Origin of the sequence: Anabaena sp. CCY 0017, from assembly GCF_963920885.1 — a bacterium.
Classification (GTDB): Bacteria; Cyanobacteriota; Cyanobacteriia; order Cyanobacteriales; family Nostocaceae; genus Nodularia.
Genome location: NZ_CAWUDG010000005.1, coordinates 1 through 115,343, shown reverse-complemented (window position 1 = coordinate 115,343; position 115,343 = coordinate 1). Strand labels below are relative to the sequence as shown.

The following is a 115,343-nucleotide window of genomic DNA, read 5'->3' as shown; positions in this document are numbered from 1 at the left end:
TAACTGAGACGTTATCAGAAACACGATACTTGTAAAAGCCTTCAACTTGGTATGGAACGTTGTTAGAACCGTCTTGTCTATTCAGTGCATAGGGTTGGGCACCTGCGAAAACACCCAAGACGTTGCCTCTCTTACCAAAGTCAGGTAAGGCTACACCAACACCGTAACTCCAAACTTCGCTACTATCGCTAGCACCAAAGCCATTAACATCGGTGTAAGAAACAAAACCGCTCACAGACAATCTTTCACTGGGTCGGAATGCCGCTGACACACCATAGGAATTAGTTGCAAACGGGCTAACATCACCTGTTTGGTTATTAATACCACCATAGTTGGCTATTGTACTACCAACTACAGGTCTGGCAGATGCTGGATTGAATATGTTGGAATTAGATCCACCATTAAAGATAGCAGAACCTGCTCCATGATAGCCATGAACGTAAGTTGCAGCTAGTGCCAAGCGCTGACCAACGTTAAAGTTCAACTGTCCTAGAGCAGCATAGTTACCTTGGAATATGCCTGCACCAGGAGTCGGATCATTAGCTTCTGATCCCAAGTAACCTACAGTTAGTGAACTGGGTCTGAGGAGGCCGCCACCTTGACCAAAGGGTAAGGTAAAGGCAAGACCTGCACCACCACCAATTCTATAGATGGGATTTTCAGAAGCAAAAGTTGTTAAAGCACCGTTACCACCATCAGTTCCGTCAGCAAAGTAAGGGTTGTTAACAGCTGCATAATGGCTGTGTTTACCACCGTTAGCCGCGAGGTAAACTTGGGCTGGGCCGATAGGTGCTTGGTAAGTTAATCTGTCGATCTCAACGTTGTTGCCACCAGTGTTACCCATATTAAAGGTTTGCAAACCTTCACCACTTTGGGCGAGAACGTTTGCGCCAACGGCTATATCGTTACCCAAGTTAAAGTTGTTTGCATTACCAGAGGCCAAACGGGTAGTCAAAAGATCCCGACCTGTAAAGCTGCTTTGCAAGCCTAAACGGACTCTGTTTTGAAAAACAGCGTTATTGTTCTCGCCAACCGTATCACCAAAGGTATCGGTTAGCGCAAAAATGGCTTCCCCAGCCAGCTTGGTGGTTGTGGAAAACTGATTGGCTTCTAATTCAGCAGTCCGTGCTTCTAAGGAATCTACACGACCGCGAAGAGTTGCCAATTCTGCGGAAAATTCTTCTTGTAAACGCTGTAAAGTAGCTAAATCTTGCCTCGTCACCATGTCAGCTGTTGCTGTGGCGATTAATTCATTAACTCTATCCAAACAGGCGTTTAAACCAGCAGCAAATTCATAACGGGTTAAAGCTCTGTTACCGCGATAAGTCGCATTTGGATAACCCGCAATACAACCGTAGCGCTCAACTAAAGACTGCAACGCTTGAAATGCCCAGTCTGTAGGTTGTACATCTGAAAACTGGGAAACCGATGTTACTTGAGACAGAGTAGTATTTTGTTTGCCTTCGCTGCTGTAGCTATTAACTTGGCTAATAACATTAGTATCGTTAGTTGCTGCTTGAGCAAACAGTTCCGGTTGTTGAGCAACTTCAGTAGCGGCTTGTTGTTCAGTTACAGAGACTTCTGTGCTTGTACTTGGAGCTGCAATGGCTGCGGCTGAAACTAACAATGTTGCTCCCAAAACTGCTGGGCTAACCACGAGGGATTTCCACAAGATATTAGACATCTTCACTTTTTCCTCACACCTTGTATAGATAATTGTTGTTGCTGTACTTAAGTCTCAAGAATCTAACAATTGTTTAATTCTTTGGATGAGGCATAGTTACTACTACTACAATTTTAGTTTTTGCCAGGCTAATAACTGATTAACTTAAAAGTTAAAAATTAAATTAATGTGATTAACTAATGCAAAAACAAAACTTTCTAGTATACCATTATAAGTCATCTGAATTATATGGCAATAGAAGATTCGCGTCCAAGCTTAATTGACTGTCACATACAATCATCTTGCTTGAATAGTGAAGACGGCGAGAGAATTTTTATGTTCCCCCTCCATCTCAATTCGTAGTTTTGCCCCTGATTCGGGATTTTCACCCAAAAAGCTTTAGCTGATTTGAGAAATTATTTCAGCTACTTCAAAGTCTTTTTGCGTCAAACCACCTGCATCATGTGTTGTCAGGGTGATAATGACTTTGTTATAAGAAATTTCTATGTCTGGGTGATGCCCTGACGATTCAGCAGGTTCTACTAGTTTATTTACAAATTCAATTGCGGCAATAAAATCTTTGAATTTGCGGGTAGTCTGCAACTTAGAACCCTCAACTGTCCAACCTGACAAACGGCTGGCCTTTGCTTGAATTTCTGCATCAGTCAGTAGTTGTGCCATATTAAAAATCCTTGCTTACATCTGTGCTAAATATTGCACAGTATTATTTTAGCAATTTATTTCTAGACAAAAAATCTGTAGGAATAATCTCAATGTTTAGCTGCTATGAATATAAGTCAAAAGATACCCATAAAAAACTATCCGCCCTGATTTAGATCAGTTGACCTAATATCAGGGCGGTGTAGCGGGTCTTCAGGTTGCAACCAGACTGCCGGAAGGAACTCCGAACTCTAGCCTAGCTACTTGAGCTAACTTAGTTTCACAAGGAAACTAAGGCTAACTTTTAGAGAACAGCCCCGGCGCGCAGCCGGCTAACTGCAACCTGATGACCCATGCGTATACTACTTTCTATCATGGGCATCACCTCCTTGTTGCCTAAGCGGTCTTAGTTTTAAAAGGGCAGAGCATCTCGCTCCGGGTTCTTAACCTGAAATCAATATAACACAGAATTTTTAGTTGCAAAGATAAAAAATGCTGTTAGCGGTAGCGGGGCGTTTAGCCCGTGCTGAATGTGGAGTGCTGACTAAAAAACCCCCGCCTTGTGGCAGGGGTTAAATGAAAAATGGGGAATGAGATTTTTATCTTAGAGTGCGTTACCGCGAGGTAGAACTTCCTCTGGGAAGACAAACTGTTTGTGTGGTTGGTCTTGAGGAGCCATCCAAGCACGGATACCTTCGTTCAACAAAATATTTTTGGTGTAGAAAGTTTCAAACTCTGGGTCTTCTGCTGCCCGTAATTCTTGGGAAACGAAGTCATAAGCCCGCAGGTTTAGTGCTAAACCGACAATCCCAATTGATGCCATCCATAAGCCAGTTACTGGCACAAACAGCATGAAGAAGTGCAACCAACGTTTGTTGGAGAATGCAATACCGAAAATCTGTGACCAGAAACGGTTTGCTGTCACCATTGAGTAGGTTTCTTCAGCTTGGGTAGGGTTAAAAGCTGGGAAGGTGTTAGAAGAACCTTCACCGTCTTCAAATAGGGTATTTTCTACTGTGGCTCCGTGAATGGCACACAACAGCGCACCACCTAAAACACCTGCTACACCCATCATGTGGAAGGGGTTGAGTGTCCAGTTGTGGAAACCTTGCAGGAATAGTAGGAAACGGAAAATTGCAGCTACACCGAAGCTGGGGCCAAAGAACCAGCTTGACTGTCCCAAGGGGTACATCAGGAATACGCTGACGAATACCGCAATGGGGGCAGAGAAGGCGAGAGCGTTGTATGGACGGATGCCTACGAGACGGGCAATTTCAAATTGGCGCAACATGAAGCCAATTAATGCAAAGGCTCCGTGTAGGGCTACGAATGGCCACAATCCACCCAATTGGAACCAACGGGTGAGGTTGCCTTGAGCTTCTGGTCCCCACAACAATAGTAGGGAGTGTCCTAAGCTGTCTGGTGGAGAGGAAACTGCAACTGTTAAGAAGTTAGCTCCTTCCAGGTAAGATGATGCTAATCCGTGGGAGTACCAGGATGTGACGAATGTTGTACCGGTGAGCCAACCGCCTAGTGCTAGGTAAGCGCAGGGAAATAATAATATCCCTGACCAGCCTACAAATACGAAGCGATCGCGCTTTAACCAGTCGTCTAATACGTCAAACCACCCTCTACTAGGGGCGCGTCCAACTGCGATGGTCATTAGAACGAATCTCCAAATTGTTTATAAGTACAGGTCTGTTTATAGATAAACTTTGTACAGCTATCTGTATGCAGACAGTTTACCAGATTGTCAATCTAGTTTACAAATTTTTACTGACTCTCATAATTATAAACACAAATTGTTAATTTTTCCACTAAATTATTGATTTAGTCATTGGTCATTGGAAAGTTACCGTCTTCTCTCCCCTGCTCCCTGCCCCCTGCCTCTTTCCCCCTAATCCCCAATTCTTAATCTCCTAACGTTAAAATGAGTCCTACAGTTCTGTTTGACTAATCCTAAATGTTTACCATTGACTTAAGTATCAAAAATACTGCTTTCCCCGTATCAGTACAACGTAAGACAGCAGAGGATGCTGAAGCTATCTATCAGCTGATTTTGGCAGCTATGCGCTCTGGGAACCCTGACATCGTGGAACTTAAGTGTGAGGGTAAGACAGAAAAGAAAATTGCTGTCCGTTCTAGCGAAATTTCTGGAGTACAGATTGTTCAAAAAGATGGTGCAACCACTAGTGGCGGTAGACCACCAGGCTTTTTTGCAGTCACAGCTGAATAACTAAGGGATAAAAATGTCAGAAGTTGGCATTGCGGTCAAGGATTTAGATTTTAGTTGGCCTAGCGGGGCGAAGGCAATCCAATCTTGCTCTCTAGAAGTACCTGTGGGTGAATTTTGGATGCTTTTGGGTACAAATGGCAGTGGCAAATCTACATTACTCCGACTACTGGCCGGGCTATTAGCTCCTCAGTCCGGTGAAATTAAGGTTTTAGAACCCGTTGGCTTTGTCTTTCAAAATCCTGATCATCAACTGGTAATGCCAACTGTTGGTGCTGACGTGGCTTTTGGACTTGTGGATGAAAAATTACCGCCTGCTACGGTGAGGACAAGGGTTGAGGAGGCTTTAGGTTCGGTGAATTTGTCGGCTCTACAATTACGCCCAATCTATGCTTTGAGTGGGGGACAAAAACAGCGAGTGGCGATCGCAGGTGCGATCGCTCGGCGTTGTGAAATCTTATTATTAGATGAACCCACGGCTTTACTTGATCCAGATAGCCAATTGGACTTGGTGGCTGGTGTCCGTCGCCTAGTCAAAAGTCGGGGAATTACAGCCCTGTGGGTAACTCATCGCCTAGACGAGTTGAATTATTGTGACGGCGCTTTCTTACTAGAAAAAGGCTGTTTGATCGATCAGGGTGAACCTCAGCGTCTTAAACAACGTTTGATGACAATGGATGATGGGGCTGCTTAAACTCCCTTTTTCTACCATCCTTTTTTTGAATAATTACTAACAATTGAGACGCGCCGATTCAGGCGCGTTTCTCTTTGGGCAAGGTTTTTACAGTGAAATTATGCCATCTGATCGGATTTTTTACTGCTTTGTAACATAGAGTTACAGACAATACTTCAATTACTATGAAAATTATGAATGAATTTTGTTAACTCTAGATAACTGTGATTAAAAACCATGCCTCGTTCCTTACTCCAAGCTGTCTTGTTAGTAGACGGCTACAATATAATTGGCGCTTGGCCTTGCCTGAAAAAAACCCGTGATCGTGCCGGATTAGAAGCAGCACGCTGGGAATTGGTGGAAGCCATGACTAGCTACAGCTCTTTTCAAGGTTACGATACTCAAATAGTTTTTGATGCTCAATATCATCAAGCTTCCAGCAATCAAGAAATTATTACAGAACTTTTATCAGTTCATTACACCGATTTTGGGCAAACGGCAGACACATATATTGAAAAATCCTGTGCATCTCTGCGCTATCAAAAGGCGCAATCTTTGATTCATCGCGTGATTGTGGCTACCTCAGACCGCGCCCAACAGCTGATGGTACAGGGATATGGTGCTGAATGGTTGTCGGCACAGCAATTGTCTGGTGAGGTAGAAACTACAGTTTGTCGGATGCGACATAAATATCAACAGCGCAAACAATCCAAAAGTAGGTTCTTAGCCAACTCTATTGATGCTAAAGCCCGGCAACGACTGGCTGAATTACGCATGGGATTACAGTAGACCCTAAAATATAAAAGCCTGTAACCAGCCGCCAGAGGGCGTTTTGGGTATAGTGTTATGGAAATTCAGCATCGGCAAAAAAAAGTTTGAAAAAAGACTTGCCAAATTTTATATTTAGTCTTAAGATATTTAATTGTAAGCGTTCCTCAGTAGCTCAGTGGTAGAGCGATCGACTGTTAATCGATTGGTCGCTGGTTCGAATCCAGCCTGGGGAGTTTAATTAAATAATTTCAAAAGGTATGAAGCATAGAGAACAAGTAACCTAGCTTCAGACTTTTTGCTGCTCTTGTGATGAGCTTTGGTTTATATTACTCTAGAAACGTTGAATTTTAGGTTCTGACACTAGAGCTAAACTCTCATAGAGCAATGCCTTGAATTCCTTGTCTGCTTCAGTAGGATAGGGAGTTTCCCATATTTCGACCAAGTATTGTTCCGCAGAGGATAGCAAAAAACCACATAGCTTTTGGTCAACAAACAATAGGTCAAAGTTTTCAGCGATGCGAAGTCTAAGTCTTTCACCAGCAACTATGAGAGATGCTTCGCTCAGACAGATGAGAATTCCGGTATTTGGATCAAAGCAGCGAACGTCAGTCGGATAAAGGTGAAATTCTTGTGCTGTCAAGAGGTGAAGCTGTCCAATTTGTGGTTCCTGATTTTGCCACAACAGAGACACCTTATCTGAGGGTAGATTTATCTCAGGGACCCTAAACCAAACACTTTGGAGTAACAGGTCTTTCTGGCTAAATCGTATTCCCTCAGATCCAGATCCCATACAGTCAAAACTCCCAAATGGTTGCAGAATTTGCCGTTCGTATTCCTCCATAGAGTTGAAAGATCCGACAACTACGGCAAGACGATCAAGCATCCATCGACGAGGGCTAATCTGGAGATGCGATCGCTTTATAACTTCAGCGCAAACAGAATCTAAAAGTTTGACAATCAAATTCACTCACTATTATGGCCAAATTTTAACTGCTGGAGGGTTAATCAATAGGTTACAGCGCTTCCGGCTATTATGCAATACAGATTTATCCTGTGTCCCTCTCCTATCATAGCTTTCAGTTTTGGGGATGTACCTCATAGCTGCCGGAAGTGCTGTAAAGCCACTAGCCTCATGCCAGATTTTTCTCCATATATATTGGATAACCTCTCGCACTTCCTCATCGTCCCAAGGGTATTCACTTTCTGCCAGATATCCTGTGTCAATGCCAGGATCAGCCAGAATTTTTTCAAAGCAAAGCTTGAGAGCATCAAGGTCATTTCGATAAATAGCGCTACGTTTGATATCTTCCACATACTCATCGTATGCAGAAAGATTATCTGCTGGTACACCGTTTTTTATAATCCACAAGTTGGTCACTTTAGTAAGGTAAAACCGAACCATGCTCTCGCTTATCTCCATTTCATCTTCATAGTAATTTCACCTTAAGGAATCACGTCATCAGCAATATCTGTGTATGTATTTTTCACAAAGTCAAAGTCTCTAGCCCAAGGAAGCGAGATTTTTGATCAATCTTTCAAAAAAGGCTAACTGCTCGTTAAATTGTTCAATCTCAAGTAAATATATTAGTTCTTTATCACCTAACAACTTATCTGTTGGTAAGACATAATTCCTGGGAGGTATTTGTCCATCATGTTGACGTTGGCATAAACCAAGTTATTGATGCCAGCAAAGCTGAGTCTATCACCTTCAACATCAATACTGGTTTTATAGCGAATTTCTCCATCACGAAAGTCTAGTTCAAAGTCACCGATAATCATGTCATAATTTGCTATGGTAATAAATTCTGCGATCGCTTGCCGTTGAGATTCTGGCACTGTCACCGGACAAACTGAGTAAAAGACGAATTGCTGCTGTTGTTCTCTGGCTTTAGCAGAGCAATTCCATCTCCCATTTTTCCCTTGATAAGTTATGTATAATATTGGTTCTTCTGCAAACTGACTGAATAGCCAACCGGATTTTTTAAAGAAGTTAACTATAGTCGCAAAAATAGTTTCCTTCGTGGTAACTTCATCTGTTGTTTCAAATATATCGTCAGCTAGATTTTCTAGAGCATTATTTACTTCCTCCACTGCTTCAGTAATCATTGTTTGAGCTATTTCAGAAATATTTTCAGCTAATTCTTCAAAAGAATGGGTCATTGATTCTAAAGTTTGAGCGATATCTTTAGAAAAAGTTTCTGAGGAATTGCTATGATTCCAATCTTTAGCAAAATCGTTCATTGCCTGAGCAATTTTTTCGCTAGAGATACCTTCTTGATTGATTATAGAAGGTTGCAAATATAGCCATAAAGTACGATAGCCTGTTTCGCCTGTTACTTGTTTCTGTTTAACTTCCAAGCCATTCCAACTATAAGTAGAAAGTAGGGGATTTTCAGGTTGTTCTTGACTCAGTTTTTGCAAGTAGGCTGCTGCTTGATTTACATCTGTGGCATATTCTGCTAATTTGGGTAGTAAATTAGGGTCTAGGCTGGTTTCGATTTGGATGTCGATTGAGGGGTCAAATGCTCCAGATGAAAAGGGACTACGGATTTCGTGTTTGAGGTTGAATAAGACTTGCTTATCAATAATTTTATATATTTCTGGGGTAACGCAGAAGGTGAGACGACACTCGTTGAGAGTGTTATTTTGAGTAATTAAACATAGAGAGACTGTGTGGACAGTTAGGAGCAAGTCTGAACTTTCACTTAATGTCAGATCACCATTAAAATTAGTGTGTTCAGTTTGATTACTCATCTTGGTAAGAGAAGTCGCAGAAAAAGTTTTTAGTCAAGATCATCTTCACTTTGATGATAGGTACAAGAGACAGCACAATCATCACACCAAAATCCATAAAGGATGGTATTAAATCCCAATTTACCAAAGGGAGCCATTTCACTACCAATAATGATGAATTGTCAAGAATTTCGGTTCTCTTAGTGAAGAGGAGTATAAACATTCCTTCCAAAGTATACCTCAATCATCACAATGTTCTTCAGAAATTATTTTTCCATCAGGGGTACGTTCCCGAATTATGCTGATTTCTCCAGAAGCGTCATACTCATATTCTATTGTTCCGTAAGGGTTTCGTTCCGCATTCATCCGAACTTCCATTGTGATGTCACCTTGAAAATTAAAATGTTGTTCGGAAATTCCTTGAAATTGACCACTACTGTTACAGAAAAAAATATTGCAGATTTTATTCCCATCAATTTCTCTATATGATGAGACAATTTCAAGAGGACATTCTTTGTAATGAGATAAGTGTGCTTTTAACAAATCGTCATCTGGCCATTCACGGTTATAATAAATTACTCTGTCAACTTTACCATGTCCTATCAACTCAGCAAAGTCAGGGGTTTTATCAACAAAATGACAAGCCACATACCAACTTCTTTCTAACGCTTCTGAGTATGATATTTTTTCTTCTTCGTTGAAGACTTGAGATTCAAAATACTTGATATTAGTCATAGTAGTAGGTTGGGTTGTTCGCGTCAGCGTTGCGGAGCAATGGAACGAAAACCAACATTAATTAGCTACTCAAAATCAAATTAATTGTTGGGTTTCACTTTGTTCAACCCAACCTACATACTACTGCAATCTGCTGTATATCGCCTAGAGAAATTGGCTACATATATCTATATCTACGTCTGATTTCGACTTACTGTAGATCCAGTAGATTCTTCATATACAGAGAAGCGTTCATTTCCATTCATTATAATAACAGTATCAGTAGGTACACTAAATTCTTTAAGAACTTCTCTAATAGAGTTTAAAAAATCATAGGCTGTGCCTTCATATATTTCTATATCTATGTTAGAGCCAGATACACCAGAACCTCCCCCAGTAACTTCTCCCTTGTCTTCTAAAACATCTTCTAATTCATCTTCTATTGCGCTTCTACCCACATTTAGTGTGGAGTAAAAGTTAATAATAATGTATTGCTCGTTTTCAATATTTTGATGTGTCATAATAAATTCCTGTTACTCTTTTGCTAGCTGCTCAATAAAATTATCCATTTTAAGGATAGACTTATCGCGTCGCGATTTCCTACTCATATCTAAAGCATCTTGTGCATTTGTAAGTGGTGCTTGTAATTGTTCATATGCTTTTTTGTAAAATTCTTCTGCTCCATCACCGGCTGATTTACTACTATGAGTAGCTATTATCTCAGGCTTTAAATCAGGAGAATAATGGTCATGCCCTCTACTAATTCTCTTAGCAAGAGCTTGCTTTGGTGTTCCGGCATAACTAGCTTTACCCACGTATATAACATTATCACCATCCTTGAAAACATATGTGATATAGCTTTTACCATCAGGAGCAGATGGTATATCTAAGTTCAAATTTTTACCAGGTTGGACATCAAACAGACTGAGAAGGTCTTTCTTTCCTGCTTTAGCGTTTGCTTCAATAGTTTTCTTCAGTGAGTCAGGGAGTTCATTCCCTGGAGAAATTACTTTTCCTGTACCGGCGGCAGTTGAAACCTCATCTCCGAATCTTGCCTCTTTGGGAATTTCATCAATATGTATAACTTCCCCAGTCGCTAATAGCACCCAAGGATTAATCTCCCCTTCCAGTCTAAACCGCCGATTTTCAACCCGAATGCGGAACTTCTTAAACCGCATCCGCTCCAATAGCCCTGCGCCAAGTTCCTTCAACCGCTTGAACCCCTTCCCAAGAGCCGTCCCCGCAATTCCCTTAAATAAAACCTTCCCTTTCTCAATAATAAATTTCGTACCCTTGGCGACTAAATTCATTGCACCCTTAGCAAGTTTCACACCACCCTTCGCCGCAGCTTTCGCACCCTTGAGGGCTACATCTCCAGCCTTAAAGGTCAAGTAAGAAACAAGCTCAATTGCTCCCGCAGCCAATCCTTTCGCTAAACTCTTACCACCACCGGGAATATCACCTGCCCAACCTTTGGCGAGATAATCACGGATATGACCACCAATGTTGGCAGCTGTCACCCCAGCAAACAGAGGCCCGACAACACTCATAATTGCTGGTAAAGCTGCGGTAATTGCCCCACCAGTAGCGACATTCAGGGCGATAAAACCACCTATAGCTGCTGTTGTTCCCACTAACACAGTGGGCCAGTTATTCGACCACCACTGAGAAATCCCTGTTTTCATCAAGTTCCAGCGAACTTCTGCCCGTTGTTTGGGTGAGAGTCCATCATCAGGATTTTTCTGTTCCTGAACTTCTCCTTCCTGAACTTCTCCTTCCTTACCCCCTGTAGCTTCGGACATTATCGCTTCCATTGTCCGGCTGGCATCATTGGAAGCACCAAGTTCTACCTCACCTTCACCCTTTGTCTGCTGCATTAATTCCGCCATTAGCTCTGGGGAAAGTTGCATATTATTCTCTACCGCATCAACTCCCACATTGTCTTGAGTCCAAGGAGCTTGGGGCCATTCTGCATTTGTTCCACCTTCACCCATAGCGTTACCGTTGGCTCCTGGTGCTGCTATACCAGCCTGAGCTAATTCTGCGGGAGATAGTGGTTCATCCAAGTTCCCACCCAGCAATTCTTCCAAACCTGCGGTTTCAAACTGGGGAGGGGCTGCTGCGGCGGCTTCTACTAAGTTGGTCAAGTTCTTGATTAATTCCCCAAATTCACCGCGAATAATCATCCCAATCACGGTGAAAATGCCGTTGTAGATGTCTTGAACAAGTTTTAGCAACGAATCTAAGGTATTCGCCAAGAAATCTAAAACCGCAGCCACGCCTTTCTTCAACAAGTCTGCGGCAGTATTTACCGCTTGCACCGCAGCGTTCACCGCTTGGTCAATTTTGCTGGTAATTCTCTTGGCTATTTCTGGGAAGGCAGCAAAAACAAGATTAACTATCCCTTTGAGAATCTCTCCATAAGCTTGAATTAAGGTAGTAATTGCCTTTTGTGCCAGTTCAATGGCAGCTATTGCTAATTTCTTCGCTGCCTCAAAGATAAATTTAATACCTTCGCGTAACTTATCGTAAATAAAGTTAACTGCTTGTTTAATTCCATCCACAAATGCTGCTGCTTTATCAGCTACCCAGCCTAAGAATCCACCAGATTCTTTTTGACCACTATCTTTTTTCTGTTGGGCTTCAGTTTCTGCGGCTTGTTTCTTTTGCTCTGCTTCTTTTTCCGCATCAGCTAGATGTTGAGCAGCTTCGGCATCAGCTTTGAGTTTTTCGGCATCAATCTTGCTCTTTTGGTCAGTGGTGGCTTTACCTGCTTTCTCTTGATAGTCTTTATCTGCATTGTCTAACTCTGTTTGCCACTCTAATTTTGCTTCTGTGACTTGAGATTGGGCTTGCTGTTGTGATTCTAATTGTTGTTGGCTGGTATCTTGATTGAGCTTGGCTATTTCAGCGTCTGCATCTGTTCGAGATTTAGCACTATCTTGGTCAAATTTATTTTTACCAACAGTGTATTTTTCCTGTTCTGCACCGATACGTTGTTGTAACCTGAAGACACTCGATGCTGTGTGAGGGGTTTGTATTTCTGATGGTGGGGATGAATTTTGATTTTTCTGCGGTGGGACTACAAAAGAGCGTGGTTTGAATTGATTTTCTTGAGACTCTGTTGGAACTGCGGGATTCCACGAGGAACTATTTTTTTGCACTCTTTCGTAGACCATATTTTGCCCCGCTTTTGACCTAAAGTTAGGAAATATTTTTGCCGCGCCGCATTGTAACTCAGTATATCTTTATTGTTATTGTTTGTCTTTTTATCTGATATGGCAAAGTGCTGAGTGCTGTAAAGCCCTGCGGGCATGGCTGCGCTTAAAGCGGTAGCGGGGCGTTTAGCCCGTGCTGAGTGCTGAGTAGAAACCAAGTTAGCTCAAGGCTTTCCGCAATTAACAATGTCCTAACGTGTATGCGTAGTGTTAGATAAAGTAAAAAAACTTAATTTGAAATTTGAGAAAAAAAATCCCCTAGTATGAATACCAGGGGTAAAAGTTTCTAATTAAATAACTAAGTTGAAATACTAGCCAGCATTAGCTAAGAGTAATTCTCGCTTTTCTGAGCCATGTATTGTTACCTGATTGTCATCATCAACATCCACGGTGGCTGTAACTCCATCGGTGACTTCACCAGATAGCATGGCTTCAGCTAGAGGATCTTCTAACAAGCGCATAATGGCTCGGCGTAACGGTCTAGCACCGTAACTGGGGTTATAGCCTTCTTCCACTACACGCTCTTTAAAGCGTTCTGTAACTTCTAAAGTGATGCCTTTTTCAGTCAAGCGATTAGCAAGTTCGCGGAGCATAATATCAGCAATTTGCTTGACTTCATCTTTAGCAAGTTGGGTGAAGACGATAATATCATCCAAGCGGTTGAGAAATTCCGGACGGAAGTAAGCTTTGAGTTCTTCATTTACTAAGGTACGAATGCGGTTATAGCTGGCATCGGCCGCAGTCTCAAAGTCAAAGCCTAAACCACCACCACCTTTTTCAATTACCTTAGAACCAATATTGGAAGTCAGAATAATCAGTGTATTCTTGAAGTCCACTTTCCGACCTTTTGCGTCGGTGAGGTGTCCATCATCCAAAAGTTGCAGCAGCATATTAAATACATCAGGATGCGCTTTTTCGATTTCGTCGAAGAGAATCACTGAGTATGGTTTGCGGCGCACGGCTTCTGTCAGTTGTCCGCCATCATCGTATCCTACGTAACCAGGAGGTGAACCAATCAACTTGGAAACGGTATGTCCTTCCATGTACTCGGACATATCTAGGCGAATCATCGCTTCTTCGCTACTAAAGAAGTAAGATGCTAAGGATTTGGCTAATTCTGTCTTACCAACTCCGGTAGGTCCAGAGAAAATAAAACTAGCAATGGGACGATTGGGATTTTTTAACCCGACTCTAGCTCGACGGATGGCACGAGATACGGCTGTAACAGCTTGTTCTTGCCCAATTAACCGTTCGTGGAGTGTGTCTTCTAGGTGTAGCAGCAACTCTGACTCAGATTCTGTGAGTTTGTTGACTGGTACGCCTGTCCAAGAGGCGACGATTTGAGCAATGTCTTCCTCATTGACAACGAGTGACTTGACAAAATCCTCAGCTTGTGGTTCAAACTGCATATCGGCTTCGAGTTTGATTTCCTCGCCGCGCAGTTCTCCAGCTTTGCCAAAGTTCTGAGTTCTCACAGCTTCCTCTTTGGCTTTAGTCACACCGACTAATTGCTTTTTGAGTTCTTTATCAATAGAAACGCGAGAGTTCCGCAACCGCACACGAGAACCAGCTTCATCAATCAAGTCAATTGCTTTATCTGGTAAAAAGCGATCGCTAATATAACGATCTGACAATTCGGCGGCTGCTAAAATTGCTTCATCAGAAATATGTACTTTGTGGTGCTGCTCATAAGCTCCGCGCAAGCCGTAGAGAATTTCTACAGTTTCTTCAATTGAGGGTTCCCCAATTAAAACTGATTGGAAACGACGCTCTAAAGCCGCATCACGCTCAATATGCTGACGATACTCATTCAGAGTGGTTGCACCAATACACTGGAGTTCACCCCGTGCTAAGGCAGGTTTGAGGATATTTGCTGCATCTAAACCGCCTTCTGTACCACCAGCACCAACTAAGGTGTGAACTTCGTCAATTACCAAAATAATATTGCCAGCAGAACGAACTTCTTCGACAATTTTTTTCAGGCGTTCTTCAAAGTCACCACGAAAACGGGTTCCAGACACTACCATGCCCATATCAAGACTGATAACTTGCTTATCTAGCAAGATTTCCGGTGCATCTTGATTGACAATACGTTGGGCTAGTCCTTCGGCGATCGCAGTTTTACCAACTCCTGGTTCACCGATTAATATGGGATTATTCTTTGTCCGGCGACCGAGAATTTGGATAGTACGCTCAATTTCTTTTGCCCGACCAACTACAGGGTCAAGCTTGCCTTCTTGGGCTAATTTAGTCAGGTTTCTGCCAAATTCCTCTAAAGTCACGCTTTGGCTGCGCTTAGAACTGCTACCTGTACTAGCGAAAACAGTTCCACCTTCACCCAAACGACGGATGACGTTTGTGCGGACATTTTTGAGGTCAACCCCTAGATTTTGTAGGACTTTGGCGGCGACACCTTCACCCGCCTCGGTTAATCCTAAGAGTAGGTGTTCCGTGTTGATGTAGTTATTTCCCAGACTATTAGCTTCTCGGAACGATTGCTCGAATAAGCTTTTCACCTTGGGGGTAAAAGGAATTTCTGGTGGAACAAAACCAGAACCTCTACCGATAATTTTTTCTACTTCGCGGCGTGCTTCCTTGAGAGTAACGCCCAATTCGGCCAGCACTTTAGCAGCAACCCCAGTCCCTTCTCCGATTAGTCCCAGGAGAATTTGTTCAGTCCCTACGAAATTGTGTCCCAGGCGACGTGCTTCCTCCTGGGCTAACATAATTACTTTAATGGCTTCGGAAGTGAAGTGTTCAAACATAATGGGTTCTTGCTCCCTTGCTGCTTTGGGCTTTGGGTGAGCTATATATTCACCCGCATTTAAACTTTTTTGTATTTTCTTAAAGATAATGTATCTTTATTTAAAGTTTCATGGCAGTGGTGAGAGCCGTATGGGTGAGGTGTGGTTGCCGTCATGATTCATAATGACTGGATAGAAAGACTATTAAATCTGGACTGGGGATGAATTAATAATCCAACTATAGGTATAAATCATGTCTGAATTACACGGAAACAAGGATCAACAACATCCTCTCTACAACCGCGATCGCCCCTCCATTAACATTTTACTCGCTCAAGAGGCAACGGACTACAATTTAGCCGAATTAGCGAGATTAAAAATTCGTTATCAAGGCTTTCCAGGGGCTAGAGACATCCAAAAAGATTTGGATCAAGTCTTGCAGAAGTGGGGTTTGACGGAAGCTGAACTTTTTGAGAAAACTCGCCAGATGCACGATATCGGGGGAATTTATCAAAGTCGCGGCAAAAAAGAAGAGGAAGATTGGAATTAGTCATTAGTCATTGTTCATTGGGGCGAAGAATTTTCCGCCTCGTCTCCCTCATGCTTATTCATCAATTTTTCGCTCTTCTCCATATTTCCGCAGCTGCTTTAAGAGGTTTTCTGGGGATGAGTCAGGAATTGCTGGATTAATAATTGGTTGGGGATTGAGTTCAAAAATATCAGCAGCAGGTATGGATTTGATATTCAGCGCCTGTTGCTTTGGCGTGAGGTTGGGAAGCTCAATTTTTGGTGTGCTAACAGGAGGCTGCTTAACTACTGTTTTATTTACAGGAGGCTGCTGAATAGGAGGTTGGCTAACAGCTATTTTCAGTGAGTCTAAAGTAGCAGCTACCTTGACATCTTGCTGCATCTGTTCTGTAGAAGACACCAAGCCACTTAAACCATTGACCAATTGCAAAAGATTTTGTCGGAAAGCTGGATCACCTGTCAATTCGTCTAAATCAGAGGTAATTTTTTGGGTATTTTCAAAAGTTACCCTGGCTGAATCTAAGGTTTGCTGCATTAGCACTAGATTCTGAGGGTCATTTAAAGCTTTAGACGCGTCGCGTAAATTGGCTGAAGCTTGGGCTGCATTTGCTGACAGGCTTTCTAAATTGTTGAGTAATTCGCCTTGAGTTAGTCTATCAAAGGCAGGTGATAGGCTGCTGACTGTCACCCGGAGTTGGTTGCTAGTTTCGGTAATATTGTTCAAAGCACCAACTAAAGAACTCCGATTGCTGGTGACGAGTTCATCTAGGTTACTCAATAACCGACTAGCTTGATTGGCTGTGGAACTAAATTCACTGGCCGTCGCCCCTAATTGGTCTACTGTTTTAGTGGCGGATGTAGTCAGTTTATTTGTGGATTGTTGGACTGAATTAGCCGTGGCGGAAAATGTGCCTAGTTGTTGTTGAAAGCTTTTGCTCAAACCTTGAAAATCCTGAGTGAGGGATGCAACCCCAGTGGCCGCTGCTGTTGAGCTTTCTAGAAGTCGATTCAGTGTTTGGTAAAATTGCGGGTCACTGTATGTACTGGCTAAATTGGTTGAAGAGCGAATCAGTTCATCAATGCTGATGCCAATTTGACCTGATAACCGAGAACCATGACAAATTATCAGGCTATCATCACAATTATTATCTAAGGGTTTAGCGATCGCCTCCCCAATCGGTATAGATTTTTTGGGTGTAATGTCGATAATACTTTCACTAATTAATCCACTCTGATTAGCTTCAATTACCACATCACTGGAAATCATCAAGTCAGCTGGGAAAATTTCAATTTCCACTTCTATGGCATTTGACCCTGCTTGAAGTCTAGAAATATTGCCTACTTTCACACCCCGATAACGAACTGGTGCGCCTCTTTGCATACCACCAGCGTTAGTAAATTCTACTAGAAATTTGTACGAATTGCTACCTGTGGTAAATCTATTTAACCAGAGGACAATCATCACAAATGCGCCCAAACCCAGGAGGATGAGCAACCCCACTGAGCCTTCTCTTAATGTGCGCTTAGACGCAAAGCTGTTTGATATGATATCTCGCATATTATTTCTCCATCGACCTAGCCAGCTACCTGAATTGGACCCTTCACACTGCCACTAATAAATTGTCTAATCAAGGGGTCTTCTGTGCTATCTATGTCACTAACTCTACCTTGCCACTGCACTTTACCTTGATAAAGAAACACTAGTCTATCAGTAGTGCGCCTAATCGTACTATCTTGGTGCGTAACAATGGCATAAGTGCTGCACACTCCTTGTGTCAATTGTAATTCCCGAATTAAATCTTCTATGACTGTGGAAGCAATGGGGTCAAGTCCGGCTGTGGGTTCATCGTATAGTAAAACTTCTGGCCCTTCTGTGAGATTATCAGGATTAGAGATAATTGCTCTGGCAAAACTTACCCGTTTTCGCATTCCCCCAGATAGTTCAGATGGGTACAGATGGCTGATTCCGGTCAAACCCACCATTTCTAATTTTTCTTTAACTATTTGTTGAATACGCGATCGCGGTATCTTGGAATGTTGATACAGTAAAAAACCCACATTTTCATCTACAGTCAACGAATCAAATAACGCCGCCTGTTGAAACACCATCCCAATGCCAATAGGATCAGCACTGTCCTCAATTAACCCATCTCGTCGTACCCCTTGCACATAAATTTCTCCGCTATCGGGAGCCATTAATCCGGCAATAATTCTTAAAACCGTTGATTTACCAGTTCCTGAAGGCCCAATAATTCCTACTGCTTCCCCCCGGTAAATCGTCAAATCCACATTATCTAAAACTTTATTACTACCAAAGGACTTAGAAATGCCTTTTAGTTCAATTAATGGTTCATTCATTAGTCATTAGCCCTTCGACTACGCTCCCTTCGACTACGCTCAGGGTAAATCATTGGTCATTGGTCATTTTAGTCGTTAGTCATTAAAGTATGAACTCAGCACTCAACACTCAGCACTCTCAAAGTGATGTCATCGTAGTTGGTAGCGGTATTGGCGGATTATGCGCTGCTGGTTTACTTGCTCGTTATGGTAAGCGGGTAATTGTGTGTGAAAGCCACGCAATTCCAGGCGGTGCCGCCCATAGTTTCAGACGACGAGGATTTGAATTTGATTCAGGCCCCTCTTTTTATTGTGGTTTAACAGATACACAAAGCTTGAATCCTGTCAAGCAAGTTCTCGATGTTCTAGGCGAATCTCTCCAAGTTATACCCTATGATCCATTAGGACACTATCACTTTCCTGAAGCCATTTTTGCAGTTTATGGCAATGCTGAAAAGTACCTGAATGAACTGCATAAAATAACGCCTCAAGGTGCTAAGGAATTCCAACAGTTTGCCGAACGCTTGTTAGGGTTATACGAAGGGATGAAAGGTATTCCCACTCTAGCTTTAAGAGCAGATTGGCAGGTAATTTTAGTCTTAATGACACGTTACTTGCCTTCTTTGGCGAAAATGTTACCTAATTTGCCCCTGGTTCAGTCTTCTGTGGGTAACGTCATGGATGCTACAGTTAAAGATCCTTGGGTACGTCGGCTCATTGACATGGAATGCTTTTTATTGTCTGGTTTAAAGGCACACGGCACAATTGCCCCAGAGGTAGCTTTTATGTTAGGTGAGCGCTCCCGTGCTGGGGTTGAGTATCCTGTGGGAGGAAGTGGTGCAATTGTTAATGCTTTGGTGCGGGGTTTAGAACGCTGGGGTGGTGAGTTACGTCTGGGCTGTCATGTAGACCAAATTCTGGTGGAATCTGGTAAAGCTGTCGGTGTCAAGTTGCAAAATGGTGAAATTCTCCAAGCACCCATAGTCATTTCCAATGCAACGATTTGGGATACTTACAATCACCTGTTACGTCCTGAAGATTTACCTGCATCCTATCGGCAAGTGGCATTAAAGACACCCGCTGTTGATAGTTTTATGCATTTGCACTTAGGGATTAAGGCAACCGGGTTAGAAAATTTGACGGGACATCATGTAGTAGTGCATGATTCCAGTCAAGATATCAGCGTACCGGGTAATACTTGCATGATTTCCATTCCCAGTGTGTGGGATGCAACTTTAGCACCAGAGGGACATCATGTGGTTCATGCTTACACCCTGGAACCTTATGCAGGATGGGAACGAAATGATGGGTATGAAGATCAGAAAAAAGAGAAAGCGCAAACTTTATATCGGGCTTTAGAGCGAGTTATTCCAGATATTCGCCAGCGTGTGGTGTTGGAACTCATTGGAACACCGCTAACTCATGCTCATTATTTACGACGACATCAGGGAACTTATGGTCCGGCTATAGTTGCGGGTAAGGGGATGTTTCCTGGTACACAAACACCGATAAAAGGTTTGTATCGTGTGGGTGATAGTACTATGCCGGGAATTGGTGTCCCTGCGGTAGCTGCTTCTGGGATTTTGTGTGCTAATAGTTTGGTATTACCACGGCAAACAGCAGAGTTATTATAGAGCCACTTAACTGCTAAACCTTTTCTCACCTTAAGGATGATCACTATCAGCTTCTCAGAAAAATCAAGCAAAAACGCTATAATTTACCCTAAGCCTGATTTATCCTACTCCTAAGCGCAAAAATGGCAGAGGTCTGTTTAAAGCTTTTCTTTTCTTACTCTCACAAAGATGAATCTCTACGGGATGAATTAGCTAAACACTTGGCTCCATTGAAATGGCAGGGTGTATCAAGCTGGCATGACCGTAAGATAATACCCGGACAGGACTGGGATCGTGAGATTAACGACAATTTAAACACAAGCGATATTATTCTGTTACTTATCAGTTCAAACTTTATTGCTTCTGACTATTGCTGGGGTGTAGAAGTAAAAACAGCAATAAAACGCCATCATGAAGGCAAAGCTTGTGTAATTCCAGTGATTTTGCGGAGTGTTGATTGGACTAGCGCACCATTTGCTAAACTGCAAGCTTTGCCTAAGAATGCTCTACCTGTTAAATCTTGGAATTAATTTGTAGAAGTTCTTGGTGTTCTACTTCTAATAGGGGTTCTAGGGATAACAGAGGAGAAAATGATTCACTGTACTGTTCTTGAAAGCCAAACAGACGCTGTACATTTTCTAGAGATAAGTTACTAGCATTGAGAATTGTCATTGATTTTTGCTGGATGTGAGCAAAGAATATTTCATTACATTAATAGTAATCGCTACACCCTTTTTAATGCTGATGCACTTTTTCTATCAGCCACATAGAAGCAACTGTACCGAAAAAATGAGCCGCAATACCATTAATATTCGCTACTACTATGAACACATCCAGCGCTCGAATAATCTTGTTAGGGTCAGTAATTGCGACTCCAGGGGGTTGGGATACAGCTTTTGCTACTAGCACACCGACGCTGGTTCCTGCGCCTAAAATGGTGATGAATATTCCCACTAAACTTACTAGAATACCCATGCGGATAGCTCTAGTTGTATCCGCTTTACTAGGATGCAGAGTTGGGTTAATATTGCCTAAGCGTCTACCTATGCGGGTGTAACGAAAATCCCAAAATACGCTAAACAGTAATAATAAAATCCCAATTATAGCCCAAATTACACCAATTCCTAAGCCTGGATTCGGTTGGTTAGCAAAATTACGACCAGTAGAAGCAAATAATAACAATAAGCCAGAAACCAGCGCTAATGCCAATTGTACCCATAAGGTAATCCACCCTGTGAGACGAATTTGATTGGCGATGTTATGAACTTTGTTTCTATTATGATGTGATGTTGCTAGCGATGATCGCGTTTCTGGTTCCATATTAATTTAAGTTGTCCCCATAGCAAATAATATTTGCACTGCCCTAATTCATGCACCTACCCACAGACCGAATATCGCAACATCTTGAGGAATAGATGAAATTAATGAATAGTTATCAAACTTCAGGATGATGAGAAATCAGTCAAAATTTGACATAATGTTCCGATAAAGCGTGATATTTAATAATATACAGCTAATTGCAAAGAATAAACAGCATGATTAAATCGTGGATGGTAATTGGGGGTGTGGCTTTTGTAATTGCTTTGGCGGCTAATTTGATTACGCCAAGCGGTATCCAGTGGTTTAAGCGCTTACAAAGACCGAGATGGTTAACTTTTGAAGGGGCGATTCCGATTATTTGGACTGTAATTTTTATTTGCGGTGCTTGGTCAGCTTATATTGTTTGGGAGAACAACCCAGGAACCACGACAACTTGGTTAATAATGGGTTTATATCTATTACTAGAAATAGTGACTATCGCCTATACACCTGTAATGTTTCGCTTGCGTAGTTTGCGGGTGGGGACAATTTTGGGCGGTACAGGTTTTGTGATTTGTCTAATATTAACACTTGCCATTTTACCTGTTTCTACTGCCGCAGCACTGTTATTAGTTCCCTATTTGCTATGGAGTCCCATCGGTACTTATACCACTTGGAAAATGATTAGCCTTAATCCGCAAGATGCGTAAAACTTGCAGGTAAATCATCAGCTTTACTCAAAATGAATAAACTACCATCTCCGCCACGTCCAATTCTGAAAGTTTCATCTAAATAAGTAATATCAAGAGTAGGGACTCTACCTTTAGGACCATTAGCAGGAATTACTTTAAATGGGTTAAGTTGGGGAGTGTCAAAGCCAAATATCTTCTGAATGGACAGATAGCGTTTATCAAAATTTACATTGATGCGTTGATGCGGTAAAGGCGATAAATTATCTGTGGCTGGTGCAAAACTAGCTGTGACTTTCACATATGCCGAAACTATTCCCAGAGGATGTTTCACAAATGCTAAGTTGAAAAATAGTGTATTGTTAACATCAATTACCTGATAAACTTCACCTAACTGTAATCCTAATGGTAGGGAATCTAAAGAACGGATTTCTCTGGCTGTGGAGTATAGCAATTTCCACGCACCATTAAGCAGAGAAATAGCATTTAAGAGTGGTTGGGGATGAGGATTGCAATTTTCTAGTTCCGTCGCCAATTGGGCGATTTCTGCGGCTGAGGTTTTATCTAGCTTCAAATCGGTGAGAGGAGAACTGAGATTGCTTTTGGTTTGCATCTCCTCTAGGGAAGCTTGTAGTTTTTGCTTTAATGAAAGTGGATTATTCAAGGTTAAAATATTTTCCGACCATAACGTGCAGTTAAAGGATCAGCCGGATTACTTTGATTATACAACCAAGCCCACATCTGATCACCAAAGGAAAAATGCCACCATTCTCTAGGGTTGCGTTGGAAGCCAGCTTTTAACATGACATCATGTAATAATTGCCTATGAGCGTGATATTGTGGTGCATCTGGGTGATCACTATTGGCATAATAATGGGGATGCGATCGCTCTGACAATTCATCAATGGGCGAACCCATATCAACTATTTCCCCAGTATCATTTACTAAAGTCACATCTACAGCAGCACCCGTACTATGGGGAGGGGGAGTTTTTTCATCAAAACTGGGTACAGCCCAAATTTCATAAACTGACTCCCAAATTTCTTGGCGTTGGTTGGGTGATAATTCAGCCTCAGTCAAATCCTGGTGTTCTAACGCTTGGGCAAAACTGTAATTTACCATAAATTGTTGTACAGCCACAGGGCGATAAGCATCAAAGATTTGGATATACCAATGAGGATGCAGTTCTTGTAGGTAATTTTGAGCTTGAATTAAATTTTTTACCACACTGTCGCGCAAATAATAAGGAGAATATTCCCCATAGGGCGCACCGAGTTTTGCATAAGGATGGGGAGATTCCACTGCAAATAATTCTAAAGGAATCTCGACTAACAATTCACCACATTCAAGGATAGGGATTTGGTGATAAAGTCGCATAATTTTTTAGTAAATTTATATAATAATCATACCCCCCTCTCCTTAATAAGGAGAGGGGCTGGGGGTGAGGTTCTTAAATTTTGTATATACTGAGCAATACTTTCTAAAACACCAGACAAATTTCCATAAACGTCATTATTAGTAAATCTAATAAACTTAATTCCTACTGATTCCATAAACTCTTGTCTTACCTGATCATATTCAGCAGCACCATCTTGAAAATGACTATCACCATCAATTTCTATAGCTAACTTCAACTCAGGGCTGTAAAAATCTATAACAAACCTATCCACACTATATTGTCTGCGAAACTTACAGTTTTCTAACTGTCTATCTCTAATCTTATCCCAAATAAGTTTCTCAGCTTTGGTAATATTTTGGCGTAATATGCGCCTTTTTTCTAGTTCAGTATTTTTGTTATAAAGTTTATTCATTTTAACTTGAGTATTTGAAAAGTTGGTAAAAACTCCAGTCCCCTCTCCTTGCTAAGAACAGGGGGGTATGATAAATTCCAGTCCCCTCTCCTTGAGAAGGAGAGGGTTAGGGTGAGGTTCTTGACTTCATATTAACTTCCGAAGAACCTCACCCCCAGCCCCTCTCCTTCACAAGGAGAGGGGGGTATGATTAAGCGCTAAAGTACTTCGCTACCGGGTGATAAGCAATAATCGCCGTCGTAGACTGTTCTGGATAAATTTGCTCACTTTCATCCATATACAGATTAATCCTGTCAGCCTCCAACAACTCCAACTGCTTGTACTGGTCTTGAATATTCGGACAAGCCGGATAGCCAAAACTATACCGCGAACCTTGATAACGCTGTGCCAAAATATCCCGAATGTTATCCGGTTCATCAGCACCAAAACCCAACTCACGGCGAATCCTGGCGTGAGTCCATTCCGCCAACGCCTCAGCTACCTGCACAGCTAAACCGTGAAAATACAGATAATCTGTGTATAGATTATCTGCAAACAACTTCTGTGCAAACTCCGTCGCAATATCCCCCACAGTCACCGCCTGCATCGGGAACACATCAATCACCCCCGACTCCTTCGGCGCAAAGTAATCTGCAATACACAACCGCCTCAAAGACCTCTGCCGAGGAAACTCAAAACTGGCTCTTACCTTTGCGTCCTTGGCGACTTGGTGGTTAGTATCATAAACATACAACGTATTCCCCTCAGACTGACAAGGAAAATACCCATAAACCACCTGCGGATGTAACAGATTTTCCTCAATTACCCGTTGCTTCCAACCCTCCAAAATGGGATATACCTTCTCAGCCAAAAATGCCTGATATTCCTCCTTAGACTGTTCCTTCGGCTTGCGGAATTGCCATTGTCCAGCAATCAAAGCTTGCAAATCCAAATGCCAAAGTATTTCCTCAATGGGAATATCGCCAGGCTTTAACAACTGACTTCCCCAGAAAGGCGGCGTAGGACGTTGAATATCTACCGCCACAGCTTCAGAGCGACGGGTATCAATCGGGACTGGAGTCTGGGGAGTGGAAACTTCTTCCGTAATCACTTCGCTAGTAATTTCGGCTTCTTCTGCTACTTCATCCAAAAATCCCTGGAAATCATCCCAGTTATTACCAGCCTTAGCTGGCATTAATTTATCCATGAAGTGTAAATCAGAAAAAGCATCTTTACCATAAACTACCTTACCTTTATAGGTGTTTTGGCAATCTTGATGCACAAACTTAGGAGTTAAAGCCGCACCACCTAAAATTACCGGAACGGTAATTCCCTTTTCGTTAAACGCTTGCAAATTGTCCTTCATAAAAGCAGTGGACTTCACCAACAACCCACTCATGGCGATACAATCGGCTTTATGCTCTTCGTAGGCTTGGATGATATTTTCCACCGGCTGCTTAATGCCCAGGTTAATCACCTTGTAACCGTTGTTAGTGAGGATAATATCCACCAAGTTTTTACCAATATCATGGACATCACCTTTCACAGTGGCAATGATAAAGGTTCCTTTGCCATTACTGTCAGTTTCTGACTTTTCCATGAATGGTTCGAGATATGCAACCGCCGTTTTCATGGTTTCCGCAGACTGCAAGACAAAAGGTAGTTGCATTTGTCCGGAACCGAATAATTCTCCCACAACTTTCATCCCATCTAGGAGAAATGTGTTTATAATCTGTAAGGGCGGATACTGTTCTAAAGCCTGTGTCAGGAGTTTCTCTAAACCAATGCGTTCGCCGTCGATGATGTGCCGCTTGAGGCGTTCTTCTAGGGGGAGACTTTCATCAACACCTTTGTCGCGTTTGGTTGTTACCCCTTCAAATAAGGTGGTAAGTTCTCCTAAAGGATCATAAACGCAGACATCACCATCAAATTTTCGCCGGTCATAAATCAAATCAAGACAAACTTTTTGATGCTTGTCTTCAATTTTAGAGAGTGGTAAAATTTTGTTAGGGCTGACAATGGCGGCATCCATTCCAGCTTGCATGGCTTCATGCAAAAACATGGAGTTCAGGACAACTCTGGATGCAGGATTTAAACCAAAGGAAATATTCGATATCCCCAAAATTACATGACATCCGGGTAATTCTTGGCGAATGCGGCGAATTGACTCGACGGTGGCTTTACCATTAGCTCGGTCTTCTTCAATCCCAGTAGAAATTGGTAGGGCTAAAGTATCAAAAAATATCTCTGTAGCCGGGATACCATGTTCTACAGCTTGACGATAGGCGCGTTGGGCAATTTGAAACTTTCTCTCTGCTGTTCGTGCCATCCCATCTTCATCGATAGTCCCAATGACTATACCCGCGCCGTGTGTTTTCGCTAAGTCTAGGACTTTCAGAAAACGCGGTTCGCCGTCTTCGTAATTGGTAGAGTTGAGCAAACATTTACCGCCGGCTACCTTTAAACCCGCCTCCATTTTTTCCCATTCTGTGGAGTCGAGCATTAAAGGCAGTGTAACATTATTGACAATGCGCGAAACCAGTTCGTGCATATCTCGCACACCATCGCGTCCCACATAATCGACGTTGACATCTAAAATATGTGCGCCTTCTTTAACTTGCGCCCTAGCCATTGATACCAAGCCGTCCCAGTCTTCGGCGTTCAGCAAATCACGACATTTTTTGGAACCACTGGCGTTGAGACGTTCACCGACTATTAAGAAGGAGTTATCTTGGTCGTAAGGCTGAGTGGAATAAATTGATGCTGCGGCTGGTTCTAAACTATGCTGTCTGACTTTTGGCTTCAGCTGTTTGGAAATTTCTGCTAATTGTTGAATGTGTTCTGGACGTGTCCCACAGCAACCCCCAATCACTTGGACACCCAAATCTTCAACAAAATGCATTAAAGACATCCGTAATTCCATTGGTGTCAGGCGGTAATGTGCTTGTCCGCCGACGTTCTCTGGTAAACCTGCGTTGGGTATACAAGAGACGATGAAAGGTGAATGTTCTGACAGATACTTGATATGCGGTTTCATCAAGTCTGGGCCTGTGGCACAGTTTAAACCGAGGATATCTATGGGATATGGGGCTAATATTGTCAGGACAGCGCTGATTTCTGAACCGACTAGCATTGTACCCATGCTTTCCATTGTGACAGATACCATTAACGGGCGGCGTTCCCCCTTTTTGGCAAAAACTTCTTCTATACCATTCAATGCGGCTTTGATTTGCAGCACGTCTTGGCAAGTTTCTACGAGGAATAAATCCACACCGCCATCAAATAGGGCTTCGGCTTGTTCGGCAAAGTTGGCTTTGAGGGTGTCAAAGTCAATGTGTCCCAAGGTGGGGAGTTTGGTTGTGGGTCCGAGGGAACCGGCAACAAATCTCGGTTTTTCGGGGGTAGAAAATTCGGCGGCGACGCGTTTGGCTATTTCTACGGCTGTTTTGTTGAGATAATAGGTTTGGTCGGCTAAATCATATTCTGCTAAAACAATAGATGTCGCGCCAAAGGTGTCTGTTTCGATGACATCAGCACCGGCGGCGAGAAAGTCTCGGTGAACTTTGGCGACGGCTTCGGGGTTGGTATGGACTAGGTATTCGTTACAACCTTCGTATTGTGGACCGCCGAAATCCTCAGCAGTCAGATTCTGAACTTGCAGGTTGGTTCCCATTGCACCGTCAAAGACGAGGACTGGGCGATTTGGACTATGTAAATGTTCTAGGAACGGATGAGTCATATTTTCCTACATAGGTCTTGTAGTTTTCTATTTTATTATTTTCCCAAATTGTCGGCGTTTTATGAGGGTTTGGTGGATTTGTTGCACGCACCAAGCGCAGAGGCGCGGAGAAGAGATTATTTGAATATTAAATCTAAGCGCTGTTGGGTGATTTTTAGGGCTTGTTCTGGGGTGTTTTGACTGAGTAATACTGATTCTATGGCTCGGCCTAAGCTGTCGGATATGCGATTATAACCGGGAAAGATGGGACGCGATCGCCCGTGTTCAGCTTGGTCTAAAAATACTTGCACTGGGGGCAGTTTCTTGACAAATTCTTGATATTGTGGATCTTGGCGAGATTTGATATTAATTGGTAAGTAGCCTGTTCCTAATGCTAGTTCTGTTTGAAATTCTGCACTCATGGCATACTCAGCAAAGGTGAAGGCGGCTTGTTCTCGTTCTGGTATGGTTTTGAATAGAAATAAGTTTTCACCGCCGACACTGGTAGCAGGTTGTTGATTAACGGGAATGGGAAAAACCCCAAAATCAACGCCACTCTCAGTAAATTCTCCTAGACTCCAAGGGCCTGTGACTTGCATGGCGACGTTACCAGCGATTAAGTCACCTGTTTCGTAGCCTCTTTCGGGGCTGGATAACATGGCGGAACCATCTACAATCAGATTACGCCAAAATTGTAAGGCGGCGATCGCACCAGGATTTTCTTCTAACCTCACTGCTGCGGCTTTCTCTGTTTCCCCGTTGACTAATTCGCCGCCGCCACTCCACATAAACGGTAGCCAGGTAAAGACTGTAAATTCTCCTTTCCCCAATGGCAAAAACATTCCATACTGATCTATGCGTCCATCGCCGTTGGTATCACGAGTTAATTTTTTGGCAACTTCCCGAAATTCTGCCCAAGTTCTGGGTAATTCGGTAATTCCGGCGGCTTTAAATAAACTGGGACGGTAATAGACAGCGACATTATTGGTCGCAAATGGCACAGACCAAATTTTACCCTGGTATTCCATTGACTCAAACAAAGCGGGGTCAATTTCAGCTTTAACAGGAGAATTATTCAGCTTTTCATCTAAGGGAATTAAAGCTTGCAGTTCGACTAATTGACCAGCAATAGTGGGGTTATACCATAATAAATCCGGTGGCGCATTTCCCACAACTGCGGCTAAAATTTTCGGCGTTTGCTGGTCTTGTTGTCCAGCGTACAGAGATTCTACTTGAATTTTCGGATGAGTTCGATTAAATTTATCTACAAGCTTTTGTAAAACATCTCGATTTTGTGGTGGATTCACACCTTGCCATAAAGTCAGATTAATTACACCTGTTTCGGCCGTTCGCATAGTTTGGCATCCACCTAAAGCTAGTATGCCCACTAGCAGTAACAGCAGTAAACTTTTAAAGTAGTACTGCACGTTTTTTCTTTTTCTCCTATATTTCTGGGGTATGAAAAAAAGCCGTGCATTATGTGTCATAAGGTATCGCGCAATAAAGGTAATTAATTTTATGCAGTTCAATAGGCTGTCTTTTGCATCTTGGCAAAAACTATATATATCCTAAACTTTGAAGGAAGCGTAAATCATTTGAGATTATGGCAGGACACAGTAAATGGGCAAATATTAAGCGTCAGAAGGCGGTAGTAGATGCCAAAAAGGGTAAGACTTTCGCCCAGTTGTCTAGGGCAATTATTATTGCTGCTAGAAGTGGTGTACCAGACCCCAGCTTAAATTTTCAGCTACGTACAGCCATTGATAAGGCTAAGGCGGCTGATATTCCTAATGATAATATTGAACGGGCGATCGCTAAAGGGGCTGGAACTTTTGGCGGTGATGGTGCTAGTTTTGAGGCGATTCGTTATGAGGGTTATGGCCCTGGTGGTGTGGCTATTTTAATTGAAGCCCTGACAGATAATCGTAATCGCACGGCGGCTGATTTACGTGGGGCTTTTAGTAAATGTGGTGGGAATTTGGGTGAAACTGGTTGCGTTAGTTGGATGTTTGACCAAAAGGGTGTCTGTGTGGTTTCTGGGGTGGAGGATGAAGACCAGCTTTTGGAAGCGTCTCTGGAAGGTGGGGCTGAGTTTTATGAAATGACTGAGGACGACATGGCTGAGGTGTTTACTGAGATGTCAAATTTGGAGGTTCTCAGTCAGAGGTTGAGGGATACGGGTTTTCAGGTGGATGATGTGGAGTTACGCTGGATTCCTAGTAATTATATTGAGGTTGTTGATTTTGAGCAAGGGCGATCGCTTGTTAAGTTAATTGATTCTCTTGAGGGGTTGGATGATGTTCAGAATGTGACTGCTAATTTTGATATGTCGGATAATGTTTTGGAGTTGATGGTTTAAGAGGAACGAACCGCCAAGGCGCAAAGTACGCCAAGAAAGAGAGAAGAAGGAAGGTAATATTACGAATTACGTTAGCGTAGCTCTCCCGAAGGGAGCATTACGAATTACGAATTACCTATATCCCGCAGCTTGTAAATAAAACAATTTGGCGTAACGTCCCCCGGTCTGTAATAATTCTTCGTGGGTTCCCTGTTCTGCAACTTTACCTTCTTCGATAACTGCAATTTTGTCGGCCATTCTCACTGTGGAGAAGCGGTGGGAAATTAAAAATACCATCTGATTTTGTGTCAGTGTGCGAAAATGATTGAATATATCAAATTCGGCTTGGGCATCCATTGCTGATGTTGGTTCGTCTAATACTAAAATATCGGCTTTTGTTCGCATAAATGCACGGGCTAAGGCGATTTTTTGCCACTGTCCTCCGGAAAGTTCTTGTCCACTCTTGAACCAACGCCCTAGTTGGGTTTGGAAGGTTTGGGGTAATTTCTCAATGAAAGGTTGCGCCATGCCTTTTTCGGCGGCTATTTCCCAGCGATGTTTATCTGCTAAATGTTCTACGTCGCCGACACCAATATTTTCTCCTACGGTGAATTGATAACGCACAAAGTTCTGGAAAATTACCCCAATACGTTGCCGCAATACATCGACGTTCCATTCTTGCAAGTCTAAGCCATCTAAATAAATCTTTCCAGAATCTGGGGTGTAAAGTCGGGTGAGTAATTTAATTAAGGTGGTTTTACCTGAACCGTTTTCACCGACAATTGCGAGTTTTTCTCCCGGTTTTAAATGTAGAGAAATATCTGTTAATGCAGGTTGGGAACTTCCAGGATAAGTAAATGATACGTTCTCAAATCGAATTCCATCTTCAGGGTTTATCCCTCTGGTTGCATTACCCCAAGATTTAGGAACTTGTTCTTCTAAGAAATCGTAAAGGTTGGATAAATATAAGTTGTCTTCATACATTCCGCCAATTGAAGTTAAGGCATTAGAAAATGTAGACTGTCCTTGGCGAAATACGGTGAGATACATTGTCATATCTCCTAAAGAAATTCTCCCCATCGCTGTTTCAACAACAATCCAGGCGTAAGCTAAGTAAAAAGCCGCCGTACTCACTAAACTCAGGAGATATCCCCACAAACCCCGGCGCAGAGTTAAATCTCTATCTTCACTATATAGTTGATGAAACAGGTTGCGGTAACGTTCTAGCAGGGTTTCGCCTAGTTGGTAAAGTTTGATTTCTGTGGCATAATCTTCTCTGGCTAAGATATTTTCTATGTAGTGCTGTTGGCGGGCTTCGGGGACGCGCCAACTAAATAAACGAAAGGCTTCCCCAGCAAATTTGGTTTCGGCAATGAAGGAGGGCATCGCTGCTAAAATTAATACTATGACTGCCCAAGCTGAGAAATTTATTAATAAAATGCCGTAGGTAACTAGAGAAAGGGCGTTTTGTACTAAGCCAAAGGTGCGATTTACTAAGGAAAGGGGACGCACTGAGGCTTCTCGCCTGGCGTTTGTCAGTTTGTCATAAAATTCGGAATCTTCAAATTGGCGTAAATCTAATGTCAGGGCTTTTTCTAATATCAGTACATTTACTTTTTGTCCTAGTAGCACCCGTAACAAGGATTGGCAAATAGAAATACCTCGTTGACTACCGGCGAGGAGGGCGATCGCCACTGCTTCTAAGCCCACATATAATAAAGGTTGGGTAATATTGCCATCATTGACTTGAGCAGTTAAAACCACTGCATCCACAATTAATTTGCCAATGTAGGCGATCGCAGCTGGTAAAAGACCCGCCACTAAAGTTAAAGTAGCAAGAATAATGGTCAAAATCTGGCTAGTATTCCAAACTAAGCTAATAGCCCGTCCGCTATAGCGAAAAACAGCCAATGATTGGCGCAGAGTGGTGATTATTTTTCTCATGCTTATTTTTATACTGATTTTTATAAAATGATCAAAATTTGGCAAGTTGATTTTTATCGGAGTCCGGTGCAGGATACATCTGGACAAATTCTCTGGGAATTGCTGATTTGTGACGCAACACGTAGTTTTGAATATACAGCCACCTGTCCCCAGTCAGCAGCCAACTCTCATTGGCTTGCTACTCAACTTCAGTTAGCAGATAATGACAACTTACCAGATATAATTGAGGTTTTTCGTCCCCAGTCTTTGAGTTTAATTCAAGCAGCTGCAAACAATTTAGATATTGATGTTGAACCTACCCGCTACACTTTGGCGTTAAAACAGTGGTTAGAAGAAAAGCAATATCCCTTAGCGCTGGATAAACCACCCCCAACACCATTACCCGAAAACCTCTGGGGGGAAGAGTGGCGGTTTGCTACACTCTCAGCCGGCGAACTCGCGGATGTGTTTGCACAACGCCCGATACCGATTGTATCTATACCAGAGTTTTTGAAACCGATAAATCTGGGTTTAGCATCCACAGTCCCTGTCCCTGGTGTCATTATCTATGGTGGCAGAAAGTCAATGTATTTAGCACGCTGGTTAGAAGAAGCACAACCAGTATCGTTACATTACATAGCTGGAGAGCCAAATGGTTTAATATTAGAAGCTGGTTTAGTTGATAGATGGATTGTGGCAACCTTTGAAGATGCAGAGGTTACTACTGCTGCAAAAATTTATCAACAGCGTCAACAACAAAGCCAAGGATTGCATTTTTTGTTAGTTCAACCCGATGATTCCGGGATGACTTATACAGGCTTTTGGTTATTACAAACAGACAAATAACATCTGTTAGGACTTACGCACAAATTACGGAATAACTCACCACACCAGACGCAGAGAACACATAGGAATCAGGGTTTGAGAGAGTTTTTGCGTAAGTCCTGTCGTAAAGAAATTTAGTAAGATAATAAAGTCATACTATCAACTAAGACTCATGCTGAAAGTCACAATTACCTTAGAAGAAGATATTCTCAGATTTGTAGACCAGTATGCACAGGGAAACCGCAGTGGATACGTCAATGCACTACTAGCAGAACACCGTCGCCAAATTTTAGCAGCAGAAATGATTGCAGCCCTGAAGCAAGATGCTGAAGACCCGGAATATCAAGCTGAAATTGCTGCTTGGGATCATGTTGTTGGAGATGGCATTAATGCCAAGGGATAATTTAACTTATCAACGGGGAGAAATCCGTTGGGTGAATCTTGATCCTACATTCGGGGCTGAAGCACAAAAAACTCGTCCTTGTTTGATTGTACAAAATGACATTATGAATCAGTATGGATTACTGACAATTGTCATGCCGTTTCGACGAGGAAATAAACAAGCCCCCTATATTGTCAATGTAAAAGCAACAGCAAATAATGGATTAGACCAAGACCGTTTTATTGATGTTGGGCAAATCCGCGCTGTTGATTACAGTCGTATTTTGGGCTTGGTAGGTGTATTAGAAACAGAATACTGGGAACTCATTCGTACATCTGTCAATGTAGTTCTGGGATTTGGGTTTTAGTTTGCCTGAACCCGTGCTTGCTTGACCATTGCAATTAAAGTTTGGTGAGCATCTTCGGAATCTACTAAAATATGATCGAACTGAATCCGAACTGGCACAATTTCGGCATTCACCTGTGCGGTCAAATTCATTCCCTCAGCATCAATTGACAGCATTTCTGCGGTTGTCGCATTTATTACACCGCCGAAAGCCTGGGCGTAGAGAACTACCGCATTAGCATGATCATCGTTCATGTGTTTACAAATGCGTGAGCTAATTTCAGGAGAGAAGTTATCAGACATGATGTGCTTGGAAGTTGGGAATACAGGGTTTGCCTAAATTTTAAGCTAATTTGTCCAAAATTTACAGGCTTTAAAATTGCCCATACAAGCTTCAGTCTCCTGCCATTGCTTGTGTTCTTTATCTCTGGTGAGCAAGTCGCACTTACGTATTTTTTAGCCAATATTATTTTACAGGTCACAATTCGATTAAGATGAAAGTGACATTTGTCAAATACTGTTTATATATTGTTGCGGAAACTCGATCATTTAAACTGTAGCAAAACTATTCAACTAAACTATTTAAGCTAAGAACCGATGAGCGAAACTAGCCAACGTCGAATTGTGATTGGGGATGTACATGGCCACTACGAAGGTTTGATGAAATTGATGGAGTTCATCGCCCCTGGATCAGACGATCAAGTTTATTTCTTGGGAGATTTAATTGATCGTGGCCCCAAAAGTTCCCAGGTTATAGATTTTGTCAAGGACAATAATTATGGGTGTCTGCTGGGAAATCATGAGCAGATGTTATTAAGCATTTTGATCGGCGATAACGTTTCTACACCAGCAATGCAAGCATGGCTGTATGGTGGTGGACAAGCAACTATCGCTAGTTATGAAGAAGCTACTATTCCTGACGAACATTTGGAGTGGTTGAAAACTTTACCCCTATATCTCGATTTGGGAGATATTTGGTTAACTCATGCTGGCGTTGATCCTGACCTATCTTTAGCAGAACAAACTGCCGAACAATTTTGCTGGATACGGGACGAATTTCATAGCATTGAGCAACCATACTTTGCTGATAAGCTGATGATTATCGGTCATACCATTACCTTTACTTTCCCTGGCGTTACCCCCGGCCAGTTGGCACAAGGGCAAGGATGGCTAGATATAGATACGGGTGCTTATCATCCCCGCAGTGGCTGGTTAACTGGATTGGACACTACCAATAACTTAATTCATCAAGTCAATATTTTTACTAATTCTCTCCGCACCTTGCCCTTAGCCGAAGGGGTGACTATGGTTAAACCTTCAAACAGAACTGCTCGCCGCCATAGGCAGCGAGCATAGGTAATTGTTGACATTTGAACTACAGTATGGTTCGGATATTAGCTCGATAAGCAGCATTATCCAATCCGTCGCTCTGATTGCTAGGTTGGGCATTAATAGAATTTTGCAAGGCATTAATGCGATCGCCTGTAGCTGGGTGAGTACTCAAAAATGTCGGCAGAGAACCCCCTCTTTGCATCAGCTTTTGCATAAAGGAAACCATCGCCGACTGGGCATAACCAGCCTGTGTCAGCGCTAGTAATCCTCTCCTATCGGCATCAAATTCATCTTGACGACTGCGAGGACGGTTGAGTGCTAGGTCTAAACCAATTCCCACTGCGGCATTGCGATCTAAACCTGCGGCTGAAGCTACACCACTAGCGATCTCTCTTTGGCGCATCTGTTGTACTAAGTGTTTACCGCCAACGTGACCAATTTCATGGGCAATCACACTAGCGAGTTCCGCTTCATTATCTGCGGCTTTCATCAAACCAGTGTGGATATAGATATAACCCCCCAAAGTCGCAAAGGCATTGATAGAGTTATCGTCAACGACTTGGAAGGTAAAGGGAAGATTAGGGCGATCGCTATTAGCTACCAAGCGCTGACCAATTTGTTCTACATAGCGATTAATTTGAGAATTACGGCTAAATCGAATATTACTACTTTGTAACTGCTGATTCATCTGCCTACCAAGATCAACTTCTTGGCGGTCAGACATATTAGACATCTGAATTATCTGTATTCCTCGGAAGATAAGAGACCGGATATCGAAGGCATTTCCGGGCATGGGTGTACTCAGGCACACAGTTACGGCGACTACTACCGAAATTAACGGATAAAACCAACGTCGCCTTCCAGTCTGATAATTTGCCAAAAAGCTTTTCCAATTCATTGTAATTAGGTTTATGGGATAAATTATAGGACGTATCCAGAAGCTTCTAAGTTGCATTCTTGACTCAAATTCAGACTTATATACTAGTATGGCTCTCTGATCTGTGACAATCAAATCCTGTTTCCATCTTAAATAGACAGAATGTGATTATGTTCAGATTCTTGTCATACTCCTGATTTGCCAACCCGTGATAAACTGTCGCATAACTACAACAACCAGATGCTATGAGTGATTACCAAGTAATCAAGTCGGAAAACTTGCCGTGTTTCTGACAAAACTTGTTGCTAAAATCAATTATTCTGCTTCTATCTAGGAAAAGTTTCTATGGCTATTTTAGATTCCAAAGGACGCTTGTTTGGCAAAATCAATCTCCTTGATTTCGGTGCTGCATTAGTAATTTTACTAGTAATATTTGGTATATTTGTTTTTCCTGGAACTACTGGTTCTGTGGCTCAAGTCAATGTTAATACAGTACCAATTGAGGTAGATTTAGCAGTGCGCGGTTTGAATGTTCGCGATCCTGAACGATTATTTGAGAAAGGATTGACAAAAGGCGGTAAAACTAATGTGATTATTCGTAATCAACCCTACGGTCAGATTGGGATCAAATCTGTTGAAGTCCTACCGAGAACTTTAACAGTTTCCCAACCAGATGGTTCTGTTAAAGAGTTGCCAGATCCCAGGACAAACAATTTCAGCACAGATATGCTTTTAACTTTAGAAGGTAAAGCTCAAATTACTGACGGTGGTCCAGTTTTAGGGAATAGTAAGGTAAAAATTGGGACAACTTTTGAATTGGAAGGTTTTAATTATAATTTTAATTCTACTGTGATTGATGTCAGATTGTTAGATAAATAATAGATAAATCTAGAAGAAGACGCGATTTGTCGCGTCTCTACAAGGGCGGAGTGGGACTAATCTAGGATTGGCAAAAATTGCCGAATTAACCCAATAGTTACGGCTGGTAGTTCTAACTGAGGTGTTAATCCTACATTTTCTAATGGTTGGAAGACTTTGATAGCTTGGGGATTCTTTTCAAAAAGACGACGACCAATTTCTGGGCCAGTAAATTCTGATTGTTGTCCCCAAATAATCGCGGTGGGAGTTGTCAACTGTTGAATGTATAGGGATAAATCAAAACATAAGTCTCCACGGACAAAAGACAGGGCTGCATATTCAGCATTGGGTTGCTGGGCTGATTGGAGATACGCTTCGACAATTTCTGGGTATATGCGATTAGACTGGGCAAATTGCCGTTGTTCTAAAAAGTTACGAATACCCGCACTCGTAGCAATTCCAGTGCTATAAAGCACACGGTCAACAATGGGAACGCTAACTATCTGGGCAAAAATGCTGCGAGAGTAGTCTTCACCAAAATCCGAGAGTCCAGCTGGTGTGATGAGAGTTAAAGACTTGAATAACTCAGGATGGGCGATCGCTACTCGAATTGTAAAGGCCGCAGTCAGGGAAGAAGCGATGACTTTCACTGGCCCCGTACAAGTCTGCTGGATAAACTCCCGAATTGTCGTCAGATAGTCATCAATCATATAGTTTCGGGCGGGATGTTCAGACCTACCCCAACCGATTAAATCTGGTGCTAAAACGCGATATTCGGCAGCAAACGCTGGATACACCTTTGACCACTCATAAGCAGAAGACCCGCCACCAAAGCCATGCAGGAATACCAACGTTTCCCTTTCATCTTGTTTGGCGGTGGAATTTTCCTGCCAAGGTGAGCCAGTGGCAGTATAATAAACCATCTTACCTAGTGAGGTAATTATGGAGCGTTGCTCAAATCCTTGTGGCTGAAACATAGGTTTTGATTAAATTTTGGTACTGGTTACTAAATGAGAGGGATAGTTACTTGACCCGAAAGTTCTGACCTTTTGGATTCCAACTCTCTACAATTCTTATTATCAACTAACCAAAAGTTCTGCACCTCTAGCCCTTGTCAGATTAAGTAGGTAATTGCTATCAGACACGAATTTATGATTAACCATTATTGTCATTAAGTAGGTAAACACAGTGTCCAAGGCTGCATTTTCTGGAAAGCATCTGCTCAACCAGATTCCTCACAAGTCGTTTTGAGAGTTTAAAATGTTCAATTCAAAGCAAAGAAGTTTTAAGCCTTTGTCTGGTCCGGGAGGAATTCTAGGCTTTTTTACAATTATTGTGGCTATGCTGTTGTGGAACTGGAAACTGCTATTGGCGCTTCTGGTTGGTGTTGGGGTAATGTTATTAGTTTACTCAATGCATAAATGGGATTGGCAGCTGCGCTTATCCCAAATGTGGAAGTTCTTAAACAGCCCCAATAGTCGTTTAGCTTTAGCGGTAGGCAGTGGCGGCATTGCCACCGTTAGCACATACATGGCAGCTGCTATCTGGGTTGAGTCCAAAAGTTCCTGGATTGCGACTGGTGCGATTGTGCAAGGTTTAGGAACATTATTAACTTTAATTTTATTGATGTGGCAAATCGTCAGCTTTTACGGCAACCAAAACCAAAATCGGGTTGATCAGTTGTTGGTGAATTTGACAGAACCAGACCCTTTGAAGCGTTTGATTGCTATACGACAATTAACTAAAATCATTACCCGTCAGCGAGTTGACTCCCTAGTGCAGGCAGAAGTTGTTCAATGTTTGCGACTATTACTCAGTCAAGAGCAGGAAACAGTGATTAGAGATGCTGCTTTAGACAGTTTACAGGCCTTGGACAGCAGGCGATCGCTATCATCAAGCACGATGGCTACTTTGCTACCTCTATCCACAAAATCTCAGGTGCGTATTTCTTCGTAATCTAGGTCGCGGAGAGTGTCACTGCCGGAGGCAGGGGAGCAGGGAGCGGGGACAAAGCTTTTACTCCGCCCCAGATCCAGCTTCCTAGAAAGACCTTCCCCCCTGCTTCTTCGGTCATTGCCAGATTAAACAGAACCAGAATTTTTTAGCTAATGACTTTTTAAAACCCCCAGTTCTTGCTGTATGGGCAAGACATCTAAAATATCGGTTTGAGCGCAATATTTTAAATCTTCGTGTGATTCCAGACGTAGTAATCTTTTGCCATGACTAGCTTGGTGGAATAATCCCAATAAGTCATTCTGCCATTGTGAGTAAAGAGCGATCGCACTAATTACTTCATCGTTACCAGCTAATTCATCTTGAGAAAATTGGGACTTTTCTGCCAGACTATGAGCGATCGCCCCAGCACAAACTGTATCTTCTAAAGAAAAAGTGCCTTCCCAACCAGAACCGACAATCCACACAGTCTCTGGTTGTTTGTCCAGGAGATACTGCACTACCGCCGCCCGATTAATCAAAGCTGCGGCCAGTACACTGGGGGAGTCTTGTATCCGTTGTAAGGCGCGAGTCCCATTGGTGGTACTGATAAATAATCGCCGCCCTTCGACGACTTCCTTTGTGCAGTCTAGGGGAGAGTTACCCAAATCAAAGTCAGCAACTTTAGCACCGCCGCGTTCTCCAGCTCGGAGTCGTTTTTCCGGTGGCCATTTTTCGCTGACTGCAATTAGTTGCTCTAAATCGCTGAAGACTTGCACAGCTTCGCCACCAGATGCCAAAACAGTGGCTATAGTGCTAGTAGCTCGCAAAACATCAACTGCGATCGCGCAGTCTGGAGTTTTGCCGGTAGGAGTCAATTCCGGAGTGTGGTAAATGAATAGCTTCACGCGGTGGATAAACCTGCTCTAAATACTATTGCCGAGATTACATTCTAATGGGTGTCATTCACCATAATCACAGTTCAATTCCGAGTATTTCTTATCATCAGACCAGAGTATTTTTTATATATGATTGCAAAAATCATGCCAGCGAAGACAAACAAAGGTAATCTGAAAACAGAATAAATCCCAGCATAAACGGTTTTTATCCGCTATGACTTGGCAAAATAAAGAGGAAATCTTGGTAATCCCCAGATCCCACCTCTACAATTCGTTACAAAATTAATATGGCACCTTTACCTGATTATCGCCCCAAACAAATGTCTGTAGGCCCCTTGGAAGCAGAAATTTTGAATATTATCTGGGAACTGGGTTCAGCTACAGTCAAGGATGTACACGATCGCATTCTCTCAGACCCCAATCGGGAACTCGCTTATACTTCTGTAACTACAGTTTTACGTCGCCTCACTGATAAAGGTTGGCTAGCCTGTAACAAACAAGGACGGGCATTTTATTGGCTACCCAAGCTGACAAAGCAGCAAGCACAGGTAATTAAGGCGCATGACCAGTTACAGAAATTTCTCGCTGTGGGTAATCCTGATGTCATCGCTGCCTTTGCTGATAGTCTAGATGCAGCAGCTAGTGACCAACTAGAAGCGATCGCTCAACGCATTCAAGCCGCACGCCAAGCCAGGGAGGAACAATAATCATGCATTTGATGATGATTTTAACTGCGATCACAGTTGCTTGGAGTTTAAGACACTCTGGGAATCATCTCCAAGGTAATTGGGATATGCGATGGTGGCGATCGCTATTTTTGTTTCTCTTCCCCCCATTATTAATTTTCATGACGGCGATCGCAGTCCTCTTCATGGGGCCTCAAGGCAAAATGGGCGGGATACACACTGGCTGGTGGAGTTATGAACTAGCATTAATTCTGCTAGGATTTTTTGCCATTTTGTGCATTACTCTAGCCTTCCAAGGTTGCCAATCTGTAGAATCTGCCCGGAAATCTCCCCTAGTAAATATTCAGGGTAAACAAGTTAGATTACTGAACACAGACGCGCCCTTTGCGGGTCAAATAGGCTTTTGGCATCCAGAATTAGTAGTTAGTCAAGGATTGCTGCAAACCCTCTCTCCTGCCCATGTAGATAGTGTATTGGCACATGAACAAGGACACTACCATTACCGAGACACATTTTGGTTTTTCTGGCTGGGTTGGGTACGTGCTTGTACCAGTTGGCTACCCAATACAGATGCTTTGTGGGAGGAACTCTTAGCTTTGCGAGAATTACGGGCTGACAGTTACGCAGCTTCCCAGGTAGACCCTTTGCTATTAGCAGAGTCATTGCTGATGGTGGTAAGTAACAGCAGTGTATCATCAGAAATTTGCTGTGCAGCTTTAGGCGCTAGTGGAAGCGACAGATTAGAACAGAGAATAGAAGCTTTATTAGCACCACCAGAACCCACACCAGAAATCAACTCTCAATATTGGCATAGTTTTCTTTTAGCATTTCTACCGTTAGTGAGCGTCATATTTCATACGTGAACTCAGAGTAAAACGAGCATATCTTTAGACCTGAGAGTGTTAATCTGCTGTTTCCTCTAAAGTGCGCTTTGCCCTCTCCAAAATTGTCAGCCAGCGTTGTGCAATACTACTAAACTTAGTCGCCATAAAAGTATTTTTACCAAAAGCAAGACTGTTTGAAAGTTCCTGTAATGCACTGATGGAAGTATTCAGTAATTCATACTGAACATAGAGCGAATTAGCTTCCTCTAATGCACTGACATCCTGGCTAATATCTAAAAATTGACAAAAAACCGTGCCAAGTTCCTTTGGTAGTGGTGAGGGAATCCAAGCCAGTTGCTTGTCAATGTCTATAATATCGCTCAACCTTTGACAACGATTGAGGCTATCTATAGCAATCTCAGTAATTGCCTTTATCGCAACTTTTTGCTGATTGGTATAACTAATCAAGTAATTAATAGTCTCACGGGCTGCTGCTGGGTTCTCTTGATAAGCCTCTACAATCATTCGATCCATAAAAGGCAGAGGCAAAATAATTCGTTCATCAAAGCGAGGTGGTAGGTATCGTAAACAATCTACCCTTTTTCTATTGGATAAAAAGAGAATGAGTGTCCACAGTAATTCCGGTAGCCAGAAGTAAACTCGCAAAACACCCAAAATCCACGCCAAACCTCCCGCCAAACCTCCCGCCAAACCTCCCGCCAAACCCAAACCTCCCGTCACGGTGGAAACCAAGCCTACCAACAAGGTAGACAACACGCCTCCTGCTACGCTGACGGAAACGCCTCCTGCCATCCCTACTGAAATGCCTCCTGCCACCCCTACTGAAACGCCTGCCCCCACACCTATCGCCACGCCTAGCGCCACACCTCCCACCAAGCCTGTCACCAAGCCCACCCCCACACCTTCCACAATGTCTACTGGCATCGCTGATGAAAATTGAGTGTCTAAAAATTCGCTTAAGGATACAATCAGGACAATAACAATTATATTTTTATAGCCGACACGCCCTAAAACCCTTCCTAAAAACCAGCCTGCGAAAAAAGCACAACTTCTGAACCAGTTAAATGACTCACCACTAGCCAGAGTGTAAACTGGTGCAACTAATAATACAGCCAATATTGGAACTACGACACTCAGCCACCAAACCTGCCCAGCATAGCGACGTAACCAGGAATTTGTGCTAAATTCAGCCCGCTTATCAAAGGGATCATCTATCGGTTTAAGTTCTGGATGGATGTTACTCAACCAGTTTTCCAAGGTAAAAGGTTTGAAGTAAGTCCAATACAGTAAGCGTCCACATTTAGCCACATAAGCCCAATCGCCAGATTTTAGAAAATTGTTGCTCATGGCTACTTTCTTCTCAACTTCTCACAGATAAGGTCATATAAAAGCTATACGCTAATTTTAGAAATTTATGTGCGATCGCTTAGAAGGATAGCATTATACGCAATTATGCTTCTGTTACCTGGTGTTTAGTGATCTAGTATTTTGTCAAAAAATAATTGACGGCTATATTTTCTGTATAGACGGCGATTTATCGCGTCTCTCCAACCTGAAATTAATTTCAGTCTACTTTTTGCAGCTGCGCTACCCTGGGGTCAACAATTTTCTGCCCCAAACTGGCAAATTTAACCGCCACAGACACCTTATTATCTTGTCCAAAAACGTGCGTAATTTCACCGATGCCAAAGGATTTATGTAGGACGCGATCGCCTACTTGCCAAGTTTGGGGTGTATAGGGCTTACCGCCAGCTTTAGCAGCAGTTTTAGTTTGCGTATAACGTCCTTTGCTGCGTGTATTTAATAATTCTTCTGGTAATTCATCGAGAAATTGCGATCGCATCGCCGGTTCTCGTGAACCATATAAACGGCGTTCACGGGCGTGTGATAAATATAACCTTTCCTGGGCGCGAGTAATGCCCACATAACACAGCCGGCGTTCTTCCTCTAAGGATTCTGGATTACTCAGCGAACGGTGTCCAGGAAATAGTCCCTGTTCTAAACCCACCAAAAAGACTACGGGAAATTCCAGACCTTTAGAAGCGTGCAGAGTCATTAAAGATACAGCTTTTTGTCCATCCTTTAAATTATCCAAATCCGAACTCAGGGCGCTACTTTGCAGAAAAGCTGTCAGAGAAACGTCTTCACTTTCTTCTTGAAATTGGAGTACGGCGTTGTAAAGTTCCTGGACGTTCTGAATTCTATCTTCGGCTTCATCTGTACCTTGATTGTGCAAGTCTTTAATATAACCAGACTCATTTAGCAGTTCTTGTAAAAGTTCCGAAACTGGAACCGTTGCAGCTTGTTCTTTACAGTGGTTGATCATTTTGGCAAAGTTATTTACAGCCTTCGCCGAACGTCCAGCTAATGTATTAACTGATGTTTCATCACTGAGTATTTCCCACAGGGGTGTCCCCAATTCATAGGAGGCGTTAACTAAGCTTTCAATGGTGGCTTTACCAATACCGCGCCGGGGTGTATTAATGACTCGGAGTAAACTAACTGTATCAGCAGGATTAGCGATCGCTCTTAAATAAGCTATGACATCTTTAATTTCTTTGCGATCGTAAAACTTCATTCCTCCCACCACTGTATAAGGAACTTGATACCTCACTAACAATTCTTCAAAAGGTCGTGATTGGGCATTAGTACGATACAGTATGGCAAAACTACCCCAATCTAACTCCGGATTTTGTTGTTCTAAGGTGCGAATTTGCCCAATGACAAACTCGGCTTCTTCCATTTCATTATCGGCTTTGTGACAATAAATCAGCTCACCGCTTCCCCGCGTCGGCTTCAGGACTTTATCAATGCGTTGAGTGTTATTTTCAATTAATTCGTTAGCCGCTTGCAAAATATTTTCACAGGAGCGATAATTTTCTTCTAACTTCACCATCGAGCGCGTATCATCATCAGCTAAACCATCGCCAAACTCTTGCTGAAATTCCAACAAGATGGTGAAATCAGCCATTCTGAAGCTGTAAATAGACTGGTCTGCATCACCCACCACAAAAACTGAGCGATTCTTCCATTCCCAAGCACTCTTGCTGTCTTCGCCATTAGTCACTAACAGCCGAATTAAATCATATTGAGTGCGGTTAGTATCCTGATATTCATCTACCAGGATATGCTTAAATTTGCGATGCCAATAATCTAGAACCTGCTCATTTTGCTGAAATAATCTTGTAGGTACTAGAATTAAATCATCAAAATCGAGAGCATTATTTTCGGCTAACTTATCTTGATAACAATTATAAACTTGGGCGATTACCCTTCCCCGATAATTTGGCTGTTCGCGTTCAAATTCCTGGGGTGAAAAACCTTGATTTTTAGCGTTACTGATAGCGTAGCGTACAGAACGAGCATCAAACTTTTTGTCGTCTAAGTTTAGCTGTTTATTAACAATTTCTTTCATCAAACTGATGACATCGGATTCGTCAAAAATTGAAAAAGTGCGATTCCAACGTCTGCCTTTTTCGTCCTGGTATTTGTCGATATCAAACCGAAGAATCCGGGAAAATAAACTGTGAAAAGTACCACACCACAAGTCTTTAACAGTATTTTTATAGACTTGCGATCGCAACTGCATTTGTTGGTATTCTGTCAACAAGTCAAATTTTTTGCCATGTTGTTTCATCGCCAAATCTTCAGCAAATAGCTTTTGAATCCGTTCCTTCATCTCCCGTGCGGCTTTGTTCGTGAAGGTGACAGCCAGGATATGCTCAGGCTCTACACGGTGTTTGAGAATCAGATTAGCAATACGATAAGTTAGCGCTCGTGTTTTACCTGAACCTGCACCAGCCACAACTAACAACGGGCCGCAATAATGTTCGACAGCTTGACGTTGGCTGGGATTCAGATGGCTGAGAAAATCAATAGTTGTTGTCATAGAGGTGTAGATAGATCATCGACCACTTGCATATTAGCAGAGTATAACTATGGGTAATCGGCTGGCGACAGATCATGAGAGAAAAATTTGTTCCCCTTGTAAAGACGTGATTCATCGCGTTCGATACTCCAATGACCGCTAATACCAATTGATATAAACTGTATTGATCTGTATGCTTATATGACTTATTATCACAAAATTTAATGCTTAACACTCCAGAAGATCAGCCAACGACAGGAAATTCAACTAACAGCAGTGAGGTAACTATTCCTGCTGAGGTACAGCCTATGATCAACCAAATTGAAAGCCAGATTGCTGAAATTGTCAAAGGCTTTAACCAAGTTTTCCAGGACAAGGATCTGCCACAAGCGACAATAGCTGACTTTCAGTATATTATTAAAATTCCAACTTCTCAGAAGCCTACTGAAACAGTTAACCTAAATATGGCTTCGCGTGCCAATGAAGCAAGCTCCAGTAGGGAAGCTGAAAACTTTACTACAACAATGAACAGTTGGAAAATGTGTTGCGTCAGGAATGAAGATGGTTCTATTACTTGCAGACCCTGTTTAAACATTTAACCTGCGGGTAGCAGTGCGAAGTCGTCGATTTAGCTCTTCATAAACAAAAGCAGGAATATCGGTTACAGGATTGCTACTTAAGCAGCAATCTTGCAACGCTAAAAGAAAACCTTGCACATTTGCTTGTGAACTGGCTAGACCATCTATCCGCACAAAAAATTGAGACCATTCAGATTCATTCTGGTTGTAAAGGTCTATCATCTGTAAAGCTGCTAAATATTCTGCTAATGGATCGAGCGAAAACTTAATGAGATCCTCAGCAGCACCAATAGTTTGAATAATGTGCAGACGCTCTTCTAAATATTTAATACGGCTCGCCGCATCCTCTCCACCCATCGCAGCGATAGCTACATTACGCTTAATGGGACTGGGGGAGTATTTGCGTTTAAGACATTCCCCGGCGATCGCTTTCGTATCTTGTTGCACTGTACGGTTATCAGGTTGGCCTGTTACTGCCTTACGGTTGAGTTCATTTAAATAACGCAGCATTAAATCAGGCACTGTATCAGGCAAATCACTAACAACTGTCCCAGTCTTAGCAGCAATCATTTGTTCAGCATACATCCTGGCAAGCAACACCGTAGTTGTTCGCTGTCCTACTAGGGAAGAAAGGTGACTACAGGCACTAAAAAATTCGGAATCACTAAAAAGTTCCCGTTTACTGCGTCGGAGCAAATAAGCTTCCATAAAAGATGACAAGCGATTACCTTCAATACGTAGGGGTCTGAGAGTACATTTTGTCACTTGTCCCAAAGTTTCCTTCTGCCGAGAAGTAATAATCAGTGCATTAACTGGGAAATCAGGTAACTCAGGACGAATCGCTCTTCGGGTAGCTTCACTCATTTCTGAAAAATGGTCTACAATCACCAGGATATAACGCCCTCTAAGTAGACGCTCTAGAAGTTCTTCAGAAATCGGTTCAGCCATATTGGTTAAATCCTGAAGTTGCCCCCGAATAGTTTCTAAAAAAGGCGATCTGCCGGATACTGGAGTAAAGTCAAGTTCCTGCTCAATCAAAATTGGTAGCATGAGGTGGTTACAAAGCCGTTCTTCCATATTTTCTGCCATTGCCCACTTTGCTATCTGACAAGCTAAACTGGTTTTACCAGCGCCTCCTTCGCCCCAAATCAACAGACAAGCACGATTAGTCCATACTTGACCCAAGTCTTTAGCTGTTAACTCAGGAAGGATTTGCTCTTCAAACATTACCGGAATTGGGATATAAATTTGGCGATCGCGCACTGTGTTCTTGTGCTGAAACTCTTTTCGGATTGAGTTAATGGATTGGTTGACCCACGCATCCAAAACTCTAGGATGATAGTTGAAGAACTCAACTAACAACAGAGAGCGTAGCGAAACTTTAATTCCACCTAGATTCCCCGGTAGTTGAAAATCAGTATAAGGCTTCAAGATTTGATTAATTCTCAACAACCATAAAGGTCGCAGCCAGAGAAACATCAACCAAAGTCCAGGAAAGAAAATCAAATAACCAAAAGGTATTAATACTTCTGGTCGTTTTAATACTTCCAGACTTCTTTTTTGTTTCTCATTTCTTGTTTGTTTCTCATTCTTTAAACGTGTGAGATATTTATTAATTGGTTCTATGTGTTTTTTGTCAACCCCAGCTTGAGACTGGTTCAAAATTTTTAAAGCTGGTTCAAAAATCTTGATATTTTCATCCAACTCTGAGTCCTTAAGGTTTTCCAAATTGTCTCGCAAACTTTCAGCAATATCGGCTAAACTAGCGGCAACATAATTCTTAACGTTTGAATCTTTATCTCCTAAAGCTTTGATCAAATCAGGAATTGCTTCCTTGGCTTCCATATTACCTAATGCCAATGCAGCATAGCTACGAATAGTTCCATGTTGCGATTTGAGTTTTTCTTGCAAAATGCCCATTGCTGGTTTTGCATCTGTCCCAATATTTAATAAAGTTAAAATACCCGAAAGTTGAATATCTTTATTAGGGTCTTTCTTAATTAATTCAGTCAGTTCTGATACTACCTCTTTGTCTTTTAATGTGAGACTGACATCAAAGCTGATCTGATTCAAAGCCTCGACTGCTTTCAAACGCACTTGTTCATTCTGGCTCTTTAAAGCCTTGACCAAATCAGGAACTGCTATTTTTGCTTCCACCCCCATTTGACCGATTGCCCAAGCAGCCTCAGACTGAATTTCTGAATCTTCACGATTACGAAGCTTTGCAATTAAAGCAGGAATGGATTCTTGAGGTTCCTGCTTTAAGGTTTCAAGAGCATTTCTGCGAATATCAATATCTCTGGATTTTAATTTCTGAATTTCGGCTTCAATCCTGGGTTTACCCAAAGACTGAGAATAAACTGGAGATATGAGCAACAGCGAGAAAAAGTAGCACAAAACGGTAGATGTAACTGCTAATTGTTTTCCTAGCTTCGTCATGTATTTTATCAGTATGGGTAAATCCTAAATCAAGTTTCTCAAATTCCTATGACTCTACTGATCAAATAGCAACAAAACTTTATTCTTCTGGCTATATTTCCAGCGTAAACCCGTGTAAAGAGGTTAAAATTGGGGTTTTCACACCATAGCTACTCGCAATTTTCCTCCCCTGGCTACGCCTTCTCTCAACCAAAACCTGTGGCATAATTTGCTGTTTCAAAGAATCCGCAGCGGCTGAGGCAATAATTTCCCAATCTTCTTGCATCAACATTACCCCAAGCAGTTCGCGTCATACCTGATGATTAGAAATAAACGCTTACCCAAAAAATTCAGGCGTTGCTGATTTGAAGTGATCATGTCAAAACCCTTCTAGAGACGTTCCATGTAACGTCTCTACATTTAAATTCATGCTTGGTTTCAGCAAAGCCACAAATTTGCTTGAGTCTCATAGCACAAGTCCTCGAAAGTAGTCAGTCTAGTCCACTGAAGTGGACTTTAGCTATGAGACAGGAACTTAAGTTCCTGGCGGAATTTTTCAAACATTCTCTCAACCCACCCGCCATTAAACTTGTATAGTCAATGGTAGGTGAACAGTGAAAGTAGACCCAACTCCCGGCTGGCTTTTGACAATAACTTTACCACCCATCAATTCGCAAAAGTGGCGGCTAATTGCTAAACCTAATCCAGTACCACCATACCTTTTCGTAGTTGATGTATCCCCTTGGGTAAAAGGTTTAAATAATTGTTCCTGTTGACTATGAGACATCCCAATACCCGTATCAGCCACGCTGAAAGTAATCATCCCCAAAGGATTCTCTGATAGTAAATCTGTGTTTTCGCTCTTAACTGTTAAGGTAACTTTGCCATTACTTGTAAACTTGGCAGCATTACTGAGTAAGTTTAATAATACCTGCCGCATCCGAGTTTGATCTGCGTACATTGTGCCAAGTTCTTGATCACAATGCACTTCTAGGATGTTATTATTTTTGTCTATAGCAGATTTGACTGTCAGCACCACATTATTTATGAGTGTGGAAATCTCAAATGTCTCTGGGTAGAGAGTCATTTTCCCGGCTTCAATTTTTGACAGGTCGAGAATGTCATTAATCAGTTCCAACAGATGTCTACCAGCAGAGTTAATTGTTTCTAAGTCTGTGATAAAATCTCCCGATAGCTCTAAATCAGTAGCGTCATCTTGCAGCAGTTGACTCAAGCCAATGACTGCATTTAATGGCGTGCGTAATTCGTGGCTGACATTGGCTAAAAATATGCTTTTGGCTTTACTAGCAGCTTCGGCTAATTCTTTCGCTTGTTCTAGCTCCTTTGTGCGCTCAGATACGCGTTCAATCAATCGATTCAGCGATTTAGCTAATAAGCCAATTTCATCTTCAGTGGTGACGGGAGCGCGTAAATCAAAATTAGATTTTCTCGCTACTTGTTCCGCTACTTGAGTGACAGTAATTACTGGTTCCGCGATCGCGCGACTGGTACGCCAAGCTACAATGGCGGCAATGGCCACTGATACCAGCATACTCATGATGACTATAAATCTTTCAACTTGTTTGGCCTGCTCTACATCTTTTTGCCTTAATTCTTCTTGATCTTCGGCGATTTCCAGGATCTTGCTTAATCTTTGGGAGAGTTCCTCTAGCTGCATGGCTCTGTCACCACGCATAATTTTGAGTAACTTTTCTCGTGCAAGTTCGGTCTGTTCTGGCTGTAATTGTCGAGGGTCGATCGTCTCTAAGACAGCATCTATTTCATCAAGGTATAATTTTAAAGTAGTACTATAATTCTGTAATAAAATTTGTAAATTAGCACTTTTGGCGGCTAATGTCCCAGGCCTGCTATCTATATATCGGCCAATATCTTGCTCTAAATTTTTAGCTGTATTAACACTCTGAAGAAATTTCTTGTTTGTATTGCTCAATTGTTGCGGATCTTCCAAGACTGCAACTAAATTTGAGCTATATAATTGTGCGTCTAAGACTGCATCCTTATAATTTGTGAGTAATTGCCTTTGCTCTTGGGCTTGATTAAATTGCCTAATTTCTATTCCTCTATAGTAATTGGCAATGACTAACCCAGTCAGTGAGCCGAAAAAACCAATACCGATGGCCACAAAATAACCATAACCAATTTTTTGATGTATTCGCCAAGAACTAGCTTTGAGTTTCCCGCTCGAAGGAAATTCTATAGTTGGAAGTTCATTTCTTGAAGGCTCTTCAACTGGCACTTTTTTGCTTTCTGAACTACTGTCAACAGGGATTGGTTTTTGAGTTTGCATTCCTCAAACCTCCTTACTCTCGCACAAATATGACCGCATCAGTCTTCTTTGTACGATCACATTCATTGATAATTAGCATCTAAAAGTATCTTTTATAATAAAAAGTTACAAGAACTGCTGACTAGATAATTCCCACGCGTGAATTAGTATTTGATTGCTTGTGAAATAAATGTTCACAAAAATACTTAATATGAGTTAAAAAAACCTGATTAGTCAAACTTCGTCACCACTATAGCAGTTTTAACTTGGTATTGACGTAATTCATTGTGTCTTTACAAATGCGATAACTGCCGTGGCGTAGCCATACAATTAATTAACCACAGATGCAAAAACAGAGTAACTTTCCGCAATTTACACATAAATTGCGTACTTAGCAGATGAAGAAACTCTATATTCTTAATACTCAGTTAATTAAGCCAATATTTGACCATTGGCTAGATGCCACCCTATCTTACTCCCAGCCTTGGTAATCGCCACATAGACTTTATACAAAAATTCATTTTTATTGCCTACGGACAGAAACATCAACGCCACAAAATTTAATAGTTTGGACTAAGCCAATAAGGATCGTATCACCGATTAGTTTAATTATAAAAAAAACATCCATTTCTTTTAACATCTTGACAAAGCAGTAGGGGGTTTTGTCCAGGATGTAAACTACCCCTTCTACTTTAACTCCCTACTGCTGTTACTCTAAGCGATCGCAGCCGCTAGCGATTGTGTGACTAGTTGCTGCAACAATTCCACCTTATCGGTGCGCTCCCAAGGTAAATCTAAATCATTGCGCCCAAAGTGACCGTAAGCCGCGATGTCCTGATAAAAACGTCCGCCTCGTTCACTGGGTAAGTTACGTAAATTGAAAGTATGGATAATCCCGGCGGGACGTAGTTCAAATTGGTCTTTGACTAATTCCAACAAGGTTTCATCATCCAATTTACCAGTCCCAAAAGTTTCCAGGAAAATGCTCACGGGGCGGGCTACACCAATGGCATAACTAAGCTGAACCTCACACTTTTGAGCCAACCCAGCCGCCACAATGTTTTTAGCCATATACCGAGCCGCATAAGCAGCCGAACGGTCAACCTTTGTGGGATCTTTACCGGAAAAAGCGCCGCCACCATGTCGAGAATAACCACCGTAGGTATCAACAATAATTTTCCGACCTGTCAGACCAGAGTCTCCTTGAGGACCACCAATCACAAATTTGCCAGTGGGGTTGACTAGGAAACGTGTGTCTTGATTTGGCTTAATGTCAATGTCACCAAAAACAGGCTCCACTACTGCTGACCAGAGGTCTTGTTTAATCTTGGCTTGTATTGCGGCTTCTTCAGTGATTTCCCCGATACTCTCTGTATGCTGAGTGGAAATCAGAATCGTGTCAATACCTACAGGATACCCATCTTCGTAGGCTACAGTTACTTGTGTTTTGCCGTCGGGGCGCAGGTATGGCAATTTGCCTGTTTTCCGAACTGTTGCCAGTCGGCGAGCAATGCGATGAGCCAGACTTATGGGTAAGGGCATCAGTTCCGGTGTTTCGTTGCAGGCGAAGCCAAACATGATACCTTGATCACCCGCACCAATTTTGTCGAATAGTTCATCGCTATCCTGCTGGCGGGTTTCTTGGGCGACATTAACGCCTTGAGCTATATCGGGTGATTGTTCATCTAAAGCCACCAGAACGCTAGCGCTGCTGGACGAAAAGCCATTAACAGCGTCTATGTAGCCAATTTCAGCTATTTTTTGGCGGGCAATGTTGACATAATTCGCATTAGTTTTACTAGTGATTTCACCAGTGATTAGCACCAAACCAGTGTTAACTACTACCTCAGCCGCAACCCGACTGCTAGGATCTTCTGTTAATAAGGCATCTAGGATCGTATCAGAAATTTGATCGCAAATCTTATCTGGATGACCTTCGGTAACTGATTCGGAGGTAAATAAACAGCGTTTAGACAAAGAGGTTCCTCCTTTTCAAAGATTGCCACTGGCTAAAATTTTGGTTATTTATTTAGTTCAGCAGCTAATTTATGAAATCATAACAATATTTACGCACTCCGAAGTTAGTATTGCATTGATTTTTTATAATTTACACATTTATATTCAGTATTTGGCGAATAGAATCAGGTTTGATAACTGATATCTATCAGCATTTGCAATGCCGTTATGACAAAATTTGTAGTATGGCAAATATGGAGATATTTTTCTGAATAAGAAAGGGGGAAACCTAGAAGTACCCCCGAAAGCTGTGGTATAACCACGGCTTAATTAAACTTGAACTGCTAGTTTGGCTTCTTTTGCTGTCAAGCGTTCGTAGGCGGCGCGCATTTTCAAGCCTGTCAGCACTTGGAACAAGCCAGTACCGTTATTGGAACCTGGATACTCACGGTGTTGCAATAGTAAGTGAGTCATCTCACCTTCATACTTGGTGGATGTCTTACTCAGATGGGTTTCGATATAAATAACTTCATCTAGGTTGTCGAATTGACCGTCTACTTCTAATACTGAGACGTAGCGACCGTAATAGACATCAGAACCATAGTATACTTGCATACCAGGGTATGAACAAGTTAGTTTGCGTCCGCAGGGAGTCCAGTTAATGGTTGACCCTTCATCAAATAGGTAGGTTGGCTCAAAACCTTCTTTGCCTTCACGTTGGAGCATACGTACCCGCAGCACCTTGCGTTCTGTATCATTTTTAATCAGGTTCGTGGGCAGTACCTGAAGCACGACATCAGCAAATTCTCGTTGTGGCTCGATGAATTTTTCAAAATCGGGTTTACGAGAATTGATTTGAGCTAAGACATCTTCATAACGATGTCCTCTTTCTGCCATATCGCGTTGGATTTTCCAAGCAATTTTGACTTCATCACTAATATCGAAATAGACGCTGAAATCAAGTAGCGATCGCACTCTCTCATCATATAAAGGATGGAGACCTTCTACAACTACGATGTGATTGGGCTGCACACGCTCTGGTGGATCAATCATCCCGGTTTCGTGGTTATAAATCGGCTTATCAATCACTTGACCTTCTTTAAGCGCTTTGATTTGCTCATACATCAGGTCAAAATTATTGGCTCTGGGGTCAAGTGCAGTTATCCCAGTCTCTTTGCGCTGTTTGCGGTCTAAAGAATGATAGTCATCTAAGCAGATAACCGTCATGAACTCTTCACCAAATAAATCTATTAAACGACGTAAAAAGGTAGATTTACCGCATCCAGAGTCTCCGGCTACTCCAATCAATACCACGCGTTCCGGCTTAGTTGTCATAAATTTCCTCTAAATACTAAATGTGTCAATCAATATTTTTTCACACAGAAGATTTTTAAACCAGGAGTTTACCCCATTGGTTGATCCTGTGTTTTTGCTACTCAGCAGGGCTATGGAATATCTAGACGGGCAGACAACTAAACTATAGTTGTCTGTCATCCAAGTTATACTTAATTCCTTGCTGGCTGGTAAGTATTTAATCCTAGTGGTGTATTTGATTTTAACAGAAGGGGGTATTCTATAACAAGATTTGCTCTCATTCAAATAACGGCTACCATATCCCTACGAGACGCTACGCTTAGGGTAGTCTCGTCAGTACGGCTTATGCGATTGCTCTCACAAGCCGAATGTCGTTAGACCTGAGTTACTGAGAAACAACCTCTTGCTTTCCCAAACATTACTAATAATTAAATTAGCAATTTTCAGTCCCCTGTAATCACCCCTAAAAGTGTTGTCTCAACTTCCCCTACTGAGTTTTGACCTTGGTTCGCCAAGTTGATCAAGTATAATTGATTTAAGTAACCGATTTATTTTGATCAGGGGGAAAATTTGCATGAGCGCTATGGCAATGCTCGACAAATTCAACCTCAGCATCATAATTAGGTGAAACAATCCGCATCATCAGAGTTTCAGGCGGGTATTTGCTCAAAATGCTCAAGTGAGTGCCAGGCACTCCTAGAGGTTGACAGATGTTTCACATCAAGTGAAACTGATTGTAGGTGTTTCTGAGTTAAGGCTAGAAGCCCAAAACCCTGTTTTTTTACCGCAGGATATAGGGGTTTGGGCAAGTGTTACCGCAAGGTAAGTCTATTTTAATAGTCGTATAAAAGGAAACTGCCAAGCTATAGGTCATTGGGTCTTGCCTTTTGGGTGGTTGAAAGCTATCTCCTTGATAGGATTAGCAGTTCACGAAAAAAAGATTAAATTGACTCATTATTAACATTCTGCCAAAGGCTTATCCTTTACCTTAGAAGGTGAACAGGTGTGTTTTTTGCTATCCTTGTATGTCTTTGGTGAGTGAACCTAGCACGGCATTAGCTGATAATGCCCCTTTCCCAGAGTGCCAGTCTTGGTATCCAAAAATTCGGTACACTAAAACTGGTAAAAGGAAAGAATTTTTTTTTGAGAAACGGTTAAGTAAAAATCGGAGTGTTAGAACGAATGTACAATCAAGGTGCTGTTGAAGGTGCTGCCAACATAGAATTAGGTAGCCGCGTCTTCGTTTACGAAGTGGTGGGTCTGCGCCAAAACGAAGAAACTGATCAAACAAACTACCCAATTCGGAAAAGTGGCAGTGTGTTCATCAGAGTACCTTACAACCGCATGAATCAAGAAATGCGACGGATCACTCGCCTAGGCGGCAAAATTGTTAGTATCCAATCTGTAAGTACTCTAGAACAACTTAATGGTAAAGTCTCTCACGAGAGTGCTGGACACAAAGAGGAGTCTTTAGTTACATCTGAAATAGCTGCTAACACTGAGGGGAATGGTAAAGCTACACCTGTTACTAATAGTGAAGTCAAAGGCTTTGCTAAACCATCAGCTGAAGATCAGCTTAAAAAGAAGGACAAAAAAGGCAACACCATGACTCAAGCGAAAGCCAAAAAAGGCGCTGACGTTCCTGTCAATATTTACCGTCCTAATGCTCCATTTGTTGGTAAGTGTATATCTAATGAACCGTTAGTTAAAGAAGACGGTATTGGTATTGTTCAGCACCTCAAGTTCGACCTGTCCGGCGGTGATTTGAAATACGTTGAAGGTCAAAGTATTGGGATTATTCCTCCAGGTGTAGATAAGAACGGCAAGCCAGAAAAACTCAGACTATATTCTATTGCTTCCACTCGTCATGGCGATGATGTGGATGATAGAACCGTATCACTGTGCGTCCGCCAATTGGAGTATAAACACCCAGAAAGCGGTGAAACAGTTTACGGTGTTTGTTCTACTCACCTAACTCAACTTGAACCCGGCGCAGAGGTGAAAATCACTGGGCCAGTGGGTAAGGAAATGTTGCTACCCGAAGATCCAGAAGCCAAAGTAATTATGATGGCAACTGGAACAGGTATCGCTCCCATGCGGGCTTATCTGTGGCGGATGTTTAAGGATGCGGAAAGAGCAGCTAACCCAGAATACCAATTTAAAGGATTCTCTTGGCTGATATTTGGGGTTCCCACCACTCCCAACATCTTATATAAAGAAGAACTGGAAGAAATGCAGGAGAAATATCCTGATAACTTCCGCTTGACTTGTGCTATCAGCCGGGAACAAAAAAATCCCCAAGGTGGCAGAATGTACATCCAAGACCGGGTGGCAGAACACGCTGATGAATTGTGGAAGTTGATTAAGGAAGAAAAAACTCACACTTACATCTGCGGTTTGCGTGGTATGGAAGGTGGTATCGATGAAGCGCTAAGTGCTGCTGCTGCGAAGGAAGGAGTAGTTTGGAGTGATTTCCAGAAGGAACTTAAAAAAGCTCATCGCTGGCACGTAGAAACTTACTAAGTTTATAGTCTTTAGTCATTCGACTGAGGCGATTAACAAAGGATAATCAGTAATAAGTAGGGTGGGTTTTTGTTGACTCACCCTACAATTGTTTTATGTGGACAGCTGAGAACAGAGTTCTAAGTGCTTGATTTACCCATAGATACCTGGGGCTATACCAACAAAGCCATGATTAGCAGGCTAATTAGTATAAATCAGGAAGCACTCAGCACTCAGCACTCAGCACTCAAAAATTAGGGTGCAAAATTTGTGGGAGTGAAACTAGGAATATTAGGTTTAGGCACTGTTGGTACAGGTACAGTGCAGTTACTGCAAGATGTGGTGGGACGTAACCCGTTATTGCAGGAAGTAGAAATATATCGTGTAGGAGTGCGATCGCTTGCTAAAATTCGAGATGTAGAATTACCTGCCAATGTCTTAACTACAGATTTAGAGTCTATTGTCAATGACCCGGCGGTAGATATTGTTGTGGAGTTAATTGGGGGACTGGAACCTGCGCGATCGCTAATTCTCCAAGCTTTAAACAATGGTAAACACGTTGTCACCGCCAATAAAGCGGCGATCGCACGTTTTGGTGCAGAAATCTTTACAACTGCCAACCAAGCCGGGGTATATGTGATGTTAGAAGCGGCTGTAGGTGGTGGTATTCCAGTAATTCAACCCCTCAAGCAGTCTTTAAGTGTTAACCGTATTCATACTATTACAGGCATCGTTAACGGTACAACTAACTACATCCTCACCAGGATGCAAACCGAAGGCAGCAACTTTAGCGATGTCTTGGCTGATGCCCAAAAATTAGGTTATGCCGAAGCTGATCCTACAGCTGATGTAGACGGCTTAGACGCAGCCGATAAAATTGCTATCCTGGCATCATTAGGCTTTGGTGGACGTATCAATTTAGAAGATGTCTATTGTGAAGGCATTCGGCAAGTTAGTAAGACAGATATTACTTATGCCGAAAAGTTGGGATTTGTGATTAAATTGTTAGCGATCGCTAAACAATACACACCTTCATCTCCCCTCTCTGTCAGAGTGCATCCCACCTTAGTAGCCAAAACACATCCATTAGCTAGTATTAACGGTGTTTATAATGCCATTCTCGTAGAAGGTGAACCCATAGGACAGGTAATGTTTTTTGGCCCCGGTGCAGGTGCGGGTGCGACAGCCAGTGCCGTCACCTCGGATATTTTGAATTTAGTTGCTGTTCTCAAAACCAGTACAACTAACCCCAATCCCCTATTAACCTGTGGACACCAAGATTACTGTGAAATTGCCCCCATCACCGAACTTGTAACGCGATTTTATGCCCGCTTCCTCACCAAAGACCAACCAGGAGTTATTGGTAAATTGGGTACTTGCTTTGGTAACTATGGCGTGAGTTTAGAGTCAGTAGTCCAAACAGGTTTTCAGGAAGGACTAGCAGAAATTGTTGTTGTTACTCACGATGTGCGAGAAGGCGATTTTCGGCAAGCCTTGGCAGAAATTCAGAATTTAGAAGCGATAGATAGTATTCCCAGTTTACTGCGCGTCTTGTAAATAGGCTCAGAAATTGCTAGGAGACAAGGTAAAACAGGTTCAACTGGTAGGGGCGGGTTTACAGATATCATTCATGATTAACGGGGATATTAGTAGACCCGCCCACATCCCTTTAATTGCGAAATTATACATAAAAGCTATGTATTATAAGGAATAGCCTCTACCTCAAGAACATGGAACCTTTAACTACTGCTGCGATCGCCATTGGCTCTGTAGTCGCCACCAAAGCCTTAGAAAAAACGGGCGAAAAGGTAGGCGAAGTTTTATGGGATAAAACTGGTCAATTTCTTGTCAAGCTGAGAAAACACTCTCCTCAGACTGTAGTTGCTATTGAGAAAGCACCAGAACAACCGCTAGATTATGGCAAAGCTTTAATTGAGGTAGAATCGGCTGCACAGGCTAATCCTGAAGTAGCACAAGCTGCACAGGAATTGGCAGCAGCAGCAAAAGCAGAACCAAATCCCAAGTTTGCAGAAATTCTGGCTATGCCTAACCTGCAAAAGTTAGCTGACAAAATTGGTCAGGTAGTCATGCCTGGAGGGACAGGAAATATTCAAAATCAGTCTTTTTAAGCTGAAATAGGGCTTTAAATTTTTTTGTGGAACAGGCATCTTGCCTGTTTTGGGCGGGTGAGGACGGGATATGGAAAACCTCTCTCCAAACCTCTCCCCTCCAAGGGGAGAGGCTTTGAATTTTCCCCCTTCCCTGGTAGGGAAGGGGGTTAGGTTTAGCTTTGGTTTTTCCATATCCTGTGAAAAGTGAGGTGAGGACACCCACCCCACAATGATTATTTTTATCTGAAATATTTATGTTTAACGACTCTGGGAAGCGTGCTGACAAAATTGGTGCTTATGCTGCCTTTGGTGGTCAAGTTAACATTGGTACTCAAATTATTCAGGGGCAGAAACAGTTAACTCCCACAAAATATATTCCTTATCGTGGTTCTGTTCATTTCGTCGGACGTGAACAGGAACTGACACGAGTGCATAAACACTTGCAGCGTGGAAATTATGTGGCAATTTCAGGGATGGGAGGCGTAGGCAAAACCGAATTAGCTACCCAATACGCCAAAAGATATCAAGATAATTATGGCGGTATTGCTTGGTTCAATGATCGCAACAGTAATCTTGCTGCTGAAATTTTGGAATTTTTTATCAATCTTGGTTTGGAGATTCCCCAAAAACTAGGGGGCAAACTGTTAAGCCTAAAAGAACAAATTGCTTGGTGTTGGTCTAGATATCCTGACTCTACCTTGCCTATATTAATAGTCTTCGATGATGTCACAGACTTAGCTAATCTCCGCCAAGTCTTACCCGAAAATCAACGCTTTCGCGTTTTGGTGACAACGAGACAACGAAATTTAGACCCGAATTTTATTCAAGAGATACCTTTATATGTTCTGTCTCCAGAAACAGAACCAGGAAAAGCATTAGAACTGTTAAACCGATTGTTAGGGAACAAAGACAGGCGAGTTGAAAATCAATTAGAAGCTGCAACTGCAATATGTGAATGTCTGGAATATTTGCCTTTGGGAATAGTGTTAGTCGGAGGTTATTTAGTCCGCGACCCAGGACTATCTCTGAATACAATGTTGGAGAGACTACAAACCCAAAAATTAGCTGAAATATCTTTACAGCGAGAGCCAGATTCTACCATTGGTCAAGCGCAACTGGGAGTCAAAGCAGCGTTTACCTTAACTTGGGAAAAACTTGACCCCCTCACACAACAATTAGGAAAATTTTTGAGTTTATTTGCTCCCCAACAGATTCTTTGGGATTTAGTGACTTGGGTGGCGACAGATGGAGGGAAAGCAGAAGATGAAGCAGCAATACAGCTAAATTGGTCACAAGAGGAACTAAACGCAGCGAAAAAGCAACTTTACGCACGTAACTTGCTGCAACTGGTAGAAGCTACAGAAGGAGAATATTATAAAATTCATGCTTTGGTGCGGTGGTTCTTGCAAGAACAGTTAACTAATTCTGGGGAAATAAAATCAGTTTTAGAAACAACCTTTACTTCTGCCATGATAGTTGTAGCTCATTACCTTCCCCAATCTCCCACTTCTGAGGATATCGAAAGCATCAAGGATGTTGTTCCCCATATTGAAGACTTGGGAAATAGGATAATTACCGAGATTAAGCAAGCAGCTGAAAAACAGATAAATTCCCCAGCATCAGTTCCCAATGATCAAGTAATTGGGATATTTGTAGGAGTAACAAGATTTTATCAGGGACAAGGACTATATAAATTAGCAGAACCTTGGTATGAGGAATGTGTCAATGTTTGCCAAGCTTTGTTTGCCGGCGACCATCCTGATGTGGCTACTAGCTTGAACAATTTAGGCGAACTCTATCGTAGTCAAGGGCGGTACAGTCAAGCCGAACCCCTCTACATTCAAGCCTTGGACATGAAACAGCGCTTGTTTGCCAGCGACCATCCCAATGTCGCTACTAGCTTGAACAATTTAGCTTTTCTCTACAAAAGTCAAGGGTGGTACAGTCAAGCCGAACCTCTTTTCATTCAAGCCTTGGAGATGACACAGCGCTTGTTTGCCGGCGACCATCCTGATGTCGCTACTAGCTTGAACAATTTAGGCGAACTCTATCGTAGTCAAGGGCGGTACAGTCAAGCCGAACCCCTCTACATTCAAGCCTTGGACATGAAACAGCGCTTGTTTGCCAGCGACCATCCCAATGTCGCTACTAGCTTGAACAATTTAGCTTTTCTCTACAAAAGTCAAGGGTGGTACAGTCAAGCCGAACCTCTTTTCATTCAAGCCTTGGAGATGACACAGCGCTTGTTTGCCGGCGACCATCCTGATGTCGCTACTAGCTTGAACAATTTAGCCGAACTTTATCGTAGTCAAGGGCGGTACAGTCAAGCCGAACCCCTCTACAAAAAAGCCTTGGAGATGAGACAGCGCTTGTTTGCCGACGACCATCCTGATGTCGCTACTAGCTTGAACAATTTAGCTCTACTCTACAACAATCAAGGGCGCTACAGTCAAGCCGAACCTCTGTTCATTCAAGCATTGGAGATTATACAGCGCTTGTTTGCCGGCGACCATCCCAATGTGGCTACTAGCTTGAACAATTTAGCTTCTCTCTACTATAGTCAAGGGCGGTACAGTCAAGCCGAACACTTCTACAAAAAAGCCTTGGAGATGTGTCAACGGGTATTAGGGGTTAATCATCCCACTACAGCGACAATTAAAGAAAACTTGGCAATTCTGCGACAACGTTAATTCCCATTGCTACTTGGAAACGTCGGCTAGGTCAGTTTTTACAAATATTATTGGTGATTGTAATTTTACCGTTTTCTTTACTGTGGCAATTCGCTAAGAAAATAATTCGTAATTAAAGGATTGGATCGGGCGATCGCCTATATTCTACAAGTTCCTGAGCCAGTGCGATTACAGCAGCAAGGCGATCGCAATATATAGCTGTAGCCATATCGCTTAGGACTGTGTTAATATCTCAAAACCTTATAGAGACTAGGTTTATACTCAGAAATCAGAACTTTGCTATATGATTGAATCGCAAAAAAGCGAGAGAGCGATCGCCTGAATTGATCACCGATAAAAAAAGACGCTCAAAGAGCGCCTTAATATGCATAAATTGTAGTTTTTGTCAACGGCTACATTTAGAGAATGGCTACCCTAGTACAGCAAAGGATAGCGACAAAGAAGATATTAAGCTTCTGGATTATTTTTACCGACAACTTGCGATTTCAGCGTAGTGATTTCACTAGTTAGCTCTTTGCGGGTCGAGGCTTTGAGCAAATAGCGGTAAACAAACCAAGCCGAGTAGCCAATACCAATCAATTCAAAAGTCGGTGCGACTAAAGGAACATCATTCAAAGAGTCTAATACTGCCAAGAGTACCTTCACCGAAACAATTGCGGCCACAATTAAACCGACACTAACTAGGGGCTGCTTATATTGGTTAAAAAAGCTTCCCAGGTATTCAGGCAGTGTTGCTAAAAAACCAGAAATTTGTTCGCCGTATTGTTGCCATTGCTCTTGAGACTGCACAGGAGGCTGGAGCTTGGTAATGGTTCCTGTTTGGTTGTTGATATCTGGCACGGTGGCCTCTTGAGATTTGGTTTCTGTGAATTCCGGTTCTTGCATTTTCACTCCTATAAATTTAACAGTTGAGTTTATCTAATCGGTGACAATTACCAGCAAAAGGCTGTTGATTAGGCAATGCACGAGGGCATAAGTACAACTTGTGTTTGATCCACAAAAGGTTTTAGTATCCTATAACCATAATTGCCTCATCAGCTCTACTGCATCAACTACAAGGTAGACGACAGTATGAGGAGAGAAGTCAGAAAGCGTCCAGATATTTGAAAATCAGCTTTCTGAGTGCGGGATTTTGTGAATCTACACAGACGCATTACTGTGTCAGGTCAGCTATCTTAAGGTGAGCCACATTGGCGTAGCCTGCACTCCGCGCATAGCCACCTATCTTAACAACGGGGTTCTGACAGTCGTACTCATTCAAGCACAAATAAGGCCAAAATCAGACTACCTCACATTTATACAAGCTTAAAAGCCGATTTTATCTGATATTAAAGCTATCTTAAGCCGTCTTCGTCAATTAACTCATTGATAATTAATATTAATCTGTAATAAAAGTTTTTATGTATGCAATGACACTAGACGATATAAATGTTTTGTGATATGATTACCAGGCTATATCTGAATTTTTCTAGATTAAGTCAAGCAGCTATTTCCTTAAAGTCAAATATTTTTCCCAAGCAGATTTAGGGATAATGCTTGCTCATAGCAATTGCTTTTATCCCTATACTCAGCCCAAGTAACATTTTTCTACACTTGAATTAAGTGCAACCACCTTGGCGGTTAAGACAGTGTAGATAGCTTGAAGTCCTTGTAGCAAAGGGGTTTCTACCCAACACTAGGCATTTTGCTACAAGTACAACACGACCGAAGTCAAGCTACCACTGAAAACACCCTAAGACTAACGGTAGATTTTGACTTTTGACTTTTGATTTTTAACTTCCGCCTGGCGGTGTTAGTCCCAGTCTGGGAACATATTTGCTTCATCTCCACCAATACCGATACCAGTGTGATAAATTTCCGCATCAGTAATGATCATGTGATCCATTGATGCTCCATATACATTAGAGTCGTAAATTTTAGCGCCAGTCAAATTTGCTCCATTGAGATTGGCTGCTTTGAAATTAACGTTAGTCAGCATAGCTGAAGTTAAGTTTGCACCTTTCAAATTCGCATTAGTTAAGTCTGCGCCTTCGAGATTGACTCCTTCGAGGTTAGCTCCAGAGAGATTTGCTCCTCGTAAGTCAGCACCAATTAAATGAGCGCCTCGGAGGTTAACTCCTGATAAATCGCACTGGATACACTCTCTAGTCAAATTTAGCCTTTGTAAGTCCTGGGAATTGCCAGCTTTAACTATGCTACTAAAAATTAGGGGAGTCGCTAAGGCTAGAGCCGCAAATAGCTGGAGTTTCATATTGTTTTCCCCTTCGTCATTAAACTACATCTGTTCTTTTCCTCACGATTGTATTATCTCACTAAATTGCTAAAAGTTGTGGTTGGAACACACAAGCCAATTGTGATCTGCTACCAATGCTCTGGTGATGTGGGAACTATTATTGACTATGGTTTTGGGCTATTATCAACCAGTAAAATTGGCAGAAATTGTCCCATTAAATTAATGTTAAATATTTTGAAGAACTTGTGCCACTTTGCATAGTTACACATTAGATTTTGCTTGGGTTTTGACTAATACAAGATGACACTGCCTTCAAAAAAATTAGTAGCTTAAATCACCAAAAATTCACGCATATACCGATTAACTAAATCAGGCTTTTCTTGCTGTACCCAATGACCACAATGGGGAATATACTTAATTTGAAAGTCATTGACATAGGCGGCAGTGTCGTAGGTGAGTTCTTTTCCTAGTGCTGTATCGTTTTCGCCCCAAATCATCAGTGTGGGTACAGCCAAAATGCCCCAATTTTTCTGGGTGAATATGCTGGCAAAAATATTACGATAATAGTTGATCATGGCGGTAGTCGCACCACGTTTTGCAGCAGCATTTTTATAAGCATCAATATCTGCTGGGGTGAAAGCGCTTTTATTCACTGCTGTGCCTTGAATAGCTTTTTCAATTGCTTCATAGTCTGACAACTGTAGAAGTAATTCAGGTAGCCAAGGTAACTGAAATAAGAATATATACCAGCTGCGTAATAACTGCTGATAAGTGCGTAAGCCTTGGGCAAATTTAGCAGGGTGAGGTAGGTTGAGGATAATTAATCGCTCTACCATTTCGGGGTGAGCATAGGCAAAAGACCAAGCGATCGCACCACCCCAATCATGTCCAACTAAGATACACTTGTCATATCCTAATCCTTGAATTACCCCTTCCACGTCTTTGACCAATTCATCCATCACATAAGCTGATTGGTCTTTGGGTTTATCGCTATCGTTGTAGCCACGTAAATCAAGGGCGACAACTTGGAAATCTTGGGCAAATTCTGGGATTTGATGTCGCCAAGAATACCAAAACTCAGGAAATCCATGTAACATCAACATTAATGGCCCTGATCCTTGGGTGACGTAGTGCAGTTTCACGCCATTGGTGATTATATATTCATGTTTCCACGAATTCTGTATTACAGACATAATGTTGTATTTTCCAAGCAGAACGTTTCTACCTTAGAAATTATGTATCATTTGTCTACTCAAAGTATCTGTTAAGGGACAGTTTGTGTGAGAAAATTTTTGTATAGCAACTGCCCAGGCGGTTAAAACAGTCTTAAAGCAGCTGGGTTTTTACACTGCTCAACGCCCCGCTATCGCTCTAAGCGCAGCCATGCACTCAGCACTCAACACTTTGCTATCAAGGACAAGACGCGTGGAATCTCAATTGCAGATTGAACAAGTAATCAAAACGCTTCAAGAGGATTTACCAACACTATTTGAGAAAGATATTTCTTATGATATTTATACTCAGGATATCTACTTTCAAGATCCTGTAAATAAATTTAAATGGAAATTCAACTATCGGATTATATTTTGGACGTTACGATTTCACGCGCGGCTATTTTTTACGCAAATTTATTTTGACTTGCATGAAGTATCACAGCCAGCAAAGGATACTATTTTAGCCAAGTGGACAGTTCGCGGAGTTTTGCGTGTTCCCTGGAAAGCCAAACTATTTTTCAATGGCTATTCGACGTATAAACTTAACCAACACACTTTAATCTACGAGCATATCGATACTTGGGATCGTCAGCCAGGGGAAATTTTAAAACAGTTTTGGCAAAGGTAAAGAGTGCTGAGTGCTGAGTGGGTAGGGGCGCAATACTGCTCGGTTAAGCAAATTCGTGAGCGTGAGCCGAAAACCTTTGTAGAAACGTTACATGGAACGTCTATACACTCCTTAACCGAAAAGTATTGGGTGGGGGCGGGTTTAAGCAGTTAGTCTGTGGTTCGTCGAAATCCTTAGTAAACCCGCCCGGACACCGAGTGCTGAGTATAGAAAGCAAAAGAGGGAGTTTGGCTCCCTCAATCAATAAAATAATTATTTAGTTCAATGTAGAGCAGGAATTACAGACGTTCCTTTGGTAAGAGGGCGATAGGATCGATTGCTCCCTTACCTGCTGGGTGGATTTCAAAGTGAGTGTGTGGCCCTGTGCTGAAACCAGTGCTACCCATTTCAGCAATTTGTTGCCCTTGGGTCACTTGTTGACCTGCTCGCACCAAAGTCCGGCTATTGTGAGCATAGCGAGTCATAGTGCCATCGGAATGGCGAATCTCCACCAAGATGCCAAAACCACCTCTGTTCCAGCCAGACTTTGCAACTACACCGTCAGCAGCTGCATAAATTGGCGTGCCAGTGGCGTTAGCAATGTCAATACCCCTGTGCATTCTTCCCCAGCGTCTACCATAACCAGAGGTAAGTACACCTTTTGCTGGCCACATATAGGTTGTTGAAGCGGTTGAAGGGGGAGGTGTAGTTGCATCAATTGGTCTGGGCAAGTATTGTTCCACTGCTGCCAAAGGCGGTAACTGTGGCCTTAATTGTGGAGTAACACTGCTTCCTCGCAAGTTTCCTAGAGTATCAGAGATATCAGCCCCTCTGGGAGATGCTGCTATTGTCTTGTTAGAGCCATTGAGACTAGAGGAAAACTCTGGATTGATTGGCTCGTTGGCACGACGAGTACGGGTTTGGGAATTAGCCGATTGACCATAGCCAGGTAAACTCAAGCTGGGAACATGAATGGGAATAGAGGCAGTTTTTTGTCCCGAAGCAGCTTGAGAAGCTGTGGCATTATTCGGTTTAACAACAGGAATTGCTATGGGAGCTTTTTCTCGTTCAGTAGTGGCTGGGCTTGTGACATTCCCAGACTGTTGCTGGCGATATTGCTCGCGTAATCTCTGAATTTCCTCTTCTGGGCTGCTTGTTTGAGCAACGGTAGTCGGTACAGCAGCTGGCTCTGGTTGAATAACAACTGGCCTGATTGCGTTCCCAGACTGTTGCTGGCGGTATTGCTCGCGTAATCTTTGGATTTCCGCTTCTGGGCTATTGCTATTTGTTTGAGCGAAAAGAGCCGGAACAGAAGTTTGCTCTCGTTCAATCACAACTTGACTGGTGGCATTTCCAGACTGTTGGCTGCGGTATTTTTCCTGTAATCTCTGGATTTCCGTTTGTAGGCTGCTGGTTTGAGCAACTTGAATCGGCACGGCAGCTTTCTCAGGTTCAGTAGCGGCTGTTGTGATGGCATTCCCAGATTGCTGGTTGCTGTGTTTCTCCCGTAATCTTTGGATATCCCCACGTAAGACACGCAAACCTTGATTATCTTTTGTGCCTGCTGCTTGCCCAGCCGATTTTTGAGCCTGCTGCATTTCGGCAAAGATTGTTGGTACTGGTGTATCACCACCTAGTCCTTGAGCATTAAGACTAGTAGGTTCTTTCTCTGTGGGTACAACAGTATTGGCTTGTATCGGCTGATTGGCCTGTGATATGACAACAGGTCGATTGGGCTGGATACTAGCATTATTTACAGGGTAGTTGGTTAGCTGAGGCGTAGTACTGGGATACACGCTATTGGAATTAACTACCACTGGGATTTGAATAGCTCTAGAGAGGTTAACCTGATTAACAGGAATAACCAATCTTTGGCTAATTTTGAGTTGATCCGGGTTGTTAAGACTATTAGCCCTAACTAGTTCGGCAACTGAAATATTGTATCTACTTGCGATCGCTGCTAGTGTGTCTCCAGGTTTAACTTCATAGCCTGTATTACCAGATAAAGCCACAACTTGCCGTGTAGCTGGTACGGGTATTGTTACGGCTTGCTGGTTCGACTCACTGGCTGGTGTTGTTTCTTTTAACCTCGATACTAAACTTTCTGTGTTGTCACTGTTGAAAGTTGATGGCTTTTCTACTGCCGCTTGATTGGCGCTGATTTCTAACGCTTTTTCAGGGGTTTTCGGCTGTGTTAAAGCTATGTCATTTTTTGATAAAGTTTGGGTCTCCTCAGACCGCGACTCCGCCAGACTGTTTCTTAAACGATTCGATTTTGCTTGTAAGCGATTGAGAGCAAATTCTTGCTGCGCCTTTAGTTGAGCATTAACCTCACCACTGGCATCTGTGTTTTCTGCTGCCTGTGGTTGTGGCTCACTTGTGAGGTATGCAGTTTGTTCGTCAGTTTCGTTAGTAACGCTATCAGCATTGGACAGTTCTTGTACTGTCTCATTTGCCTCGATTCCTGTTGACAATCCCTGTGATAATGGGGGTTGTAAATTGAAGGAACTTTTGTTAGCTGCTATTTGGTTAGATTCTGATGTCAGAACAGGAACTTGCACAGACATTCCACTAGCCGCAACTTGCCATTTAGCTTCAAGCCCCGGTAACTGCGAAATTGCTGTTGGTTCCACGATGACAGGATTTTCTGGCACGCTTGCTGGTAAGACTGTTTGTGTCTTCAGCGTTGTGGGAGCAAATTTCACTGTAGTGTCAGAAGCAGCCGGAATTGTTGAGGCGGCCTTTTGGCTACCAACAGGAGCTGCTGCTTGGGCTTGATCGCTTTGTCGAGTCACCAAAAGGCTGGTTGCTCCCATTGAGATAGCCAAGCCAATCATGGCGGCTTTTGTCCGCACCCGGCGGTTAACCTTGGGATTTACTACAATGTTTAGGTGTTCTAGGTGTTCCACTAGGGCATCATCACTGCTGGGGGTATTTTTCAGCACAGCCTTTTCTCTTTTTTTCAATGCTCGTTTCAAAGACGACCTCCTATGATCACTAGCGCTTAACTGATCTCGATTTTTCAGTCGGATACTAGTCAATGATTTAGATCACATCGAATGATAGATCAAGATCACTTTCACCAGAGATACTTACGCAAGATTAACTTGCTTCTCTGATTTAGACAAGTTCACACATGGAACGCAAAAGTTAAAAATTGCTGTGCTTACTTGTCCACTTCACTCCTACACACCATAGAACTTTTGCTTTTGACTGTTGTCTTTACCTGTGGTGCAACGCTTACTAGGACTGAAGAATAATTATTATATATTCACCAAGCCGATTGTGGCTGTTAACCATCTGGTAACTCTGACTTCAGGAAAAGTTTTGCCCTCTGTTGTAGATATCTTCAAGGTTTTTCTACTCGATCCGCCTTCTCAACACGAGACTTTACGTTGATTCATCCCTAAAAATCAACCGTACAAACTTCTAACTACTTTTGTCCTCCTGGAAATTACTTATTAAACAAAAATAGCTCAAATATATGACGATTAAAGGTTTGAAGATTTTTATTCTCCTCGTTACGCTGACTTGAGTTCATCAAAATTTATCATGCAAATTCGGTATAGGCTCAAATTTAATATACAAATTTCTTATATCAGTCTTCTGGTTGTGGTGAGTATTTATAACTAAAAATAAGTAAATGAAACTTTTTGTATAAGATATAACTATAGTTTTCGATTACCCAGAGTGTATTTTTTCGGAAATAAATTACACTCTAGGATTGACATTGCAGAAAATCAAGTATATTTACGTAAAAAAGCTATGATGACAGTAAATAACCCAATTGACGACGGGCTTCAAACAAACTGACGGCGACACTTACTGAAAGATTCAAGCTGCGAACATGAGGTTCTGCCATCGGGATATAAAGTGTAGCATCACAATCTGAGAGAATTGTGGATGGTAAGCCTGTAGTTTCACTACCAAAAAGCAACCAATCATTGGCTTGAAATTGAAAGTCGGCGTAATTAAAATTCCCTCTAACAGTGAAACCTAAGCATCTTCCACCACGTTCTTGATGTGTGGCTTGAAAAGCTTCTAGGGATTCGTGATGATGCAGCTTAACATAAGGCCAGTAATCTAAACCGGCTCTTTTGAGGTAGCGATCGCTGATTTCAAATCCCAACGGTGCTACTAAATGTAATTCTGTACCCGTAGCGGCACAAGTACGCGCAATATTGCCTGTATTTGGGGGTATTTGCGGATAAACTAAAACGACCTGGGGCATTGTCCGTAAAATTACTTTATTCGTGTAAATCTATACTAAATTGTGTATCGTGTCTATCTAATGATAGAGTTCATTGATAGGTTTTACTAATAAATATCAAATAACACCTAAAGATTAATTTTTTTAAACAAAAGATAAATTCTCCTAAAACTTGCTCCGTGAGAGTGCTGAGAGGGGAGAGGGCTGAGTGCTAAGTATGCTTCTTTCCTGGCTTCTGGTTCAAAGCTTTGAAGTATCAGCATAGTCCTCACCAATATGACTGCGGCTAGATTGTAAAATTTTATGAAGGAAATGAAACACCAAGAATTTTTGGGAGAGAAAAGATTTTTTGGGTTTCTCTCACAAAATCTATCTTAAGGATGAAGACAGGAATTTTAAACCACCACAGGAGAACACAATTTGTTTTCTAGTTCAACTTCCCGTTCTTCAGTCGCCACTATCGCCTGAGTGATCACACGCTGGGAATCAAAACCGACTGAATGGAGTTGTAACCACTGTTGGGCTTCATTACCTTCGCGAATAATTTTCTGCAAAGGCGAAAGGAAACAGCTAAAACCATGTTGTTTAGCGATCGCCCAAACATCTTCATATAGTTCAGAAATCCAATCTCTAGCCAGGATAGTTCTACCATCTTGCCAATGGGTCAATTGAGCATCAAGACTAGCAGTAGCTGCGGCTGTTTCATTCTGGGCGGTGATAGCAAGTAGTTCTTCAGGAGAGAAAGTGCTTTGAGTTAAAGGATCGAGGTCAGGGTTTTCGATTAACTGCAACAAACGGGCTTCTAGAAAGGCTGAAATTGCCAGTAAAGCAATAGGATCGGAAACCAAGTCACAAATGCGTAATTCCAGGCGATTCAGGTCATGAGGACGGCGATCGCCATTTGGTCTGACTGAAGTCCATAAATGGCGGACATTTTGCATAGTTCCCGCCGCTATTTGTGCTTCTACCCATTGAATATGATGGGCGTGGCTAGTAAATAAAGGTACATGGGCGGGAGTTTGGGGAAACACAGCCCAACGGCTGGAATGATAATTGGTAGCTTTGCCATCCAGGAAAGGAGATGAAGCACTCAAAGCCAGAAATAAAGGGGCTTCTAAACGAATCAACCGACAAGCCCGCATTAATACTTCTGGGTCACTGATACCGATATTAATATGAACGCTGGCAGTAACTACCTGCGTCCCGTAGGTATGTTCAATATAGTCATGATAAGGGTTATCGGGGTTAGAGCGAAAAAAGCGATCGCTGCCACCCAAAGACAAAGTACTACCAGGAATCAGAGTGTAATTCCCCAAACCCTGGAGGTAGCTGCGTAACTGTCGCCGGGGACGTAACAAAGCACACAATAAGTTTTCGTATTTATGCAATGGATCTGTGATGTATTCCACATTGCGGCTATCCGGTTCCCGCACAAACCCATCCAAAGAAGCCACAATTTTGTCAGAGAGACCGACTATTTCACCTTGAGGCGTACCAGTATACATCTCAATCTCGAAGCCTTTTAATAGGACCACTTTGTTCTCCTCGCCTCTCCTAATCTAAAAATTGTATCGAATTAGACGAATTTCTGCATCTACATTTAAATTAACTTAAAATTCATAATTATTTAAGAATTAACGAACCACAGAGGCACAGAGAACACAGAGCTTAATTCTTCCTTTGCGCCTTTGCGCCTTTGCGTGAAACTAATCCATATTTCCCCTCCTCTTCCTTGGCGGTTTACTTTGTGGTAAAATAAACTTATCGCGCGAATCATGCTCTTGAGCAATCTTAAGACGGATAAAATGCGCCCAAACTTGATCATTAAGTAAGCTTAAAGCAAATTCAGGTTGAACAGATGCGATCGCCTGAATAACTTTTCGCCATCCTTGTTGTAACTCATCAATAAAAGCTTCTTCCCCAGAAAGCCGACTCAGCAGAGAAAGAGCATCTGTGAAATTTATGGAATCATCTATAATTTTGTGTGACATTAAATCGTGAAATACGATATTCAACCACACTGGGAGAAGTTCTAACCAATTACTTTCTTCTATTTTCTGAAGTGCGCCATTTTGCATATTCAACGCCCCCCAAACGCACAAAGCTTCAGCAGCTAATTGGAAATCGCGTTTTTCCAAAGCAATATTCCATTGGGTTTCGGCATGATTTTGGCAACCATGAGCCAGAAATTGATATGCTTCGGCTACTTGTTGGGGAATAGTAACCTGATAAACAGACTCACCATTTGGTAAATATTCACCACCACAGTTTACCCCATCAAACAATCCATAAAAATGAATTTCTTGGTCAATAATAACTTCTTTAACATGGGATTTTCCTAACTCAAAAAATTGTATTGAGGGTAAACCGTGAGGCGTTTTGATAGCACGAAGTTTTTTTTCTACTTCGGTATTTTCTGGTGAAATTCCGTATCCAATTAAAATCCATACATCACTATTAGCTAACTTTTGCAACAGCGTCAAAAATTCTTTATTGAAAATAGCCTGACTCAACCAAGGACAGTAGATGATAACTTGACGTTTTGCAGATTTTAAAGCCTCTTCAAAATCGGGAATAATTTCAGTATCGCGTAACTTTAAAGCTCCTTGGCTAAGTTTTTCCAGCCTAGATTCTATTTCAGGATTTTTATATTTCAGAGTAGCTTCACGCTCCAAATCAATGTATTCATGGGACAATTTGCATAAAGCTTGCCAAGGGATTTTACCCTTACCTTGCAGCACTTCCATGCGTTTGGATGCAGAGGCTAAAATTTGCTTCCCATTTCTGATTTGGATACTTAATTTATCTTCCCCAGCATCACCAATTACAAACAAAGAGATATTTTTCCAAATTATTTGCGCTGGGGCGATAACCTTACAGCTAGTGACAATTTTCCCGATTTCGGGGACATGAAAATCTAAACCTGACAACTGAATACATTTCTGTATCTTCTCAATTGATAAAGCAGATATATCATTAATCTTGCGAGCAATCTTGATAAATTCGGCTAAATCAGGTAGATTTAAAGGAGCATCATTTAATGGTTCAGCATGAAATGTCAGCTTTCCATCTAAAGCATCGGAAACAGCATATATTTGGATAGGATAGGGAAGTTGTGGTACAGAACCTTGGGCGTAAAAATCACGTCCTTCATCTGTAACTGTAATTGGCGATGTTGCGGATAAAGTTTGTAACGCTTGCAAATTTGCAGTTGTACTGCGAACAAATATAGAATCAAGTCCTAATATAGATGCTAATTCATCTTCTGTGGGTGGAGGTGTAAATTCAATTCCAGCCCGGATAATAAATTCTTCGAGAACGTTAAATTCGCGCGGTTCCTTAATAGATAACTCTACAGGAGTTTGATGCAAACTATAACGAAATTCCCTAGCGGCTAAAACTGATAAGTCAGGATTTTGGGCGGTAATTTCCTCTACTAAATTTCTGAGTTTGTCGTCAATAGGTTTAGCCGCAACAGCGAGAAACATCAACGAAACCTCCTTGACTATCTACAGTATGAGAAATCTCTAAATACATACCTCCAACTTTTCCCCCTTGGCGGGTAAATAAATCGTGACAACCCACAATTACGAGTAATTCTTGGGCGCGAGAAAACGCCACATTCACCCGTTCTGGTTTCTTGGCAAAACCGACATCACCTTGATGATTATTCCGCACCATACTTACTATTACCACAGCGCGTTCCATTCCCTGAAATCTATCAACAGTACCCGTGCGAATTTCCAAGGAAGGAAAAAGTTCCGGTTGTAAACGTTCATCGATTCTTTTCAATTGTGCGCCATAGAATGTAATTACTGCAATCTCTTTTTTTGGTTCACCTTTAGCAATTTTAGCAGCCCAAGTATGCTCGAATTGCTGACAGAGGTTTTCAATGACATCAATTTCACGAGGATTAAAATAAGAAGTATTTTCCCGTTCTTCTTGAAATTCCACTTCTCTGGGAATTTTTACCCAAACAAGGTGATGATTTTTCTGGATAATTTCCCCTGTTAAATTATGGGCGCGTTGGGTGTCAGGTTCCAAAAGTCCACATTCTAGTTTACCTTGATAGAACTGATTAATCGCCCCCATAATAAAGGGGTGCATTCTATATTGTGTATTCAGCATTTGTTTGACGCTTTTATCCGCAGCTTCAAACTGAATTTTAAATAATGATTCTTCTAAAAATTGCAGTTCTGATTTTGTACTTCCCAGTGATTGCGCCACTTCTTCAATTGTGCTAGTATCAAGCATCGGTGGTAATTGTCGATGGTCGCCGACTAAGACTAATTTTTTGCCTTTTAAAGCGGGGATGAGTAACTCTGGTGGAGTACACTTACTAACTTCATCGATGATGACGACATCAAAAGCTTTGAATTCTTGGGAAAAGTTGTAATTTGCAGCTTGTACACAAGTGATACCAACGACGTTAGCATTATCTAAATAAATACGTCTTAAATCGTTGCGATCGCGCTCTGAGGGATTTTTAACTTTTGCAATCCAATCTTTGGTAAAATCTTGGTATCGGCTGAGATAAGTTTCCTCTTCCGTGAGTTGATTTCGCCAAGCATCAAACTGGTTTTTTACCCTGAGTAAAAATTCCAGGTTAAATAAATCTGGATGGATATCTGCTGGCTGAAATTTATCAGGTATGGTTTCCCAGAAATTTTCCCACCAATTTCTTGATAAAATTAAATCTTCAGTTGGCTGTATCTGTGGTTGGTTATCTAATTTCTTGATTTGGGCTTGGATTTTATGCAGTTGTTTTTGAGCCAGCGTATTTTCTTGTTTTATAATTGTGATTTGCTCATTTAACGAATTTTTGATATTCTCTAAGACTGGGAAAGGTGCAATTGAGGAAATTAAAGCTTCCAAATTGCTGAGATGAGATACCCCAGCCTTGACCTGAGTTGCAAATTCTGAAGAATGTGCCCAAATTTTTGATTGGGTTGTCAGATATTCTGTAACTAAAGCCCGTAATTTATCCGGGACATTTTGTTGCTGGTTGAGTAGTTGCAAAATCTCGATAATCTGTGCTAGCTTGATATTTGCTACTTCAATTTGAGAAGACGTAGCAGATATTTGTGCTTGAGTAGTTCTTTGTCTTTCCAGTTCAATTAATTGCTGCTGGAAAGACTCAAGCTGCTTGTCAGTTTCAGTCTTAACTCGTCTGATACATTCACGCGCATTTGTGAGGATGTTTGAAAGTAAGTCTTCACTCACTTGTTTGAGAGTAGCGTCGAGATTATTTAACTCCCAAGCTTTACCATATACTGTTTGCATTCTCAGCAAAAACAACTGAGTATTTTCCACCAGTAATTGGCGCTGATTTGGGTTGAGGAGTTGATAATTTTTGAACTCTTCATAGATTTTACGCCATTGAGTGCGATCGCTCGCTGATAGCACGATAGGAATTTGACTAAAATTTTGCTCTAAAAAGTAACTGAAATGATATTGTTTACCGATTCTATCAACAAATCCGCCTTCTGTCTCATACATCAAAGCCTTGTCTAAAGCTTTCCAGTCTGGTAAATGTATTTGATATTTTTTGGGGACTATAGTTAATTTCAATTGATTAGCAAACATCAACAAACCCAATGGCAATTGTAGCAAATCTTCAGTTAATGCTTGTCCCGATAGCTCGCATTCTTTAACTATTTGATATAATACCACAGGTGCAGTAGACTTCCATTCCTTAATAGCTGCAATTACATAATCAATTTCCCGTTGACGATTTTGCCAACCTTGAATTGTTTGTTGTAAAATTTGCCGTTTGGCGATAAATTCCTGTTCATCGATTTCTGGTGAATTCAGATTTTGAGAATTTTGGGGAATAGCCGAAACCGCTTCTACAACTTCCGACATGACTAAAATAGCATCTTGGGCGTAACCGAAGGCTAGTTTAAAATCAGCAATTTTATCAGCTACACCTTCACGCAACCAAACAGCCAACCCAAAAGCACCATAAGTAGGACGAACTAAACCCAGTTCATCAGTATAATGGATAGCTTCCCGAACATGGGTTAAAAATTCTTGGACGACAATATTATTTTCTGTATATGGTTGAAGATAGGGTAGACAATTTGTGACTTCTGGCGCTTCCCAATTAATATGCGGTGCATTTTCCAAGAGATAATCTAAACCTAACTGAATTGATTCTACCTGATTTTTCCGAGTTAAACCTTCGTGATAAATTTCTGCTTGAATTTTACAGTCTGCGGCTAAAGTTTCCTTATCCTGATTTAATTGATTTTGTTGCTGATTTAGCTCTGCTTCTAAGTTAAAATAATCTGTAAATTCTGGTAATGCTGCCCATAATTCACCCAAACCTTTCACATTTTCCAGACGTTTAGCCAAACTACTTTTACAGTCAGTCGCCGTATTTTCCAACCATGTCTCAATAACTTGGTCTTCTAAAAATGGCTGTCCTTCTTCCCCGACTCTCTCAGCGCGTCCTTTGCGAACAGCCCGAATAACTGGGTTGTGAACTAACCGACTCAAAGCATTATCCACAGCTAAATTAGCTTGAGAAGCGATGAGAGTCCGCCCACCCCGCAAAGCTATTTGATAACAAATCTCCGCAATTACAGTAGTTTTACCAGTTCCCGGCGGTCCTTGAATCAGAATTAAATCCTCAGACGCTAACACCTTTTCCACTGCGGCTTTTTGTCCAGCATTAGCAGAAGATAATAACAAATCATCCGCTTTCAGTTCCACAGTTTTCTTCATCCGTCTAGCTTGGGAAGCGTCGAATAAAAAGTTACCCAAATAAGGATTTTGAGTATTTCCGTGCTTTAATTGTTCTAAAGCTTCCTTCTTCCGGCGAACTTGTTGAATATCACCAGCAGCATCAAAAAATAAAAATCCCTTCACAGGAGGCTGATAACGTTGTGTAGCGATATATTCAGCTAATTCGCGTTCTACCTTCACTTTAATTAAACAATTTTTCGGATCAACTTTTTCAATAGAACCGAACTTAGGAATTTTATAAGTGAGTTTTCCTGTAGGAACAGTATCCGAAAGCTTCACTTCTTGATTCTTTGAACGTTTTACCCGTTCCCAGAAACTAGAGACATTTAAATAATTTTGTTCAGAACCATCGAGAGTAGCCGAATTAACATCTACCTCAAAAATAATTTGTCTGGGATTATTGCCATAATCATTACCCACAAAAGCCACACAAAACTGACGCGCCTTAGCGATATTTTCCTCAACTTGCAAAAAAGCCTTCCAAGCTTGCAATTGTTCCTCCGTCGGGATATGATCACCACAGACTGGCATCTTTTCCACCCGTGCCAATGCAGCCTTCGGAATACCTAAACGATGCTGATCATGAGGTAAGAGACGCAAAGAAAAAGGAACAGAATAACCATCAGCGTGTCCGCGTGAAACTTGTAATAAACGAGTAGATAAAACCTTTAACCCACCACGCCCATCATCTTGAATAGCAGCAATTAACCCTAAAGTCTTACCTTGCGTTTCCAGCTTGACAGGTAAAGGAAAATCATCTCTATCCGTAGCAATTGTTAACTGCCAAATTTCCTCATTTTGATGTTTACCCGCACCTTGACGACGCACATAAAACAGACAAACATGATCACCCAATAAATCTATTATCTCATCCTTAGCCACTGCTCCAACACATTTATAGCTCCAGTCTTGGAAATTACGATTGTTAGAAAAAGTGGGCATAAATACTCTTAAAATTACTGATATAGGGTGAGATAATCAACTTCCAAAAAATAAATTATCTAAGTAAACGTTAGCGTAGCTTGCGCGAAGCGCATACCGCAGAGACACAGAGGACACAGAGTTATGAGAGTTTGAAAGGTTTTTTGCGTTAAGTGATTTCGTATTTTTTATTTGGAAGTTCCTAATCAACTTTATGTATTGAGGTAAAGAAGCACAGCATAAAACCGCGCCGAAATCTCTTCTTCCCTCTTCCTTTGCGCCTTTGCGCCTTTGCGTGAAACTAAATCCATATTTTACCCAACTCATAACCTATACTGATGATAAACCTGACTAGCCGCCCGATGCAGCAAAGAGTGTCGCCAAACCAGAGACTTCATATCATCAGCGTACCCCCCACCAATCACACAAGCCACAGGATAACCAGCAGCCACACAGGTACTTAAAACCTGCATTTCCCGGCGAAAAATCCCCGTATCACTCAAAGCCAACTTTCCCAAGCGATCGCCTATGTGAGGATCTACCCCGGCATCGTATAATACTAAATCAGGCTGGACATCCGCTAACAAATCTGGTAAATAGTTCGCCAAAGTTTGCAAATAAGCATCATCTTCCATACCCACCATCAGAGGAACATCCAAATCACTAACTTGTTTAGTACCCGGAAAATTCACCTCACAGTGCATAGAAAAAGTAAACACACTTTCATCCCCTTGAAAAATGAAAGCCGTACCATCCCCTTGATGCACATCCAAATCCACAATCAGAACCTTCTGTACAAGCCCCAATTTTTGTAAAACTCGACAAGCGATCGCTAAATCATTGAAAATACAAAAACCAGAACCATAACTAGGAAAAGCATGATGAGTACCACCCGCCGTATTACAAGCTAACCCGTGACTTAGAGCCATCTGAGCCGTCAGTATTGTACCACCAACCGCTACACAGGTACGATTTACCAGTTCTGGACTCCAAGGTAAACCAATTCGACGCTGTACTTTAGGTTCTAAAGTTCCCTCACAGTAAGCTTGAATATACTCTGAAGTATGCACCAACTCCATTAACTCCGGGGGTGGGCGCTGCGGTGTATGAAATTGTTCTATTTGCGCCACACCCTCAGCTAAAAGCAATTCATAGAGTTGTCCGAACTTGGACATCGGGAAACGATGCCCCGGCGGCAGTGGTGCAATATAATCTGGATGGTAAATAATTGGTAATTCCATAATATTTATTGTCAACCATAGTCGGAAACAAAATATACTTAATTTATCAATGATGGCATCACTCAGACCAATGCCTTAAATCTTGCAGTTAAAATCTCAAATTTAAAGTTAATGATACAGCAATGGATTGTACCAATAGCATTTATTCTAATTGGCTTGCTATCTGGGGTAATTGGTGAAAAAGTTATCTTCAGAAAACTGAAAAAATTTGTTGTTGAAAAAGATATACCAGGTGGTGAAATAATCTTTCAATCCTTACACCACATGACCTTTCTGTGGTTTTTGCTAGCAGGTTTTTCCGGTGCAATTGTTTATTCTTCTCTAGATATCAATGATGACCTTAAAACTCTCCTGCAAAAAATAATTACCATTATATTTCTCTACACAGTCACGTTAGTCTTGGCTAGATTGACTGCTGGTTTTGTAAATTTATTCATCCAGAGAACAGAAGGAGTACCCGCATCATTAATTTCTAACCTAGCGAAGATTGGTGTTTTAATTTTAGGAACCCTCATCCTCTTGCAAACTGTAGGTGTGGAAGTTACACCCATCGTCACAACTTTAGGAGTTGGTGGTTTAGCCGTTGGTTTAGCGCTTCAAGATACACTGACAAATCTATTTTCTGGATTTTATTTAATTATTTCTCAGCAAGTCAGAACAGGCGATTATGTCAAATTAGATGATGGATCTGAAGGCTACGTTACAGATATCACTTGGCGAAATACAACTATTAAAGAACTTAAAAACAATATAATCATTGTACCTAATTCTCGGCTAGCATCGGCGATTTTTACTAACTATCACCTCCCAGCCAAAGCCATTACTTTAACAATGGATGTGGGTGTCGGTTACGATAGTGATTTAGAACAAGTTGAAAGAGTGACTGTAGAAGTCGCCAAAGATGTCATGCAAGAAATTGCCCCAGAATTGATGGAATTTGAACCTAATATTAGATTCCATACTTTTAATGATTCTAGTATAGATTTTAAATTATATATGCGGGTAAATGAATATTTTGACCAGCGCATGGCGAGACATTTATTTATTAAGAAGTTACATAAACGCTATCAACAAGAAGGTATCCAAATTCCCTTTCCTATCAGAGATGTTTATGTGCAGAATAATGGAGCCGAAAGTTCCAAGCTTGATTTAAATTAAAAGTTAACTAGATCCCCGACTTCTTGAAGAAGTCGGGGATCTGAATATCTGAATCAATAATACTTTTGTCGTTGTCGAAAATTTGCTACCGATTCTACTAAGCCTAAACCAATGAAATTGGTTAGCATGGCTGAACGACCGTAACTCATCCAAGGTAAGGGAATTCCCGCTACAGGTGCTAAACCAACAGTCATACCCACGTTAATAATTAGCTGAAACACAATCATTGATAAAACACCAATAGCTAACAATGAACCAAAGTTATCTTTGGCAGTTTGAGCTATACGTAATAGGCGAAAGCAAATCAAACAAAAGACAAATAACACTACTAAACAACCAACAAAACCAAATTCTTCACCCACTGCGGAGAAAATAAAATCTGTATGTTGTTCGGGTACGAAATTTAATTGCGTCATGGGGCCTTTAAACAAACCCCATCCCCAAACTTCACCAGCACCTATAGCAATGCGAGATTGGTGTTGGTGATATCCAACTCCTAAAATGTCGTATCCAGGTTTGAGAAATACAGTCAGGCGGTCTTTTTGATAATCCCTTAATATATGGTTCCAGGCAAAAACTCCTAATTCACCACCTAAAAAGTTGAGCGCTGATGCACCAATACCACTGAGGGCAAATCTACGCCAGGGGAGAGTTTGCCAACCCAAAATGCCCATAGCGACTACCCAAATTAATCCTAAAAGTCCGAAAGATATTTCATGAAATGAAACTATCGGCGCTGACAAAGGCCAACTGATACTAAAAAGAATGGCAGAAATGATTGGCGAAATCATCAGTATCAGCCAGCCAGGATTAGCATTTGCCCAATACAACATTCCTAAGACGACTGCACCAAATACCAAGGATGTTGCCAAATCTGGCTGCAAAAAGATTAATGCCCAAGGAATAGCCGTTATTCCTAAAGCGCGAAATACACTTTCGAGAGTAGAAGCTGTACGCTTGTGTAAAATAGCCGCTAAGGTAATAATTATCCCGATTTTGGCAAATTCCGAAGGCTGCACGTTGAAACCACCAATAGTAATCCATCGCTGCGCCCCATTCGCGGTAGTGCCAATAATCATCACACCTATCAGGCTGATGTTTGTGAGAGCGTATGTTACCCAATGCCATTGAATCAGATTTTCATACTGGGTACGAGCTAAAAACAACGCTATCAAAACACCAATCCCAGCCACCAGCCAGTGCGCCCACCAGTCAGACACTGGTTGCGTTAGTTCCGTACTCATAATCATCAGTCCACCAAACAAACTGAGACCAATTGTCAGAAACAATAGTAGCCAATCTATTTGTTGCCAGGGCTTAAACCAATACTTCCAAGTAGCTTTGGGGCGCGAACGTTTTAATAACATTGTGCAATTTTAGACGTTAAATTTATTGACTCCCATTAATCTGTATTCCCAGGTTATCACCCAGGAATCAGACGGAAACTAAAAATTGATTATGTCAGAGCTGCAACTGATATTTTACCTGCGATATTGAGTGCGATCGCTTTTAATGCTTTGGCTGAAGCAGAATCAGGATCAGCAGCAACAATTGGCACACCGCTATCACCGCCAACTCTGGTAGAAATCTCTAAAGGAATACACCCCAATAGAGGCACTCCCAACTCTTCTGCGGTCTTGGAACCACCACCAGAACCGAAGATGTCATACTGCTTATCTGGCATATCCGGGGGAATAAAATAGCTCATATTTTCTACTATTCCTAAAACCGGGACATTCATCTGCTGGAACATCCGCAAACCTTTACGTGAATCTAACAGCGCTACATTTTGCGGTGTAGTCACAATTACTGCCCCTGACATTGGTACTGATTGGGTTAAAGTTAATTGAGCATCGCCGGTTCCCGGTGGCATATCCACAATTAAATAATCCAGTTCTCCCCATTCCACTTGATAGAGAAACTGCCGAATTACACCATTGAGCATTGGCCCCCGCCAAACCACTGGCTGATCTCGGTCAATTAAAAAGCCCATTGAGACTAATTTGACACCGTGATTAAAAGCAGGTTCAAGAATATCACCTTTATCTGTGGAACGCACCACAATTTCCGCATCAGCTAACCCCAACATAGTCGGGTCGTTGGGGCCGTAAATATCGGCATCAAGTAAACCCACTTTCGCCCCTGTTTGGGCTAAAGCCACAGCCACATTCACCGCTACTGTGCTTTTACCAACACCACCTTTACCACTGGAGACAGCGAAAATATTTTTCACCCCAGTAATCCCAGTCCGGTCAGGCAAACTTTTTTGTTGGGGTGTTTCCGCCGTTACATCTACATTTACCTCTGTAACGCCAGGGAGCTTGTTAACAGCTTTTTTACAATCTTCTACAATAAATTCCCGTAGGGGACAGGCGGGTGTAGTCAATACCAAAGTGAAGCTAACCTTGCCAGCGTCAATTTTGACATTGCGAATCATATTCAGTTCCACCAAACTCTTGCGGAGTTCTGGGTCTTCTACTGGTCGCAAAACATCTAAGACAGAGCCGGAATCGAGAACATCGTACATACTGTTTCCACTGTTACTGCCGTAACAAAATTTAAGAAAATTTTATTATCATCTACCATGATCTTAACTTTCTTTGGAACCTGGAGATGAGGAAGAAGAAAGAAGAAAGAAGCAGGGGGCAGGGAAAACCTTAAAAATCAAAACAACCATTGTTAAGTGCTTTCTTCTTTCCTGACACTGTTTGCAATGCGGTGTTTTCTACGGATTCTACTAGGGAACGTGCCACACGGTCTGCATACGGACGGGATAATGACCAAATTAGGGGCGATAACCAACCCCGGAGGGTGACTGAATAAGATAAGCAAGTGCCGCACACTGTTGACTCGACTCGGTACGTCACCCGTTCTTCTATTCCTGGAATTGCCATGACTCGGATACTTAACATTTCGTTAGGTTTGACACGCTCGACAAAAATCCTGATGGGAATGGGCGAAAAGCGTGTTACAGCTTGGTAAATCAATCCGGGTTTGGGTACTAATCCGTAGGGAACGTTGGTACTTTTAAGTAATGGATGCCAGGAAACATCTGTTAAGTCAACTACCTTCAGCCACATTTCATCAACAGAAGCAGAACTAATTTCTCGATAAGTCCTGACTAAAGAAGCGCAAAACCGACGATGTTTGCGGTGGATGAATTTGGATAACCAATTTCGCATCTGCCTAATCCTCCTGGCTATGCACTTGTTGATCACTCTGCTATAGTGAGTACCCTCGATTACAATAGTTCCAAATCACATAGTCAAATTTTGTGGATTGATGTAGATATGAATCTACAAAATGATTCCGGTTACGAACTATATTTGCAATTCGCCGCGATTTCCTGTGGACATTAGGTAGAACGGAACGAAAAAACGCCACCTGCTTGTTGTAAAACTGGTTTACTGATTTTAATGGCTTGCCATTCACAATAATTGGCTGTATCTCTAGGTCGTTAAAAACAATCGTCGCTAGATTGTCTAAACCAATATCTATCGCCGCATTCAACCCAGGATTTAAGCTACAAAAGAAGTCTGATGTTTCGGGAATTTCATAAACTACTTCGATCACAAAGCATCCGGTTTTGGGAATAATCCTTACTTCACACAAGTCCTGCCACTTTAGTCCAGGTTTTACCGGAATCCTGATTGGCGACATTGATGGCACAATGCAACCCTTAGCAAATTCCCGTTTACCAATTGCTTGATTATTGAACTTAACTAGGTTTTTATCCTCAACATAATTGGGTGGCTTTGGTCTACCGGTGAACTTACTTGAATCAATTTTATAGGCTGACAATGCTTTGTAGTAAGCAATCCACCCATCTGCATTCTGTTTCAAAACCAGTTGGGCTACTTTGGCCGGCATTGATTTATAGTTCTGGTTTTGTTTAAATAAAGTGTCTAAGCTTGCTTGTGTTTGAGTCCCCCATCTGTAGAAAAAACCTTGACGTTGGGTGAATTGAGCCGTGTTGTAAAGCTGTCGGGAAATAGTGCTAATGTCAGTGCAATAATTAAACCATTCATGTCCATACTTGATTATGTGCTTTTCGACTTGATGCATATTGATCAATGTTGGCAATGAAATTAGTATATCAATCCAAGTTATCTTTATTTTCAGCACTTGATACCGGGAGCATAAATCGCCACTCTCACAGCACCCCCTGGCATCTTTTTTGGGTCGTAATCAACAATTACGGTGACTGTGGGAAGTTGCTGTGTTGGGTATGGTATTTTACCTGCTTTGTAATGTCGCCAAGCTCTCAGGTACGAAATCCCCAAGGTTTTTGCATAAGTCAGACAATTTCATCAGGACTGGGTTTTACACTATATCTGAATATACTAGACTAGATTTTGTTTAAAGTTTTGCAATACCTGCTCCAGGTCTCAAAGTAGAGAACGCTGACTAGACTAATTCACGAGAGTCTGGTATTGATACCAGAATGTTTATATCAAGAAGTACAAATAAAACTCGCTCAATATACAAGCCTATACGCATTTGAGGGAAAATAACTTTAGCCATACCCATCAATGGCGTAAATGCTCACAAGTAAGAAAAAAGTAAATTAGGCAAATTCAGCCTAATTATTCGCTAGTATTACCCACAAATGTTTAAATTAATTAATTTGTGGCTTTTTGAAAATTGTAATTTAGGTTTGGGAATCTATGTTGACTAACTCACAAACACCAACTGTAGCCGCAGCATCATCATCTGAGTTTTTACCACCGACTGACGGTAAGACTAGGGTTCGTCAGTTTATGCAACGTTTGCAAGATGAAATTTCTCAACAGTTGACGGAACTAGATGGTGTAAGTAAGTTTAACGAAGATGGTTGGGAACGCCCAGAAGGTGGTGGTGGGCGATCGCGCATATTACGTGATGGAGCAGTCTTTGAACAAGCAGGTGTAGGTTTTTCAGAAGTTTGGGGCGATCGTCTGCCTCCTTCTATTTTAGCCCAACGACCAGATGCCGAAGGACACAGCTTTTATGTGACTGGCACTTCAATGGTGTTACACCCACGCAATCCTTATGTGCCTACCGTCCATCTGAATTATCGCTATTTTGAAGCTGGGCCAGTTTGGTGGTTTGGCGGTGGTGTTGACTTGACACCCTATTATCCTTTTGCCGAAGATGCTAAACATTTACATCAAACGCTGAAGCAGGCTTGCGACAAGCATAACCCAGAATATTATCCAGTGTTTAAGCGCTGGTGTGATGAATATTTCTACCTCAAGCATCGGAATGAGACACGAGGGGTTGGTGGTCTATTTTTTGATTATCAACATAGTGACAGTGGTTTGTATGGTGGTACAGATCCTCATGGGGCGGCGGCGGGATACAGCAACCAGGTAGGAAAACCAGCACCACGCACTTGGGAAGAATTGTTTGCTTTTGTCCAAGACTGTGGCGCAGCATTTTTGCCCGCTTATGTGCCAATTGTGGAACGGCGACATGAACTCGAATATGGCGATCGCGAACGGAATTTCCAACTGTATCGTCGCGGTCGATATGTAGAATTTAACTTGGTTTATGACCGAGGCACGCTTTTTGGACTCCAAACCAACGGACGCACAGAATCTATTTTGATGTCCTTACCACCCTTGGTGCGCTGGGAATACGGTTATAAACCAGAACCCAATACTCCAGAAGCCGAGCTGTATGAAACCTTCCTCAAACCTCAAGATTGGATAAATTGGACACCCAGCGCTTAAAAGCTACTCATCAGTGTTGTGGTGAGTTAAACTACTAAATGTCACCGATATGACATCACGGAGACGTAAAGCCAAAGCTCAGGAAATGTCCAATGCTGCAATGAGTGCTAAGTGCTGAGTGGGTAGGGGCGGGTTTAAGCAGTCAGTCTGCGGTTCGTCGAAATCCTTAGTAAACCCGCCCCTACACCGAGTGCTGAGTTTTGAGTAGGAACCGATTTGCTTCAAGCTTTTGAGCGATTAGCATTGTCCTAACTGATATGACTACGGCTATACATTTAAATTAGTGCCACGGGGAGGCTTAGTGATTCAAATAGAACAAACCACGTATACAACCCAAGACGACAATACCGTTATTGTCTTAACACCAGCAGGACGCTTAGATATCACAACAGCTTGGCAATTTCGGCTGAAGTTACAAGAATGTATTTCTAAACTCAGTCACCATGTTGTTGTCAATCTGGGACAGGTAAATTTTATTGATAGTTCTGGTCTCACGTCCCTGGTAGCGGGGATGCGTGATGCTGATAAAGTCAAGGGCAGTTTCCGCATCTGTAATGTACATCCAGAAGCAAAACTCGTATTTGAAGTAACAATGATGGATACAGTATTTGAAATCTTTGAAACCGAAGAGGAAGCTTTAGAAGGTGTACCCCGTAGTATGGTTAGTTAGCACAATACTGCGTAGAGACGCGATTAATCGCGTCTGCTGAGTGTCAATATGGTTCTCGCTTGGTGTAGCGGTACGGCCCTAAAATTGCTCCCCAGGTTGCTTTCCCAGTATCCGCGTCAATTCCTTTATCGTAGCTGTTAAATTCTGCGTCTGTGGCTTCAAATCCCAAAGAAACTTGGACAATCTTGTTGAGATAAGTAAAGCAGCAACGACTATTTGGAGGTTGAGTAGCCGTAAACTTATAGCTGTTTGCAGCTAGTGTTTGTTGACTAACTGTGAGAATGCAGCCTGGTAGTAAATCTAATTGATCCACCGTCAATGTTTTGAGTAAAGCCGGATTATGTCCTGCACCGCTGAAAGCACTGGGATCTTTGAACATATAGTATTGTACCTGCAAGGGTGCATCAGAGCCGCGCCCCGGCATCAACCGCATAATACGTTGGCGATAGGGATGGTCTAAATTGACAATATTAGCTTGCTCGGCAAACAAGGTGATACTGTCTTCTGTAAACAGATTGACTGGTCTTTGCCAAAGATGGAGATGGACAAACCAAGCGGAATCTGCCAAAGCTTGTTCTCGATTATCAAACTTACCAGCTAAATACTTACCCAGGGCAATTAAATTTGGCGCAAAACTCATAGATGACACTGATCGGAAACCTTAACTTGGCAAAGTAGCCTTTACGCGACAAAATATAATAACGTCGCCCTTAACATTCTTAACATTTTATTTGTGAATAACGTCCGTACTGTTTCAGATACAAAGCGAGCTTTTTACTCCCTTCACACCCGGCCAATTAACACGATTTATCGTCGGGTGGTAGAAGAGTTAATGGTAGAAATGCATCTACTATCAGTCAATAGCGGTTTTACCTACAATCCAATTTATGCCTTGGGTGTCGTCACAAGCTTTGACCGCTTTATGGAAGGCTACCTACCACAACAGGATCAGGAATCAATTTTCCAGTCCTTATGTCAGGCTTTAGAGCAAGATCCGCAACGCTACCGCCAGGATGCTGAACGGCTACAAGCTTTGGCTCAAAACCTACCAGTAAGTGATTTAATTGACTGGTTAAGCCAAACCACCCATTTAGATCGAGATCCTGACTTGCAGGTACAATTGCAAGCGATCGCTAACAATCCTGAGTTTAAATACAGCCGCTTATTTGCAGTTGGTTTATTCACGTTGTTAGAACAGTCCGATCCGGAATTTGTCAAGGATGAAAAGCAACGCACTGAAGCATTCAAAGCTATTGCGGCTGGCTTACATCTCTCTGATGAAAAACTCAGCAAGGATTTGGAACTATACAGTTCTAACCTAGAAAAGATGGCTCAAGCTCTAGTAGTTATGGCTGATATGCTCTCAGCTGATCGCAAAAAGCGCGAACAGCGTCAACAACAAACAACTACCCCAGTTGCTCCCCCAACTGAATAATTCTTAATTGATAACTCGTAATTCGTAATTGTTATCGACGGAAAAAATAAACTTTTTTCCATAAATAGATTGAGGAGTTGTAACCTGAATTAATTACGAATTACGAACTACGAATTAATAATTATTTAAACGCCTAACAATTTGTAGAGCAGGCTGTTGATGATAGTCAGAGCAAAAGCTCCTAATACAGCACTCCAGATCCCAAAACGTAGGCGAAACCCTTCGACTAACCAAGCCGCGATACTAAAACACACAACGGCAATCATAAATGTGAAAATGCTCGATAATAAGTCAAAGGTAAGTAAGTCAGGTAATGTAAATATGAGGCTTAAAATTGGTCTTACTACTGCTGTGACAATACCGAGAACTGCTGCCGCAAAAAAGGCTTTTTGGGGAGAGTCAACTTCAACTCCCAAGGGCAGCTTACTAATAATCAACAAGCTGATAGATGTTACTACCCAAACAATTAAAAGCGTCACAATATTCATGCCACAAACCTTGAAACGCGAATGGTGATTGGCGCTAAATTACTAAGTCTGACGATAAAGAAATTTTTGAAGCTTAACCAATTATTTGTAAATTAACAGATATTTTTATCTAAATAGAATTTATTCCGTATATCTTTAGGTTTAGCCTCAACCTAGAAAATACAAGATGATACCAGGAATTGAAATTAAATAACGTCCAAATCATACGGTTTGTTACTCATTGCTACCATTAACCTCTGTTGCAGATGCTTCTTCAGCATTGGGAATTTCTGATTGGGATTGATGCTGATTTTCTACTGTAGGTGATGCCTGTTTTTTTAAATTTGCATCAGCTTCTTGAAATAAAAGTTGGATTTTGTTACGCCAGTATTGAGTATTGGGAAACTTTTCGGCATGATTTTTATAATCTAAAACTTTGTCCCATTCACCCTTGTCTATTGCCTGATTGATGTCATCAAATAACTCCTCAGCCTTAGCCCAATCTTTTTGCCACTGATTAATCATGGCAACTGTCTCTTTCAAGCCAGAAGAAGCATGATTAGGAATAGAACGCAGTAGAGCGATCGCGCCGCGTAAATCTCCTGATTCATACTTCTGTTTAGCTTCTGCGATAATTTTTTCACTATCATCACTAGACTCTGATTGATTTGGTGTATCTGCTGGTTCTGGCGTAGGTTGTGGTTTGGGTTGGGGTTTGGGTTGAGGAATCGGTCGAGCTGCAATCAAATTACGATCATCTACTGTATTAATAGCAATGCCTTTGTCTCGTAGACAAGAAACCCACTGTTCATTATTGCTAATTACATCCAGATGCGCCCAAGCCAAACCACCAGAGTTGGTTTTAACTTCTACCCAACCCTGTTTTGTGCGCTTGCCAGTGACTTCAAACCCAGTATTTTTACTCACCGTTTGCAAAACAGTATCAGAATTAATCGAGCTAGGTTGAGAACGAACATTAGAATTACCTGCCACCACAGCCAAGCACTTGTCCGTTGCGGTATTATTACCCGTAAAATTAGCAGCTAAATTCCTGATATTTGGATAGACATTTGTGGCTAAAGCCGCCGCCCCACTAGCTAAAAATAAACCAATTAAGAACGGCCACGGGTCAATTTTAGAAGATTCTTGACGGACTGGTTTAGCAGCCACAGGATTTGCTGGCGCTACTGCAACGGTTTTGTTTGTGGATACTTGAGATAAAGACTTAGTAGCTTGGTAGTGCTGATTCTGAGGAATTTCTGGAGGTGTGGCAGGTGCAAATATCGGTTTAGTTGTGCTGATACAAGCTTGCAGCGCTTCTGCTGCACTTTGGTAGCGGTCTTTGAAGTGATAATGCACCATCTTGGTTAACAGTGCTGCCAACCGATAGTTCACGTTTACTAAATGCTGCCAAAGGAGTTCTCCTGTATTGGGGTCTTCTTGTAATTCAGCTGCGGGAACTCCTGTGAGCGCTTGAATTGCAATAATGCCCAGCGAATAAATATCACTATTGGGGCGGGGTTTACCTTGCCCTTGTTCGGTAGGCATATAGCCGGGAGTCCCAATGGCAACTGTAGCTGTAGGTTGCCCGCCAACTGTTACCATTGGTAATCTTAATTGCTTGACTGCCCCAAAATCGACTAACACTAATTTCTGATCACAGGCGCGACGGATAATGTTATCTGGCTTAATATCACGGTGAATCACGCCTTGGCTGTGAACAAACACTAGGATTTCTAAAACTCCTTGCAACAGTTGCAAGACTTGGCTTTCACTCCAAGGCTGACCGGGTATGAGTTCCTCAGCTAGAGTTTGTCCGGCAATAAATTCTTGGACTAAATAGAATTCTTGATTTTCATCAAAGTAAGCCAGCAACCGGGGTATCTGGTCATGATTGCCTAAATTTTCTAACGTTTCAGCTTCGCTGTTAAATAAACGCTTGGCTGTCTCAAATACTCTGGGGTCAGAAGTTGCCGGCTTGAGGTGCTTAACAACGCAGACGGGGTTGCCTGGCCGCCTGGTATCTTGAGCAATATAGGTTTGACCAAATCCCCCTTGAGCTAGGACTCGAATCACTTGGTAACGATGGTCTAGTAGCTTGCCGATCATATTTTCCCCTCAGAGTTATTACTTATAACAGTTTTTATGTATTTGAACCACATCTGTGGTAGGGGCGCAAGGCCTTGCGCCTCTACCACGTGGTCTATTTACCTGAAAATAGCTGTAATTATTTTGCTGGTAATAAGTATCTCCAAATTTTCTTGAATGAAATCCGCTATCTTGAGATAAAGATTTAAACTAAAAAATTAGCTTTTTAATAACTTAGACTGTTTATTTTGTCATTTAGTGTCCCTGTTTAGTACCAATGCCACCTAGAATAACTAATCCTGTCGCATGGCGGCAGGCTGAACTCCTCATGCAACCTGCGTTTATTCGTGTTGTCGATAATATTCGCAAGCATCTTGACACGTCTACTTGGAAGGGAACTTACCACGATGTTCTGATTTGGCCAGCTAACACCACTGATGAAATGAAAACTTTGGTAACTCAGTTGTTGCAAGAAATGGAAACTGCGACCTTAGAACAGGCAGATGAAATTAGAGCGACTCTCGCTGATTTGCCAATGCCCCATCCAGGATATCATCTGCGTTTGCAACGTCAACAGCATCAGGTAAGTATAGATTTGTGGGAAATTTGTTATCAGGTGTGTTTTTTAAATTACTCTGCTGTCAGTGAAGCAGCAAATATTGATACTAGTTTAATTGATGAGGCTGGTGAGGTGGATTGGCAATGTTTGGAAGATAAGACTAAGGATTTAGTTGGACAGGCATTTGCCAATTTACCGGAGGATTAACGTTGTTTTATTTATATTCGCCCAAAACTTTGCAAACACCCTCTCATATCCAAGTGTTAAACCACATTCGGATTTTGAAACCTTCAGGCGATAGTGGTAAACCTAAATATAGAGGCATCCAAAAAATGAAGGCGGCTAAAATCAGGAATGTTATGGTAACACCTACGGCTCGAATGGCTCGGTAATAACTGCTAAGACACTGATCTACAAACCAGGCGATCGCTAAAAATACAAATACCACAGCACTCATATAGTGGTATATAAAAACGCACCTTGTAACTCTTACCCAAGGTAATAAATTAGCAGCATAATTTAAAACTAAGTATAGGGCAATCCAAGTATCAACAGCAAGATTTACAGGTAAAGAAAAACGCTTTTGTTGCCACCAAGGAATCACCAATTGTAATACCAGCATTGCTGCTAAAAACAAAATAGCGGCGACACCAAACCACCACAAAAAAGGATTGCCCATTGCGTGGATATCATAAATAATTTTTCCTGTTTCCGTAGGTAAAGAAGGCTGCAATCCAGACAATGGTTGATTAACACTTTCAGTCGTTTGGTAATAATAGGCAATTGGTCGATTCATTAACGGCCATTTATACCATGCAGCACAGTAAGGATGCACATTCGTAATGTTTCCACCTATTTGGAGGTGATAGCTTAAAATTTTCTGATGTACTGCAATAAATCCATATCTTCTATCTAGCTGGAGATGAGGAATCCAGATAATGCTGTATATTATAGCTGGGATAATTCCTAAATAAAATAGCATTTGCCCAGCTTTGATTTGCGTCAGATTCTGTAATGGTGTCTGAACGGCAATTTTTGAAGATTTTTTATTTAAATAAACCCATTTACAGTACCAATTACTAAAAAATATTTGGCTTTTTTTGATTAGTGTTACCGGAGATATCAGGAAAATTGGAGTATCAGGAAAAGATTGGATTCCCTGAATGATATAAGCTGCTATCCAAATAAAATAAGCACCTAACAAAAACCATAAGCCATTCCATTTAGTGGCAACTGATGCACCAAAACTCATACCAGCTAGAACTAACCACCAAGAACGTTGTTGATTTTGGTTATTTAATGCTAATAGTAAAAACCATTGCCCTAATAAACCAAAGATGACAGTATAAATATTATTTAAAGCATAACGAGATTCAACTAAAAATAAACCATCACAAGCTGTAAAGAAACCTGCCAGTAAAGCAAAGCTATAACGGCGATTTAATTGATAGGCAATACCAGCGACAATTACAGGAATGAAAGAGCCTGTGAGAGCATTTAACCAACGATAACTCCAAGGCGATCGCACTGAACCTGTGAGTTCATGTACCGTATCTTGCCCAAAAGGCAGATGACTGCCAATCCAAATACCAATGCCAATAATATATTGGCTCAATGGTGGATGGACATTAAAAAATGGTGTCTGGGTGAGATAGTTATTGCCAAATTGGGCATAGTAAATTTCATCAAATACTAGCGTGTTAAATCGCTCTAATCCCCAAAACCGTAAGGACAGTGATAGCAGAAAGATACCTAATAGCCCAATTTGGAACCACTTTTTAGTCATTTGTCAATAATTGATTTTCCTTTGATTATTTGAAGTTTATCTAAGGAGAACTGAGCAGTTCTAGTTAATCATACTTGTTTGTTTACCTTTTTGGCATTTCAGGTGATAAAATATTTTCATGTTTGATAACATCTGTAAGTTCATCGCGGAAACATTTTCCACCGACTTAGCTACATGGCTATTGGGAACACCCGTAGAATTCACAGAGTTAAGTCCCAAAGAATTATCGTTAGAACCGATTCGCGCCGACGCATTAATACTACTGCAATCAGATGAAGTGGTTCTACATCTGGAATTCCAAACCCAGCCTGATGCGTCTATTCCCTTTCGGATGGCGGACTATCGCCTACGAGTATATCGGCGCTTTCCACACAAACGAATGCGTCAAGTAGTAATTTATCTGACTGAGACAAAATCAGAAGAGGTGTATAAAAATACATTTAGTATCGATGGTCTACACCATGAATTTACCGTAATTCGCCTATGGGAAGAACCAACAGAAGTATTTTTGAGAACACCAGGATTACTGCCATTTGCGGTGTTAAGTAATACGAATAATCAAACCAATACATTGCAAGCCGTGGCTAATGAAATTAACAATATTAGTGATCTGCGAATGCAAAGTAATCTGGCCGCATCCACAGCAGTTTTAGCTGGGTTAGTATTGAAACAAGATGTAATTCAACGCTTACTAAGGAAGGATATTATGCGCGAGTCAGTGATTTATCAATTGATTAAAACTGAAGGTTTGGAAGAAGGTAGACAGGAAGGTAAACAGGAAGGTAGTCAGGAGAAAGCAGAGCAAATTGCCATCAACTTGCTAGCAGAAGACATGACAATTGAAGCGATCGCTCGAATTACTGGTTTATCTGTGGAAGTAGTGCAACAGTTACAGCGTCAACAAGCTGATACTCAAGCATAACTTTGTCTCTACTCATGTGAGAAAATTAGCTAAAAGCATTCAAATTAACAGTGTATTCCTCCATCGGTAACAACCGCCAATTAGAGCTACCATCGAGTTCTAACACGTACTCATGGTACTGCAACAAACTAGGGCGGTGTCCCACACTAATTAATGTAGTGCCTTTAGCTTTTAGTTGTTGATACAGGTTCTTTTCATTAGCTAAATCCAGCGCACTGGTAGCTTCATCTAAAATCACATAGTTAGGCATACTCAGCAGGAGTCGCGCAAAAGCCAAGCGTTGTTGTTCTCCTAAAGATAGGACATTTGCCCAGTCTAACTCGACCTCAAAGCCACCAACTCGTTCTGGTAACTCAGCCAAATTAACCTCTTCTAAAATATCGCGCATTTTGCTTTCACTAATATCATTGTCAGGATTGGGGTAGAGTAACTGACTCCGTAGCGAACCCAATACCATATAAGGACGTTGGGGTAAAAACATCATGTCTGATAAAGAAGGACGGAGAATTTGACCAGTACCAGCATTCCATAATCCGGCGATCGCTCTTAATAAAGAACTCTTACCACTACCACTATTCCCCACAATGACTAAACCCTCACCAGCCTGTAAGCTGAATGGTAAATCACGTACCAAAGTGCGTTCATAGTTGGGAGTTAATAAGGTTACACTACGTAATTCAATCCGAGAATCTTCTGTAACATCAATAGTCCTCATTCCTGGCTGCTGTTGGTCTGTGCTATCCAGAACTTCGTCTAAGTCGCCCATCCGTTCAATACCGGCTGCAAAAGCGGTTAAACTTTCAAACTGACCCACCACCACCGATAAAGCACTAAAAATTTGACTGAAGGCGATCGCCGCTTGGGTAAATGTGCCAAAATCAGTCTGACCCGCAAAGTAAATAGGTGCAATCACCAAATAAGGTAACGCAGAAACAAAATAATTATAGCTAGTCGTAAAAAATCCTAAATTACGTTGCCAATTGATTAACAAATCAAAGTTAACAATTGCGCGGATAAAACGTTGTTTTAGCTGAAGTATTTCTTCGGTTTCACCTTGATAAAAAGCAATAGATTCGGCATTATCTCGCACATGAATTAATCCATAACGAAAATCAGCTTCTCGTTTAAGTTGATTATAATTAATACCAATTAATCGCTGACCAATCCAAGTCGTAACAACTGTTCCCAGAATTGCATAGATTACCAGCGCCACTGATAAAGAAACTGAAATAGATAACAAAACTCCAGTGAAAGACACTAAAGTAATAATAGATGTCAAAATCAGCAGTGTAAAAGATAAACTGGTGCGAGTAAATGACCTGATATCTTCAGCAATTCGCTGGTCTGGGTTGTCAATTTTTTGATTAAAATTAATCTGGTAATAAGCCCGATTTTGGAAATATTTATCGAGAAAATGATTCGTCAACCACTCCCGCCATCGCAATCCTAATTTGTCTTGCAAATAGCCATACATAACCACAATGGGAGTACCAATGACTAACAACCCAGCATAAATAGCAATGAAGCGCCAAAAAGTTGATGCATCTTTAGTTTGGGGAAATTCTGCTAGAGAAGTGTCAATATTGCGGAAAATAAAGCTAATACCAACATTAATCGCATTAACTGCTAATGCCAAAAGTAGCAAAAGTCCTAATAGTCCCCTAGCCTTCCATTTTTGTTCTGAAAACCAGTAGGGTTTGGCAACCTTGAGAAATTTCTGCCACAATTCAGGATCTAATCGTTTGGGCGGAGTTGTTGTTGTATTCATGATTAATTATTCTTTTATAAGAGAATATCTAACTCTAACTTTCTTTAATATAAAATGCGATTCGCCCCTCGGTTTTTCTTGTCCTGTTACAGTTATTGAAATCGTACATAACATAAAATTATATAGAAAACAACATATTTATTTATACAACCTAATAAAAAATATAAGTCTCAGAGATATCTCTAGGGTTTACGCATTGACAGGACAAACCAAATAGGGGGTATGGATTTCAGGCATTAAATCTTGATTTTTACACACTTTTTAGGCGATTGTGCGTTCGCGTAGCGTGTCTGAAAGACTCAGCGCAGTGCCGGAGGCGATCGCTATTGGGAGCAACGCGATTTTGTGAGGTTCGGAAATTTGGTAATATAAGTTACCTAAGTTTTGAGCGATCGCTACCTAGAAAAGGTAAAAATAGGGAATTTCAACCAGGGTTTATTAGGAATCAGCCCTGGTAATTGAGATATAAAATCCGATCTCACATTTTCGCGTTGCTCCCATCGCTATTTATCAAGGGATGATTAATAAAAGCCTGAAATGACCTATTTCCGTTAATGCACAAAATCTGAAATTTGTATAGTGCGTAAATCCTAGAGATATTTCTGAGATTTGTATTTTTTTTAATACAGCTATCTTGCTTATTTAACTTAAGTTTTGTTATTCTGTTAATGCGTAATAACGCGTAAGTCCTATTCATTTATAATCGGACTTTCTTCTTTATTGTGCAGGTCTTCCCGTCAGCATTATCCCAAGTCTCATTATCTACGGATAGGAGGTTTTCATAATGCCTAGTACAAGTCGGCGGAAATAAGACAACCATCAGCAATCAATGAAAAGCCTATAGAGTCAGCTTTTTGACTTCCGCCCTGCGGTACTAGGTTTAGTTTTGGTTATGTTTAGTTTCAGTTAATTGACGCATCAATAATACCAAGGAGAAATACTGCATGATGAGATTACTTCCGCTTTTTGCTTCTGCCGCAATGGTTGCTGTCAGTGGTGGTTCAGCTTTGGGGTTTACTCTAGTTGGTTCAGAACTGAGGGTCGGCGTGGAGTTACAAAGCACTCCAACCAGTGAACTTCTCGTTAGTTCCTTTCCCGTGTCTGCAATTGTGAGCGAATCAGCAGTAGAGTTCCCAGATGCTCAAAGCTTATTTAATCCAGGTGACTTTCCAGGATTTTTTATTGTCAATACTGCGATCGATGCGGGTGCAGATTACCTGGAGCTAGACTACTCTAACGCGGGATCTGGTGGATTTTCCAATATCTTCAAGAACAACTATGTGTTCACATTCACTTCCCCCATCGCCTTACAGATTACAAATGTTTTGATTGACCCAAGCACCACGTTGGGCATAACACCTGATAGTGTCACTTTTGATGGTGATAGATTGACCGTGAGTGTTCGGGGGCTATCCTACAATTCCAACTCGTTTGTTCGTCTAAATTTAAGTGGCACTACAGTTCCTAACCCAAATCCTATTACTGTTCCCGAACCTAGCTCTTTGCTTGGATTGGGCATCTTGGCGTTGGGTGGAGCCATGCTCAAACGGCGTACCCAGTATAAAGCTGTTTAATAGCTTGAGAAATTAGATGTTGACAGTGCAACGGGCGGCAAATTTTCTTCATTGCTCGTTGCCTTTTCAATCCAGACTACAGCTATACGGCTTTTGGCAACAATACTGTGTCCCGGTTCTTGGTTAACTAGCGCCATTAATGCCGAAGCATCTAAAACAACATTATTCACAGTTAGCCTCAGCACGGCGTTCAGCGATTAACTCGTCTACCAGAGATTCTCCTTCAGGCACATACTTCCGAACCCTGTTCTGTATTTTTGCCAGGGATGACCGCAGCTTTGCCATTTGCTCTTCCTCTCCTTGGGGAGATATAACTGTTTCTGACTCTGAGACCTGAGTTGCAGTTGCCAACAGCACAATCACCTGTACATCTGTGCCTTCAGGGCATTCTGGTGCTACTAGCTCAATTTTACCGCCTGTGCCGACTCTAACAATCTGTTGTACTGCTCTTAACATGAATTTCTCCTCATCATCTTCTCAGATCCTTCAAGTTTCCCCTTATTGCAGTCACAGAAATCAGGGATCGAGGAGTCAACTACTCAGTCCCCAGTCCCCAGTCCCTTAATTATCTACATGATTTTGTTCTACTTTGGCAATTTCCAGCAGCGTTTTTAAAACCGAATCTGGATTAAGACTAATAGAATCAATTCCCTGTTCTACTAAAAACTGGGCAAATTCTGGGTAATCGCTGGGTGCTTGTCCACAAATACCGATTTTACGGTGATTTTTCTTCGCAGATGCTATGGCCATTGTCACCATGCGCTTCACAGCCGGACTGCGTTCATCAAATAACCACGCCACCAAGGACGAATCCCTATCTAAGCCTAATGTTAGCTGAGTTAAGTCATTGGAACCAATAGAGAAGCCATCAAACACCTCGGCAAACTCATCAGCCATAATCACATTACTGGGTAACTCGCACATTACATACACTTGCAAGTTGTTCACACCCTGTTTTAAATCATTTTTGGCCATTTCCGCCAACACTAAACGCCCCTCATTGGGAGTGCGACAGAAGGGAATCATCGGGATCAGGTTAGTCAAACCCATTTCGTCCCGCACTCGCTTGATAGATTGACACTCTAGGGCAAAAGCTTCTTGATATCCTGGATCATAGTAACGTGATGCACCTCGCCAACCCAACATGGGGTTTTCTTCTTGAGGTTCAAATTGCTGACCACCTAAAAGATTTGCGTATTCATTACTTTTAAAATCTGACATTCTGACAATTACTGGTTTAGGATAAAAAGCCGCCGCAATTCTGCCTATACCTTGGGCTAATTTATCGACAAAATACTGGGGTTTATGATCGTAAAGGGCTGTAAGTTGTTTAATTTTGGTTTTGACAAATTCATCTTCTAGCTTCTCAAAGTGAATCAAGGCCATAGGATGAACTTGAATTTGGTTGGCGATAATAAATTCTGTGCGGGCTAAACCAACTCCATCATTGGGAATTGCAGATAAACTCAAGGCTTCTTGGGGATTACCCACATTCATTAAAATTTGGGTACGAGTGCGGGGTAAGTTTTCTAGAAGCACTTCTTTGACTTCAAAGGGTAACAAACCAGGATAAACTTTACCTTCATCGCCCTCGGCGCAAGAAATTGTGACCTCTTGACCAGTTTTTAAGATGGTTGTGGCGTTGTTACATCCGACAATCGCCGGTACTCCCAATTCTCGCGCAATAATTGCTGCGTGACAGGTGCGCCCCCCAGAGTTGGTGATAATGGCGCTGGCGCGTTTCATAATTGGTTCCCAGTCGGGATCTGTTCTTTCTGTCACCAACACATCCCCGGCTTGAAACTGTTCGATGTTATTTACATTTAAAATCAGCTTAACTTGACCTTGACTAATGGCTTCACCGATGGCGCGACCAGTGACTAGGGGATGAGGGGATTTGGCTTTTTTATCTGTTTTAACGAAGTGATAACTCCGCAATATGTTCGCTATTTTTTGGGACTGGACTGTTTCAGGACGGGCTTGGACAATAAAAAGTTGATTGGTAATTCCGTCTTTTGCCCACTCGATATCCATTGGGGAGTAATTACCGTGGGTTTGGCCATAATGGTCTTCGATTAAACAAGCCCAATGTGCTAGTTGTAAAATTTCTGCATCACTGAGCGCAAATTTACTTTGTTCTGTGGAGGATACGGCGACGTTCTTTGTAAATTTTGAGCCGTCATCATAGATCATTTTTAGTTCTTTGCTGCCCAATTTTTTATCGATAATGGGGCTGAAACCTGTTTTTAATGTCGGCTTGAAAACATAGTATTCATCTGGGTTGACGGTTCCCTGAACGACATTTTCGCCTAAACCGTAAGCGGCCGTAATCAGTGCAGCATCTTTAAAACCGGTTTCGGTGTCGATGGAAAACATGACTCCAGAGGTGGCTAAGTCAGAACGCACCATTTTTTGTACGCCGACGGCGAGGGCAATGCTAAAGTGATCAAATCCTTTGGTGTGGCGATAGGATATGGCTCGGTCTGTGAATAGGGACGCAAAGCATCGATGACACGCTGCTAAAACTCCTTCTACACTGACAACATTTAAGTAACTTTCTTGCTGTCCAGCAAAACTTGCGTCGGGGAGGTCTTCGGCTGTGGCGCTAGAACGGACGGCAACATCTGTATCTGGGTTGTATTGTTCGCATAGTTTCAGATACGCTGAGGCGATCGCATCCCTTAATTCTACAGGAAAGGGTGTGTGCATCAGTAGCGATCGCGCTTTTTTGCCCCGTACCTGCAAATTTTTGACATCCTCAACATCTAGATCCGCAAAGAGTTGGCGTAACTTGGCTTCTAAACCAGCCGACTCGATGAAATACCGATAAGCGTAAGCAGTGGTCGCAAAGCCTGTGGGAACGTTAACGCCTTGGGGTGTCAATTGTTGAATCATTTCCCCTAGTGAGGCATTTTTACCACCAACTAGCGGGATATCAGCAATACCTACTTCATCAAACCAGAGAATGAGCGATCGCATTTTGTCAGATTGAGTCAATGTGTTTTCAGATACTGTAACCATCTGTATTACCTCTCAAGTAGACGCTCTGGTTGTCAGTTGGTGATTGCTAGGATATTTTCCCTATGTTTAATTCTAGGTTTAAGATTTGGTATTTTGCTATGAGATGTAGCATTATAGTTAGGAAAATTTAACATTTTCTTAGATAATAGCGATATTATCATCCAAAATTTCAGGCACAATGGCGCAACTAGAACGACTACTACAAATGGCAGAAGATGAGCTAACTGAATACAGTAGTGATGCCCGCAAAATTGAAAAAATGCGCCGTAAAATTAGTTTGTCTGTATCACTTGCAGAACAACGGCAAGTTAAAGCTGAATTATTAACTACTATGCAGCCTAGTATATTTACTAAAATTGTCGAAGAACAAAGGCAAGCCGCAGCGTTACCATTTTGGGGAATTGCGGGATTGGGGTTATTATTTGGAATTTCTCTAAATCAGCCCGTGCTTTTATTAGTAGGTGGGGTGGGGACTGTGGCCGCTTTCAGAATCCAAAAGTGGGGTTGGAAATTACAGGCCAAGCGTTTATTGTTACAAACCTTAGAAGACATTGAAGCCCGCATATCCCAACCCAGTTCCTCGTAGGGGCGGGTTCTCAGATATCATTGAATATCAACGAGGATATGACTAAACCCGTCCTCATCCCTTACTAAGATTCTCTCCCTGATGCCCAGGTATCACGCCATTTTACAGTGCCTTCCTTGGCAATTACCCAACGGCGATTGACGAGATTTTCCCGCAGAGGCGATTGCCCTTCGCGCCATAAGGCATACTTGTAACTAATCAAGTTACCAACACTTTCATCAAAGGGAATCTCTGCAAACCAAGTGCTGGAGTTGATGTACTCTAAGGGATAAGCCTTGCTGATATCCCAGTTGCCTAACTCTGGACAATCTCCAGTTACTACAATGGTTTCACCTGGTTGGGTATATACGCCATTCAGTTGTACCCGCACTATAGTCTGTCCTTTAATCCGTTCTCCCACGTGGCTGAAAATAATTACTCCCCGTTCTTCCAGGGGTAAATTATAAACTTTACCGTCTTTGACTTCATACTTATTGCGAGTAATCAAACAGGTATGTTCGCCATCAGGTAGTTCTGTTTCCACTTCTGGTAAAGTCACCTCTCCGCCCCGATTCAGTGCCACAAAACATACAGAGTCACGATAGCGGCGGATATAACAGTAAAGGTCGGGTGTGAGGTATTTTTGCCACTGACTACCCATTGATATCGCCGGATTCAGCCGCCGTAAGCCAGACAGCAATCGCAGGACACGATAAATTTCAGTTTCAGTATCCCACTTTGCCATCATCGGGCGGTTGTAGGGGTCGTTACCGCCGTTAGTATCATTGTGCAGATACTGTTCTGTACCGTAATAGATACAAGGAATACCACGAGCTGTCATAATCAGAGCGATCGCCACTTTCAACATTGCTGGATCAGGATTCAGCGATTGGAAGCGGCACATATCATGGTTATCAATGAAAGTGATTAACTCAGTCGCCCCATTGTAACGATAATCCTGGTCAAAGATATCTTGAATTGCTTGAAAACCATTTTCTGCACCCTGTGCTAATGCTGAACGAATGGCCATACATAGCCCAAAGTCTAGCATGGTCATACCTGAATTATTGGCAAATTCTACCGAGAGATCATCACTCGGATGGTTATAAATCCATTCACCAAAAATAAATACATCTGGCTTGTGATTGGTCATATCACCAGTGAATTCTTGCCAAAACCAGATAGGCATATGCTTGACAGTATCTACCCGTAGTGCATCAACACCCCGGTCTAGCCATTGTTTAATTGCTGACTTGATATACTGCCGATATTCACTATTATTTTCATTGAAGGTCGCCAGACCTGCTAATTCACAATTTTGCACTTGCCAATCATCTTCCCAGTCTTGCACTTCCCCATAATGGTGATACCAGTGATTGACATCATTATTGAAGTCAGCAATTTTCACGCCATCATCATATAATTCACCCTTACTACCGTTAGTATCAGGGGTACTGTGGTTGCAGACAATATCTAGCACCAGCTTCATCTTGCGCTTGTGCAGTTCGGCAATTAACCGATCAAATGTCGTATTTTTGGCTGATTGGGTTTCGTTTAAAGAAGGGTTTTCTCCCTTAGCAATGTAGCGTGGATTGATGCGCTTAAAGTCTTTTGTCCAATAACCATGCATTGCGGCATTGCTAATAAATAAATCGTCCACTTGTTCAAACAGGGGAGTTAACCAGACAGCCGTCACGCCCATATTTTTCAGGTAGTCCAACTTATCGATGACACCTTGCAAGTCACCACCCCAATATTTACCCCAATCTTGGGCGGTACCATCGTAAAGGTCTGAGTTAGTACCTTTGCTGTTATCTAGATCACCTTCATAAAAGCGATCAACCACCAAAAAGTAAATAGTTTCTTGGCGAAATTCAATATCTCTGGTGTAAAGGAATTCTAAATCAATTTCAGTATCTGATGACGGTGTTTCAATCAGAGATTCTATTTCTGTACCAGAAGAACCTACTGTATATTGTTCTGGTGAGGACTGGGAAGGCGGATTTACCATAAAAGAAGCAAAATTATCATGTGTCACTACAAACAACGGTATTATGGCATCCCACTCTTGGTATATAAATCTATCTTTAGCTAGTTGATATTTCTACCCATAGATAAAATTTATTTGCCAGCTAATTAAAGCAAAAGATGATTACCGCTATGGGAATTGAATTGTAAAGTAAGTATTAAGGATCAAATATTCCAGCATCCTAGAGTTACACAATACACCAAGCTGACCATTGTTACTTTTAATCTGTTAGTGCTAGCCAACCACGAAGGTAATATTTATGACTAAATACGACAAGATTTTTAATTCATCCAAAACCACAGAAGCATCATTGAGTCCAGAAGAAGCCGTAGCAGCGATCGCAGTTGTCACAGAAATGGCTGATTTGTCTGTAGAGGACGTAGATGCAGAAGTTTTAGCCAGTATCCTTTGGGACTTTGAAGTTTTTGAGGACTACTCAGAAGATGAAATTGCCCAAATAGTTGATAGACTCATAGGCATTGCAGAAGACGAGGGCATAGGAACCTTATTTAATGTCGCAAGTAAAAGCCTTTCAGATGAACTAGTTCTGGATGCTTTTGCTGTCGGGGTAATGGTGGCTATAGATGAAGACGATTTAATTATTCCCCAACAGAAACAGCCCTATCTCAAACAGTTACAGCAAGCCTTAGACCTAGAAGATGAAGAAGCCCATGAAATTACACAAGAAGTAATCGCCGCCTATCAAGAAGCAGAAAACGAAATTTACCTAGATGACGAAGAAGACACAGTAATAGTCAAAGATTATGGCGACGAGATATATGAATCGCCCTACGGTAATTTTTCAGTCCCCATTCCTGTTGATCCACAGCAGGGAGGTAAGGTAGAAAGTGAAGACGGAGTAGTGGGTTTTTTTGATAACTTCGGTACTATGCTGAGAATTGATCATTACCCCATATCCTCAGAACAATTAGAAGAAGTAGAATCTATTGGACAAGAAGAGTATCTGCAATCAATTTTGCTCAACAAGTATGTGCCAGAAGCCATTTTTACCAACTTGCCAAAGGCTGAGGTTAGATATACTGAATATTTAAAAGATGCGGTTGAAGGTTCTTACTTTGCCCTCATTGATATGCCCCAAGGTTCAACAATTTCCCAGTCAAAAAATAATGGTACAGCTACCAGACTAGACGCATACAGAGGGCTTTTGGCATTTATGCATTCTAACTATTTGTATATAGTTAGTAGCCAGCACAGCTTTTTTAACGGTGAAAAACCAAGTTCAATTAAAGAAGAAGCCCAAGATATTAAGGAGAATATTTTAGACTTTGTAGAAACTATAGAATTCACAGAAACTGAATAAAGGAACACCAAAAAAACTGTAGGTTGGGTTAAGCGCAGCGCAACCTAACCTACATCTAATGCACTATTTTACAGCGCTTCCGGCTATTATGCAATACAGATTTATCCTGTGTCCCTCTCCTATCATAGCTTTCAGTTTTGGGGATGTACCTCATAGCTGCCGGAAGTGCTGTAAGCGTGTCAATCCACTACTGGCGTGACCCTACGAATTACGAACTACGAACTACGAATTATCAATTTGCGCCGCAGCAAATCCAAAGCCGTGCAACCACTCACATAACGAATTAAATCACGTCCCCGCATCGCGCCAAAGCGATATTCAAAACTGGCAACTTCATTTTTGGGACTGGCTAAACCGATGTAAACTAAACCCACAGGCTTCGTATCCGTTCCCCCAGATGGACCAGCAATACCAGTGATACTTAAACCCCAAGACGTGGAAAGGCGGGTTTTTACCCCCATCGCCATTTGTTCTGCAACAGTAGCACTCACCGCCCCAAATTTATCTAAATCCTCTGGGTTAACCCCCAGTAACCCCACCTTGACTGAATTATCATAAGAAATTACGCCACCCCAAAAGTAATCAGAACTCCCAGAAATATCCGTTAACATTTGTCCTAAACCACCACCAGTACAGGACTCGGCTACTGATAGTGTTTCCCCTGATAAACGTAACAAATTACCCAAGACAGCAGCCAAAGTTTCATCATCAGCACCGTAATAATCTAAGCCAGCAATATCTTTTAGCTGTTTCTCCACAGGTGAAATTAAAGCCTCAGCGGCAGCTTCGGAATCAGCCTTGGCGGAAATGCGTAATCTGACTTCACCTTTACCCGCATAAGGGGCGACAGTGGGATTAGGTAAATTAAAATAGGGAGCAACTTTTTCTGCTAATGCAGATTCACCAATTCCCCAAAACCTTAAACTCCGACTGTAAATAATCTCCTTTCCCCAGCCTTGATTTTTGAGATAAGGGACTGCTGTATCTGTCCACATCCGGTGCATTTCTGACGGGACACCAGGAAAGGTAAAAATCGTGATTTCGGGGCGCGGTTGCCAAATAATCCCCGGTGCTGTACCAGTGGGATTGGGTAAAATGTCTGCACCTTGGGGAATTAATGCTTGTTTGCGGTTACTGGGAGACATAACCCGACCACGTTGGGCAAATTTCTGAGTGATGTCTTCGATGATTTCGGGACTTTCTACCAAGGGAACGCCAAAAAAATCTGCTATGGTTTCGCAGGTGAGGTCGTCGGGTGTGGGACCAAGACCACCAGTAAAAATAAGAATTTGCGCTCTTGATATAGCAATTTCTATAACTTGCTTTAATCTTTCTGGGTTATCGCCTACTACGGTTTGATTGTAGTGGGGTATCCCTAGTTGGGCTAATTGTTGGGCTAAATATTTCGAGTTACTGTTGAGGATATCCCCTAGTAAGAGTTCTGTACCAACACAAATAATTTCTGCACTCATTGATGTGAAAGGGAAGGGAGAAAGGCCTGTATTTTACAGTAACCCGATTTTGTCACTGTTGATGATTAAGATATGAATCTCACGCAGAGGCGCAGAGGCGCAGAAAGAAGGATTTGAAGAGTTGTTTTTTTTGCAATTTAAGAGGATGTATGAACAGTAATATTATTGGGAGCAAAAAATTATATATCCCCTAGTTTTTAACTACTCTCTGAACTATGGTAGATTTAATTACGCTTAAATATGCATTATATAGTTAAGTCTACTTAAATAGTTATGGTAAGTGACGATAATTCTGGTTTTCAACAAGAGTCTATTCTTAACGCTAGTGTAAGTGACCAAGCCGCAGCAGAAGATGAACTTGGTTTTAAACCTTATGTAGAAGCTATTGCAGAGTTCTTAATCAATCCTGTAACTCAACCTCCATTAACTATTTCTATAGAAGGTGAATGGGGTAGTGGCAAATCTTCTTTTATGAAGCAACTCCAGAAAACTATTGAGGAGTTTGAGCAGAAAAAGTTTGAAAAAGAGTTACAAGTAAATTTAGGAAAACTGCAAAGACAAGCTGAAAGTGGTATTAGAAAATTTAGAAATAAAAATAATCTGCCTGAAGTAATTAGTGAATTGCTTACATTTATTTCAGGACTTACGCAACAATTACCAAAAATCTTGATTTATCGAACCGCCAAGCCGCCAAGAACGCCAAGAAAACGTAGATTATGCGTAAGTCCTATATTTTACAAAAATCTTTATTTGTATTAATTAATATATGTAAATGGCTATGCTTAAGTCTTAACAACCTGCAACCTAAGCCTAAAACAATCTGGTTCAATGCTTGGAAACACGATAAAGCAGAAGCCTTATGGGCAGCTTTTGCCCTAGAGTTTCTTCGCCAGATTTCTATAGGCTCTAATATCATTTTGTTCTGGCTGCGCTATGACTGGAAAAATGGGTTTTCGTTTATCTTGGTAGCATTGCTTGGTCTTGGTACTTTCGTCAGGTACTTAGATGTTGCAGTAAAAAGAGCAGGTAATTTATTGCAATAAACTCCTACAAGTTTCCTCTGGAACACAAGATGACCTCAGTTCAGAAAGAGGTGTAGACTATACCCAACTGCGGGACTACTTAAAATACCAACAATGGAGAGAAGCGAACAAGGAAACCTCTGTGGTAATGCTTCAGGCTGTAGGACGTAAGAAAGACGACTGGTTGAGGAGTGAGGAATTATTAAACTTTCCCTGTACCGACCTCCACACAATTGACCACCTATGGGTAAAATATAGCGATGGGAATTTTGGCTTCAGCGTTCAAAAAGAAATTTACTTGAGCGTTGGCGGTAAGCTAGACGGCAGCTATAACGAAGAAGCTTTAGAACAATTTGGCGATCGCGTAGGATGGAGAGTGGACAGTAATTGGATTAACTTCAGTGAAGTAATTTTTGATACGTCAGCACAGACAGGACACCTTCCACATGGGGGCGATTTCGTTCTTTACCAATCATTCGAGTCGGCTAGGTTTCTCTTCTCTCGCATCGAAATTTGTAAACTTTAACATCTAAGGCTTTCCGAAGTTTGTAAACATTTATCACAGCCTCCTTTCCCACGCAGTAATAAACATTTCATAAATCCGATACATGGCGACCTCTTTGAGGAAGTCAGAATTAAGAAACCTTCATCATCATCGTTAGAACATGGGCGGGCAAAACTTGTACTGAGCTTGTCGAAGTATGCCCACCCCACAAGAGTTTAATCTAATTTAAATATGCAAACTAGATGTTTTTCAGCGTTGATCACTGATAACTGTTCACTGTCAACTGATTTAAGCTAAAGCTGGTACAGGAATTTGGAGATGTGGGTACAAGGGGAAGCGATCGCACAATGCCGCTACCCGTTGCCGACAATCTTGTGCTACTGTCTCAGAATCAGGCGACAGCAGTCTGTCAGCGATAATATTCCCAATTTCGGTAAATTCTGTAACACCCATGCCCCGTGTCGTCATGGCTGGAGAACCTAACCTCAAACCACTGGTAACAAATGGTGATTGCGGGTCAAAGGGAACTGTATTTTTGTTAGCAGTAATATTTACCCCACTCACAAGTTGATCGGCTTGCTTTCCGGTAAGTCCAATATTCTGTAAATCTACTAACATCAAATGATTGTCTGTACCATTTGACACTAATTTTAAACCACGGTTTTGCAGTTGACTTGCCAAAGCACGAGCATTTTCAATTACTTGCGCCGAATACTCTTTAAATTCCGGCTTCAGTGCTTCCCCAAAAGCCACTGCTTTTCCGGCAATTACGTGTTCTAGGGGACCGCCTTGAGTGCCAGGGAAAACGGATTTATCGAACTTTTTGCCTAATTCGGCATCGCGGGTCAAAATCAGCCCACCACGAGGTCCACGCAGGGTTTTATGAGTCGTGGTTGTGACGACATCACAGAAGGGAAGGGGGTTAGGATGCAAACCGCTAGCCACTAAACCAGCGATATGGGCAATATCTGCCAGCAAGTAAGCGCCGACTTCATCAGCAATGCTGCGGAACTTTTCAAAATCAATCACACGAGGATAAGCAGAATATCCACAAATTAAGAGCTTGGGACGCTCCCTCAGCGCCAGCTCCCGAATTTGTTCATAGTCTAGCTGTTCTGTTTCTTTGCTGACACCGTAATGGCAAACTTCAAACCATTTACCGGAAACATTGACAGGTGAACCGTGGGTGAGGTGTCCACCATGAGACAAATCCATCCCCATGATTTTGTCGCCGGGTTGCAGTAATGTCAGGAAAACTGCAAAATTTGCCTGCGCGCCGGAATGGGGTTGGACATTAGCATGAGCTGCACCAAATAGCTGTTTAGCTCGGTCGATAGCGATTTGTTCAATTTGATCGACAAATTCACAACCGCCATAATAACGTTTACCTGGTAATCCTTCGGCATATTTATTGGTTAATGCTGAACCTTGGGCTGCTAGTACAGCAGCTGAGGTAAAGTTTTCACTAGCAATTAACTCTAGGTGGTCGCGTTGGCGTTGTAGTTCTTGGTTAATTAATTCGGCGATCGCGGGGTCGGAGTTAGCCAAAAATTCGGAATTCGTTTTAGTCACTTAAATTTATCCTTGGTGGAATTTTGCACAATGGTGGATTTGGGCTTGGTGTAGCACCTCATTCAATAGTTTTTCACTACTGACTTCTTAATTATCATCAACCTTTTTCCTGAATTTCAAATTTTACACTTTGATTGGATACTCTGCTCTACTTCAGATCCAGTCTTTCTGTATGATTTGTTACAAATAAATCAATATTTTTGATAGATAACATAAAATAAATTAAAGTTGACCAGAGATTTTTGGTATGCGCTCATATTTAAGCTGGTGAACATTCAACTTGCACAATTTCAAGGGACCAAATGCCCATCCCACAATAGTTTTATTTAAATATGTTTTGCCGCATCAGGTTTATTACCTGACTTCAGGCGTAATTTCAAAACCCATAAGAAAAATTTACAGGAGGGATGTGATGTTAGTCATTTTAATGGATAATCAAATCCTTGCCCCGGCGCAAGTTTGCCAATCTTGCTTGCTTGCTGACAATAGCGGTCAACCCCGTTGGGGTGGAGGTCAACTGCGATGCGGTCAAGCAATTCGCCAACTCAATGCACAGCAGCCAACGCAGTATAAATGTCTGATGGGTTTCCAAATTGCGGATATAGAATAATCGCATTTGTTAGCACAACCAAGCAACTGCGTTATCCTAGGCTCAAGTAACTCTGAAATTTTAGCCATAGGAGAACGCACAATGACTTGGCGCGGGTCTATAACGGTTTCCGACCGGATTTTTGCTTGTTTACCTTATTTGCTACCGCTAATTCAAAGTTTGGCCTTTGGTAGCTTTTTCTTCACACAGTTTCCAGTCACACGGGTGTTGCTAATTCCATTGAGTCCATTAATCGGAATTTATCAACTTCCCTTTGCCAGCCTGATTATTTTCTTTGCTTTGTTCCTCTTAGTGGTGAGAAACGAAAAAATCAGTCACTTCATTCGATTCAACACTATGCAGGCCATTCTTTTGAACATAGTGATATTTTTGTGTGAAATAGTGCTGCAAATTTTAGGTTCGATTCCTGGTGCTGGCTTTGCTTCAGAAACCATCTCCAACACTATTTTTATCGGCATCATAGCAGCAGTTGTCTATTCTGTTGCTCAATCTCTGTTGGGGCGTTATGCAGAAATTCCGGCAATTTCTGATGCAGTGCATCTGCAAGTGCGTTAAAAGTTAACGCCCAACCACTTTGTTCTCTAAGCGACCAATACCTTCAATTTCCACACGGATGCGATCGCCTATGTGCAGAGGACCAACACCCAATGGCGTACCAGTTAGCACTACGTCTCCTGGTAGGAGTGTCATTACCTGACTAATGTAGGACACTAGAGCATCAGGGGCAAACACCATCTGATCAATACAGGCAGACTGCACAGGGATAGCATCGTCATTCAAAAAGGTCTGTAATCTCGCCCCAGGATTTAATTCTCGGACAATCCAAGGGCCGAGAGGACAAAAAGTATCAAAACCTTTAGCGCGAGTCCATTGGCTATCCTTCTGTTGTAAATCCCGCGCCGTGACATCGTTAGCGATGGTATAGCCCCAAATTTTGGTTTGGGCTTCTTCTATTGTGCAGTCACAAGTGCGATCGCCAATCACCAGTGCTAACTCACCTTCGTAATCTACCCGTTGCGACTGGGGCGGATACTTAATTTCTGTTTCCGAGGCAATGATAGATGTCGGTGGTTTGAGAAAGATTAATGGTTCATTTGGCACAGTAGTTCCCATTTCTTGGGCATGATCTGCATAATTCTTGCCCACTGCTACAACTTTTGAAGGAGCGCAGGGAGTCAGAATTTGGTACTTTTCGGGTTCTAGAATTAAATTTGTCGGTTGTCCTTGTAACCAGGGTGGAGCATCTAACACCTGCACATCCAGGGATAGTTGTAGCAATCCATAGTAAACTTTGCCTTCTAGATTTTGAACTCGCACATAGCGCTGCGCCATAACCTTGATTAATATCCTTTTGTCTGCGATTAAAAGCTGTTAGCGGAAGTATATAGCCTTAGCCATATCGGTTAGGACAATGCTCATAGCGGAATGGCACTAAGATAAAGGCAAATCTATTATTTACAAGGCTTTTGGGTGTCGGGTGTCGGGTGTGGGGTGTGGGGAATTAAGAAGATGTTGAACTATAGAACGTACTAAGATTCAATTTTCTTGAACAATACACCCAACACCCAATCCCCTACCCCCTGCCTTGACAAGGTTTCGGCTTATCTTCGTGCCATTCGCTCATAGCCTTTCCCTGGGGAGAAGGGCTTTTTTTACCCTGTGGGTGGATGACTACCTCATCACCCTCAAGGCAGCTTCTGATTAAAGATGCAAATTTAGCGGATTTGGTTAATGATTCAAATTGAAAACTGGTAAGATTATAGTTCCTTGTTGCTTAGATGTTGATGATTGCGAGTATTATTTATAATATTTCTGTATAAAATCACATCAGCAGCCCCTTCGTCCATAAGGTGACTTAAAATCATGTCCATAGTTTACGAAACAATTTACATTCTGCGTCCAGATTTAGGAGATGAACAAGTAGAGCAAGCAATTAGTAAATATCAGAACTTGCTCACTGAACAAGGTGCTGAGAATATCACAATTCAAAATCGTGGTAAACGTCGCCTGGCTTATGAAATCAAAAAGCATCGGGATGGCATCTACGTTCAAATGGACTACACTGGTCCTGGAACTGCGATCGCTCCTATGGAACGTGCTATGCGTTTAAGTGAAGAAGTGATTCGTTACTTGACTATTAAGCAGGATCTCCGAGAAGAAACAGTAGAAGAAGAAGCAGAAGAAGCCGTTGCTGTTTCTGCCTAATTGAATCAGCAATGCTGAGTATTGAGTTTTTTGACTCAGTACTCAGTACTGGAAGAATAAATATAAAAATTTTTTTACCATTGCTCTTTTTTGGGTTGAGTTGGGAATGCTAAATTAACAAGTAACTGCTAAAGGCAGTATTACCGCAGTTACACCTAAGATTGGACAAGCATTCGTCAATGGGATCTGTAAACCACTGTGAGCCAAACTGACACATCTAACATCCAAGCTCTCTCTACCGAGGTATCGCAGTTGCGCCAAGAGTTGCAGCTTCGTGATCAATTAGTGCAGCAGCTATCTCAAGAACTTTTCCGGCTGGTTAAGGGCAATGCTAACTTTATGCCCCAACGCACTGAACCGGAATATGATTCAAGTAAGTTGCAAGCATTGCAAGAACAATTACAAGCGGTTGAGCAACAGGTAACGTTCTACCAAGAACAAATAACCACTCGTGATACTGAAATTTACCAACTGCGCCAGTCAGTGCAAGAACTAACTGATCGTAGTCGAATGCTAGAGCAGGTTGTACAAGAGTTACCTCAAATTTACCGTCGCAAGTTTGAGGAGCGTATGGCTCCAGTTAGAGAAAAAGTGGCGATTCTACAACGAGAAAACCGCAAACTTCAAGCAGAACTGCAAAGTGTCAGTTACCGTTTGGCCGTAAAAACCCGCACAGCCAGTCATAGCGGCATTGATTTGCCAAATTTTCCCCGCCCAGAATCTGACGATAATAATATTTCTACTGTGCAGAATGCTTGATGATTTTATGGCAAAGTGCTGAGTGGGTAGGGGCGCAATACTGTTCGGTTAAGCAAATTCATGAGCGCCGAAAACCCTTGTAGAGACGTTACATGGAACGTCTCTACATCCCTTAACCGAAAGGTATTGGGTAGGGGCGGGTTTAAGCAGTCAGTCTGTGGTGCGTCAAAATTCTTAGTAAACCCGCCCCTACAGGAGTTATATCATGTCCGGCAAATTACTTGTCATTACGAACGTAGCGATAGCGAAGTGAAGTAATCGCAGAGTCCAGGCGATTGCTTCGTTTCACTATGGCTCTAAGCGGAGCTTTCGCTTTAGCGATACGTTGCACTCGCAATGACATATCGTAAGTGATTAAGTAAGAGTGCTGTGGGGAATAATATCGGCAATTTGCCACAATAATAAACCACTTACCTCGATGGAAGTGGTCAATTTTTGCGCTTTGTGTAGACTTTAGAAACAGCAGGCTTGCACCATTTAAGATAGCCGAATGCTTGAATTATGCGATCGCTAGATTTCGATCATTGGTGTTTGTGAAAATATCCTCGTAAGTATCGAAGATTTCAAACACAGAGTCCAGTTGTGTGAGTTCCAAAATTAATCTGACTGGAGCTTGCACATTACACAACACCAGACGACAACCGCTTTCACGTGCAGATGTGAGTCCATTGATGAGGGGGACTAACCCTGAACTATCCATGAAATCTACTGCGGATAGGTCAATAACCCAGAGTTGCTGAGGCTGGGGTGTGACTTCAAGCATTTGTTGGCTAAAAGTCATTCCACCTTGCAAATCCATACTGCCCTGGGGCTTAAATAAAACAACTCTGTCGTGTGAGATAGCCATAATTTTAACTAAGTAATTGGAACAAGTAACAAAAGAGAAAAAAGACAAACTTGACATCCATACTGATTCAGGTGCAAAGACAAAATTACTGTTTGAGCCTTAAATTAGGAGGTTACAGCAGTCTTGTTGATACACTTGGGTTCGGTATTTATGTCATATAATTTATGTTAACTTCCCTAAATATAGGCATAATGGCTTAACAATTTCGGTATCAAGGGTATCTTTTACTATATTTTTATATTTCACTAGGCTTTTTGTAAATTTTTCATAAACAATGCTTAAACAGGTAGCATTAAATCTAAATTGGTGCTAGCAAATCATAAAAAGACACAAAAATCAAGTGTATCAAGCATCGGGCATTGATTATTCCCCTCAATCAGCACTCTTACATCAGTTTTCATGTATTTGAACCGCATCTGTCGTAGGGGCGCAAGGCCTTGCGCCCCTACCCACTCAGCACTCTTCACTAGCGGATTGATTGACACCCCAGGCATAGAAGAGCCAAGATATATGAAAGGTAAAAAATTGTAAAGGCGGCGGTGCGGGATGTCTCTTGAGCTGATTTCACTAGAAAACATCCAGGAATTTGCCCACCAGTATGGTTACTGGGCAATTTTTTTGGGCATTTTGCTAGAAAATTTGGGCATTCCCCTACCTGGTGAAACCGTGACCATAGTCGGCGGATTTCTAGCTGGCAGTGAAGAACTAAACTATTGGTTAGTTCTCAGTGATGCAGTTGCAGGTGCTGTAATTGGGGGTGCTTGCGGTTATTGGATTGGTAGAATAGGCGGTTGGCCTTTCCTGGTACGACTAGGTAAACTCTTTCGGATTTCCGATGAGCGTTTGTTGAATATTAAAAATCAATTTAGTGAAAATGCTACTAAAGCTGTATTCTTTGGCCGCTTTTTCGCATTACTGCGAATTTTTGCAGCCCCACTAGCTGGTATAGCCGAAATGCCTTTTGGAAAATTCTTTTTGTACAACTTAGCAGGAGCAACCACCTGGGCTAGTGTGATGGTAACGTTAGCTTTCTTTGCTGGCAAAGTTGTCTCCCTAGAACAATTAGTAGCTTGGGTAAGTCAATTTGCGATCGCAGCTTTACTAATCCTAGTTGCTTTGATTGCTATACCCATCTGGTTAGAGTCCCGCCAAGTCAAGCGGGCAGCCGGTGAGTAAGGGGGAGCAGGGGGGAAAAGAGGCAGGGGTGCAGGGTGCAGGGTGCAGGGGGGAACAAACTTCCTATTACCCATTACCCATTACCCATTACCTAACTTCTACCTTGCTGCGCCCAAATGCGAGTGGGTAAACCCCAAACGTAAATAAAGCCTTCAGCTGCTTTGTGGTCAAATTGGTCTTCAGATCCATAGGTTGCCAAGTCTGGGCTATAAAGTGAATTGTCACTCCAACGCCCGACTACAGTGGCATTACCTTTAAAAAGTTTGATTCGTACAGTTCCAAAAACTCGTTCTTGTGTCTTTTGAATAAAAGCATCTAGTGCGCTTTTAAGTGGACTGTACCAAAGACCGTTATAAACGATTTGAGTATAAGTCTCTTCAATACCTCGCTTGTAGTGGCTGACATCTGCTGTCAAAGTCAGGCTTTCTAAATCCCGGTGTGCCTGAATTAGCACTAACATCGCGGGTGATTCGTAGATTTCTCTAGATTTAATCCCTACTAAGCGGTTTTCCATCATATCTATCCGCCCAATACCGTGATTTCCTACCACCTGATTGAGTTGCTCAATTAGCTCAACTGGATTTTTAGCTGTACCATTGAGACTGGTGGGAATACCGCGTGTAAAACCAATTTCAATGTACTCTGGTTCATTGGGCGTATCTGCGATCGCCTTGGTCATTTCATAGATTTCTTCTAGTGGCTCAACGGCTGGATCTTCCAGTACACCAGCTTCAATACTACGACCGAGTAAATTTTTATCAATACTGTAGGGAGAAGACTTTTTCACAGGTGAAGGGATACCACATTTTTCACCATAAGCGATGGTTTCTTCACGACTCATCCCCCATTCTCTCGCCGGTGCGAGGATCTTCATATTGGGATCAAGAGCAGCACAAGCCACATCAAAGCGAACCTGATCATTACCTTTACCGGTGCAACCGTGAGCGATCGCATCCGCACCATATTTATGAGCAGCTTCTACTAATATTTTGGCAATTAAAGGACGAGCGAGGGCTGTCCCCAAAGGATATCGATTTTCGTAGAGGGCATTTGCTTGAATCGCCGCAAAGGCATAATCTTTAATGAAACTTTCTTTAACGTCAGCCACTAGAGACTCACTTGCACCCGATTTCAGCGCTTTTTCTCGGATTGGCTCTAATTCATCTCCCTGACCTAAATCTGCTGCGAGGGTAATTACTTCTTCTACACCCCATTCATTTTTCAGATAGGGAATACAAACGGAAGTATCCACTCCCCCAGAATATGCCAACACAACCTTTTTAGCGCGACCCATTGGTTTCTCCAGTTAGAAAAACAAAGAATGAGTCATTATTATAAGGTATGTAGGTTAAAAACCAGCTTCAAAAATTTCCTCTCAAAAATACAGTAAATAAATTCTCGTTTGTTTTCAATTCATTATCAGCGCTATCTCTGCCATAGTCGTACTGATTATTTTGCCACGATAGGTTGAGTGTGGGACTATTTGGATTTGTGCTGAGTCGAAGTCTTGCTCCCGCACCATAGACAGAACGGCCTGGATTTTCATTGATGGGATTATAGTATGCTGATAACGCAAAACTATTGCTAAATTGAATACCAACACTTGTTACCAGAGTATTCTTCACTGAATCTGGTAAAACATCGCCAAAATAATTAGTTAAACCAAACCAAACCTTACCTATATTTGCTCTGGCTCTGACTGTAATAGAATTAACAAAATTATTATTAGGGGGAGTTTCCCGATCAAAAGCATAATTCACTCCCGTGGATAGCACTAAATTACTATTCCGACTGAAAGGGATACGTTTACCAATACTACCTGTGATTTCACTGTAGTAATCAATGTCTGGATTAATATAGCCAATTATCCCGCCAGAAAAGTTCCATCCGTTGGCAGTATTTTTCGTAAAATCTAGTCCACCATAAGCTTTAATTTCGTCTGCACCAATCACACCTGTATAATATCTCAAAGCTTCCTGTGTCCCTGTGATATTTCCTGTAAAACTCAGATGGGGCGCATATTTTGTTTCTTCCCTATATCTATTAGTTATAACATTATTAACTTCTTGGCTGAAAGCTGTAACGTAAGTCTGAGTATAAAAATTTTCTAAATTGGCACTAGAAAAAATTTCATTGTTAATGTTAGAAATAAAACTCACATTAGAATCAAATCCTCCTTCTCCACCACCAGATGCAGAAACTGTCTGGGGGCTAATTTGTTCAAAACGAGTAGTAATATCAGACCTGCGTTTGATCACAGGTGATGCACCTAACCAAAGACTATTGAATGTAGCCGCAGGTACTTGTTTCAAATTTCTCGCTGTTCGTGGGACACTCTGCGCTCTGGCAATTCCCCCATGATAAGCAGTTAAACTATTTATAGGAAGTCTGACATTATTAGCAGCTAAAAACAAATTATTGTTAACGTTTGAGTTGACTCTGTTTTCGGAACTGGCAATATTAGGGATAATATCAGGTAAAAAATTATATCCCAGTTGCAAAGCTGTATTCAGTAAAGGGGAGCAACGCGATTTTGTGAAGTCGGAGAAAAAACAAGCGATCGCAAAAACTGA

97 protein-coding genes, 1 tRNA gene and 1 pseudogene (1 of these 99 running past the window's edge) are annotated in these 115,343 nt (G+C 41.8%); 41 read left to right on the top strand and 58 right to left on the bottom strand.

Annotated elements, in window-relative coordinates:
* The 3 genes from ACM0OW_RS08405 to psbD all read right to left on the bottom strand — a co-directional run.
* On the bottom strand, window positions 1-1,684 hold the 5' portion of the coding sequence (locus ACM0OW_RS08405; RefSeq protein WP_414549583.1) for an iron uptake porin. Its footprint begins 92 nt before the window's first position; the window shows 1,684 of its 1,776 coding nt (coding positions 1-1,684); it begins with the start codon at window positions 1,682-1,684; its stop codon lies off the left edge, out of view.
* Window positions 1,685-2,062: 378 nt separating this feature from the next.
* On the bottom strand, window positions 2,063-2,344 hold the full coding sequence (locus tag ACM0OW_RS08400; protein ID WP_414549582.1) for a 4a-hydroxytetrahydrobiopterin dehydratase: 282 nt from the start codon (window positions 2,342-2,344) through the stop codon (window positions 2,063-2,065).
* 583 nt (window positions 2,345-2,927) lie between these two features.
* Window positions 2,928-3,986, bottom strand: coding sequence for a photosystem II D2 protein (photosystem q(a) protein) (gene psbD / locus ACM0OW_RS08395; protein ID WP_006198347.1), 1,059 nt, complete (start codon window positions 3,984-3,986; stop codon window positions 2,928-2,930).
* 300 nt (window positions 3,987-4,286) lie between these two features.
* On the opposite strand from psbD, the gene ACM0OW_RS08390 reads away from it, so the two are divergent.
* The 4 genes from ACM0OW_RS08390 (at window position 4,287) to ACM0OW_RS08375 (ending at window position 6,233) form a co-directional block, all read left to right on the top strand.
* Window positions 4,287-4,559: a hypothetical protein gene (locus ACM0OW_RS08390; RefSeq protein ID WP_414549581.1), complete on the top strand. Its 273-nt coding sequence runs from the start codon at window positions 4,287-4,289 to the stop codon at window positions 4,557-4,559.
* A 13-nt stretch (window positions 4,560-4,572) separates the two neighbouring features.
* Window positions 4,573-5,250: an ABC transporter ATP-binding protein gene (locus tag ACM0OW_RS08385; protein WP_414549580.1), complete on the top strand. Its 678-nt coding sequence runs from the start codon at window positions 4,573-4,575 to the stop codon at window positions 5,248-5,250.
* A 216-nt stretch (window positions 5,251-5,466) separates the two neighbouring features.
* Window positions 5,467-6,018 carry an NYN domain-containing protein gene (locus tag ACM0OW_RS08380; RefSeq protein WP_414549579.1) on the top strand — a complete coding sequence of 184 codons (552 nt, stop codon included), beginning with the start codon at window positions 5,467-5,469 and terminating at the stop codon, window positions 6,016-6,018.
* A 143-nt stretch (window positions 6,019-6,161) separates the two neighbouring features.
* Window positions 6,162-6,233 (top strand) — tRNA-Asn (locus ACM0OW_RS08375).
* Between the two features lie 98 nt (window positions 6,234-6,331).
* Here ACM0OW_RS08375 and ACM0OW_RS08370 read toward each other — a convergent pair.
* The 7 genes from ACM0OW_RS08370 to ACM0OW_RS08340 form a co-directional block, all read right to left on the bottom strand.
* Window positions 6,332-6,961, bottom strand: a complete 630-nt coding sequence (locus ACM0OW_RS08370) for a hypothetical protein (protein ID WP_414549578.1) — start codon at window positions 6,959-6,961, stop codon at window positions 6,332-6,334.
* Window positions 6,962-6,973: 12 nt separating this feature from the next.
* Window positions 6,974-7,378 carry a hypothetical protein gene (locus ACM0OW_RS08365; protein WP_414549577.1) on the bottom strand — a complete coding sequence of 135 codons (405 nt, stop codon included), beginning with the start codon at window positions 7,376-7,378 and terminating at the stop codon, window positions 6,974-6,976.
* A gap of 221 nt (window positions 7,379-7,599) precedes the next feature.
* Window positions 7,600-8,754, bottom strand: coding sequence for a YbjN domain-containing protein (locus ACM0OW_RS08360; RefSeq protein WP_414549576.1), 1,155 nt, complete (start codon window positions 8,752-8,754; stop codon window positions 7,600-7,602).
* Between the two features lie 219 nt (window positions 8,755-8,973).
* Window positions 8,974-9,468 (bottom strand): hypothetical protein, encoded by a 495-nt coding sequence (locus tag ACM0OW_RS08355; protein WP_414549575.1) that lies wholly within the window; start codon window positions 9,466-9,468, stop codon window positions 8,974-8,976.
* Window positions 9,469-9,641: 173 nt separating this feature from the next.
* A complete protein-coding gene (locus tag ACM0OW_RS08350; protein WP_414549574.1) occupies window positions 9,642-9,968 on the bottom strand; it encodes a hypothetical protein in 327 nt (108 codons plus the stop codon).
* Between the two features lie 12 nt (window positions 9,969-9,980).
* Complete coding sequence (locus tag ACM0OW_RS08345) at window positions 9,981-12,626, bottom strand: hypothetical protein (RefSeq protein WP_414549573.1); 2,646 nt, start codon at window positions 12,624-12,626, stop codon at window positions 9,981-9,983.
* 350 nt (window positions 12,627-12,976) lie between these two features.
* A complete protein-coding gene (locus ACM0OW_RS08340) occupies window positions 12,977-15,430 on the bottom strand; it encodes an ATP-dependent Clp protease ATP-binding subunit (RefSeq protein ID WP_414549572.1) in 2,454 nt (817 codons plus the stop codon).
* Between the two features lie 232 nt (window positions 15,431-15,662).
* Here ACM0OW_RS08340 and ACM0OW_RS08335 point away from each other — a divergent pair, with 232 nt between their 5' ends.
* Window positions 15,663-15,959 (top strand): DUF3288 family protein, encoded by a 297-nt coding sequence (locus ACM0OW_RS08335; RefSeq protein WP_414549571.1) that lies wholly within the window; start codon window positions 15,663-15,665, stop codon window positions 15,957-15,959.
* 54 nt (window positions 15,960-16,013) lie between these two features.
* On the opposite strand, the gene ACM0OW_RS08330 is transcribed toward ACM0OW_RS08335, so the two are convergent.
* Window positions 16,014-17,495 (bottom strand): MlaD family protein, encoded by a 1,482-nt coding sequence (locus ACM0OW_RS08330; protein WP_414549570.1) that lies wholly within the window; start codon window positions 17,493-17,495, stop codon window positions 16,014-16,016.
* 17 nt (window positions 17,496-17,512) lie between these two features.
* The gene (locus ACM0OW_RS08325; RefSeq protein ID WP_414549569.1) at window positions 17,513-18,295 is read right to left on the bottom strand and encodes an ABC transporter ATP-binding protein; all 783 of its coding nucleotides are present in this window, start codon (window positions 18,293-18,295) and stop codon (window positions 17,513-17,515) included.
* Between the two features lie 89 nt (window positions 18,296-18,384).
* Between ACM0OW_RS08325 and ACM0OW_RS08320 the strand changes: the two genes are divergently transcribed.
* Window positions 18,385-19,908: a phytoene desaturase family protein gene (locus tag ACM0OW_RS08320; RefSeq protein WP_414549568.1), complete on the top strand. Its 1,524-nt coding sequence runs from the start codon at window positions 18,385-18,387 to the stop codon at window positions 19,906-19,908.
* Window positions 19,909-20,030: 122 nt separating this feature from the next.
* The gene (locus ACM0OW_RS08315) at window positions 20,031-20,417 is read left to right on the top strand and encodes a toll/interleukin-1 receptor domain-containing protein (RefSeq protein ID WP_414549567.1); all 387 of its coding nucleotides are present in this window, start codon (window positions 20,031-20,033) and stop codon (window positions 20,415-20,417) included.
* Here the strand turns inward: ACM0OW_RS08315 and ACM0OW_RS08310 are convergent.
* Complete coding sequence (locus ACM0OW_RS08310) at window positions 20,401-20,559, bottom strand: hypothetical protein (protein WP_414549566.1); 159 nt, start codon at window positions 20,557-20,559, stop codon at window positions 20,401-20,403. The genes ACM0OW_RS08315 and ACM0OW_RS08310 overlap by 17 nt on opposite strands.
* Window positions 20,560-20,622: 63 nt before the next feature.
* A complete protein-coding gene (locus ACM0OW_RS08305) occupies window positions 20,623-21,207 on the bottom strand; it encodes a DUF3611 family protein (protein WP_414549565.1) in 585 nt (194 codons plus the stop codon).
* 215 nt (window positions 21,208-21,422) lie between these two features.
* Here ACM0OW_RS08305 and ACM0OW_RS08300 point away from each other — a divergent pair, with 215 nt between their 5' ends.
* A complete protein-coding gene (locus ACM0OW_RS08300; RefSeq protein WP_414549564.1) occupies window positions 21,423-21,896 on the top strand; it encodes a TspO/MBR family protein in 474 nt (157 codons plus the stop codon).
* Here the strand turns inward: ACM0OW_RS08300 and ACM0OW_RS08295 are convergent.
* The 5 genes from ACM0OW_RS08295 to ACM0OW_RS08275 form a co-directional block, all read right to left on the bottom strand.
* Complete coding sequence (locus ACM0OW_RS08295) at window positions 21,877-22,539, bottom strand: PAP/fibrillin family protein (protein ID WP_414549563.1); 663 nt, start codon at window positions 22,537-22,539, stop codon at window positions 21,877-21,879. The two genes, ACM0OW_RS08300 and ACM0OW_RS08295, sit on opposite strands and share 20 nt — an antisense overlap.
* Window positions 22,540-22,541: 2 nt before the next feature.
* Window positions 22,542-23,252 carry a M15 family metallopeptidase gene (locus ACM0OW_RS08290; RefSeq protein ID WP_414549562.1) on the bottom strand — a complete coding sequence of 237 codons (711 nt, stop codon included), beginning with the start codon at window positions 23,250-23,252 and terminating at the stop codon, window positions 22,542-22,544.
* Window positions 23,253-23,278: 26 nt separating this feature from the next.
* Window positions 23,279-23,686, bottom strand: a complete 408-nt coding sequence (locus ACM0OW_RS08285; RefSeq protein ID WP_414549561.1) for an endonuclease domain-containing protein — start codon at window positions 23,684-23,686, stop codon at window positions 23,279-23,281.
* Between the two features lie 190 nt (window positions 23,687-23,876).
* Window positions 23,877-27,404: a methionine synthase gene (gene metH / locus ACM0OW_RS08280; protein WP_414549560.1), complete on the bottom strand. Its 3,528-nt coding sequence runs from the start codon at window positions 27,402-27,404 to the stop codon at window positions 23,877-23,879.
* Between the two features lie 116 nt (window positions 27,405-27,520).
* A complete protein-coding gene (locus ACM0OW_RS08275; protein ID WP_414549559.1) occupies window positions 27,521-28,810 on the bottom strand; it encodes an ABC transporter substrate-binding protein in 1,290 nt (429 codons plus the stop codon).
* A 176-nt stretch (window positions 28,811-28,986) separates the two neighbouring features.
* Here ACM0OW_RS08275 and ACM0OW_RS08270 point away from each other — a divergent pair, with 176 nt between their 5' ends.
* Window positions 28,987-29,742, top strand: a complete 756-nt coding sequence (locus ACM0OW_RS08270) for a YebC/PmpR family DNA-binding transcriptional regulator (RefSeq protein WP_414549558.1) — start codon at window positions 28,987-28,989, stop codon at window positions 29,740-29,742.
* A 111-nt stretch (window positions 29,743-29,853) separates the two neighbouring features.
* Here the strand turns inward: ACM0OW_RS08270 and ACM0OW_RS08265 are convergent, their stop codons facing one another.
* Window positions 29,854-31,665, bottom strand: coding sequence for an ABC transporter ATP-binding protein (locus tag ACM0OW_RS08265; RefSeq protein ID WP_414549557.1), 1,812 nt, complete (start codon window positions 31,663-31,665; stop codon window positions 29,854-29,856).
* A 27-nt stretch (window positions 31,666-31,692) separates the two neighbouring features.
* Here ACM0OW_RS08265 and ACM0OW_RS08260 point away from each other — a divergent pair, with 27 nt between their 5' ends.
* From ACM0OW_RS08260 to ACM0OW_RS08250, 3 genes are all read left to right on the top strand, one after another.
* Complete coding sequence (locus tag ACM0OW_RS08260) at window positions 31,693-32,490, top strand: Tab2/Atab2 family RNA-binding protein (protein WP_414549556.1); 798 nt, start codon at window positions 31,693-31,695, stop codon at window positions 32,488-32,490.
* Window positions 32,491-32,641: 151 nt separating this feature from the next.
* Window positions 32,642-32,872 (top strand): CopG family transcriptional regulator, encoded by a 231-nt coding sequence (locus ACM0OW_RS08255; protein ID WP_414549555.1) that lies wholly within the window; start codon window positions 32,642-32,644, stop codon window positions 32,870-32,872.
* Window positions 32,859-33,218 carry a type II toxin-antitoxin system PemK/MazF family toxin gene (locus tag ACM0OW_RS08250; protein WP_414549554.1) on the top strand — a complete coding sequence of 120 codons (360 nt, stop codon included), beginning with the start codon at window positions 32,859-32,861 and terminating at the stop codon, window positions 33,216-33,218. The genes ACM0OW_RS08255 and ACM0OW_RS08250 overlap by 14 nt, the downstream gene beginning before the upstream one ends.
* On the opposite strand, the gene ACM0OW_RS08245 is transcribed toward ACM0OW_RS08250, so the two are convergent.
* Window positions 33,215-33,499: a DUF2470 domain-containing protein gene (locus tag ACM0OW_RS08245; RefSeq protein ID WP_414549553.1), complete on the bottom strand. Its 285-nt coding sequence runs from the start codon at window positions 33,497-33,499 to the stop codon at window positions 33,215-33,217. The two genes, ACM0OW_RS08250 and ACM0OW_RS08245, sit on opposite strands and share 4 nt — an antisense overlap.
* A 294-nt stretch (window positions 33,500-33,793) precedes the next feature.
* Between ACM0OW_RS08245 and ACM0OW_RS08240 the strand changes: the two genes are divergently transcribed.
* A complete protein-coding gene (locus ACM0OW_RS08240; protein ID WP_414549552.1) occupies window positions 33,794-34,552 on the top strand; it encodes a metallophosphoesterase family protein in 759 nt (252 codons plus the stop codon).
* Window positions 34,553-34,571: 19 nt separating this feature from the next.
* Here the strand turns inward: ACM0OW_RS08240 and ACM0OW_RS08235 are convergent, their stop codons facing one another.
* A complete protein-coding gene (locus ACM0OW_RS08235; protein WP_414549551.1) occupies window positions 34,572-35,426 on the bottom strand; it encodes a M48 family metallopeptidase in 855 nt (284 codons plus the stop codon).
* Window positions 35,427-35,750: 324 nt separating this feature from the next.
* Between ACM0OW_RS08235 and ACM0OW_RS08230 the strand changes: the two genes are divergently transcribed.
* Window positions 35,751-36,284, top strand: coding sequence for a DUF4330 domain-containing protein (locus ACM0OW_RS08230; protein WP_414549550.1), 534 nt, complete (start codon window positions 35,751-35,753; stop codon window positions 36,282-36,284).
* Between the two features lie 56 nt (window positions 36,285-36,340).
* Here the strand turns inward: ACM0OW_RS08230 and ACM0OW_RS08225 are convergent, their stop codons facing one another.
* The gene (locus ACM0OW_RS08225) at window positions 36,341-37,240 is read right to left on the bottom strand and encodes an alpha/beta fold hydrolase (protein WP_414549549.1); all 900 of its coding nucleotides are present in this window, start codon (window positions 37,238-37,240) and stop codon (window positions 36,341-36,343) included.
* A gap of 283 nt (window positions 37,241-37,523) precedes the next feature.
* On the opposite strand from ACM0OW_RS08225, the gene ACM0OW_RS08220 reads away from it, so the two are divergent.
* Entirely contained in the window at window positions 37,524-38,219 is a 696-nt protein-coding gene (locus ACM0OW_RS08220; protein WP_414549548.1) for an armadillo-type fold-containing protein, read from the top strand.
* Between the two features lie 149 nt (window positions 38,220-38,368).
* Here ACM0OW_RS08220 and ACM0OW_RS08215 read toward each other — a convergent pair whose 3' ends face one another.
* Window positions 38,369-39,103 (bottom strand): 2-phosphosulfolactate phosphatase family protein, encoded by a 735-nt coding sequence (locus tag ACM0OW_RS08215; protein WP_414549547.1) that lies wholly within the window; start codon window positions 39,101-39,103, stop codon window positions 38,369-38,371.
* Between the two features lie 278 nt (window positions 39,104-39,381).
* Between ACM0OW_RS08215 and ACM0OW_RS08210 the strand changes: the two genes are divergently transcribed.
* Both ACM0OW_RS08210 and ACM0OW_RS08205 read left to right on the top strand, forming a co-directional pair.
* Window positions 39,382-39,801, top strand: a complete 420-nt coding sequence (locus ACM0OW_RS08210; RefSeq protein ID WP_063873241.1) for a BlaI/MecI/CopY family transcriptional regulator — start codon at window positions 39,382-39,384, stop codon at window positions 39,799-39,801.
* 2 nt (window positions 39,802-39,803) lie between these two features.
* Window positions 39,804-40,643, top strand: coding sequence for a M56 family metallopeptidase (locus tag ACM0OW_RS08205; RefSeq protein ID WP_414549546.1), 840 nt, complete (start codon window positions 39,804-39,806; stop codon window positions 40,641-40,643).
* A 39-nt stretch (window positions 40,644-40,682) separates the two neighbouring features.
* Here ACM0OW_RS08205 and ACM0OW_RS08200 read toward each other — a convergent pair whose 3' ends face one another.
* Both ACM0OW_RS08200 and pcrA read right to left on the bottom strand, forming a co-directional pair.
* Window positions 40,683-41,972, bottom strand: coding sequence for a hypothetical protein (locus ACM0OW_RS08200; protein WP_414549545.1), 1,290 nt, complete (start codon window positions 41,970-41,972; stop codon window positions 40,683-40,685).
* A gap of 217 nt (window positions 41,973-42,189) precedes the next feature.
* Window positions 42,190-44,514 (bottom strand): DNA helicase PcrA, encoded by a 2,325-nt coding sequence (pcrA, locus tag ACM0OW_RS08195; protein ID WP_414549544.1) that lies wholly within the window; start codon window positions 44,512-44,514, stop codon window positions 42,190-42,192.
* Between the two features lie 203 nt (window positions 44,515-44,717).
* Here pcrA and ACM0OW_RS08190 point away from each other — a divergent pair, with 203 nt between their 5' ends.
* A complete protein-coding gene (locus tag ACM0OW_RS08190; protein ID WP_414549543.1) occupies window positions 44,718-45,092 on the top strand; it encodes a hypothetical protein in 375 nt (124 codons plus the stop codon).
* Here the strand turns inward: ACM0OW_RS08190 and ACM0OW_RS08185 are convergent.
* From ACM0OW_RS08185 to ACM0OW_RS08170, 4 genes are all read right to left on the bottom strand, one after another.
* On the bottom strand, window positions 45,081-47,510 hold the full coding sequence (locus tag ACM0OW_RS08185) for a HEAT repeat domain-containing protein (RefSeq protein WP_414549542.1): 2,430 nt from the start codon (window positions 47,508-47,510) through the stop codon (window positions 45,081-45,083). The two genes, ACM0OW_RS08190 and ACM0OW_RS08185, sit on opposite strands and share 12 nt — an antisense overlap.
* A 562-nt stretch (window positions 47,511-48,072) precedes the next feature.
* On the bottom strand, window positions 48,073-49,797 hold the full coding sequence (locus ACM0OW_RS08180; protein WP_414549541.1) for an ATP-binding protein: 1,725 nt from the start codon (window positions 49,795-49,797) through the stop codon (window positions 48,073-48,075).
* Window positions 49,798-50,490: 693 nt separating this feature from the next.
* On the bottom strand, window positions 50,491-51,753 hold the full coding sequence (metK, locus tag ACM0OW_RS08175) for a methionine adenosyltransferase (protein WP_414549540.1): 1,263 nt from the start codon (window positions 51,751-51,753) through the stop codon (window positions 50,491-50,493).
* 309 nt (window positions 51,754-52,062) lie between these two features.
* On the bottom strand, window positions 52,063-53,067 hold the full coding sequence (locus ACM0OW_RS08170; RefSeq protein WP_414549539.1) for a phosphoribulokinase: 1,005 nt from the start codon (window positions 53,065-53,067) through the stop codon (window positions 52,063-52,065).
* A gap of 1,161 nt (window positions 53,068-54,228) precedes the next feature.
* Here ACM0OW_RS08170 and petH point away from each other — a divergent pair.
* From petH to ACM0OW_RS08150, 4 genes are all read left to right on the top strand, one after another.
* A complete protein-coding gene (petH, locus tag ACM0OW_RS08165) occupies window positions 54,229-55,569 on the top strand; it encodes a ferredoxin--NADP reductase (RefSeq protein WP_414549538.1) in 1,341 nt (446 codons plus the stop codon).
* A gap of 249 nt (window positions 55,570-55,818) precedes the next feature.
* Window positions 55,819-57,105 (top strand): homoserine dehydrogenase, encoded by a 1,287-nt coding sequence (locus ACM0OW_RS08160; protein ID WP_414549537.1) that lies wholly within the window; start codon window positions 55,819-55,821, stop codon window positions 57,103-57,105.
* 173 nt (window positions 57,106-57,278) lie between these two features.
* Complete coding sequence (locus ACM0OW_RS08155) at window positions 57,279-57,677, top strand: hypothetical protein (protein WP_414549536.1); 399 nt, start codon at window positions 57,279-57,281, stop codon at window positions 57,675-57,677.
* 236 nt (window positions 57,678-57,913) lie between these two features.
* Window positions 57,914-60,349 carry a tetratricopeptide repeat protein gene (locus tag ACM0OW_RS08150; protein ID WP_414549535.1) on the top strand — a complete coding sequence of 812 codons (2,436 nt, stop codon included), beginning with the start codon at window positions 57,914-57,916 and terminating at the stop codon, window positions 60,347-60,349.
* 447 nt (window positions 60,350-60,796) lie between these two features.
* On the opposite strand, the gene ACM0OW_RS08145 is transcribed toward ACM0OW_RS08150, so the two are convergent.
* The 3 genes from ACM0OW_RS08145 to ACM0OW_RS08135 all read right to left on the bottom strand — a co-directional run bounded on the left by ACM0OW_RS08145 (window position 60,797) and on the right by ACM0OW_RS08135 (window position 63,775).
* Complete coding sequence (locus ACM0OW_RS08145) at window positions 60,797-61,234, bottom strand: CAAD domain-containing protein (RefSeq protein ID WP_414549534.1); 438 nt, start codon at window positions 61,232-61,234, stop codon at window positions 60,797-60,799.
* Between the two features lie 907 nt (window positions 61,235-62,141).
* Entirely contained in the window at window positions 62,142-62,600 is a 459-nt protein-coding gene (locus ACM0OW_RS08140) for a pentapeptide repeat-containing protein (RefSeq protein ID WP_414549533.1), read from the bottom strand.
* A 311-nt stretch (window positions 62,601-62,911) separates the two neighbouring features.
* Window positions 62,912-63,775: an alpha/beta fold hydrolase gene (locus ACM0OW_RS08135; protein ID WP_414549532.1), complete on the bottom strand. Its 864-nt coding sequence runs from the start codon at window positions 63,773-63,775 to the stop codon at window positions 62,912-62,914.
* Between the two features lie 232 nt (window positions 63,776-64,007).
* Between ACM0OW_RS08135 and ACM0OW_RS08130 the strand changes: the two genes are divergently transcribed.
* Window positions 64,008-64,424, top strand: a complete 417-nt coding sequence (locus ACM0OW_RS08130; protein ID WP_414549531.1) for a DUF2358 domain-containing protein — start codon at window positions 64,008-64,010, stop codon at window positions 64,422-64,424.
* Between the two features lie 278 nt (window positions 64,425-64,702).
* Here ACM0OW_RS08130 and ACM0OW_RS08125 read toward each other — a convergent pair whose 3' ends face one another.
* Window positions 64,703-67,381, bottom strand: coding sequence for a peptidoglycan DD-metalloendopeptidase family protein (locus ACM0OW_RS08125; protein WP_414549530.1), 2,679 nt, complete (start codon window positions 67,379-67,381; stop codon window positions 64,703-64,705).
* A 238-nt stretch (window positions 67,382-67,619) separates the two neighbouring features.
* Here ACM0OW_RS08125 and ACM0OW_RS08120 point away from each other — a divergent pair, with 238 nt between their 5' ends.
* Window positions 67,620-67,802: a hypothetical protein gene (locus ACM0OW_RS08120; protein WP_414549529.1), complete on the top strand. Its 183-nt coding sequence runs from the start codon at window positions 67,620-67,622 to the stop codon at window positions 67,800-67,802.
* Window positions 67,803-68,166: 364 nt separating this feature from the next.
* Here ACM0OW_RS08120 and ACM0OW_RS08115 read toward each other — a convergent pair whose 3' ends face one another.
* The 5 genes from ACM0OW_RS08115 to ACM0OW_RS08095 all read right to left on the bottom strand — a co-directional run bounded on the left by ACM0OW_RS08115 (window position 68,167) and on the right by ACM0OW_RS08095 (window position 77,525).
* The gene (locus tag ACM0OW_RS08115; RefSeq protein WP_414549528.1) at window positions 68,167-68,634 is read right to left on the bottom strand and encodes a tRNA (cytidine(34)-2'-O)-methyltransferase; all 468 of its coding nucleotides are present in this window, start codon (window positions 68,632-68,634) and stop codon (window positions 68,167-68,169) included.
* 374 nt (window positions 68,635-69,008) lie between these two features.
* The gene (gene gshA, locus ACM0OW_RS08110) at window positions 69,009-70,148 is read right to left on the bottom strand and encodes a glutamate--cysteine ligase (protein WP_414549527.1); all 1,140 of its coding nucleotides are present in this window, start codon (window positions 70,146-70,148) and stop codon (window positions 69,009-69,011) included.
* Window positions 70,149-70,319: 171 nt separating this feature from the next.
* Complete coding sequence (locus ACM0OW_RS08105) at window positions 70,320-72,101, bottom strand: hypothetical protein (protein ID WP_414549526.1); 1,782 nt, start codon at window positions 72,099-72,101, stop codon at window positions 70,320-70,322.
* A complete protein-coding gene (locus ACM0OW_RS08100; RefSeq protein ID WP_414549525.1) occupies window positions 72,079-76,305 on the bottom strand; it encodes a DEAD/DEAH box helicase in 4,227 nt (1,408 codons plus the stop codon). The genes ACM0OW_RS08105 and ACM0OW_RS08100 overlap by 23 nt, the downstream gene beginning before the upstream one ends.
* 302 nt (window positions 76,306-76,607) lie before the next feature.
* The gene (locus ACM0OW_RS08095; RefSeq protein WP_414549524.1) at window positions 76,608-77,525 is read right to left on the bottom strand and encodes a histone deacetylase; all 918 of its coding nucleotides are present in this window, start codon (window positions 77,523-77,525) and stop codon (window positions 76,608-76,610) included.
* A gap of 114 nt (window positions 77,526-77,639) precedes the next feature.
* On the opposite strand from ACM0OW_RS08095, the gene ACM0OW_RS08090 reads away from it, so the two are divergent.
* A complete protein-coding gene (locus tag ACM0OW_RS08090; RefSeq protein ID WP_414549755.1) occupies window positions 77,640-78,683 on the top strand; it encodes a mechanosensitive ion channel family protein in 1,044 nt (347 codons plus the stop codon).
* 53 nt (window positions 78,684-78,736) lie between these two features.
* On the opposite strand, the gene rodA is transcribed toward ACM0OW_RS08090, so the two are convergent.
* The 4 genes from rodA to ACM0OW_RS08070 form a co-directional block, all read right to left on the bottom strand.
* Window positions 78,737-80,050, bottom strand: coding sequence for a rod shape-determining protein RodA (rodA, locus tag ACM0OW_RS08085; RefSeq protein WP_414549523.1), 1,314 nt, complete (start codon window positions 80,048-80,050; stop codon window positions 78,737-78,739).
* A gap of 89 nt (window positions 80,051-80,139) precedes the next feature.
* Window positions 80,140-81,210, bottom strand: a complete 1,071-nt coding sequence (locus tag ACM0OW_RS08080) for an Mrp/NBP35 family ATP-binding protein (RefSeq protein ID WP_414549522.1) — start codon at window positions 81,208-81,210, stop codon at window positions 80,140-80,142.
* 130 nt (window positions 81,211-81,340) lie between these two features.
* A complete protein-coding gene (locus ACM0OW_RS08075) occupies window positions 81,341-81,865 on the bottom strand; it encodes an SRPBCC family protein (RefSeq protein WP_414549521.1) in 525 nt (174 codons plus the stop codon).
* A 40-nt stretch (window positions 81,866-81,905) separates the two neighbouring features.
* The gene (locus ACM0OW_RS08070) at window positions 81,906-82,748 is read right to left on the bottom strand and encodes a transposase (RefSeq protein WP_414549520.1); all 843 of its coding nucleotides are present in this window, start codon (window positions 82,746-82,748) and stop codon (window positions 81,906-81,908) included.
* Window positions 82,749-83,350: 602 nt separating this feature from the next.
* Between ACM0OW_RS08070 and hemF the strand changes: the two genes are divergently transcribed.
* The gene (gene hemF / locus ACM0OW_RS08065) at window positions 83,351-84,397 is read left to right on the top strand and encodes an oxygen-dependent coproporphyrinogen oxidase (RefSeq protein ID WP_414549519.1); all 1,047 of its coding nucleotides are present in this window, start codon (window positions 83,351-83,353) and stop codon (window positions 84,395-84,397) included.
* A gap of 301 nt (window positions 84,398-84,698) precedes the next feature.
* A complete protein-coding gene (locus ACM0OW_RS08060; RefSeq protein WP_414549518.1) occupies window positions 84,699-85,067 on the top strand; it encodes an STAS domain-containing protein in 369 nt (122 codons plus the stop codon).
* A gap of 43 nt (window positions 85,068-85,110) precedes the next feature.
* Here the strand turns inward: ACM0OW_RS08060 and ACM0OW_RS08055 are convergent, their stop codons facing one another.
* Window positions 85,111-85,707 carry a chromophore lyase CpcT/CpeT gene (locus tag ACM0OW_RS08055; protein ID WP_414549517.1) on the bottom strand — a complete coding sequence of 199 codons (597 nt, stop codon included), beginning with the start codon at window positions 85,705-85,707 and terminating at the stop codon, window positions 85,111-85,113.
* A gap of 93 nt (window positions 85,708-85,800) precedes the next feature.
* Between ACM0OW_RS08055 and psb29 the strand changes: the two genes are divergently transcribed.
* Entirely contained in the window at window positions 85,801-86,502 is a 702-nt protein-coding gene (gene psb29 / locus ACM0OW_RS08050) for a photosystem II biogenesis protein Psp29 (protein ID WP_414549516.1), read from the top strand.
* A 125-nt stretch (window positions 86,503-86,627) separates the two neighbouring features.
* Here psb29 and ACM0OW_RS08045 read toward each other — a convergent pair whose 3' ends face one another.
* Window positions 86,628-86,990: a phage holin family protein gene (locus tag ACM0OW_RS08045; RefSeq protein WP_414549515.1), complete on the bottom strand. Its 363-nt coding sequence runs from the start codon at window positions 86,988-86,990 to the stop codon at window positions 86,628-86,630.
* A gap of 213 nt (window positions 86,991-87,203) precedes the next feature.
* Complete coding sequence (locus ACM0OW_RS08040) at window positions 87,204-89,078, bottom strand: protein kinase domain-containing protein (protein ID WP_414549514.1); 1,875 nt, start codon at window positions 89,076-89,078, stop codon at window positions 87,204-87,206.
* A 256-nt stretch (window positions 89,079-89,334) separates the two neighbouring features.
* Between ACM0OW_RS08040 and ACM0OW_RS08035 the strand changes: the two genes are divergently transcribed.
* Window positions 89,335-89,823 (top strand): hypothetical protein, encoded by a 489-nt coding sequence (locus tag ACM0OW_RS08035; protein WP_414549513.1) that lies wholly within the window; start codon window positions 89,335-89,337, stop codon window positions 89,821-89,823.
* A 43-nt stretch (window positions 89,824-89,866) separates the two neighbouring features.
* Here the strand turns inward: ACM0OW_RS08035 and ACM0OW_RS08030 are convergent, their stop codons facing one another.
* Window positions 89,867-91,402: a dolichyl-phosphate-mannose--protein mannosyltransferase gene (locus ACM0OW_RS08030; protein ID WP_414549512.1), complete on the bottom strand. Its 1,536-nt coding sequence runs from the start codon at window positions 91,400-91,402 to the stop codon at window positions 89,867-89,869.
* Window positions 91,403-91,520: 118 nt separating this feature from the next.
* Here ACM0OW_RS08030 and ACM0OW_RS08025 point away from each other — a divergent pair, with 118 nt between their 5' ends.
* Window positions 91,521-92,324 (top strand): Rpn family recombination-promoting nuclease/putative transposase, encoded by an 804-nt coding sequence (locus ACM0OW_RS08025; RefSeq protein ID WP_414549511.1) that lies wholly within the window; start codon window positions 91,521-91,523, stop codon window positions 92,322-92,324.
* Between the two features lie 25 nt (window positions 92,325-92,349).
* Here ACM0OW_RS08025 and ACM0OW_RS08020 read toward each other — a convergent pair whose 3' ends face one another.
* Entirely contained in the window at window positions 92,350-94,092 is a 1,743-nt protein-coding gene (locus ACM0OW_RS08020) for an ABC transporter ATP-binding protein/permease (RefSeq protein WP_414549510.1), read from the bottom strand.
* Between the two features lie 944 nt (window positions 94,093-95,036).
* On the opposite strand from ACM0OW_RS08020, the gene ACM0OW_RS08015 reads away from it, so the two are divergent.
* Window positions 95,037-95,666, top strand: a complete 630-nt coding sequence (locus tag ACM0OW_RS08015; RefSeq protein WP_414549509.1) for a PEP-CTERM sorting domain-containing protein — start codon at window positions 95,037-95,039, stop codon at window positions 95,664-95,666.
* Here the strand turns inward: ACM0OW_RS08015 and ACM0OW_RS08010 are convergent.
* The 3 genes from ACM0OW_RS08010 to ppsA all read right to left on the bottom strand — a co-directional run bounded on the left by ACM0OW_RS08010 (window position 95,663) and on the right by ppsA (window position 98,687).
* Window positions 95,663-95,851, bottom strand: a complete 189-nt coding sequence (locus ACM0OW_RS08010; protein WP_414549508.1) for a hypothetical protein — start codon at window positions 95,849-95,851, stop codon at window positions 95,663-95,665. The genes ACM0OW_RS08015 and ACM0OW_RS08010 overlap by 4 nt on opposite strands.
* Window positions 95,829-96,122 (bottom strand): hypothetical protein, encoded by a 294-nt coding sequence (locus ACM0OW_RS08005; protein ID WP_414549507.1) that lies wholly within the window; start codon window positions 96,120-96,122, stop codon window positions 95,829-95,831. The genes ACM0OW_RS08010 and ACM0OW_RS08005 overlap by 23 nt, the downstream gene beginning before the upstream one ends.
* A 105-nt stretch (window positions 96,123-96,227) precedes the next feature.
* Entirely contained in the window at window positions 96,228-98,687 is a 2,460-nt protein-coding gene (ppsA, locus tag ACM0OW_RS08000; protein ID WP_414549506.1) for a phosphoenolpyruvate synthase, read from the bottom strand.
* Between the two features lie 178 nt (window positions 98,688-98,865).
* Here ppsA and ACM0OW_RS07995 point away from each other — a divergent pair, with 178 nt between their 5' ends.
* Window positions 98,866-99,273: a hypothetical protein gene (locus tag ACM0OW_RS07995; RefSeq protein WP_414549505.1), complete on the top strand. Its 408-nt coding sequence runs from the start codon at window positions 98,866-98,868 to the stop codon at window positions 99,271-99,273.
* A gap of 64 nt (window positions 99,274-99,337) precedes the next feature.
* Here the strand turns inward: ACM0OW_RS07995 and ACM0OW_RS07990 are convergent, their stop codons facing one another.
* Window positions 99,338-101,263, bottom strand: a complete 1,926-nt coding sequence (locus tag ACM0OW_RS07990) for an alpha-amylase family glycosyl hydrolase (RefSeq protein WP_414549504.1) — start codon at window positions 101,261-101,263, stop codon at window positions 99,338-99,340.
* Window positions 101,264-101,540: 277 nt separating this feature from the next.
* Between ACM0OW_RS07990 and ACM0OW_RS07985 the strand changes: the two genes are divergently transcribed.
* The gene (locus tag ACM0OW_RS07985) at window positions 101,541-102,602 is read left to right on the top strand and encodes a tellurite resistance TerB family protein (RefSeq protein ID WP_414549503.1); all 1,062 of its coding nucleotides are present in this window, start codon (window positions 101,541-101,543) and stop codon (window positions 102,600-102,602) included.
* Between the two features lie 215 nt (window positions 102,603-102,817).
* Here the strand turns inward: ACM0OW_RS07985 and ACM0OW_RS07980 are convergent, their stop codons facing one another.
* Window positions 102,818-104,074, bottom strand: a complete 1,257-nt coding sequence (locus ACM0OW_RS07980) for a competence/damage-inducible protein A (protein ID WP_414549502.1) — start codon at window positions 104,072-104,074, stop codon at window positions 102,818-102,820.
* A gap of 273 nt (window positions 104,075-104,347) precedes the next feature.
* Between ACM0OW_RS07980 and ACM0OW_RS07975 the strand changes: the two genes are divergently transcribed.
* The 3 genes from ACM0OW_RS07975 to ACM0OW_RS07965 are packed head-to-tail and all read left to right on the top strand — an operon-like array spanning window position 104,348 to window position 105,622.
* Window positions 104,348-104,833 (top strand): P-loop NTPase fold protein, encoded by a 486-nt coding sequence (locus tag ACM0OW_RS07975; protein ID WP_414549501.1) that lies wholly within the window; start codon window positions 104,348-104,350, stop codon window positions 104,831-104,833.
* Window positions 104,791-105,117, top strand: coding sequence for a hypothetical protein (locus tag ACM0OW_RS07970; RefSeq protein ID WP_414549500.1), 327 nt, complete (start codon window positions 104,791-104,793; stop codon window positions 105,115-105,117). Before ACM0OW_RS07975 ends, ACM0OW_RS07970 begins: the two co-directional genes overlap by 43 nt.
* On the top strand, window positions 105,104-105,622 hold the full coding sequence (locus ACM0OW_RS07965; protein ID WP_414549754.1) for a GUN4 domain-containing protein: 519 nt from the start codon (window positions 105,104-105,106) through the stop codon (window positions 105,620-105,622). Before ACM0OW_RS07970 ends, ACM0OW_RS07965 begins: the two co-directional genes overlap by 14 nt.
* Before the next feature lie 267 nt (window positions 105,623-105,889).
* Here ACM0OW_RS07965 and glyA read toward each other — a convergent pair whose 3' ends face one another.
* Complete coding sequence (gene glyA / locus ACM0OW_RS07960; RefSeq protein WP_414549499.1) at window positions 105,890-107,173, bottom strand: serine hydroxymethyltransferase; 1,284 nt, start codon at window positions 107,171-107,173, stop codon at window positions 105,890-105,892.
* 412 nt (window positions 107,174-107,585) lie between these two features.
* On the opposite strand from glyA, the gene ACM0OW_RS07955 reads away from it, so the two are divergent.
* Both ACM0OW_RS07955 and ACM0OW_RS07950 read left to right on the top strand, forming a co-directional pair.
* Entirely contained in the window at window positions 107,586-107,783 is a 198-nt protein-coding gene (locus tag ACM0OW_RS07955) for a hypothetical protein (protein WP_414549498.1), read from the top strand.
* A gap of 81 nt (window positions 107,784-107,864) precedes the next feature.
* Window positions 107,865-108,338: a Tic20 family protein gene (locus ACM0OW_RS07950; RefSeq protein WP_414549497.1), complete on the top strand. Its 474-nt coding sequence runs from the start codon at window positions 107,865-107,867 to the stop codon at window positions 108,336-108,338.
* Window positions 108,339-108,341: 3 nt separating this feature from the next.
* On the opposite strand, the gene ACM0OW_RS07945 is transcribed toward ACM0OW_RS07950, so the two are convergent.
* Entirely contained in the window at window positions 108,342-109,115 is a 774-nt protein-coding gene (locus ACM0OW_RS07945; RefSeq protein ID WP_414549496.1) for a fumarylacetoacetate hydrolase family protein, read from the bottom strand.
* Window positions 109,116-109,646: 531 nt separating this feature from the next.
* On the opposite strand from ACM0OW_RS07945, the gene rpsF reads away from it, so the two are divergent.
* The gene (gene rpsF / locus ACM0OW_RS07940; RefSeq protein ID WP_414549495.1) at window positions 109,647-109,988 is read left to right on the top strand and encodes a 30S ribosomal protein S6; all 342 of its coding nucleotides are present in this window, start codon (window positions 109,647-109,649) and stop codon (window positions 109,986-109,988) included.
* 198 nt (window positions 109,989-110,186) lie between these two features.
* Entirely contained in the window at window positions 110,187-110,747 is a 561-nt protein-coding gene (locus tag ACM0OW_RS07935) for an Npun_F5560 family protein (protein ID WP_414549494.1), read from the top strand.
* Window positions 110,748-111,246: 499 nt separating this feature from the next.
* Here the strand turns inward: ACM0OW_RS07935 and ACM0OW_RS07930 are convergent, their stop codons facing one another.
* The gene (locus ACM0OW_RS07930) at window positions 111,247-111,594 is read right to left on the bottom strand and encodes an STAS domain-containing protein (protein ID WP_414549493.1); all 348 of its coding nucleotides are present in this window, start codon (window positions 111,592-111,594) and stop codon (window positions 111,247-111,249) included.
* A gap of 546 nt (window positions 111,595-112,140) precedes the next feature.
* Here ACM0OW_RS07930 and ACM0OW_RS07925 point away from each other — a divergent pair.
* Complete coding sequence (locus ACM0OW_RS07925; RefSeq protein ID WP_414549492.1) at window positions 112,141-112,770, top strand: DedA family protein; 630 nt, start codon at window positions 112,141-112,143, stop codon at window positions 112,768-112,770.
* Between the two features lie 91 nt (window positions 112,771-112,861).
* Here ACM0OW_RS07925 and ACM0OW_RS07920 read toward each other — a convergent pair whose 3' ends face one another.
* Both ACM0OW_RS07920 and ACM0OW_RS07915 read right to left on the bottom strand, forming a co-directional pair.
* Window positions 112,862-114,064 (bottom strand): argininosuccinate synthase, encoded by a 1,203-nt coding sequence (locus ACM0OW_RS07920; RefSeq protein WP_414549491.1) that lies wholly within the window; start codon window positions 114,062-114,064, stop codon window positions 112,862-112,864.
* 67 nt (window positions 114,065-114,131) lie between these two features.
* Window positions 114,132-115,343: pseudogene (locus ACM0OW_RS07915) on the bottom strand (hypothetical protein); the annotation flags it as partial.

Excerpts from the sequence above, each read along its gene's own strand:
- ACM0OW_RS08205 (WP_414549546.1), top strand. The coding sequence starts at position 39,804 with ATGCATTTGATGATGATTTTAACTGCGATCACAGTTGCTTGGAGTTTA.
- ACM0OW_RS08255 (WP_414549555.1), top strand. The coding sequence starts at position 32,642 with ATGCTGAAAGTCACAATTACCTTAGAAGAAGATATTCTCAGATTTGTA.
- ACM0OW_RS08320 (WP_414549568.1), top strand. The coding sequence starts at position 18,385 with ATGAACTCAGCACTCAACACTCAGCACTCTCAAAGTGATGTCATCGTA.
- ACM0OW_RS08390 (WP_414549581.1), top strand. The coding sequence starts at position 4,287 with ATGTTTACCATTGACTTAAGTATCAAAAATACTGCTTTCCCCGTATCA.
- ACM0OW_RS08360 (WP_414549576.1), bottom strand. The coding sequence starts at position 8,754 with ATGAGTAATCAAACTGAACACACTAATTTTAATGGTGATCTGACATTA.
- ACM0OW_RS07985 (WP_414549503.1), top strand. The coding sequence starts at position 101,541 with ATGACTAAATACGACAAGATTTTTAATTCATCCAAAACCACAGAAGCA.
- ACM0OW_RS08385 (WP_414549580.1), top strand. The coding sequence starts at position 4,573 with ATGTCAGAAGTTGGCATTGCGGTCAAGGATTTAGATTTTAGTTGGCCT.
- ACM0OW_RS08235 (WP_414549551.1), bottom strand. The coding sequence starts at position 35,426 with ATGAATTGGAAAAGCTTTTTGGCAAATTATCAGACTGGAAGGCGACGT.
- ACM0OW_RS08035 (WP_414549513.1), top strand. The coding sequence starts at position 89,335 with ATGCCACCTAGAATAACTAATCCTGTCGCATGGCGGCAGGCTGAACTC.
- ACM0OW_RS08045 (WP_414549515.1), bottom strand. The coding sequence starts at position 86,990 with ATGAATATTGTGACGCTTTTAATTGTTTGGGTAGTAACATCTATCAGC.
- ACM0OW_RS07995 (WP_414549505.1), top strand. The coding sequence starts at position 98,866 with ATGGCGCAACTAGAACGACTACTACAAATGGCAGAAGATGAGCTAACT.
- ACM0OW_RS08150 (WP_414549535.1), top strand. The coding sequence starts at position 57,914 with ATGTTTAACGACTCTGGGAAGCGTGCTGACAAAATTGGTGCTTATGCT.
- ACM0OW_RS08135 (WP_414549532.1), bottom strand. The coding sequence starts at position 63,775 with ATGTCTGTAATACAGAATTCGTGGAAACATGAATATATAATCACCAAT.
- ACM0OW_RS08155 (WP_414549536.1), top strand. The coding sequence starts at position 57,279 with ATGGAACCTTTAACTACTGCTGCGATCGCCATTGGCTCTGTAGTCGCC.
- ppsA (WP_414549506.1), bottom strand. The coding sequence starts at position 98,687 with ATGGTTACAGTATCTGAAAACACATTGACTCAATCTGACAAAATGCGA.
- ACM0OW_RS07945 (WP_414549496.1), bottom strand. The coding sequence starts at position 109,115 with ATGGCGCAGCGCTATGTGCGAGTTCAAAATCTAGAAGGCAAAGTTTAC.
- ACM0OW_RS08025 (WP_414549511.1), top strand. The coding sequence starts at position 91,521 with ATGTTTGATAACATCTGTAAGTTCATCGCGGAAACATTTTCCACCGAC.
- ACM0OW_RS07970 (WP_414549500.1), top strand. The coding sequence starts at position 104,791 with ATGCGTAAGTCCTATATTTTACAAAAATCTTTATTTGTATTAATTAAT.
- ACM0OW_RS08270 (WP_414549558.1), top strand. The coding sequence starts at position 28,987 with ATGGCAGGACACAGTAAATGGGCAAATATTAAGCGTCAGAAGGCGGTA.
- ACM0OW_RS08240 (WP_414549552.1), top strand. The coding sequence starts at position 33,794 with ATGAGCGAAACTAGCCAACGTCGAATTGTGATTGGGGATGTACATGGC.
- ACM0OW_RS08400 (WP_414549582.1), bottom strand. The coding sequence starts at position 2,344 with ATGGCACAACTACTGACTGATGCAGAAATTCAAGCAAAGGCCAGCCGT.
- ACM0OW_RS07950 (WP_414549497.1), top strand. The coding sequence starts at position 107,865 with ATGACTTGGCGCGGGTCTATAACGGTTTCCGACCGGATTTTTGCTTGT.
- ACM0OW_RS08020 (WP_414549510.1), bottom strand. The coding sequence starts at position 94,092 with ATGAATACAACAACAACTCCGCCCAAACGATTAGATCCTGAATTGTGG.
- ACM0OW_RS08290 (WP_414549562.1), bottom strand. The coding sequence starts at position 23,252 with ATGCGACTTTATCACCAAATCCCTATCCTTGAATGTGGTGAATTGTTA.
- ACM0OW_RS08355 (WP_414549575.1), bottom strand. The coding sequence starts at position 9,468 with ATGACTAATATCAAGTATTTTGAATCTCAAGTCTTCAACGAAGAAGAA.
- ACM0OW_RS08180 (WP_414549541.1), bottom strand. The coding sequence starts at position 49,797 with ATGCAAACTCAAAAACCAATCCCTGTTGACAGTAGTTCAGAAAGCAAA.
- ACM0OW_RS08265 (WP_414549557.1), bottom strand. The coding sequence starts at position 31,665 with ATGAGAAAAATAATCACCACTCTGCGCCAATCATTGGCTGTTTTTCGC.
- ACM0OW_RS08220 (WP_414549548.1), top strand. The coding sequence starts at position 37,524 with ATGTTCAATTCAAAGCAAAGAAGTTTTAAGCCTTTGTCTGGTCCGGGA.
- ACM0OW_RS08210 (WP_063873241.1), top strand. The coding sequence starts at position 39,382 with ATGGCACCTTTACCTGATTATCGCCCCAAACAAATGTCTGTAGGCCCC.
- ACM0OW_RS07955 (WP_414549498.1), top strand. The coding sequence starts at position 107,586 with ATGTTAGTCATTTTAATGGATAATCAAATCCTTGCCCCGGCGCAAGTT.
- ACM0OW_RS08345 (WP_414549573.1), bottom strand. The coding sequence starts at position 12,626 with ATGGTCTACGAAAGAGTGCAAAAAAATAGTTCCTCGTGGAATCCCGCA.
- ACM0OW_RS08350 (WP_414549574.1), bottom strand. The coding sequence starts at position 9,968 with ATGACACATCAAAATATTGAAAACGAGCAATACATTATTATTAACTTT.
- ACM0OW_RS08310 (WP_414549566.1), bottom strand. The coding sequence starts at position 20,559 with ATGACAATTCTCAATGCTAGTAACTTATCTCTAGAAAATGTACAGCGT.
- ACM0OW_RS07975 (WP_414549501.1), top strand. The coding sequence starts at position 104,348 with ATGGTAAGTGACGATAATTCTGGTTTTCAACAAGAGTCTATTCTTAAC.
- ACM0OW_RS07920 (WP_414549491.1), bottom strand. The coding sequence starts at position 114,064 with ATGGGTCGCGCTAAAAAGGTTGTGTTGGCATATTCTGGGGGAGTGGAT.
- ACM0OW_RS08105 (WP_414549526.1), bottom strand. The coding sequence starts at position 72,101 with ATGTTTCTCGCTGTTGCGGCTAAACCTATTGACGACAAACTCAGAAAT.
- ACM0OW_RS08225 (WP_414549549.1), bottom strand. The coding sequence starts at position 37,240 with ATGTTTCAGCCACAAGGATTTGAGCAACGCTCCATAATTACCTCACTA.
- ACM0OW_RS08140 (WP_414549533.1), bottom strand. The coding sequence starts at position 62,600 with ATGAAACTCCAGCTATTTGCGGCTCTAGCCTTAGCGACTCCCCTAATT.
- ACM0OW_RS08315 (WP_414549567.1), top strand. The coding sequence starts at position 20,031 with ATGGCAGAGGTCTGTTTAAAGCTTTTCTTTTCTTACTCTCACAAAGAT.
- ACM0OW_RS08015 (WP_414549509.1), top strand. The coding sequence starts at position 95,037 with ATGATGAGATTACTTCCGCTTTTTGCTTCTGCCGCAATGGTTGCTGTC.
- ACM0OW_RS08300 (WP_414549564.1), top strand. The coding sequence starts at position 21,423 with ATGATTAAATCGTGGATGGTAATTGGGGGTGTGGCTTTTGTAATTGCT.
- ACM0OW_RS08040 (WP_414549514.1), bottom strand. The coding sequence starts at position 89,078 with ATGATCGGCAAGCTACTAGACCATCGTTACCAAGTGATTCGAGTCCTA.
- rpsF (WP_414549495.1), top strand. The coding sequence starts at position 109,647 with ATGTCCATAGTTTACGAAACAATTTACATTCTGCGTCCAGATTTAGGA.
- ACM0OW_RS08115 (WP_414549528.1), bottom strand. The coding sequence starts at position 68,634 with ATGCCCCAGGTCGTTTTAGTTTATCCGCAAATACCCCCAAATACAGGC.
- ACM0OW_RS07990 (WP_414549504.1), bottom strand. The coding sequence starts at position 101,263 with ATGGTAAATCCGCCTTCCCAGTCCTCACCAGAACAATATACAGTAGGT.
- ACM0OW_RS08335 (WP_414549571.1), top strand. The coding sequence starts at position 15,663 with ATGTCTGAATTACACGGAAACAAGGATCAACAACATCCTCTCTACAAC.
- ACM0OW_RS08380 (WP_414549579.1), top strand. The coding sequence starts at position 5,467 with ATGCCTCGTTCCTTACTCCAAGCTGTCTTGTTAGTAGACGGCTACAAT.
- ACM0OW_RS07930 (WP_414549493.1), bottom strand. The coding sequence starts at position 111,594 with ATGGCTATCTCACACGACAGAGTTGTTTTATTTAAGCCCCAGGGCAGT.
- metH (WP_414549560.1), bottom strand. The coding sequence starts at position 27,404 with ATGACTCATCCGTTCCTAGAACATTTACATAGTCCAAATCGCCCAGTC.
- hemF (WP_414549519.1), top strand. The coding sequence starts at position 83,351 with ATGTTGACTAACTCACAAACACCAACTGTAGCCGCAGCATCATCATCT.
- ACM0OW_RS08285 (WP_414549561.1), bottom strand. The coding sequence starts at position 23,686 with ATGAATAAACTTTATAACAAAAATACTGAACTAGAAAAAAGGCGCATA.
- ACM0OW_RS08260 (WP_414549556.1), top strand. The coding sequence starts at position 31,693 with ATGATCAAAATTTGGCAAGTTGATTTTTATCGGAGTCCGGTGCAGGAT.
- ACM0OW_RS08230 (WP_414549550.1), top strand. The coding sequence starts at position 35,751 with ATGGCTATTTTAGATTCCAAAGGACGCTTGTTTGGCAAAATCAATCTC.
- ACM0OW_RS08100 (WP_414549525.1), bottom strand. The coding sequence starts at position 76,305 with ATGCCCACTTTTTCTAACAATCGTAATTTCCAAGACTGGAGCTATAAA.
- ACM0OW_RS08190 (WP_414549543.1), top strand. The coding sequence starts at position 44,718 with ATGCTTAACACTCCAGAAGATCAGCCAACGACAGGAAATTCAACTAAC.
- petH (WP_414549538.1), top strand. The coding sequence starts at position 54,229 with ATGTACAATCAAGGTGCTGTTGAAGGTGCTGCCAACATAGAATTAGGT.
- ACM0OW_RS07925 (WP_414549492.1), top strand. The coding sequence starts at position 112,141 with ATGTCTCTTGAGCTGATTTCACTAGAAAACATCCAGGAATTTGCCCAC.
- ACM0OW_RS08325 (WP_414549569.1), bottom strand. The coding sequence starts at position 18,295 with ATGAATGAACCATTAATTGAACTAAAAGGCATTTCTAAGTCCTTTGGT.
- ACM0OW_RS08080 (WP_414549522.1), bottom strand. The coding sequence starts at position 81,210 with ATGTACGATGTTCTCGATTCCGGCTCTGTCTTAGATGTTTTGCGACCA.
- ACM0OW_RS08095 (WP_414549524.1), bottom strand. The coding sequence starts at position 77,525 with ATGGAATTACCAATTATTTACCATCCAGATTATATTGCACCACTGCCG.
- ACM0OW_RS07980 (WP_414549502.1), bottom strand. The coding sequence starts at position 104,074 with ATGAGTGCAGAAATTATTTGTGTTGGTACAGAACTCTTACTAGGGGAT.
- ACM0OW_RS08005 (WP_414549507.1), bottom strand. The coding sequence starts at position 96,122 with ATGTTAAGAGCAGTACAACAGATTGTTAGAGTCGGCACAGGCGGTAAA.
- ACM0OW_RS08070 (WP_414549520.1), bottom strand. The coding sequence starts at position 82,748 with ATGCATCAAGTCGAAAAGCACATAATCAAGTATGGACATGAATGGTTT.
- ACM0OW_RS08030 (WP_414549512.1), bottom strand. The coding sequence starts at position 91,402 with ATGACTAAAAAGTGGTTCCAAATTGGGCTATTAGGTATCTTTCTGCTA.
- ACM0OW_RS08200 (WP_414549545.1), bottom strand. The coding sequence starts at position 41,972 with ATGAGCAACAATTTTCTAAAATCTGGCGATTGGGCTTATGTGGCTAAA.
- rodA (WP_414549523.1), bottom strand. The coding sequence starts at position 80,050 with ATGTTATTAAAACGTTCGCGCCCCAAAGCTACTTGGAAGTATTGGTTT.
- ACM0OW_RS08145 (WP_414549534.1), bottom strand. The coding sequence starts at position 61,234 with ATGCAAGAACCGGAATTCACAGAAACCAAATCTCAAGAGGCCACCGTG.
- ACM0OW_RS08170 (WP_414549539.1), bottom strand. The coding sequence starts at position 53,067 with ATGACAACTAAGCCGGAACGCGTGGTATTGATTGGAGTAGCCGGAGAC.
- pcrA (WP_414549544.1), bottom strand. The coding sequence starts at position 44,514 with ATGACAACAACTATTGATTTTCTCAGCCATCTGAATCCCAGCCAACGT.
- ACM0OW_RS08245 (WP_414549553.1), bottom strand. The coding sequence starts at position 33,499 with ATGTCTGATAACTTCTCTCCTGAAATTAGCTCACGCATTTGTAAACAC.
- ACM0OW_RS08340 (WP_414549572.1), bottom strand. The coding sequence starts at position 15,430 with ATGTTTGAACACTTCACTTCCGAAGCCATTAAAGTAATTATGTTAGCC.
- ACM0OW_RS08330 (WP_414549570.1), bottom strand. The coding sequence starts at position 17,495 with ATGCGAGATATCATATCAAACAGCTTTGCGTCTAAGCGCACATTAAGA.
- ACM0OW_RS08055 (WP_414549517.1), bottom strand. The coding sequence starts at position 85,707 with ATGAGTTTTGCGCCAAATTTAATTGCCCTGGGTAAGTATTTAGCTGGT.
- ACM0OW_RS08250 (WP_414549554.1), top strand. The coding sequence starts at position 32,859 with ATGCCAAGGGATAATTTAACTTATCAACGGGGAGAAATCCGTTGGGTG.
- ACM0OW_RS08185 (WP_414549542.1), bottom strand. The coding sequence starts at position 47,510 with ATGACGAAGCTAGGAAAACAATTAGCAGTTACATCTACCGTTTTGTGC.
- psbD (WP_006198347.1), bottom strand. The coding sequence starts at position 3,986 with ATGACCATCGCAGTTGGACGCGCCCCTAGTAGAGGGTGGTTTGACGTA.
- ACM0OW_RS08075 (WP_414549521.1), bottom strand. The coding sequence starts at position 81,865 with ATGCGAAATTGGTTATCCAAATTCATCCACCGCAAACATCGTCGGTTT.
- ACM0OW_RS08305 (WP_414549565.1), bottom strand. The coding sequence starts at position 21,207 with ATGGAACCAGAAACGCGATCATCGCTAGCAACATCACATCATAATAGA.